The organism is Streptomyces sp. TLI_185 (assembly GCF_003814765.1).
Classification (GTDB): Bacteria; Actinomycetota; Actinomycetes; order Streptomycetales; family Streptomycetaceae; genus Streptomyces.
This window is the reverse complement of record NZ_RKRB01000001.1, coordinates 2,974,566-3,089,090: the sequence shown is the minus strand read 5'-3', so window position 1 is coordinate 3,089,090 and position 114,525 is coordinate 2,974,566. Positions and strand designations below refer to the sequence as shown.

The 114,525-nt window shown below is 70.2% G+C and carries 102 protein-coding genes, 3 pseudogenes and 1 riboswitch (2 of these 106 running past the window's edge); of the genes and pseudogenes, 60 read left to right on the top strand and 45 right to left on the bottom strand.

Annotated features, from left to right (window positions below; genetic code table 11):
- Positions 1-1,098, top strand: partial view of an aminotransferase class V-fold PLP-dependent enzyme gene (locus EDD92_RS14035; RefSeq protein ID WP_123964620.1) — the 3' portion only. The gene continues 264 nt to the left of window position 1, outside the view; 1,098 of the gene's 1,362 nt are visible here — the last part of the coding sequence; the start codon falls outside the window, past its left edge; its stop codon occupies positions 1,096-1,098.
- A gap of 125 nt (positions 1,099-1,223) precedes the next feature.
- Here EDD92_RS14035 and EDD92_RS14030 read toward each other — a convergent pair whose 3' ends face one another.
- Both EDD92_RS14030 and EDD92_RS14025 read right to left on the bottom strand, forming a co-directional pair.
- Positions 1,224-1,505: an Lrp/AsnC family transcriptional regulator gene (locus EDD92_RS14030; RefSeq protein WP_030932635.1), complete on the bottom strand. Its 282-nt coding sequence runs from the start codon at positions 1,503-1,505 to the stop codon at positions 1,224-1,226.
- Positions 1,502-2,236: a rhomboid family intramembrane serine protease gene (locus tag EDD92_RS14025; protein ID WP_123964619.1), complete on the bottom strand. Its 735-nt coding sequence runs from the start codon at positions 2,234-2,236 to the stop codon at positions 1,502-1,504. Before EDD92_RS14025 ends, EDD92_RS14030 begins: the two co-directional genes overlap by 4 nt.
- 165 nt (positions 2,237-2,401) lie before the next feature.
- Here EDD92_RS14025 and EDD92_RS14020 point away from each other — a divergent pair, with 165 nt between their 5' ends.
- The 5 genes from EDD92_RS14020 (at position 2,402) to EDD92_RS14000 (ending at position 7,781) form a co-directional block, all read left to right on the top strand.
- Positions 2,402-2,641 (top strand): hypothetical protein, encoded by a 240-nt coding sequence (locus EDD92_RS14020; protein WP_009309707.1) that lies wholly within the window; start codon positions 2,402-2,404, stop codon positions 2,639-2,641.
- Between the two features lie 33 nt (positions 2,642-2,674).
- Positions 2,675-4,018 (top strand): NYN domain-containing protein, encoded by a 1,344-nt coding sequence (locus EDD92_RS14015; RefSeq protein ID WP_123964618.1) that lies wholly within the window; start codon positions 2,675-2,677, stop codon positions 4,016-4,018.
- A gap of 248 nt (positions 4,019-4,266) precedes the next feature.
- Entirely contained in the window at positions 4,267-5,301 is a 1,035-nt protein-coding gene (locus EDD92_RS14010) for a C40 family peptidase (protein WP_123964617.1), read from the top strand.
- Between the two features lie 237 nt (positions 5,302-5,538).
- Positions 5,539-6,558, top strand: a complete 1,020-nt coding sequence (locus EDD92_RS14005) for an NlpC/P60 family protein (RefSeq protein ID WP_123964616.1) — start codon at positions 5,539-5,541, stop codon at positions 6,556-6,558.
- A gap of 32 nt (positions 6,559-6,590) precedes the next feature.
- Positions 6,591-7,781 carry a hypothetical protein gene (locus EDD92_RS14000; protein ID WP_185124010.1) on the top strand — a complete coding sequence of 397 codons (1,191 nt, stop codon included), beginning with the start codon at positions 6,591-6,593 and terminating at the stop codon, positions 7,779-7,781.
- Positions 7,782-7,950: 169 nt separating this feature from the next.
- On the opposite strand, the gene EDD92_RS13995 is transcribed toward EDD92_RS14000, so the two are convergent.
- Positions 7,951-9,186, bottom strand: coding sequence for a glycosyltransferase family 87 protein (locus EDD92_RS13995; protein ID WP_123964615.1), 1,236 nt, complete (start codon positions 9,184-9,186; stop codon positions 7,951-7,953).
- A 127-nt stretch (positions 9,187-9,313) separates the two neighbouring features.
- Between EDD92_RS13995 and EDD92_RS13990 the strand changes: the two genes are divergently transcribed.
- Positions 9,314-10,456, top strand: a complete 1,143-nt coding sequence (locus EDD92_RS13990) for a glycosyltransferase family 4 protein (protein ID WP_123964614.1) — start codon at positions 9,314-9,316, stop codon at positions 10,454-10,456.
- A 173-nt stretch (positions 10,457-10,629) separates the two neighbouring features.
- Positions 10,630-12,216, top strand: a complete 1,587-nt coding sequence (locus EDD92_RS13985; RefSeq protein ID WP_123964613.1) for a GMC oxidoreductase — start codon at positions 10,630-10,632, stop codon at positions 12,214-12,216.
- A gap of 22 nt (positions 12,217-12,238) precedes the next feature.
- Here EDD92_RS13985 and EDD92_RS13980 read toward each other — a convergent pair whose 3' ends face one another.
- Positions 12,239-14,035, bottom strand: a complete 1,797-nt coding sequence (locus EDD92_RS13980; RefSeq protein WP_123964612.1) for a long-chain fatty acid--CoA ligase — start codon at positions 14,033-14,035, stop codon at positions 12,239-12,241.
- Positions 14,036-14,372: 337 nt separating this feature from the next.
- On the opposite strand from EDD92_RS13980, the gene EDD92_RS13975 reads away from it, so the two are divergent.
- The 6 genes from EDD92_RS13975 (at position 14,373) to EDD92_RS13950 (ending at position 19,541) form a co-directional block, all read left to right on the top strand.
- Positions 14,373-15,128 carry a metallophosphoesterase gene (locus EDD92_RS13975; RefSeq protein WP_185124410.1) on the top strand — a complete coding sequence of 252 codons (756 nt, stop codon included), beginning with the start codon at positions 14,373-14,375 and terminating at the stop codon, positions 15,126-15,128.
- Positions 15,129-15,241: 113 nt separating this feature from the next.
- Positions 15,242-15,685 carry an SRPBCC family protein gene (locus tag EDD92_RS13970; protein ID WP_123964610.1) on the top strand — a complete coding sequence of 148 codons (444 nt, stop codon included), beginning with the start codon at positions 15,242-15,244 and terminating at the stop codon, positions 15,683-15,685.
- A 131-nt stretch (positions 15,686-15,816) separates the two neighbouring features.
- Complete coding sequence (locus EDD92_RS13965) at positions 15,817-16,992, top strand: ArsA family ATPase (RefSeq protein ID WP_123964609.1); 1,176 nt, start codon at positions 15,817-15,819, stop codon at positions 16,990-16,992.
- A 57-nt stretch (positions 16,993-17,049) separates the two neighbouring features.
- Positions 17,050-17,550: a DUF5304 domain-containing protein gene (locus EDD92_RS13960; RefSeq protein WP_123964608.1), complete on the top strand. Its 501-nt coding sequence runs from the start codon at positions 17,050-17,052 to the stop codon at positions 17,548-17,550.
- 132 nt (positions 17,551-17,682) lie between these two features.
- Complete coding sequence (locus EDD92_RS13955) at positions 17,683-18,636, top strand: ROK family glucokinase (RefSeq protein WP_123964607.1); 954 nt, start codon at positions 17,683-17,685, stop codon at positions 18,634-18,636.
- Positions 18,637-18,794: 158 nt separating this feature from the next.
- Complete coding sequence (locus tag EDD92_RS13950) at positions 18,795-19,541, top strand: endonuclease/exonuclease/phosphatase family protein (protein WP_123964606.1); 747 nt, start codon at positions 18,795-18,797, stop codon at positions 19,539-19,541.
- 148 nt (positions 19,542-19,689) lie between these two features.
- Here the strand turns inward: EDD92_RS13950 and EDD92_RS13945 are convergent, their stop codons facing one another.
- Together EDD92_RS13945 and EDD92_RS13940 are read right to left on the bottom strand one after the other, a co-directional pair.
- Complete coding sequence (locus EDD92_RS13945; protein ID WP_123964605.1) at positions 19,690-20,256, bottom strand: hypothetical protein; 567 nt, start codon at positions 20,254-20,256, stop codon at positions 19,690-19,692.
- A complete protein-coding gene (locus tag EDD92_RS13940) occupies positions 20,249-21,028 on the bottom strand; it encodes a carboxylesterase (RefSeq protein WP_123970385.1) in 780 nt (259 codons plus the stop codon). The genes EDD92_RS13945 and EDD92_RS13940 overlap by 8 nt, the downstream gene beginning before the upstream one ends.
- A 162-nt stretch (positions 21,029-21,190) precedes the next feature.
- Here EDD92_RS13940 and EDD92_RS13935 point away from each other — a divergent pair, with 162 nt between their 5' ends.
- The 4 genes from EDD92_RS13935 (at position 21,191) to EDD92_RS13920 (ending at position 25,018) form a co-directional block, all read left to right on the top strand.
- On the top strand, positions 21,191-21,931 hold the full coding sequence (locus EDD92_RS13935) for a 1-acyl-sn-glycerol-3-phosphate acyltransferase (protein ID WP_123964604.1): 741 nt from the start codon (positions 21,191-21,193) through the stop codon (positions 21,929-21,931).
- Between the two features lie 26 nt (positions 21,932-21,957).
- A complete protein-coding gene (gene macS, locus EDD92_RS13930; RefSeq protein ID WP_123964603.1) occupies positions 21,958-23,172 on the top strand; it encodes a MacS family sensor histidine kinase in 1,215 nt (404 codons plus the stop codon).
- Positions 23,169-23,846, top strand: coding sequence for a response regulator transcription factor (locus tag EDD92_RS13925; RefSeq protein ID WP_030932695.1), 678 nt, complete (start codon positions 23,169-23,171; stop codon positions 23,844-23,846). The genes macS and EDD92_RS13925 overlap by 4 nt, the downstream gene beginning before the upstream one ends.
- A 143-nt stretch (positions 23,847-23,989) precedes the next feature.
- Positions 23,990-25,018 (top strand): 6-phosphofructokinase, encoded by a 1,029-nt coding sequence (locus EDD92_RS13920; protein ID WP_030932697.1) that lies wholly within the window; start codon positions 23,990-23,992, stop codon positions 25,016-25,018.
- Between the two features lie 52 nt (positions 25,019-25,070).
- Here the strand turns inward: EDD92_RS13920 and EDD92_RS13915 are convergent, their stop codons facing one another.
- Together EDD92_RS13915 and EDD92_RS52410 are read right to left on the bottom strand one after the other, a co-directional pair.
- Positions 25,071-26,927 (bottom strand): anthranilate synthase family protein, encoded by a 1,857-nt coding sequence (locus EDD92_RS13915; RefSeq protein WP_123964602.1) that lies wholly within the window; start codon positions 26,925-26,927, stop codon positions 25,071-25,073.
- Between the two features lie 119 nt (positions 26,928-27,046).
- On the bottom strand, positions 27,047-27,103 hold the full coding sequence (locus tag EDD92_RS52410; protein WP_123970384.1) for a trp operon leader peptide: 57 nt from the start codon (positions 27,101-27,103) through the stop codon (positions 27,047-27,049).
- Between the two features lie 105 nt (positions 27,104-27,208).
- Between EDD92_RS52410 and EDD92_RS13905 the strand changes: the two genes are divergently transcribed.
- Together EDD92_RS13905 and EDD92_RS13900 are read left to right on the top strand one after the other, a co-directional pair.
- Positions 27,209-28,561 (top strand): class II 3-deoxy-7-phosphoheptulonate synthase, encoded by a 1,353-nt coding sequence (locus EDD92_RS13905; RefSeq protein WP_123964601.1) that lies wholly within the window; start codon positions 27,209-27,211, stop codon positions 28,559-28,561.
- A 153-nt stretch (positions 28,562-28,714) separates the two neighbouring features.
- The gene (locus tag EDD92_RS13900; protein ID WP_030932705.1) at positions 28,715-28,948 is read left to right on the top strand and encodes a bacterioferritin-associated ferredoxin; all 234 of its coding nucleotides are present in this window, start codon (positions 28,715-28,717) and stop codon (positions 28,946-28,948) included.
- 20 nt (positions 28,949-28,968) lie between these two features.
- Here EDD92_RS13900 and bfr read toward each other — a convergent pair whose 3' ends face one another.
- Positions 28,969-29,448 (bottom strand): bacterioferritin, encoded by a 480-nt coding sequence (bfr, locus tag EDD92_RS13895; protein WP_123964600.1) that lies wholly within the window; start codon positions 29,446-29,448, stop codon positions 28,969-28,971.
- A gap of 174 nt (positions 29,449-29,622) precedes the next feature.
- On the opposite strand from bfr, the gene EDD92_RS13890 reads away from it, so the two are divergent.
- Positions 29,623-30,270: a sulfite oxidase-like oxidoreductase gene (locus tag EDD92_RS13890; RefSeq protein WP_030932711.1), complete on the top strand. Its 648-nt coding sequence runs from the start codon at positions 29,623-29,625 to the stop codon at positions 30,268-30,270.
- A gap of 16 nt (positions 30,271-30,286) precedes the next feature.
- Here the strand turns inward: EDD92_RS13890 and EDD92_RS13885 are convergent, their stop codons facing one another.
- From EDD92_RS13885 to thiO, 6 genes are all read right to left on the bottom strand, one after another.
- The gene (locus EDD92_RS13885; RefSeq protein WP_123964599.1) at positions 30,287-30,790 is read right to left on the bottom strand and encodes a DUF4396 domain-containing protein; all 504 of its coding nucleotides are present in this window, start codon (positions 30,788-30,790) and stop codon (positions 30,287-30,289) included.
- Positions 30,791-30,866: 76 nt separating this feature from the next.
- On the bottom strand, positions 30,867-31,736 hold the full coding sequence (locus tag EDD92_RS13880) for a deoxyribonuclease IV (RefSeq protein WP_099928205.1): 870 nt from the start codon (positions 31,734-31,736) through the stop codon (positions 30,867-30,869).
- Between the two features lie 34 nt (positions 31,737-31,770).
- A complete protein-coding gene (pknB, locus tag EDD92_RS13875) occupies positions 31,771-33,732 on the bottom strand; it encodes a Stk1 family PASTA domain-containing Ser/Thr kinase (RefSeq protein ID WP_185124009.1) in 1,962 nt (653 codons plus the stop codon).
- Between the two features lie 118 nt (positions 33,733-33,850).
- Entirely contained in the window at positions 33,851-34,645 is a 795-nt protein-coding gene (locus tag EDD92_RS13870; RefSeq protein ID WP_123964598.1) for a thiazole synthase, read from the bottom strand.
- Between the two features lie 3 nt (positions 34,646-34,648).
- Complete coding sequence (gene thiS / locus EDD92_RS13865; RefSeq protein WP_030932727.1) at positions 34,649-34,849, bottom strand: sulfur carrier protein ThiS; 201 nt, start codon at positions 34,847-34,849, stop codon at positions 34,649-34,651.
- Positions 34,846-36,000, bottom strand: coding sequence for a glycine oxidase ThiO (gene thiO / locus EDD92_RS13860; protein ID WP_123964597.1), 1,155 nt, complete (start codon positions 35,998-36,000; stop codon positions 34,846-34,848). Before thiO ends, thiS begins: the two co-directional genes overlap by 4 nt.
- Positions 35,998-36,109, bottom strand: a riboswitch (TPP riboswitch). (Overlaps the previous gene by 3 nt.)
- Positions 36,110-36,162: 53 nt before the next feature.
- Between thiO and EDD92_RS13855 the strand changes: the two genes are divergently transcribed.
- Positions 36,163-36,513 (top strand): hypothetical protein, encoded by a 351-nt coding sequence (locus EDD92_RS13855; RefSeq protein ID WP_123964596.1) that lies wholly within the window; start codon positions 36,163-36,165, stop codon positions 36,511-36,513.
- A gap of 92 nt (positions 36,514-36,605) precedes the next feature.
- Here EDD92_RS13855 and EDD92_RS13850 read toward each other — a convergent pair whose 3' ends face one another.
- The 6 genes from EDD92_RS13850 to EDD92_RS13830 form a co-directional block, all read right to left on the bottom strand.
- Complete coding sequence (locus EDD92_RS13850; RefSeq protein ID WP_123964595.1) at positions 36,606-37,871, bottom strand: site-specific integrase; 1,266 nt, start codon at positions 37,869-37,871, stop codon at positions 36,606-36,608.
- A 585-nt stretch (positions 37,872-38,456) separates the two neighbouring features.
- Positions 38,457-38,696, bottom strand: coding sequence for an AlpA family transcriptional regulator (locus tag EDD92_RS13845; protein WP_123964594.1), 240 nt, complete (start codon positions 38,694-38,696; stop codon positions 38,457-38,459).
- A 251-nt stretch (positions 38,697-38,947) separates the two neighbouring features.
- The gene (locus tag EDD92_RS13840; protein ID WP_123964593.1) at positions 38,948-40,603 is read right to left on the bottom strand and encodes an ATP-binding protein; all 1,656 of its coding nucleotides are present in this window, start codon (positions 40,601-40,603) and stop codon (positions 38,948-38,950) included.
- A complete protein-coding gene (locus EDD92_RS13835; RefSeq protein WP_123964592.1) occupies positions 40,600-41,151 on the bottom strand; it encodes an HNH endonuclease in 552 nt (183 codons plus the stop codon). Before EDD92_RS13835 ends, EDD92_RS13840 begins: the two co-directional genes overlap by 4 nt.
- Positions 41,148-41,288 (bottom strand): hypothetical protein, encoded by a 141-nt coding sequence (locus EDD92_RS49820; protein ID WP_185124008.1) that lies wholly within the window; start codon positions 41,286-41,288, stop codon positions 41,148-41,150. Before EDD92_RS49820 ends, EDD92_RS13835 begins: the two co-directional genes overlap by 4 nt.
- Entirely contained in the window at positions 41,285-42,133 is an 849-nt protein-coding gene (locus EDD92_RS13830; protein WP_185124007.1) for an RNA polymerase sigma factor, read from the bottom strand. The genes EDD92_RS49820 and EDD92_RS13830 overlap by 4 nt, the downstream gene beginning before the upstream one ends.
- 355 nt (positions 42,134-42,488) lie before the next feature.
- On the opposite strand from EDD92_RS13830, the gene EDD92_RS13825 reads away from it, so the two are divergent.
- Complete coding sequence (locus EDD92_RS13825) at positions 42,489-43,625, top strand: helix-turn-helix transcriptional regulator (RefSeq protein ID WP_123964590.1); 1,137 nt, start codon at positions 42,489-42,491, stop codon at positions 43,623-43,625.
- On the opposite strand, the gene EDD92_RS13820 is transcribed toward EDD92_RS13825, so the two are convergent.
- From EDD92_RS13820 to EDD92_RS13810, 3 genes are all read right to left on the bottom strand, one after another.
- On the bottom strand, positions 43,609-44,412 hold the full coding sequence (locus EDD92_RS13820) for an NUDIX domain-containing protein (protein WP_123964589.1): 804 nt from the start codon (positions 44,410-44,412) through the stop codon (positions 43,609-43,611). The two genes, EDD92_RS13825 and EDD92_RS13820, sit on opposite strands and share 17 nt — an antisense overlap.
- A gap of 375 nt (positions 44,413-44,787) precedes the next feature.
- Positions 44,788-45,540: a hypothetical protein gene (locus EDD92_RS13815; protein ID WP_123964588.1), complete on the bottom strand. Its 753-nt coding sequence runs from the start codon at positions 45,538-45,540 to the stop codon at positions 44,788-44,790.
- A gap of 877 nt (positions 45,541-46,417) precedes the next feature.
- Positions 46,418-47,179 (bottom strand): hypothetical protein, encoded by a 762-nt coding sequence (locus tag EDD92_RS13810; RefSeq protein ID WP_123964587.1) that lies wholly within the window; start codon positions 47,177-47,179, stop codon positions 46,418-46,420.
- 626 nt (positions 47,180-47,805) lie between these two features.
- On the opposite strand from EDD92_RS13810, the gene EDD92_RS13805 reads away from it, so the two are divergent.
- From EDD92_RS13805 to EDD92_RS13785, 5 genes are all read left to right on the top strand, one after another.
- A complete protein-coding gene (locus EDD92_RS13805) occupies positions 47,806-49,047 on the top strand; it encodes an NAD(P)/FAD-dependent oxidoreductase (protein WP_123964586.1) in 1,242 nt (413 codons plus the stop codon).
- Positions 49,048-49,138: 91 nt separating this feature from the next.
- Positions 49,139-49,510 (top strand): Rv2175c family DNA-binding protein, encoded by a 372-nt coding sequence (locus EDD92_RS13800; RefSeq protein ID WP_030932752.1) that lies wholly within the window; start codon positions 49,139-49,141, stop codon positions 49,508-49,510.
- 160 nt (positions 49,511-49,670) lie between these two features.
- Positions 49,671-50,327, top strand: a complete 657-nt coding sequence (gene thiE / locus EDD92_RS13795) for a thiamine phosphate synthase (protein ID WP_123964585.1) — start codon at positions 49,671-49,673, stop codon at positions 50,325-50,327.
- A gap of 239 nt (positions 50,328-50,566) precedes the next feature.
- Entirely contained in the window at positions 50,567-51,490 is a 924-nt protein-coding gene (gene metF, locus EDD92_RS13790; RefSeq protein ID WP_123964584.1) for a methylenetetrahydrofolate reductase [NAD(P)H], read from the top strand.
- 56 nt (positions 51,491-51,546) lie between these two features.
- On the top strand, positions 51,547-52,515 hold the full coding sequence (locus EDD92_RS13785; protein WP_123964583.1) for a hypothetical protein: 969 nt from the start codon (positions 51,547-51,549) through the stop codon (positions 52,513-52,515).
- 61 nt (positions 52,516-52,576) lie between these two features.
- On the opposite strand, the gene EDD92_RS13780 is transcribed toward EDD92_RS13785, so the two are convergent.
- From EDD92_RS13780 to EDD92_RS13765, 4 genes are all read right to left on the bottom strand, one after another.
- Positions 52,577-54,082: an NAD(P)/FAD-dependent oxidoreductase gene (locus EDD92_RS13780; protein WP_185124006.1), complete on the bottom strand. Its 1,506-nt coding sequence runs from the start codon at positions 54,080-54,082 to the stop codon at positions 52,577-52,579.
- Positions 54,083-54,563: 481 nt separating this feature from the next.
- Positions 54,564-55,199 carry a TetR/AcrR family transcriptional regulator gene (locus EDD92_RS13775; RefSeq protein WP_123964582.1) on the bottom strand — a complete coding sequence of 212 codons (636 nt, stop codon included), beginning with the start codon at positions 55,197-55,199 and terminating at the stop codon, positions 54,564-54,566.
- A 47-nt stretch (positions 55,200-55,246) separates the two neighbouring features.
- Positions 55,247-57,331 (bottom strand): YhgE/Pip domain-containing protein, encoded by a 2,085-nt coding sequence (locus tag EDD92_RS13770; RefSeq protein WP_123964581.1) that lies wholly within the window; start codon positions 57,329-57,331, stop codon positions 55,247-55,249.
- The gene (locus EDD92_RS13765) at positions 57,303-58,055 is read right to left on the bottom strand and encodes an ATP-binding cassette domain-containing protein (RefSeq protein ID WP_123964580.1); all 753 of its coding nucleotides are present in this window, start codon (positions 58,053-58,055) and stop codon (positions 57,303-57,305) included. The genes EDD92_RS13770 and EDD92_RS13765 overlap by 29 nt, the downstream gene beginning before the upstream one ends.
- 161 nt (positions 58,056-58,216) lie before the next feature.
- Here EDD92_RS13765 and EDD92_RS13760 point away from each other — a divergent pair, with 161 nt between their 5' ends.
- The 3 genes from EDD92_RS13760 (at position 58,217) to EDD92_RS13750 (ending at position 60,399) form a co-directional block, all read left to right on the top strand.
- On the top strand, positions 58,217-58,783 hold the full coding sequence (locus EDD92_RS13760) for an SAV_6107 family HEPN domain-containing protein (protein ID WP_123964579.1): 567 nt from the start codon (positions 58,217-58,219) through the stop codon (positions 58,781-58,783).
- A gap of 172 nt (positions 58,784-58,955) precedes the next feature.
- Positions 58,956-59,726: a methyltransferase gene (locus EDD92_RS13755; protein ID WP_123964578.1), complete on the top strand. Its 771-nt coding sequence runs from the start codon at positions 58,956-58,958 to the stop codon at positions 59,724-59,726.
- Positions 59,727-60,003: 277 nt separating this feature from the next.
- The gene (locus EDD92_RS13750; protein ID WP_123964577.1) at positions 60,004-60,399 is read left to right on the top strand and encodes a DUF3040 domain-containing protein; all 396 of its coding nucleotides are present in this window, start codon (positions 60,004-60,006) and stop codon (positions 60,397-60,399) included.
- A 128-nt stretch (positions 60,400-60,527) separates the two neighbouring features.
- Here EDD92_RS13750 and EDD92_RS13745 read toward each other — a convergent pair whose 3' ends face one another.
- The 4 genes from EDD92_RS13745 to EDD92_RS13730 form a co-directional block, all read right to left on the bottom strand.
- Positions 60,528-63,032, bottom strand: coding sequence for a DUF3488 and transglutaminase-like domain-containing protein (locus EDD92_RS13745; protein ID WP_123964576.1), 2,505 nt, complete (start codon positions 63,030-63,032; stop codon positions 60,528-60,530).
- Positions 63,029-64,402, bottom strand: coding sequence for a DUF58 domain-containing protein (locus EDD92_RS13740; RefSeq protein ID WP_123964575.1), 1,374 nt, complete (start codon positions 64,400-64,402; stop codon positions 63,029-63,031). The genes EDD92_RS13745 and EDD92_RS13740 overlap by 4 nt, the downstream gene beginning before the upstream one ends.
- Complete coding sequence (locus EDD92_RS13735) at positions 64,402-65,442, bottom strand: MoxR family ATPase (RefSeq protein WP_123964574.1); 1,041 nt, start codon at positions 65,440-65,442, stop codon at positions 64,402-64,404. The genes EDD92_RS13740 and EDD92_RS13735 overlap by 1 nt, the downstream gene beginning before the upstream one ends.
- Before the next feature lie 238 nt (positions 65,443-65,680).
- Positions 65,681-66,289 carry a carbonic anhydrase gene (locus EDD92_RS13730; protein ID WP_123964573.1) on the bottom strand — a complete coding sequence of 203 codons (609 nt, stop codon included), beginning with the start codon at positions 66,287-66,289 and terminating at the stop codon, positions 65,681-65,683.
- 359 nt (positions 66,290-66,648) lie between these two features.
- Between EDD92_RS13730 and rsmH the strand changes: the two genes are divergently transcribed.
- The 16 genes from rsmH (at position 66,649) to EDD92_RS13650 (ending at position 84,357) form a co-directional block, all read left to right on the top strand.
- Positions 66,649-67,605: a 16S rRNA (cytosine(1402)-N(4))-methyltransferase RsmH gene (gene rsmH, locus EDD92_RS13725; protein ID WP_123964572.1), complete on the top strand. Its 957-nt coding sequence runs from the start codon at positions 66,649-66,651 to the stop codon at positions 67,603-67,605.
- 58 nt (positions 67,606-67,663) lie between these two features.
- Complete coding sequence (locus tag EDD92_RS13720; protein WP_123964571.1) at positions 67,664-68,176, top strand: septum formation initiator family protein; 513 nt, start codon at positions 67,664-67,666, stop codon at positions 68,174-68,176.
- Positions 68,177-68,181: 5 nt separating this feature from the next.
- The gene (locus EDD92_RS13715; protein WP_311736764.1) at positions 68,182-70,137 is read left to right on the top strand and encodes a penicillin-binding transpeptidase domain-containing protein; all 1,956 of its coding nucleotides are present in this window, start codon (positions 68,182-68,184) and stop codon (positions 70,135-70,137) included.
- Positions 70,138-70,298: 161 nt separating this feature from the next.
- The gene (locus tag EDD92_RS13710) at positions 70,299-71,819 is read left to right on the top strand and encodes a UDP-N-acetylmuramoyl-L-alanyl-D-glutamate--2,6-diaminopimelate ligase (protein WP_123970381.1); all 1,521 of its coding nucleotides are present in this window, start codon (positions 70,299-70,301) and stop codon (positions 71,817-71,819) included.
- Between the two features lie 4 nt (positions 71,820-71,823).
- Positions 71,824-73,230 (top strand): UDP-N-acetylmuramoyl-tripeptide--D-alanyl-D-alanine ligase, encoded by a 1,407-nt coding sequence (gene murF / locus EDD92_RS13705; protein WP_123964569.1) that lies wholly within the window; start codon positions 71,824-71,826, stop codon positions 73,228-73,230.
- The gene (gene mraY / locus EDD92_RS13700; protein WP_123970380.1) at positions 73,230-74,300 is read left to right on the top strand and encodes a phospho-N-acetylmuramoyl-pentapeptide-transferase; all 1,071 of its coding nucleotides are present in this window, start codon (positions 73,230-73,232) and stop codon (positions 74,298-74,300) included. Before murF ends, mraY begins: the two co-directional genes overlap by 1 nt.
- Entirely contained in the window at positions 74,282-75,700 is a 1,419-nt protein-coding gene (gene murD / locus EDD92_RS13695) for a UDP-N-acetylmuramoyl-L-alanine--D-glutamate ligase (RefSeq protein WP_123964568.1), read from the top strand. The genes mraY and murD overlap by 19 nt, the downstream gene beginning before the upstream one ends.
- A gap of 78 nt (positions 75,701-75,778) precedes the next feature.
- Positions 75,779-77,140, top strand: coding sequence for a putative lipid II flippase FtsW (gene ftsW, locus EDD92_RS13690; RefSeq protein ID WP_123964567.1), 1,362 nt, complete (start codon positions 75,779-75,781; stop codon positions 77,138-77,140).
- A 6-nt stretch (positions 77,141-77,146) separates the two neighbouring features.
- Complete coding sequence (gene murG / locus EDD92_RS13685; RefSeq protein ID WP_123964566.1) at positions 77,147-78,244, top strand: undecaprenyldiphospho-muramoylpentapeptide beta-N-acetylglucosaminyltransferase; 1,098 nt, start codon at positions 77,147-77,149, stop codon at positions 78,242-78,244.
- A 26-nt stretch (positions 78,245-78,270) separates the two neighbouring features.
- Complete coding sequence (locus tag EDD92_RS13680; protein ID WP_123964565.1) at positions 78,271-79,065, top strand: cell division protein FtsQ/DivIB; 795 nt, start codon at positions 78,271-78,273, stop codon at positions 79,063-79,065.
- 277 nt (positions 79,066-79,342) lie between these two features.
- The gene (gene ftsZ, locus EDD92_RS13675) at positions 79,343-80,539 is read left to right on the top strand and encodes a cell division protein FtsZ (protein ID WP_123964564.1); all 1,197 of its coding nucleotides are present in this window, start codon (positions 79,343-79,345) and stop codon (positions 80,537-80,539) included.
- A 26-nt stretch (positions 80,540-80,565) separates the two neighbouring features.
- Positions 80,566-81,273, top strand: a complete 708-nt coding sequence (pgeF, locus tag EDD92_RS13670) for a peptidoglycan editing factor PgeF (RefSeq protein ID WP_399182794.1) — start codon at positions 80,566-80,568, stop codon at positions 81,271-81,273.
- Between the two features lie 5 nt (positions 81,274-81,278).
- Positions 81,279-81,998: a YggS family pyridoxal phosphate-dependent enzyme gene (locus EDD92_RS13665; protein WP_123964562.1), complete on the top strand. Its 720-nt coding sequence runs from the start codon at positions 81,279-81,281 to the stop codon at positions 81,996-81,998.
- 128 nt (positions 81,999-82,126) lie between these two features.
- Positions 82,127-82,768 (top strand): cell division protein SepF, encoded by a 642-nt coding sequence (locus EDD92_RS13660; protein WP_099928165.1) that lies wholly within the window; start codon positions 82,127-82,129, stop codon positions 82,766-82,768.
- Positions 82,769-82,840: 72 nt separating this feature from the next.
- Entirely contained in the window at positions 82,841-83,125 is a 285-nt protein-coding gene (locus EDD92_RS13655; protein WP_016435858.1) for a YggT family protein, read from the top strand.
- A 56-nt stretch (positions 83,126-83,181) separates the two neighbouring features.
- Positions 83,182-84,357, top strand: a complete 1,176-nt coding sequence (locus tag EDD92_RS13650) for a DivIVA domain-containing protein (protein WP_030932825.1) — start codon at positions 83,182-83,184, stop codon at positions 84,355-84,357.
- A gap of 194 nt (positions 84,358-84,551) precedes the next feature.
- Here EDD92_RS13650 and ileS read toward each other — a convergent pair whose 3' ends face one another.
- Positions 84,552-87,689, bottom strand: a complete 3,138-nt coding sequence (gene ileS, locus EDD92_RS13645; RefSeq protein WP_123964561.1) for an isoleucine--tRNA ligase — start codon at positions 87,687-87,689, stop codon at positions 84,552-84,554.
- Positions 87,690-88,301: 612 nt separating this feature from the next.
- On the opposite strand from ileS, the gene EDD92_RS13635 reads away from it, so the two are divergent.
- From EDD92_RS13635 to EDD92_RS13610, 6 genes are all read left to right on the top strand, one after another.
- Positions 88,302-90,089 carry a TraR/DksA C4-type zinc finger protein gene (locus tag EDD92_RS13635; RefSeq protein WP_123964560.1) on the top strand — a complete coding sequence of 596 codons (1,788 nt, stop codon included), beginning with the start codon at positions 88,302-88,304 and terminating at the stop codon, positions 90,087-90,089.
- Positions 90,090-90,150: 61 nt separating this feature from the next.
- Positions 90,151-90,726 carry a signal peptidase II gene (lspA, locus tag EDD92_RS13630; RefSeq protein ID WP_123964559.1) on the top strand — a complete coding sequence of 192 codons (576 nt, stop codon included), beginning with the start codon at positions 90,151-90,153 and terminating at the stop codon, positions 90,724-90,726.
- A 58-nt stretch (positions 90,727-90,784) separates the two neighbouring features.
- On the top strand, positions 90,785-91,729 hold the full coding sequence (locus EDD92_RS13625; protein WP_123964558.1) for an RluA family pseudouridine synthase: 945 nt from the start codon (positions 90,785-90,787) through the stop codon (positions 91,727-91,729).
- The gene (locus tag EDD92_RS13620) at positions 91,726-92,196 is read left to right on the top strand and encodes a GNAT family N-acetyltransferase (RefSeq protein WP_123964557.1); all 471 of its coding nucleotides are present in this window, start codon (positions 91,726-91,728) and stop codon (positions 92,194-92,196) included. The genes EDD92_RS13625 and EDD92_RS13620 overlap by 4 nt, the downstream gene beginning before the upstream one ends.
- A gap of 84 nt (positions 92,197-92,280) precedes the next feature.
- Positions 92,281-93,867 (top strand): Na+/H+ antiporter, encoded by a 1,587-nt coding sequence (locus tag EDD92_RS13615; protein ID WP_123970379.1) that lies wholly within the window; start codon positions 92,281-92,283, stop codon positions 93,865-93,867.
- A gap of 50 nt (positions 93,868-93,917) precedes the next feature.
- Positions 93,918-94,658 (top strand): SDR family NAD(P)-dependent oxidoreductase, encoded by a 741-nt coding sequence (locus EDD92_RS13610; RefSeq protein ID WP_123964556.1) that lies wholly within the window; start codon positions 93,918-93,920, stop codon positions 94,656-94,658.
- 6 nt (positions 94,659-94,664) lie between these two features.
- Here EDD92_RS13610 and EDD92_RS13605 read toward each other — a convergent pair whose 3' ends face one another.
- Positions 94,665-95,777: a mechanosensitive ion channel family protein gene (locus EDD92_RS13605; protein WP_123964555.1), complete on the bottom strand. Its 1,113-nt coding sequence runs from the start codon at positions 95,775-95,777 to the stop codon at positions 94,665-94,667.
- A gap of 68 nt (positions 95,778-95,845) precedes the next feature.
- Here EDD92_RS13605 and EDD92_RS13600 point away from each other — a divergent pair.
- A pseudogene (locus EDD92_RS13600) lies at positions 95,846-96,454 on the top strand (dienelactone hydrolase family protein); the annotation flags it as partial.
- Between the two features lie 7 nt (positions 96,455-96,461).
- On the opposite strand, the gene EDD92_RS13595 reads toward EDD92_RS13600, so the two are convergent.
- The 3 genes and pseudogenes from EDD92_RS13595 to EDD92_RS13585 form a co-directional block, all read right to left on the bottom strand.
- Positions 96,462-98,132, bottom strand: coding sequence for an alkaline phosphatase (locus EDD92_RS13595; RefSeq protein WP_123964553.1), 1,671 nt, complete (start codon positions 98,130-98,132; stop codon positions 96,462-96,464).
- Between the two features lie 375 nt (positions 98,133-98,507).
- Positions 98,508-98,852, bottom strand: a complete 345-nt coding sequence (locus EDD92_RS13590) for a hypothetical protein (protein ID WP_123964552.1) — start codon at positions 98,850-98,852, stop codon at positions 98,508-98,510.
- A gap of 185 nt (positions 98,853-99,037) precedes the next feature.
- Positions 99,038-99,226 (bottom strand): annotated as a pseudogene (locus EDD92_RS13585) (DUF2252 domain-containing protein); the annotation flags it as partial.
- Between the two features lie 15 nt (positions 99,227-99,241).
- Here EDD92_RS13585 and EDD92_RS13580 point away from each other — a divergent pair.
- Positions 99,242-99,464, top strand: a pseudogene (locus tag EDD92_RS13580) (IS5/IS1182 family transposase); the annotation flags it as partial.
- A gap of 224 nt (positions 99,465-99,688) precedes the next feature.
- On the opposite strand, the gene EDD92_RS13575 reads toward EDD92_RS13580, so the two are convergent.
- The 3 genes from EDD92_RS13575 to EDD92_RS13565 form a co-directional block, all read right to left on the bottom strand.
- A complete protein-coding gene (locus EDD92_RS13575) occupies positions 99,689-100,513 on the bottom strand; it encodes a thioredoxin domain-containing protein (protein WP_123964551.1) in 825 nt (274 codons plus the stop codon).
- Positions 100,514-100,637: 124 nt separating this feature from the next.
- Positions 100,638-101,342, bottom strand: coding sequence for a hypothetical protein (locus tag EDD92_RS13570; protein ID WP_123964550.1), 705 nt, complete (start codon positions 101,340-101,342; stop codon positions 100,638-100,640).
- A 67-nt stretch (positions 101,343-101,409) separates the two neighbouring features.
- Positions 101,410-102,735 carry a DUF2252 domain-containing protein gene (locus EDD92_RS13565; RefSeq protein ID WP_123964549.1) on the bottom strand — a complete coding sequence of 442 codons (1,326 nt, stop codon included), beginning with the start codon at positions 102,733-102,735 and terminating at the stop codon, positions 101,410-101,412.
- A 204-nt stretch (positions 102,736-102,939) separates the two neighbouring features.
- On the opposite strand from EDD92_RS13565, the gene dnaE reads away from it, so the two are divergent.
- Positions 102,940-106,479: a DNA polymerase III subunit alpha gene (gene dnaE / locus EDD92_RS13560; protein ID WP_123964548.1), complete on the top strand. Its 3,540-nt coding sequence runs from the start codon at positions 102,940-102,942 to the stop codon at positions 106,477-106,479.
- Between the two features lie 117 nt (positions 106,480-106,596).
- On the opposite strand, the gene EDD92_RS49815 is transcribed toward dnaE, so the two are convergent.
- Positions 106,597-106,761, bottom strand: coding sequence for a hypothetical protein (locus EDD92_RS49815; RefSeq protein ID WP_185124005.1), 165 nt, complete (start codon positions 106,759-106,761; stop codon positions 106,597-106,599).
- Between the two features lie 239 nt (positions 106,762-107,000).
- Between EDD92_RS49815 and EDD92_RS13555 the strand changes: the two genes are divergently transcribed.
- The 4 genes from EDD92_RS13555 to EDD92_RS13540 all read left to right on the top strand — a co-directional run bounded on the left by EDD92_RS13555 (position 107,001) and on the right by EDD92_RS13540 (position 111,048).
- A complete protein-coding gene (locus tag EDD92_RS13555) occupies positions 107,001-108,215 on the top strand; it encodes an NYN domain-containing protein (RefSeq protein WP_123964547.1) in 1,215 nt (404 codons plus the stop codon).
- A gap of 191 nt (positions 108,216-108,406) precedes the next feature.
- Positions 108,407-109,381 carry an ABC transporter ATP-binding protein gene (locus tag EDD92_RS13550; RefSeq protein ID WP_123970378.1) on the top strand — a complete coding sequence of 325 codons (975 nt, stop codon included), beginning with the start codon at positions 108,407-108,409 and terminating at the stop codon, positions 109,379-109,381.
- Between the two features lie 115 nt (positions 109,382-109,496).
- Complete coding sequence (locus tag EDD92_RS13545; protein ID WP_123964546.1) at positions 109,497-110,318, top strand: ABC transporter permease; 822 nt, start codon at positions 109,497-109,499, stop codon at positions 110,316-110,318.
- Between the two features lie 34 nt (positions 110,319-110,352).
- On the top strand, positions 110,353-111,048 hold the full coding sequence (locus tag EDD92_RS13540; protein ID WP_123964545.1) for an AAA family ATPase: 696 nt from the start codon (positions 110,353-110,355) through the stop codon (positions 111,046-111,048).
- Between the two features lie 388 nt (positions 111,049-111,436).
- Here the strand turns inward: EDD92_RS13540 and ybaK are convergent, their stop codons facing one another.
- The 4 genes from ybaK to EDD92_RS13520 form a co-directional block, all read right to left on the bottom strand.
- A complete protein-coding gene (gene ybaK, locus EDD92_RS13535) occupies positions 111,437-111,940 on the bottom strand; it encodes a Cys-tRNA(Pro) deacylase (protein WP_030932874.1) in 504 nt (167 codons plus the stop codon).
- A 31-nt stretch (positions 111,941-111,971) separates the two neighbouring features.
- On the bottom strand, positions 111,972-112,712 hold the full coding sequence (locus tag EDD92_RS13530) for an LON peptidase substrate-binding domain-containing protein (protein ID WP_123964544.1): 741 nt from the start codon (positions 112,710-112,712) through the stop codon (positions 111,972-111,974).
- 11 nt (positions 112,713-112,723) lie between these two features.
- On the bottom strand, positions 112,724-113,761 hold the full coding sequence (locus tag EDD92_RS13525; RefSeq protein WP_123964543.1) for a hypothetical protein: 1,038 nt from the start codon (positions 113,759-113,761) through the stop codon (positions 112,724-112,726).
- A 142-nt stretch (positions 113,762-113,903) separates the two neighbouring features.
- Positions 113,904-114,525, bottom strand: partial view of an oxidoreductase gene (locus EDD92_RS13520; RefSeq protein WP_123964542.1) — the end only. It continues 965 nt past the right edge of the window; only the last 622 of its 1,587 coding nucleotides appear in the window; its start codon lies beyond the right edge, outside the window; the stop codon is at positions 113,904-113,906.

The following is a 114,525-nucleotide window of genomic DNA, read 5'->3' as shown; positions in this document are numbered from 1 at the left end:
TTCCTGGACTGCCGGGCCGACGACCAGCTGATCTTCACCCGCTCCACGACGGACTCCCTCAACCTGCTGGCGCAGGCGCTCCCGGCCGACAGCCAGGTCTTCGTCTTCGAGACCGAGCACCACGCCAGCCTGCTGCCCTGGAGGGATGCCCGGGTCACCTGCCTCGACGCCCCGCGCACCCCGCAGCAGGCCGTCGAGACCCTGGAGCGCGCCCTCGCCGACCGCGACCCATACGGCCCGGCCCTGGTCTGCGTCACCGGCGCCTCGAACGTCACCGGCGAGCTGTGGCCGGTGCGCGAGCTCGCCGCTGCCGCCCATGCGCACGGCGCCCGTATCGTCCTGGACGCCGCCCAGCTCGCCCCGCACCACCCGGTCTCCGTGCAGGACCTCGACGTCGACTGGGTCGCCTTCTCCGGCCACAAGCTGTACGCGCCCTTCGGCTCCGGCGTGCTGGCCGGCCGCGCCGACTGGCTGCAGGCCGCCGACCCCTATCTCGCGGGCGGCGGCGCCAGCCGCAAGGTCACCCGGCGCGAGGACGGCGGTGTGGACGTGGAGTGGCACGACAGCGCCGCCCGCCACGAGGCCGGCTCCCCGAACGTGATCGGCGCCTACTCCATCGCCTCCGCCTGCAAGGCGCTCACCGAGGCCGGCTTCGACACGCTGGTCGCCCGCGAGCAGCACCTGATCGACACCGTCAGGGCGGGCCTCGCCGAGGTGCCCGACGTGCGGATCCTCTCCCTCTTCGGCGACGACGCCCCCCGCGTGGGCGTGATCTCCTTCGTCGTCGAGGGCTGGAACAGCTCGCACTTCGCCGCCGCGCTCTCCGCCGAGTACGGCATCGGCGTCCGCGACGGCCTCTTCTGCGCCCACCCGCTGGTCCGCACTCTCCTGGGCAGCGACCCGCAGACCCAGGGCGAGTGCGGCGCTCCCGAGGCCGCCCCCGGCGAAAGGTCCCTCAACGCCATCCGCGTCAGCTTCGGCGCCGGCACCCCCGACGAACACGTCGAGCGCTTCGTCACCGCCGTGAAGGAACTGGTGGCGGACGGTGCGAAGTGGCAGTACCGCACGGAGGACGGCCGCTGCGTCCCTGCCGTGTGAGCAGCGGCTTTGGTCTTTAGGGGCGCGGGGCTGTATCAATTTGCGGCTCCGCCGCGTGGGCGCGACCAGCCACGACGGACCGGCACTCGCAAACGCTCCGCGCCCCGCAGGCGCCTAGGCGAAGATCACGAATCCAGCCCGATGGCAAATGCGGCCTCAAGGTCGTGCTGCGAGTACGTCCGGAAAGCAACATGTGTATCCGTCGCCTCGACACCGGGAATCTTGCTGATACTGCCCGGGATCACGTCAGCAAGATCCTCATGCTGACTCACCCGCACCATCGCGATCAGGTCGTACGTCCCGGTCACGGAAAAGACTTCACTCACGCTCTCCAGCGAAGCGATCCGTTCCGCGATCTCGGGGATCCGGTCCACGCTGGTCTTGATGAGGACGATCGCGGTGATCACGGCTGGTTCTCTCCCTCGGGGGCCGGAGCTGGGGCGGACCTCACTCTAGCTGTACGGCCGAATCGCACCCAGGCGTAGACGAAGCCCAGGCCGAAGCCCACCAGGTGGGCCAGATAGGCCACCCCCGGCCCCGTCGCCGCATGCCCGGCCGCCAGCCACTGCAGGGCCACCCAGAAGGGCAGCACGATCCAGGCGGGGAAGCGCAGGGGGAGGAAGAAGAGAAACGGCAGAAGACTGGTCACCCGGGCGCCGGGGAAGAGGTAGAGGAAAGCGCCCAGGACCGCGGAGATCGCCCCGGACGCGCCGACCAGGGACTGCTGTGACGTGGAATTGGCCGCCGCGTACCCCAGCAGGGCGAGGTAGCCGCAGCCGACGTAGAAGAGCGTGAACTGGACGCGGCCCATCCGTTCCTCGGTCATCGCCCCGAAGACGTAGAGGAAGAGCATGTTGCCGAGCAGGTGCACCCAGCTGCCGTGGACGAACAGGGCCGTGGCGGGGGTCAGGGCGGCCCTGGGGGAGCCCTGGAACAGCTCGGCCGGGACCACGCCCCAGCGGTGGAAATAGGCGCGCTGGGCGGCGAGCAGCGCGTCGCCGGAGCCGTGGACCGGATTGAGGCCCGCTGCCGGGCCGGTCACGAAGAGCAGACAGCACAGAGTGATCAGCGTGTACGTCATGGGCGCCGAGGGGCGCCGGATCGCTCTGCCGACGGTCGCGCTCCACTTGCCGATCATGAACACAGAGCATGACGTAACGGGACGCAGTCGCACAGACCGCCTCGCCGCCGTGGACGGGCGGGCGGCGAGTCCGCGCCAGGCCGTAGGGTTACGAGCCACACGCCCAGGGAAGCTGGGGCGTCACTGACAATAGAAGGCCTAGAAGGAAAGAGCACAGGCACGATGACGGTTCCCCTCCCGACCGCCACGACGCGGTGGCGCTGCACCCTCTGCGGCAACCTCACGCGTTTCGACGTGACCCGCTCGTCGAAGGTCGTCGAGTACGTCCACCTCGATCTGGCCGGTGAGCCCAAGGTCGAGGAGCGCGAGGTGGTCAGTGAGACCATCGAGTCGGTGCGCTGTCGCTGGTGCAACGCGGTGGATCAGGTGGAACTCGTGGACAGGCCGGGCGCCGACTCCTGAGGGAGCGGCCCCACAGGTAATGGGGTGTGACGGATGGTGGAGACCACAGGCGGGGGGCCGGGCGACGGCACCGCCGAGGTGCTTGACCGTCCGCTGCCCGACGGAGTGCGCCGCAAGGTCGTCCAGATCGTCTCGGACGGCTTCGGCGGGCTGACCGTCGGCGAACTGCCCGCACAGCTCAGGCAGTACGCCCGGTTCGCGCCGAACCGGCGGGCCAAGTTCGCCGGCAACGCGATGGCGGCCGCGCTGGAGACCGATCCGCTGTTCCGGCAGCGCATCGGGGAGAAGCTCAGAGAGGCCCAGCCGGAACTCACCGGCGCTCTCGACTCCGGCTCGCCGCCCCCGGCCGCGGATCCGCTCGACGTGGCGGCCGCGGCCTATGTCTTGCGGCCCACCGGCTGGGTGAAGCTCGTGACCGCGGCCGGCGAGGAGGCTCAGCGGGCCGACGCCGAGCGCGCCGACGAGGAGAGCCGCGCCGAGCTGGAGCGGCTGCGCGCGGAGCTCGACCGGGCTCGGGAGCAGACCCGGGTCGACACCGAGCGGCTCCGTGCCGAGCTGGACGCCGCCAAGAAGGAGGCCGACTCGCTGCACCGCAAGCTGCGAGCGGCCCTCAGTGACGTCAAGCGGGGCGAGGCCGCCCTGCGCAAGATCCAGGGCGAGATCGAGGCCGTACGCGCCGAGGGCCAGGCGCAGGTGTCCGCGGCCGAGAGCGAGTCCCGGCGGCTGAAGTCGCGGCTCGGGGAGGCGGAGGCCGCCCTGGAGGCCACGCGCAAAGCAGCGCGCGAGGGGCGCAGTGTCGAGGACATGCGCGTGCGCCTGCTTCTGGACACCGTTCTGGACGCGGCGCAAGGGCTGCGCCGGGAGCTGGCGTTGCCGCCCGTGTCCGTACGGCCGGCGGAGACCGTCGATGCGGTCGAACCGGGGCGAATGACCCCGAAAGACATTGCTGCGCGCGCTTTGTCTGAAAATGACCCCGCGATCCTGGACCAGCTGCTCGCGCTGCCGCAGGCGCACCTGGTCGTCGACGGTTACAACGTCACCAAAACGGGTTATCCCCAAATGCCTCTGGAGAAGCAGCGGTTGAGGCTCCTCGGCCAGCTTTCGCAACTCGCTGCACAGACCGGCGCCGAGGTCACCTGCGTCTTCGACGGGGCCGAGCTGGCCGCTCCGGTGCTGCTCGCGCCGCCGCGCGGAGTGCGGGTGCTGTTCTCCAAAGCGGGCGTCACCGCGGACGAGTTGATCCGCCAGCTGGTGCGCGCGGAGCCGCCCGGCAGGCCTGTCATCGTTGCCTCCACCGACCGCGAGGTGGCCGACGGAGTGGCGCGCGCGGGCGCGCGCCCGGTCGCCTCGGCGATGCTCCTGAAGCGGCTGTCCTGAGTCGTTCCTGAGTCGTTTCCCGGGCCGCTGTCCCGAAGGTCGAACTTCTAGGTTTAATGCCCGAATTGGCGCCAATCGTCACGCAACGTAGCGTCAACCTCGCGTCACTGCACGTGGGTTATGTGCAAAGAATGCATTGCGTCACTAAGATTTTTCACGCGAGGATTTGAAGTGATCACAGGAAGGTCACTAAGGTCTGGCCTCGAACCTCCGAGCGGGTGATCACTCACAAGAAGGAGCCCTCTTCCGTGGCGTCCCATCGTCGACCGAAGCAGCCGAGCCGGGCTCGTGTGACTGTGCTCACCACCGCAGCTGCTGCCGCTGTTGCTATCAGCGCCCAGGCCGCGAACGCCGCGCCGAGCGAGAAGCCCTCCAAGGACGAGGTCAAGGCCAAGGTCGACAAGCTGTACGAGGAGGCCGAGCAGGCCACCGAGAAGTTCAACGGCGCCAAGGAGAAGCAGGAGAAGCTCCAGAAGGAGATCTCCACCATCCAGGACAACGTCGCCCGGGGCCAGGAGGAGCTCAACGAGCTGCGTGACTCCATCGGCCTGGCGGCTGCCGCGCAGTACCGCACCGGCAGCATCGACTCCTCGCTCCAGCTCTTCCTGTCGTCGAACCCGAACGACTACCTGGACAAGGCGTCCACCGCCGACCAGCTCAGCGCCCAGCAGGTCGAGGCGCTGAAGAAGATCCAGGAGAAGCAGCGCGAACTCGCCCAGGAGCGGGCCGAGGCCTCCGACAAGCTCAAGGACCTCGCCTCCACCCGCACCGAACTGGGCAAGAAGAAGAAGGACGTCCAGGGCAAGCTCGCCGAGGCGCAGAAGCTGCTCAACTCGCTGACGGCCGCGGAGCGGGCGGCGCTCGCCGCCGCCGACGCCCGCGCCAGCCGCTCGGCCAGCGAGCGGGTGGACCTCGGCAATGCGACCGCCGCCTCTGGCCGCGCGCAGGCGGCCTTCAACGCCGCCCAGACCCAGCTCGGCAAGCCGTACGTGTACGGCGCCACCGGCACCGCGTCCTACGACTGCTCGGGCCTGACCTCCTGGGCCTACGCCCAGGCCGGCGTCTCGATACCGCGCACCTCGCAGGCCCAGGCCAACGCCGGCACGCGAATCTACTCCCAGAGCCAGCTCCAGGTCGGCGACCTCGTGCTCTTCTACGGCGACCTGCACCACGTCGCCCTCTACGCGGGCAACGGCCAGGTGATCCACGCCCCGCGCACCGGTACCACCGTGCGCTACGAGTCGATCAACAACATGCCGTTCCAGTTCGGCGTCCGGATCTGACACGCGCCCCTGAGGATCCGTTGCAAGATCAGGACACCGGTCCGCCCGAACGGGCGAATTACATGAACCCGCACTGACCCCACGCCCCGCCCATGACCTGCGTCAGAGGCGGGGCGTCACGTTGTGTTGCCACGGAGGTCTTTGGCCGCTGCCCCACCGCGGGGCTACTGTCTGCCGCGTTTCCCTGCTGCGGCGGGGAGGCAGTCCTTGTCGCCAGCGGAAGGAGCGCGGCTTCCCGTGGGGTCTCATCGTCGCCTTGCACCGACGTCCGGGTTCAACCGGGGCGCCGGCACCGCCTTGTGTGTGCTGTCCGCCGCGGCCTCCGCCCTCGGCGCCGTCCCGGCCGACGCCGCTCCGTACGACCACACCCGGGCCGAGGTGGACCGTCTCTACGCGGAGGCCGAGAAGGCGACCGAGGCCTACAACAAGGCCGACGAGCACGCCGACACACTGCGCAGACAGGTGAGCGACGCACAGGACCTGATCGCCCGGCAGCAGGACCGCATCAACACCATGCGGGAGTCGCTCGGTTCGCTGGCCGGCGCCCAGTACCGCTCCGGCGGCCTCGATCCGACCCTCGCCCTGCTCTTCTCCGACAACCCGGCCGACTACCTCGACAAGGCCTCCGTGCTCGACCGGATCACCGCCGAGCAGACCGGCGAACTCAGGGACCTGCAGTCCGCGATGCGTAACGTCGCCCAGGAGCGCGCCGAGGCGGTCGGCAAGCTCGCCGAGCTGGACAGGAGCCGCAAGGCCGTCGCCACCCACAAGAAGATCGTCGAGCGGAAACTCGCCGAGGCCCGCCGGCTGCTCAACTCCCTGCCGTACGGGGAGCGTGCCGCCTACGGCCGCGCCTCCCGGGACGGCCGCGGCGAGCTCTTCCCCGACTTCGGCAGCGCTCTCCCGGCCTCGGCCCGTGCGGCCGCGGCGATGGCCGCCGCCCGCTCAGCGCTCGGCATGCCGTATGTCTGGGGCGCCACCGGCCCCTACGGCTTCGACTGTTCGGGGCTGATGCAGTGGTCGTACGCGCAGGCCGGGGTCCAGCTGCCGCGCACCTCGCAGGAGCAGGCGTACGCGGGCCGGCAGATCCCGCTCTCCGAGGCGCGCCCCGGCGACCTGGTCGTCTACCGGTCCGACGCCAGCCATGTCGGGATGTACATGGGCAACGGCCAGGTGATCCACGCGCCCTACCCGGGCGCGCCCGTGCGCTACGACCCGGTGGACATGCTGCCGGTGTCCTCGGTCACGAGGGTCTGACCAACCGCCCCTGTCGGCCTTACGATCGGAAAGTGGCTGGTCGTGGGCGGGCGTCGAGGTTCTCAGTGGTGGCGCTCGTGCTGCTGCTCGTCTCACTGGTGGCATGCGGCGGGCGGGCCGCCGGCGGCAGCGCCGAGGCGGATCTGCAGCGGGTCCTCGACCGGCGGTCCACCGCCGTCCTCGACCGCGACCGGGCGGCCTTCCTGAAGACGGGCGCACCGAGCTGGTTCGAGAACCTGCGCGGGGTGCCGCTGGCGGCCTGGTCGTACCGTGTGACCGCCCTGCACCGCACCGGCGACGAGGCCACCGCCGACGCCGAACTGCGCTACCGCATCGAGGGATACGACCATGCACCCGTCACCGTCGGCCGCACCCTGACCCTTTCCCGGGAGGCCGGCGGGCGGTGGTACGTGGACGCGGACAGGCCCGCCAGGAAGTCCGCCCAGCAGCTGTGGGACCAGGGCGCGGTGACCGTCGTACGCGGCAGCCACAGCATGGTTCTCGGCACCGGGCAGTCCAGCGAGGCGCTGCACTCGTACGCGGACCTCGCGGACCGTGCGGTGCCTGCCGTGTCCGGGGCCTGGGGCAGCGACTGGGCGGGGCATGTGGTGGTGCTCGTGCCGGGGTCGGTGGAGGGCATGGCGGGGCTGCTCGGCTCGCCCGCCTCCCAGTACCGCGGGATCGCGGCGGTCACCACGGGCGAGGTGGGCGGCCCGCCGACCGCGCCCGCGGACCGCATCATCGTCAACCCGGACGCGTACGCCCTCCTCGGCCCGCTGGGCAAGCAGGTCGTGCTCACCCACGAGACCACCCATGTCGCGACCCGTGCCCACACCAACGCGGCCACCCCGCTGTGGCTGTCCGAGGGGTATGCGGACTGGATCGGCTACCTCGGCACCGGCCGCACAGCGGCCGAGGCCGCGCCCGAACTGTCGCGCGCGGTGAGCGAAGGCAGGGTGCCGGAAAACCTGCCCACCGACAAGGACTTCGGCTTCAGCGGCGACGCGACGAAGCTGGCGCAGGCCTACGAGGGCGGCTGGATGGCCTGCCGGCTGATCGCCCAGCAGTGGGGTCTGGAGCGGCTCGGGCAGTTCTACCGCGCAGTCGGCGACCACCGGCAGCGGGCGGGCTCGGTGGAGGGTGCGATGAGGACGGTGCTGGGGACGACGCCGGAGAAGTTCACCGGGCAGTGGCGGGACTACCTCCGGGCTCAACTCGGCTGATCCGGCCGGGCGATGGCCTCCTCGTTCTGCGGTTCTGCGGTTCTGCGGTTGTCGGGTGCGGGTCGGTGGGGACCGGCCGAGCATCCTCGAAGGCGCCGCCGACGGGGCTCGGCCTGCCCGGTGTGTGCCTGGCGCCGGCGCTCGCGATGAGGGTGCCGTGCGCTGGGCGTCAGGAGGAGGTCGAGGTCTCCCTGGTGCGGGTGGCCTGCGTGGGCAGGGGCGGTACGGGCTCGCGGGAGACCGTCGACTGCCACAGTTCCACGGCCCCGAGCACGGCGGCGACGACCAGCAGGCCGTTGCGGGCGACGAGGAGGGTGACGCCGAGGGTGTCGCTCGCGACGACGTGCTGGAACCAGAGGGGGAACTCCAGCACCGTCATGAAGGCGGCCGCGAGGACCAGCGCCACGGGCACCCTCATCCGGCTGCTCCGGAAACACAGGCAGACGGCCGCCAGACCGACCAGCCACACCATGTACTGCGGGCTGATCACCCGGCTGGTGACCGTGAACATCAGCACCCCCACGAAGGCCGCATCCGCGAGCGTGTTCGGCAGGAACCGTGTGGCCATCAGCCGCCACAGCAGCAGCCAGCCGAAGACGACGCCGGTCAGGAACAGGGCGGCCGAGCTGACCAGACCGACATACGGGCCGAGGAATTCGATCGAGCCGTAGTTCAGCAGCACCTGACCGTTCCAGCCGAACTGCCGGGCGATGTGGAAGACGAGGGAGCCCAGAGACTCCACCTCGGTGCCACGGTTGCGCTGGAAGGTCAGAAAGGCGAACGCGCCGGGCATGGTCACCGCGAACAGTGCCGCCAGCGCGGCCACGGTCCCCACTGCCCAGGCCCAGGTGCCACGCTTGCGGACGCCGACCAGCAGCAGCGCCGGCCACACCTTCAGCATCGCCCCGAAGCCCACGAGGACGCCCATCACGCGTGGATGCCGGGAGCCCGCGAGCAGCCCGGCCACGGCCACCGCGGTGACCATCACGTCGTAGCGCGCGTACACGGTCGGACCGAGCAGCGGTACGCCCAGCACCCACACCCAGGCGCCGCGCACGGTCTTGCCGGGGCGCAGGCCCGCGTACAGCAGCAGCGACAGGACGACCAGGTCCGCCAGGAAGGCGAGGACGAAGAAGGCCGTCGCGTAGTCGAGGAAGCCCAGCAGCGCGGGGGAGAGGATCGGGAGGGCGGCGGCGGGCGGGTACTGCCAGGTGACGTCGTCCAGCGGGAAGGTGCCGTGGCGCAGGGTCTCGTACCAGCCCTGGTAGATCACGGACACGTCGCTCGTGACGTCCGGGCCGGGGAAGACGAACACCTTGAGGACGAACAGCAGCAGCACCAGCCTGGTCAGGCCCCAGGTCACCAGCAGTCCCGCAAGGGGCCGCCTTCCGCCCGCAATGTCCACCGGAGCCCCGTTTCAGTCCGCTTCCCGTTCCGGTCTTGAGGGGAACATGATGTCCTGTGCAGCTGTGTGCTTGCCATAAACGTGGCCGTGCCGAGCTGCGTGCGCCCGTTGGATAAGGTCGGCGGCGATGCACAAGACCCTGATCGTGACGAACGACTTCCCGCCCCGACCGGGCGGTATCCAGGCGTTTCTGCACAACATGGCGCTACGGCTCGACCCCGAGCGGCTCGTCGTCTACGCGTCCACCTGGAAGCGCAGCAGGGAGGGGATCGCGGCCACGGCCGCCTTCGACGCCGAGCAGCCCTTCACCGTCGTACGCGACGCCACGACGATGCTGCTGCCCACGCCGGGCGCGACCCGGCGGGCCGTCGGGCTGCTGCGGGAGCACGGCTGTACGTCGGTGTGGTTCGGGGCGGCGGCGCCGCTCGGCCTGATGGCGCCGGCGCTGCGGAAGGCGGGCGCCGAGCGGCTGGTGGCCACGACCCACGGTCACGAGGCCGGGTGGGCGCAGCTGCCCGCCGCGCGGCAGCTGCTGCGCCGGATCGGGGAGTCGACGGACACGATCACCTACCTCGGGGAGTACACGCGCTCGCGGATCGCCGCCGCGCTGACGCCGCAGGCGGCCGGGCGGATGGTGCAGCTGCCGCCGGGCGTCGACGAGAAGACCTTCCACCCGGAGTCGGGCGGCGACGCGGTCCGGGCACGGCTCGGCCTCACCGACCGGCCCGTGGTCGTGTGCGTGTCCCGGCTGGTGCCGCGTAAGGGCCAGGACACCCTCATCCTTGCCATGCCCCGCATCCTGGCCGCCGAGCCGGAGACGGTGCTGCTGATCGTCGGCGGCGGGCCGTACGAGAAGGACCTGCGGCGACTGGCCCGCGAGACCGGCGTCGCCGACTCCGTGCGCTTCACGGGCGCCGTGCCCTGGTCCGAGCTGCCCGCCCACTACGGCGCCGGAGACGTCTTCGCCATGCCGTGCCGGACCCGCCGGGGCGGCCTCGACGTCGAGGGCCTCGGCATCGTCTACCTGGAGGCCTCGGCCACCGGCCTGCCGGTCGTCGCAGGTGACTCGGGCGGCGCGCCGGATGCGGTTCTCGACGGCGAGACGGGGTGGGTGGTCCGGGGAGGCTCGGCGGAGGAGACCGCCGAGAGGATCGTGACTCTCCTGAGCGATGCCGAGCTGCGCCGCAGGATGGGGGAGCGGGGCAGGGAGTGGGTCGAGGAGAGATGGCGGTGGGACCTGCTGGCGGAGCGGCTCAAGGCTTTGCTGTAGGGCAGCTCCGGGTGTAGGGGCGCGGGGAACTGCGCGACAAGCCACAAACGACCCGCAGTCGCCAACAACGAATATGTGGCACCCCACTAGGCGGAACGCAATAATCCGCCCATGCTGCGCACATGACAGCAAAACTGATGCAACGTCAGCTGACGAGACGTCAAATCCTGGGCATGATTGCCCTGCAGACGGCGGCCACGGCCGGCCTCACCCGCATCGGCCTACAGTCCGCCCACGCCGCCGAGCCCGACGCAGTCGACTCCGCCCCGGCGATAGTGATCGGCTCCGGCTACGGAGGCGCCGTCGCCGCCCTCCGCCTCGGCCAGGCAGGCATCCGCACCCTCGTCCTCGAGATGGGCCGTCTCTGGAACACCCCCGGCTCCGACGGCAAGGTCTTCTGCAACACCGCCAACCCGGACCAGCGCTCCATGTGGTTCCGCAACCGCACCGAGGCCCCCCTGGCCACCTTCCTGTGGCTGGACGTCGTCAACAAGGACATCACCCCGTATCCCGGCGCCCTGGACCGTGTGCACTACGACAACATGTCCGTGTACGTCGGGCGGGGCGTCGGTGGCGGTTCCCTGGTCAACGGCGGCATGGCGGTGACCCCGCTCCAGTCGTACTTCACCGAGCAGTTCCCGGCCGTGGACGCGAGCGAGATGTACAACACGTACTTCCCGCGCGCCCGTTCCATGCTCGGCGTCAACACCGTCGACCCCACGTGGTTCGAGTCCACCGAGTGGTACCAGTTCACCCGGACCTCCCGTAAGGCCGCGGCGAAGACCGGCCTGAAGACCACCTTCGTGCCGAACGTCTACGACTTCGGCTACATGCAGCGCGAGGCGGCCGGAACGGCGACCAGGTCGGCGCTCGGGCAGGAGGTCATCTACGGCAACAACTACGGCAAGCGCAGCCTCGACAAGACGTACCTGGCCTCGGCGCTCGGCACCGGGAACGTCACCATCAACACCCTGGAGAAGGTGAAGGCCATCGGCCGGGCGAGCGACGGGAGCTGGACCCTGACCGCGGACCGGATCGACAACACCGGCGCGGTCGTCGAGACCAAGCAGTACAGCTGCACGTACCTCTTCCTCGGCGGCGGCAGCCTCGGCACCACCGAACTCCTCGTCCGGGCACGGGACACGGGCGCCCTGCCCGCGCTGAACTCCAGCGTCGGCGCCGGCTGGGGCACCAACGGCAACACCATGCTCGGCCGCGCCAACCACATCTGGGACACCACCGGCGCCAACCAGTCGACCATGCCGGTCATGGGCATCGACGACTGGGCCAACACCGACAACCCGGTCTTCGCGGAGATCGCCCCGCTGCCCATCGGGTTCGAGACCTGGGTCAGCCTCTATCTGGCGATCACCAAGAACCCGGAGCGGGCGAGATTCACGTACGACTCCTCGACCGGAGCGGTCAAACTCGGCTGGAGTGCCGCACAGAGCGCCGTCTCGGTCGCCATGGCCAAGAAACTGTTCGACCGGATCAACTCGGCCAACGCCACGATCTACCGCTACGACCTGTTCGGATCGTCGAACAAGATCTTCGCCGACGACTTCTGCTACCACCCGCTGGGCGGCTGCGTCCTCGGCAAGGCGACCGACAACTACGGCCGGGTGAAGGGGTATTCGAAGCTGTACGTCACCGACGGCTCGCTCGTGCCGGGATCGATCGGCGTGAACCCGTTCGTGACCATCACCGCGCTCGCCGAACGGACGATGGCGCGGGTCCTCGTGGAGGACACCGCGCCATGAGCCGTCGTAGGACCGGGGCGTGCTACTTCGCGTAGATCGCCTCGATCTCGTCCGCGTAGTCCTTCGCCACCACATTGCGCTTGAGCTTCAGCGACGGCGTCAGGTGGCCGGACTCCTCAGTGAACTGGGAGGACAGAATGCGGAACTTCCGCACCGATTCCGCCTTCGACACCGCGGCGTTGCCGTCGTCGATTGCCGACTGGATCGCGGCCTGCAGGTCCGCGTCCTCGCGCAGCGACGCCGCGGTGGAACCCGCCGGCTTGCCGTGCTCGGCGGCCCAGCGGCCCAGGAACTCGTCGTCGATGGTGACCAGCGCGCCCACGAACGGCCGCCCGTCGCCCACCACCATGCACTCCGCGACCAGGGCGTGCGCCCGGATGCGGTCCTCGATCACGGCCGGGGCGACGTTCTTGCCGCCCGCGGTGACGATGATCTCCTTCTTGCGGCCGGTGATCCTGAGGTAGCCGTCCTCGTCGAGCGTGCCGATGTCACCGGTGTGGAACCAGCCGTCGGCCAGCGCCTCCGCGGTCGCCGCCTCGTTGTTCCAGTACCCCTTGAACAGGTGCTCGCCGTGCAGCAGCACCTCGCCGTCGTCCGCGATGCGGATCACCGAGCCGGGCAGCGGCTGGCCGACCGTGCCGATCTTCTGGCGGTCCCAGGGGTTGAAGGCGGTGGCGGCACAGGACTCGGTCAGGCCGTAGCCCTCCAGGACCGAGAAGCCGATGCCGCGGAAGAAGTGCCCGAGGCGCTCGCCCAGGGGGGCGCCGCCGGAGATGGCGTACTCGCCGCGGCCGCCGAGCACCGCGCGCAGCTTGCTGTAGACGAGCTTGTCGAACGTCTTGTACTTGATCTTCAGGCCGAGCGACGGGCCGGACGGGGTGTCCAGCGCGCGGCTGTACGCGATCGCGGTGTCCGCCGCCTTGTCGAAGATCTTGCCCTTGCCGTCCGCCTGCGCCTTGGCGCGCGCCGAGTTGTAGACCTTCTCGAAGACGCGCGGCACACCGAGGATCAGCGTCGGCCGGAACGAGGCCAGTTCGTCGGTGAGGTTCTTGATGTCCGGGACCAGGCCCAGCTTGATCGGCGCCATCATCGGCGCGATCTGCACCAGCCGGCCGAAGACGTGCGCGAGCGGCAGGAACAGCAGCACTGAGCAGTCGCCCGTGCGGAACAGCGGGCGCAGCCGTTCCACGATGTTGCCGCACTCGGCGAAGAAGCTGCGGTGGGTGAGCACACAGCCCTTGGGGCGGCCGGTGGTGCCGGAGGTGTAGACGATCGTCGCCGGGTCGTCGGCCCGCGCCAGCGAGCTGCGGTCCTCGACCATCGCGTCGGTGACGTCCTTGCCGGTGTTGCCGAGCTCCTCGAGCGCGCCGGCCTCGATCTGCCAGACGTGCTTGAGGGCGGGCAGCGACTCGCGCACCGACTCGACGGCGGCCGCGTGGTTGTCCAGCTCGACGATCATGGCGGTCGCGCCCGAGTCGGACAGGATCCACTGCACCTGCTCCGGCGAGCTGGTCTCGTACACCGGCACGGTGACCGCGCCGGCGCTCCAGATCGCGAAGTCCAGCAGCGTCCACTCGTAGCGGGTGCGGGACATCAGGCCGACCCGGTCGCCGGGCTGGACGCCGGAGGCGATGAGCCCCTTGGCGGCCGCGTGCACCTCGGCCAGGAAGGCCGTGGCCGTCACGTCCTGCCACTGGCCGCCCACCTTGCGGGCGATCACGGCCACATCGGGGTGCTGCGCGGCGTTTCTGCGGACGATGTCGGTGAGGTTGCCGTCCGCAGGGACCTCGTACAAAGCCGGAAGGCTGAACTCGCGCAAGACTGCTGCTCCTAATAAGGCGCCGGCGCCACGACGTTGTGTGATGCGACGGTGGGTCCAAGGCTCGGGCAGGTGCTCAGAGATTCAGTGGTTGAAATACTGAGCACGACTGGACTGCCCGGACGTTACCCGCCGGTATGGCTTCTTCGACAGGGGGTCCCGGCGAGATGTTCGCTGCGTCACACGGGTTGGTGTTCCTTTGCGTACGGTAGTCCACCCGCTAACTGACTGGCCAGTAACGGCAGGACCGGCCGCCACTGTTCACGTACACCCCACACGCTTACCCTTGATCGCCATGGCATCCACACCACCCGGCAACCGCAGGACACGTGTCCATGTGGTCAGCGACGTGCACGGCAACGCCCGTGACCTGGCCAGGGCCGGCGAGGGTGCCGATGCCCTGATCTGTCTGGGCGACCTGGTCCTCTTCCTCGACTACGCCGACCACTCGCGCGGGATCTTCCCCGACCTGTTCGGCGAGGAGAACGCCGACCGCATCGTCGAGCTGCGCACCGCCCGCCGCTTCCAGGAGGCACGGGAGTTCGGGGCCCGGCTGTGGGGCGGCATCGGCACGGACCGGGCCGCCGCGATCGAGCAGGCGGTGCGCAAGCAGTACGCCGAGATGTTCGCGGCGTTCCCGACACCGACGTACGCCACCTACGGCAATGTCGACATGCCGCCCCTGTGGCCGGAGTACGCCGGCCCGGGCACGACCGTGCTCGACGGCGAGCGCGTGGAGATCGGCGGCCGCACCTTCGGCTTCGTCGGCGGCGGCCTCAAGTCCCCCATGCGCACCCCCTACGAGATCAGCGACGAGGAGTACGCGGCGAAGATCGAGGCCGTCGGCGAGGTGGACGTGCTGTGCACCCACATCCCGCCGGAGGTGCCCGAGCTGGTCTACGACACGGTGGCGCGGCGCTTCGAGCGGGGCAGCCGGGCGCTGCTGGACGCGATCCGCCGCACCCGCCCCCGGTACGCGCTGTTCGGTCACGTCCACCAGCCGCTGGCGCGGCGGATGCGGATCGGGGCCACGGAGTGCGTGAACGTGGGGCACTTCGCGGGGACCGGGAAGCCCTGGGCGCTTGAATGGTGAATGAACGCAGGTGGGGGTGAAGGCGGCTGCCGACGTGCGCGGTAGCCTTCACGCTGCGCGCACGATGCGCACGACGACTTCCTTACCGGCCCGCATCTGGAGGAGCCACGGCGATGGCGGAACACACCAGCTCGAGCATCACGATCGAGGCGGCACCGGCCGACGTCATGGGGGTGATCGCAGACTTCGCGCGCTACCCGGACTGGACCGGTGAGGTGAAGGAGGCGGAGGTCCTCGAGACGGACGCCCAGGGCCGCGCGGAGCAGGTCCGCCTCGTCATGGACGCAGGCGCGATCAAGGACGACCAGGTGCTTGCGTACACCTGGACCGGTGAGGATTCGGTTTCCTGGACCCTGGTCAAGTCGCAGATGCTGCGGTCGCTCGACGGGTCGTACATCTTGAAGCCTGCGGGGGCGGGGGCGACCGAGGTCACGTATCAGCTGACCGTCGACGTCAAGATCCCGATGCTGGGGATGATCAAGCGGAAGGCCGAGAAGGTCATCATTGACCGGGCTTTGGCGGGGCTGAAGAAGCGGGTCGAGTCGGGGGAGAAGTAACGGGTCTCGCCATGGGGGTGCTTGTGGGAGTCCGGGCGCGGGTTCGTTGCGGCCGGTCGCGCCCACGCGGCGGAGCCGCACATTGATTCAGCCCCGCGCCCCTAAGGGCGTCTGAGTTACCGTTCAGCCTCATGCGCACCATCCTGATCACCGGGCCCGGCGGTAGCGGTCGTACGACAGTCGCGGCCGCCACTGCCTTGGCTGCCGCTCGCGAGGGAACCCGCACCCTCGTCCTGAGCGCTGACCGCACCGACACCCTCGGTGCTGTCCTCGGCGTGACGACCGGCCCGGCGCCCGCCCGCGTCGCCCCGAACCTCACCGCCTGGCGCCCCGATGCCGTCGCCGGGTTCCGGGACGACCTCACCGCCTTCCAGGAGCGCGCTGCCAACGTTCTCGATCTGCTCGGGGCCTCCCGGCTGGATGCCGAGGAGGTCACGCCCCTTCCGGGTGCCGAGGAGCTGAACCTGCTGCGTGCCCTGCGGGACGCGGCCCTCGCGGAGGCTCACGACCTGCTGGTCGTCGACCTGCCGCCGACCCCGCAGGCGCTCGCCCTGCTCGCCCTGCCCGAAGAGCTGCGCCGCTATCTGCGCCGGCTGCTGCCGCCCGAGCGGCAGGCGGCCCGGGCCCTGCGGCCCGTTCTCGGGCGGCTCGCCGGGATCCCCATGCCCTCGGAGTGGCTGTACGAGACGGCCGCCCGCTGGGACGCCGAGCTCGGCGCCGTCGAGGCGGTCCTCGCCGACCGGGCCACCGTCGTACGGCTGGTCGCCGAACCCGGACCGGCCGGCGCCGACGCCGTACACTCCGCCGGGCTCGCCCTGGCCCTGCACGGCCTGCGCTCCGACAGCGTGGTGGCCAACCGGGTGCTGCCGGAGGGCGCGAGCGGCTGGCTCGCCGGGCTCGTTGCCCAGCAGCGCAAGGCCCTGGAGGAGTGGCAGGAGCCGTACCACGTCCGGACGGTCGCCCACCTCGGCCGCGACCCACGAGGCATGGACGACCTCGCCGCACTCGCCGTCCCCGGCGCCCTGGACGTCAACGACACGACCTCCACCGTCGAGTGGCCCGTCACCGACCGGCTCGCCGACGACGGCGTGCTCGTCTGGCACATCCCGCTGCCCGGCGCCATACGCGACGACCTGGACCTCATCCGGCGGGGCGACGAACTCGTCGTCGCGGCAGGCCAGTTCCGCCGTATCGTCCCGCTGCCGTCCGTCCTGCGCCGCTGCACCGTCGAGGGGGCCGGGCTGCGCGAGGGCGAACTGCGCATCCGGTTCGTGCCCGACCCGGATCTGTGGCCTCAGAGGCCGTGAACCACGTACGCCCATTCGGGTAACGTCGTAGAGACGAACCGTAGTCAGGAGGTCGTCATGAGCGAAGAGCGCCCCCCGTCCGACGCCGGCAATCACGAGGTGATCGACGAGGTGCGGGCGACCGACGCCGACGCCTGGGCGAAGGCGTGTGCCGAGGACCTCGCGGCGGAGAAGGCCCGCCGCCGCGCCGAGTACGGCCAGCCGCCGATCTCGGCCGGCGAGGAACTGCGCAAGCTCGTCGACGCCGTCTCGGAGAAGCTGTCGTCGATCCAGTCGCCGCTGCTCGGCGCCGTCGCCGGACCTGCCGCCCAGCAGGTGGTGAAGCAGGTCGTCCAGCAGGCGAAGGCCGCGGTCGAGCCCGTCATCGAACGCAATCCGGACGTCTTCGACCACCTCGCCGCCGCGGGCAACGAACTGCTCGCCGCCTACCGCTCAGCGGTCCAGGCCCAGGAACAGCGCTGGACGAGCCGTACGACCGACCTGCACAAGGATCTGGACGAGGGCCGGGACGGCGACGAGGGCGGCACCGGTCCCGGGCAACGCATCGACCTGGACTGACACCTCCCCACACCCCTCCCTCAGGCCTCGCCGCCCCGCTCCCGCCTGCCCAGCGATTGGACGTCGAGGCCTTGGTGGCAGGGCCTCGGGTACGGTTGGCCGTAGCGGGGCTCGACCGAAACTGAGGGATTCATGGGACTCACCATCGGCGTCGACATCGGCGGCACCAAGATCGCGGCCGGCGTGGTCGATGAGGAAGGCAACATCCTCTCCACGCACAAGGTGCCGACCCCGGGCACGCCCGAGGCGATCGTGGACGCCATCGCCTCCGCCGTGGAGGGCGCACGCGCCGGGCACGAGATCGTCGGCGTGGGCATCGGTGCGGCCGGGTACGTCAACCGCCAGCGCTCGGAGGTCTACTTCGCGCCCAACATCGACTGGCGCAACGAGCCGCTGAAGGCCAAGGTCGAGGCCCGCGTGGGCCTGCCGGTCGTCGTGGAGAACGACGCCAACGCGGCCGCATGGGGCGAGTACAAGTTCGGCGCGGGCAAGGGCCACCGCAACGTCATCTGCATCACCCTCGGCACCGGCCTCGGCGGCGGCATCATCATCGGCAACAAGCTGCGCCGCGGGCACTACGGCGTGGCCGCCGAGTTCGGGCACATCCGCATGGTGCCGGACGGCCTGCTGTGCGGCTGCGGCAGCCAGGGCTGCTGGGAGCAGTACGCCTCCGGGCGCGCCCTCGTCAGATACGCCAAGCAGCGTGCCAACGCCACCCCCGAGAACGCCGAGATCCTGCTCGGCCTCGGTGACGGCAGCCCCGACGGCATCGAGGGCAAGCACATCTCCATGGCCGCCCGCCAGGGCGACCCGGTCGCCGTCGACTCCTACCGCGAGCTCGCCCGCTGGGCCGGCGCGGGCCTCGCCGACCTGGCCTCCCTCTTCGACCCCTCCGCCTTCATCGTCGGCGGCGGCCTCTCGGACGAGGGTGAACTGGTCCTCGACCCGATCCGCAAGTCCTACAAGCGCTGGCTGGTGGGCGGCAACTGGCGCCCGGTGGCCGAGGTCATCGCCGCCCAACTGGGCAACAAGGCGGGCCTGGTCGGAGCAGCAGACCTGGCCCGGGAGCCCGACCCCATCATGTAAGGCCCACTTCTCGCCATGCGGCCACTGGGGCCGCCCCTCAAGGGGCGCGGGGCGGTAGTCGATTTGCGGCTACCGCCGCGCGGGCGCGACCAGCCACACTCAGCCGGCAGCCGCCCACAAGCCCCGCGCCCCGAGCCATTGGGCGTACATTGATCCACATGGAGCTGCTGCCCAACTCCCACACGGAACCGGACGGTTCAGCCGTCATCCGAGTCCTCAGCTACAACATCCGCTCCATGCGCGATGACACGGATGCCCTCGCCAGGGTGATCAACGCCTGCACACCCGATCTCGTCCTGATCCAGGAAGCCCCCCGTTTCTTCCGCTGGCGCAAGAAACTCGCCCGCCTGGCAGCGGCCTCCGGCCAGGTGATCCTCACGGGCGGTGCGACAGCGTCCGGACCGGCGATCCTGTGCAGTCTGAGGGCCACGGTCGAGCGCACGGAAGACGTCCTCCTCCCGCTCACCCCCGGCCTGCACCGCCGCGGCTTCGCCACCGCGGTGGTCCGTTTCGGCGGCGCCCGCCTCGGCGTGGTCAGCTACCACCTCTCCCTGCAGGCGGACGAGCGGTACGAGCAGGGCGGCCTGCTCCTCGACCGGCTGGCCGGCCTCGGGGTGGAGCACGCGATCGCGGGCGGCGACCTCAACGACCGTCCCACCGGCCGCACCTTCCACCGCCTCGCCGACGGCCTGCAGGACTGCTGGGCCACCACCCCCTGGGGCAGTGAGTACACCTCGACGCCCGCAACGCCCCACCAGCGCATCGACGCGATCTTCGCCACCAAGGGCATCGAGGTGCTCGGCTGCGGTGTCCCGCGGGAGCATCCCGGGGTGGCCGAGACCGACCTCATGAGGGCGACTGATCACCTGCCCGTGCTGGCCGCACTCCGCGTGCCCGCGGCCTGAGCCACACCCGCCGGACGGAGTCCGGCGCCGTCGCCCGAAGCCTGTGAGGCACTGGGGCCGAGCAGGGCGGGGGTGGCGTTGAGAGGTACTGCTCTGAGGGCGGCCACGGACCACCTTCCGTCCTGGCCGCCCTCAGCATCCCGGCGAGCTAGACGACGGCTCCGCGCCCCGGATCGTCGTTGTCCTCGTCGTCCGTCTTCATCCGCATCACCAGCGTGGCGAAACCGCCCAGGAAGCCGCCGATGCCGAGGGTGGCCAGCCACCAGGTCATGTCCCAGCTGAGCAGCACCGCCAGCAGGAGCAGGATCGGACCGCCGATCACCCCCAGCCAGGCGAACTTCGCGGTCGTGTCGGCGGTGGGCAGCGGCGGCGGCTCCGGCGGTACGAAGTGGCCCTCGTCGTCCCCGTCGAAGTCGTCCTCGGACGGCTCGGCGGCCGTGTAGTCACGCGGGCCGACGCCGGGCGCGAAGGAGACGGAGCCGCCCAGGGGCTTCTTCGGCTTCTCCTGCTTCGGCGCCTCACCCTCGGAGTCGCCGTTGGTCTCCGGCTCGAGCAGCGCCAGGTCCTCGACCGACTTGAAGGGCTTGGTGCCCGGCGGGTCCTTCGGCTCGTCGCCGTAACCGGCGACGATCGCGGCCCACGCGGCGTCCTCGTCGAAGGGGACGCCCTGCTCCTCCGGCTCGCGATCCTCGCGGTCCGAGTCGTGCTCAGCCACCTGCGGCCGTCCCTTCCTTGCCGACACTGGGTGCGAGCCGGCCGATGAACGCGAGGCTCTCTTCGAAAATCCGGTCCGCATCGTGGTCCAACGTCGCCACGTGGTAGCTCTGTTCCAGCAGTATCTCCGTCACGTCCCTCGACGAGACCCGGCCGAGGATCCGCGCCGAGTCGGCCGGCGGCACGACGTGGTCCTGCGGGCTGCGCAGCAATAGCAGCGGCTGCGTGACCTGCGGCAGCTCGCCGTCGACCAGCCGGAAGAAGTTCCGCAGGGAGTGCGCCGCGTGCAGCGGAACCCGGTCGTAGCCCAGCTCGGCGCTGCCCTCCTTCGCGATGTCGCTGGCGATCCCCTTCGACGTGCGCACGAGATGGCGGGCCACGGGAAGCGCGTACGGCGAAAAGCCGTGCATGCGGTTCGCCGGGTTGACGACCACCACGCCGCCGACCGCCTCCCCGTGCTTCGCCGCCAGGCGCAGCGCCAGGGTGGCGCCCATGGACAGGCCGGCCACGAACACGTCGCTGCAGCGCTCGCGCAGGGACCGCAGCTCGCGGTCCACCTCGGCGTACCAGTCCTGCCAGCCGGTGAGCTGCATGTCCTCCCAGCGGGTGCCGTGCCCGGGCAGCAGCGGGAGCGAGACCGTGAGGCCGCGAGCGGCGAGATACTCGGCCCAGGGGCGCAGCGACTGGGGGGAACCGGTGAAGCCGTGGCAGAGCAGGACGCCGACCTCCCCGCCCTCGTGGCGGTACGGCTCGGCTCCAGGAAGGACCGGCACCTTCGGTCTCCTGTTCATGAGAGTTGAGAGTGACGTGAAGTCCAGGTGCTTCACCGTACGCGACCGCACTGACACCGACCAGGGTCGTCGGCTCCTTCGACAGTGCTCCGGGTTAAGGTCTGACCGACGGAAACGGGAGGCACACGGGTGTTGTACGGCACGATGAAGGTTGCCATCGGGGGGCCGCTGAAGGTCGCCTTCAGGCCCTGGGTGGAAGGCCTGGAGAACATTCCGGCGGAGGGCGCCGCCATCCTGGCGAGCAATCATCTCTCCTTCTCCGACTCGTTCTTCCTGCCCGCGGTCCTCGACCGCAAGGTCACTTTCATCGCCAAGGCCGAGTACTTCACCACGCCCGGCGTGAAGGGCCGTCTGACGGCCGCCTTCTTCAAGGGTGTCGGCCAGCTCCCGGTGGACCGCTCCGGCGCACGCGGCGCGGGCGAGGCCGCGATCAAGAGCGGTATGGAGGTCCTGGAGCGCGGTGAGCTCTTCGGCATCTACCCGGAGGGCACGCGCTCGCCCGACGGGCGCCTCTACCGCGGCAAGCCCGGCGGCCTCGCGCGCGTGGCGCTCGCCACCGGCGCGCCGGTCATCCCGGTCGCGATGATCGACACCGAGAAGATCCAGCCGCCGGGGAAGGTCATGCCCAAGCTGATGCGCCCCGGCATCCGCATCGGCAAGCCCCTCGACTTCAGCCGCTACCAGGGCATGGAGCACGACCGCTTCGTGCTGCGCGCGGTCACCGACGAGGTCATGTACGAGATCATGAAGCTCTCCGGCCAGGAGTACGTCGACATGTACGCGACCGCGGCCAAGCGGCAGATCGCGGAGGCGGCGAAGGCCGAGAAGGAACAGGCCAAGGAACAGGCCAAGGAACAGGCCAAGAAGGAGAAGCCCGGGGCCTAGGCTCTCGGTCGAGGGGGGTGGGGGACATGCCCAAGCGCGAGCGTGTCATGAGGATGTCGGTCGAGCAGCCGCTGTGGCGTGCGCTCACCGCGTACCGGGTGCTCACGATGCTGTACGCGGTCGGCCTGTTCGCCACCGCCTATGACGAGTACGACCACGCGGGCATCGCCGTCGTCTACTACGTCGTCCTGTTTCTGTGGACGCTCGCCACCCTGCCCCGCGTCCAGAGCGCGGCCGCCTGCACCAAGCGTTTCCTCGCGGTCGACCTCGCCATCGCCCTCACCGGCATTCTCCTCACCCCGCTCGCCGCCAACGACGCGCACATCCACAGCGGCGGCCCCACCCTGCCGTCGATATGGACCGCCGGCTCGGTCCTCGCGTACGCGATCAAGGGCGGCTGGCGCTGGGCCGCGTTCGCGTCGACGCCGGTCGCCGCCGCCAACCTGATCGAGCGCGGCGCCCCCGCCCGCGACACCGTCCACAACGTGATCCTGGTCTGGGTCGCCTCCATCGCCATCGGCTACGTCGTCGAGGTCGCCCGCGCCTCCGAGCGCACCCTCGCCCGCGCCCTGGAGATCGAGGCCGCAACCCGGGAGCGGGAGCGGCTCGCCCGCGACATCCACGACGGCGTGCTCCAGGTGCTGGCCATGGTGCAACGCCGGGGCGCGGTGCTCGGCGGCGAGGCGGCGGAGCTGGGCCGGATGGCCGGCGAGCAGGAGGTCGCGCTGCGCACCCTGGTCTCCGGCGGGCTGGTCCCCATCTCCCGGGTGTCGGAGGACGCCGCCGAGGGCGCGGTCGTACGGGCCGTGGAGGAGCCGTCGTACGACGAGGACGGTCCGGTGGACCTGCGGGCGCTGCTCGCCCCGTACGCCGCCGCGAAGGTCAGCTTCGCCGAACCGGGAGCGGCCGTTCTGCTGCCCAGGCCCGCCGCGAGGGAGATGGCCGCGGCCGTCGGCGCTGCCCTGGACAACGTGCGCAGGCACGCCGGCGAGGACGCGCGCGCGTGGATCCTCGTCGAGGACGAGCCCGGTGAGGTCGTGGTGACCGTACGGGACGACGGCCCCGGCATCCCCGATGGCCGGCTCGCGCAGGCCGAGGGGGAGGGGCGGCTCGGTGTCGCCCTGTCGATCCGCGGCCGGCTGCGCGACCTCGGCGGAAGCGCCGAACTGATCTCGGTGCCCGGCCAGGGCACGGAGGTCGAACTGAAAGTACCGAAGGACGCGAAGGCGGGGCATCGATGAGTGAGCAGCAGGGCGCGATCAAGGTCATGGTGGTCGACGACCACCCCATGTGGCGCGACGCCGTCGCCCGCGACCTGACCGAGTCCGGCTTCGACGTGGTCGCCACCGCGGGCGACGGCGACCAGGCCGTGCGCCGTGCCAAGGCCGCCGGCCCCGATGTGCTCGTGCTCGACCTGAACCTGCCCGCCAAGCCCGGCGTCCAGGTCTGCAAGGAGCTCGTCGGCCACAACCCTGCGCTGCGCGTCCTGGTGCTGTCGGCGAGCGGAGAGCACGCCGACGTCCTGGAGGCGGTGAAGTCGGGTGCGACCGGCTATCTGCTGAAGTCGGCGTCCACGGACGAACTGCTGGACGCGGTGCGCCGCACGGCCGTCGGCGACCCGGTGTTCACACCGGGCCTGGCCGGACTGGTCCTCGGCGAGTACCGCCGCCTCGCCTCCGAGCCCGCGCCCGCCCCGGACACCGACCAGCCGGGCGCCCCGCAGCTCACCGACCGCGAGACCGAGGTGCTGCGCCTGGTTGCCAAGGGCCTGAGCTACAAGCAGATCGCCGAACGCCTGGTCATCTCCCACCGCACGGTCCAGAACCACGTCCAGAACACCCTCGGCAAGCTCCAGCTGCACAACAGGGTGGAGCTCGTCCGGTACGCCATAGAGCGCGGACTCGACGACGAGTAGGAGCGAACGGCCGCGAGAGCTTGACGGTGCGTAAACCAACCGCCCGCTGATTCACCGGAATTGCCCTTCCTGCCCATCCCTCTGTGACCTGGATCACCATTAGCGTGGCTGTCACCAGGCAACTGCGGCGAAGGGACATTTCCATGCGGGTCGGAGTACTGACCGGAGGCGGCGACTGCCCCGGACTCAACGCCGTCATCCGGGGCATCGTCCGCAAGGGCGTGCAGGAGTACGGCTACGACTTCGTCGGCTACCGGGACGGCTGGCGCGGACCGCTCGAAGGCGACACCGTCCGCCTCGACATCCCCGCGGTGCGTGGCATCCTGCCCCGCGGCGGCACCATCCTCGGCTCCTCGCGCACCAATCCCCTGAAGCAGGAGAACGGCATCCGCCGGATCAAGGAGAACCTCGCCAAGCAGGAGGTCGAGGCGCTCATCGCGATCGGCGGCGAGGACACCCTGGGCGTAGCGGCGCGCCTCACCGACGAGTACGGCGTCCCCGTCGTCGGCGTACCGAAGACGATCGACAACGACCTGTCCGCGACCGACTACACCTTCGGCTTCGACACCGCGGTCGGCATCGCCACGGAGGCCATCGACCGTCTGCACACCACCGCCGAGTCCCACATGCGCGTCCTGGTCTGCGAGGTGATGGGCCGGCACGCCGGCTGGATCGCCCTCCACTCCGGCCTCGCGGGCGGCGCCAACGTCATCCTCATCCCCGAGCAGCGCTTCGACCTCGAACAGGTCTGCGCCTGGATCACCTCCCGCTTCAAGGCCTCGTATGCCCCCATCGTGGTCGTCGCCGAGGGTGCCATGCCCAAGGACGGCGACGTGGTCCTCAAGGACGAGTCGCTCGACTCCTTCGGGCACGTCCGCCTCTCCGGGGTCGGCGAATGGCTCGCCAAGGAGATCGAGAAGCGCACCGGCAAGGAAGCCCGCACGACCGTCCTCGGTCACATCCAGCGCGGCGGCACCCCGAGCGCCTTCGACCGCTGGCTCGCCACCCGCTTCGGCCTGCACGCCATCGACGCCGTCCACGACGGCGACTTCGGCAAGATGGTCGCCCTGCGCGGCACCGACATCGTCCGCGTCCCGATCGCGGAGGCGACGGCGAAGCTCAAGACGGTGGACCCGAAGCTGTACGAGGAAGTCGGGGTCTTCTTCGGCTGATCCTTCGGCCGACGAGGGAACGGAAGTCTGGGGGCTGCGAGCCCCCAGACGGCTACACGGTCGTGTTGCGCAGCTGACCCACCAACTCCCGTACGACAGCCGCACCGTTCAGGGTCAGAATCGACTCCGGGTGGAACTGCACGCCGGCGAACCCAGGGCCCCGTACGGCGTGCACTTCCCCGTTGTCCGACCGGCTCACCTCGACCCCGTGCGCGGCCAACTCCTCCGCCACCTCGTCGTCGCAGCGCGCCACGAAGCTGTTGTAGAAGCCGACGGTCTCCGTCCGCCCGAACAGCTCGATCGTCGTCTGCGCGCCCTGGTACGGCACTTCCTTCCGTACGATCTCCAGGCCCAGCTCGGCCGCGATCAGCTCATGCCCGAGGCAGACGCCCAGCACGCCGTGCCCGTGCCCACGGACGACCCGCGCTGTGAGGTCGCGCAGGAACCGCATCTTGGGGTCGTCCAGGTCGGACGGATCGCCGGGGCCGGGGCCCAGGACGAGCGGCCCCTCGTGCGCGAGCACCGCCTCCCGCAGCCCGGGTTCGTCGTAGCGCCGGACCGTCACCTCCAGGCCGCTCGACCGCAGGACGTGCGCGAGCATCGCGGTGAAGGTGTCCTCCCCGTCGACGACCAGGGCGTGTCCGGTGAGCTCCGCGGACCGCTCCTGCATCCGCAGCCAGAACGGCGCCAGCGAGGCCCGGCGTCCGTCGAGCGCGGCACGCACGCGTGGGTCGTCGGCGAGACGCACGCGCGCGTGCTCCTCCCGCGGCCGCGACGGGCGTACGCCCAGGGCCGCCAGCACACCCGCCGCCTTCGCATGCGTCTCGGCGACCTCGCTCGCCGGGTCCGAACCGCGGACGAGGGTGGCGCCGACGGGGACGCGCAGGTGTCCTTCGGAGGAGATGTCGGCGGTGCGGATCAGGATGGGGGAGTCGAGGGTCTGGGCACCGCCGGAATCCCGGCCGAGCAGCGCCAGCGCACCAGCGTAGTAGCCGCGCCCGCCGACCTCGTGCCGCTCGATGACCCGGCAGGCGTTCTGCACCGGCGAGCCGGTCACGGTGGCCGCGAACATGGTCTCCTTCAGCACCTCGCGCACGTCCAGCGAGGACTTCCCGCGCAACTCGTACTCGGTGTGCGCGAGATGGGCCATCTCCTTCAGCCGCGGGCCCACGACGACCCCGCCCATGTCGCCGACGGTGCACATCATCTTGAGTTCCTCGTCGACGACCATCGACAGCTCCTCGATCTCCTTGCCGTCGGCGAGGAAGTCGAGCAGGTGCTCCGGCGTCGGGCCCTCGGCGGGATATCGGTAGGTTCCGCTGATCGGGTTCATCACGACCGTGCCGCCGGACATCCGCACGTGCACCTCGGGACTGGCCCCGACCAGCGTCCGCTCCCCGGTGTGCACGACGAACGTCCAGTAAGCGCCCCGCTCGCCCTCCAGCAGCCGCCGGAAGAGCGCGAGCGCGTCCGTGCGGGAGAACCCGGGGAGCTCACCCTCGTACGTCCGCCGGATGACGAAGTTGGCGCCCTCGCCCTGCCCGATCTCCTCCCGCAGCACCCGCCCGACGATCTCGCCGTACTCCTCGTCGTCGACGTCGAAACCGCCGCCCGCAACGCGCACGTCGTGCGCCGGGAGCTGGGCGAGGGCATCGGTGAGCGGAATCTCGTACGACTCCTCGGGGGTGAGGAAGGTCAGTGGCGTCCCGTCGTCGCGGACGTCGAAGCCGCGTTCGCGGATCTGGCGGAAGGGGACCAGCGCGAGGCCCTCGTCGGGGAGGTCGGCCAGGCGGTCGTACGTGGTGACCGGACCGAGGAACAGCTCGACCGTCTGCTCGTCGTGGCCGGGGGTGCGGCGGCGGAGCAGGGCGAAGGGGCGGGGGTCGTGCAGGAGCCGTACGAGATCCATGGTTCCTCTTCCGTCGATGTCGAGCGATGTCGAGTCGATGCGATGTCGGTGAGGAACGACCCCGGAAACGCCGAAGGCCGCCCCTCGGGCGGCCTTCGCGAAGTCTTGCGTACGCGCAGTCAGTGGGCCGCCGGATGAGCGGTCCACCACCAGTTCTGGGTCGTAAGCGCGAACATGCGGTGCACCCTACCGCACCGCCGCGCCGTCCGGAGCGTGATCCCTCCGTCTCACCAGTCGAGCGGAGGGAAAACCAGTCGACACGACCCCGTAATGTTTACGGGGTGACCGTGAACGCTAAGACCAGCGCGAGCGCTGGCAACACCTGGCGAGATCTGCCCGCGGCGCAGCAGCCCGAGTACCCCGACACCGAGGCTCTGCGCGCAGTTGTTGCGGACCTCGAGTCGTATCCGCCGCTCGTCTTTGCGGGCGAGTGCGATCAGCTGCGCGCCCGGATGGCGGCCGTCGCCAAGGGAGAGGCGTTCCTCCTCCAGGGCGGCGACTGTGCCGAGGCTTTCGACGCGGTGTCCGCCGACCACATCCGCAACAAGCTCAAGACGCTGCTGCAGATGGGCGCCGTGCTGACGTACGCCGCCTCGGTGCCGGTCGTGAAGGTCGGCCGTATCGCCGGCCAGTACTCCAAGCCGCGCTCCAAGCCCACCGAGACCCGCGACGGCGTGACCCTGCCGACCTACCGCGGTGACTCGGTCAACGGCTTCGACTTCACCGAGGCCGCCCGGATCCCGGACCCGGAGCGGCTGAAGCGGATGTACCACGCGTCGGCCTCGACGCTGAACCTGGTGCGCGCCTTCACCACCGGCGGCTACGCCGACCTGCGCCAGGTGCACGCCTGGAACCAGGACTTCGTGAAGTCGTCCCCCTCCGGCCAGCGCTACGAGCAGCTCGCCCGGGAGATCGACAACGCGCTGAACTTCATGCGGGCCTGCGGCACCGACCCGGAGGAGTTCAAGACCGTCGAGTTCTACTCCTCGCACGAGGCGCTGCTGCTGGACTACGAGTCGGCGCTCACCCGCGTCGACTCGCGCACGGGCAACCTGTACGACGTCTCCGCGCACATGGTGTGGATCGGTGAGCGCACCCGCCAGCTGGACGGCGCGCACATCGAGTTCGCCTCGAAGATCCGCAACCCGATCGGCATCAAGCTCGGCCCGACCACGACGGCCGAGGACGCGCTGCAGTACATCGAGCGCCTCGACCCGGACCGCGAGCCGGGCCGGCTGACCTTCATCGTCCGCATGGGCGCGGACAAGGTCCGCGACAAGCTCCCCGAGCTGGTCGAGAAGGTCACGGCCTCCGGCGCGACCGTGGCGTGGGTGACCGACCCGATGCACGGCAACACCTTCGAGGCGGCCTCCGGTCACAAGACCCGCCGTTTCGACGATGTGCTGGACGAGGTCAAGGGCTTCTTCGAGGTCCACAAGGGCCTGGGCACCCACCCGGGCGGCATCCATGTCGAGCTCACCGGCGATGACGTCACCGAGTGCGTGGGCGGCGGCGACGAGATCTTCGTCGACGACCTGCACCAGCGCTACGAGACGGCCTGCGACCCGCGTCTGAACCGCAGCCAGTCGCTTGACCTGGCGTTCCTGGTCGCGGAGATGTACAGGGACCAGTGACGGGGGTGCCTGTTACAGGGACGTGAATGGGGCGCGGATCACATACGATCCGCGCCCCGCTCCACTTTTGCGGCTCCTGCGTGCCGGGTAAGGTTAGGTTAGCCTCACCGATCAACGGGGATGGCACTTCGATCCCGCCGGGAGGTGAACCGCGTGTTCGTCTGCAGTTGCTTCGGCATCACAGAACAGCAGGTCAAGAAGCACGCGGAGGACGGTGCCTGCACCCCCCGCCAGATAGCGTCGGCCTGCAAGGCGGGCACGGACTGCGGTTCGTGCGTACGCCGTATCCAGGCGCTGCTGGGAAGGGACGCGTGCCCGCGGCGGGACCTCGCCGACCGGGGCAAGCCGGTGCTGTCCGAGATCGCTGACCTCGAGGAAGCCGCCTAGCCCTTCGCCGGCTGTCGGGCTCAGCTCTCCGGCTGTTCGATCAGTTGTGCGATGTAGAGCGCCTCGCCGAGCTTCTCGACCAGTTCCAGCTGGGTGTCGAGGTAGTCGATGTGGTGCTCCTCGTCCTCGAGGATCGACTCGAAGATGTTCGCGGACGTGATGTCGCCCTTTGCGCGCATGACCTCGATGCCGCGCCTGAGCCGGTCGATCGCCTCGACCTCGATCTGCCGGTCCGCCTCGAACATCTCCTTGACCGTCTGTCCCACCCGCACGTGGAAGAGCCGCTGGTAGTTCGGCAGCCCCTCCAGGAAGAGGATCCGGTCGGTGAGCACCTCCGCGTGCTTCATCTCGTCGAAGGACTCGTGCCGGGTGTATTTGGCGAGCTTCGTCCAGCCGAAGTTCTCCTGCATCTTCGCGTGCAGAAAGTACTGGTTGATCGCGGTCAGCTCGCCGGTGAGCTGCTCATTGAGGAATTCGATGACCTCGGGGTCGCCCTGCATCGCAGAGGCTCCTTCCAAGCGGGGGGAACTGGCAGGTTGCGCCGCATGATTGCACCGGCGACGAAGATCGTCCAGTAAGTCTTCGCTTAGTAAGTAAGTGCATGCTCAGTACTAATTGCCCCGGTTTGGCGGGGGCGGTCAAGGGCACCGCCCGAGGTCTGTCAGGATGGAGTCATGGGTCAGCCGGTGGAGCGTGAATCGGGAGAACGCGATTCAGGAGGAGCAGCACAGTCCGAGCTTCCCCCGGGGCAGCGTCTGCAGCGCGGCTGGCCGGTCACGCATTACGGGCCCGTTCCCAAGTTCCGCCCGGAGCGCTGGGAGTTCAGGGTCTTCGGTGCCACGGCGGACGGCGAGAAGCGCTGCTGGACCCACGAGGAGTTCACGGCTCTGCCGTACACCACCGTCGTGGCCGACCTGCACTGCGTCACGAAGTTCAGCATGCTCGGCGCAGAATGGGGCGGCATTCCGGCTCGTACGATCCTTGAGTTCGCACCGCCCGCGCCCACGGTCACCCATGTGATGGTGTGGGCCGAATACGGATTCAGTTCGAACCTGCGCCTGGCGGATTTCGCCTCCGAGCGGACCATCTTCGCCACCCACAAGGACGGCGAACTGCTGACGGCGGAACACGGCTTTCCGCTGCGTCTCGTCGTGCCCCATCTGTATGCCTGGAAGGGCCCCAAGTGGGTGCGCGGTGTGGAGTACATGACCGCCGACCGCCGTGGCTTCTGGGAGGAGCGCGGCTACCACAACATCGGCGACCCCTGGAAGGAACAGCGCTACTCCTACCAGGAGGAGCCCGGGGAGGGCCCCGAGCTCTGATCCCGGTCTTCGCGGGTCAGTGGTGGTACCCGTGCACCACTGCATGGCCCTTGCCGCGGCCGATCATCCACTTGTTGACGGGTGTCGTCACGAAGAAGGCGAGCGCCAGCGAGATCGCGAGCGACCCCCAGAACAGCAGGTCGGAAAGTTCCGCGTCCATCGCGTCCGGCCACAGCACGATCACGCCGTTGTCGATCAGCTCCATCACGGCGATGGACAGGGTGTCCGCGGCCAGCGCCACCCGGAAGGCCGTACGGAAGTCGACGCCGGCGCGCAGCACCCCGCGCAGCGTGAGCGAGTAGCCGAAGAAGAACGCCAGGACGATGGCGAGGATCGTCGTCGGGACGTTGCCCCAGCCGAAGGCCGTGCCGATCACCATGCCCAGCACCTCGCCGATCGCGCAGCCGGTGAGGCAGTGGAGGGTGGCCTGCGCGGCCATGCTCCAGGTGGCGGCCGCCGGGTGATGATGTGCGTCCGGGCCCGTGTGTGCCTGTGTGTGCGCGTGTGCCTCGTGCTGCATGACTGCCCCCAATGTCAGGTGACGGTTCCTGTACCGAGCAGGAACCGTATACCCCCCAGGGGTATTCCGGAACGGGTCAGGAATCGCGTAGTTTCTTCAGCCGCTCCACATCGGCCGCATGCCCCTCCTTGCCGCCGGGCGTCTCGATGATCAGCGGTACGCCCTCGGTGGCGGGGTGGGTCATCAGCGCCCGGAACGGGTCCTCGCCGATGTGACCTGCGCCGATGTTCTCGTGCCGGTCCTTGTGCGCGCCGACCACGTCCTTGGAGTCGTTGGCGTGGATCAGCTTCAGCCGGCCCTCGCCGACCGTGTCCACCAGCAGGTCCAGGGTCTGGTGCATGCCGCTGGGACCGGTCAGGTCGTGGCCGGCCGCGAAGATGTGGCAGGTGTCCAGGCAGACGCCCAGCTTCGGATGGGCGTCCAGCGCCTCGAAGTACGGCCCGAAGTCCCAGGTCCGCGAGCAGAGCGAGGCACCCTGCCCGGCCGTCGACTCCAGCAGCAGGAACGGATCGTCGTCGTGGGTGAGCTCGTCCAGCAGCGGCAGCAGATGCTCCCGTACCTGCTTCAGCGCCACGGACCGGTCCCGGCCGCCCGTCGCGCTGCCCGTGTGCACGACCACGCCGAGCGCCCCGATCTCCCGCCCGCGCCGCAGCGAGTGCCGCAGCGACTCCACCGACTTCTCCACGGTCGCCTCGGTGTGCGAGCCGAAGTTGATCAGGTAGGGGGCGTGCACGTACGCCGGGATCGACTCGGCCGCGCACACCTCGCGGAACTCCTCGTCCTGCCGCGGATTGCCGGCGGGCGTGGCCCAGCCGCGCGGGTTGGCGACGAAGACCTGCACGGTCTCGGCCTTCAGGTCGTGGGCGTAGGACAGACCGACGGAGCGGAGACCACCGGCCACGGGGACATGGCCGCCGACGGGGTTGCGGGACTGCTGACTCTTCACCCGTTCAGGGTGTCATGCGCTGCGACCTGCTCCGTCACCGGATCTTGATGGTGATCGTCGACCCCTTGGGCGCCGTCTCCCCGCCCTTCACGGACTGGTTCTTGACGGTGTCGCCGAACAGGCCGAGCAGACCGCGGTCCTCGTCGACCTTGAAGCCGGCGCCCTCCAGGGCCTTGTGCGCGTCGTCCACGCTGTCGCCGGTGACGTCCGGGACCTCGACCATCTCCGGGCCCTTGGACAGGGTCAGCGTCACCGTGTCACCGTCGGCGGCCTGGCTGTCGCCGGCGGGTGTCTGCGCCGCGACCTGGCCCTTGTCGTACTCGGAGTTGATCCGCGCGGAAGCGACCTTCACCGTCAGGCCGGCGTCCTCCAGGTCGGCCTTCGCGTCCGCCAGGTCCTCACCCGTGACGTCCGGCACGTCCACCGGGCTGCCCTTGCTGACGACCAGGGTGATCGCCGAACCCGCGTGCCGCTTGGTGCCCGCCCCGGGGGTCGTGGAGATCACGGAGCCCTTCGGGACGTCGTCGCTGAACTCCCGGGTGATCATGCCCGGTTCGAGCCCGCTCTTCTTCAGCCGGGCCCTCGCCTCGGCCAGCGGCCGCGCCGACACGTCGGGCACCTGCACGGTCTCCGGGCCGTCGGAGATGGTCAGCGCCACGGACCTGTTGTCGCGGATGCGGGTGCCGGGCGCGGGGTCCGAGCTGATGACCGTGCCCCGCTGCACCGTGTCGCTGTACGCGTGCTTGACCGCGCCGAGGTCGAGGCCTGCCTTCTGCAGCTGCTGGGTGGCCTGCGTCTGGGTCTTCGCCAGCACCGGCGGGACCTTGGTGAACTGGCCGGAGTTGATGTACCACACGCCCGTGCCGACCCCGAGTACCAGCAGCACGGCGACGAGAACGGCGAGCGGACCGCGTCGGGAGCGCGCGCCACGGCGCCGCGGCGGCAGCGGCGGGGGTGTCTCCAGCCGGCTGGTGCGGAGGAACCGGCCGTCGTCCTCGTTCACCGGCAGCGGGCGCGATGGGGGTCCCCCCGCGCGAGCGAAGCCGAGCGTGGGGGAGGTCAGCGCGCGCGGGATCACGCTCGTACGGTCCTCGGAGATGCTCCGGTGGTCCGCGGCGAAGGCCTGCGGCGGCACCGCGTCCAACTGGTCCGCGCTGAGTGCGGCGCGCACCTCGCGGGCCTGCGCGAGCAGCGCCACCGCGTCCTGCGGGCGGAGGCCGGGGGTGCGCGCGGTCGCCGACGCGACGAGCTCGTCCAGCCGGTACGCCAGCCCCGGCACGGCGGCCGACGGCGGCGGGACGTCCTCGTGGATGTGCTTGTAGAGGACGGTGGCCGGGGAGTCCCCGCCGTGCGGACGGTCGCCGGTCAGCATCTCGTACAGGACGACACCGCACGCGTACACGTCGACCCGGGGGTCGGCCGTGCCGTGCTCTATCTGCTCGGGAGCGAGGTAGGAGACGGTGCCGAGGACGGTGCCGGTGGTGTTGGTGACCGTGTCCACGGACCGCACCAGCCCGAAGTCGGCGACCTTGACCCGGCCGTCGTCCCCTATCAGCACGTTCTCCGGCTTCATGTCCCGGTGCACGAACCCGGCGCGGTGCGCGGCGCCGAGCGCGGCGAGCACCGGCTCCAGGATGTCCAGGGCGGCGCGCGGCTGCAGCGCCCCGCGCTCGCGCAGCACGTCACGCAGGGTGCACCCGGCGACGTACTCCATGGCGAGGTAGACGTACGACCCGTCGGTGCCCTGGTCGAAGACCTGCACCACGTTCGGATGGGCCAGCCGCGCGACCGACTTCGCCTCGCGGATGAACCGGTCGACGAAGGTGCCGTCGGCCGCGAGCGTCGGGTGCATCACCTTGAGCGCGAGCACGCGGTCGAGGCGGGTGTCCAGGGCCCTGTAGACCGTGGCCATCCCGCCGACCGCGATCCGCGCGTCCACGCGATAGCGCCCGTCGAGCACCTGCCCGACCAGAGGGTCCTGAAGGGTCGTATCCACGCAGGTGAGTGTACGAGCCGCGACTGACAGGGCTGCCGGTTCGGGTGAGATCGGAGCGGGACTGCAGCCGAGCTGTGACGGACGTCGCACCGACGTCCGGATCTTGTCGAACGCGCGTTCAGAATGCGGGGCGTTCGGGATCCAGGTGCGCGCGCCCCTCGTGCGGCGAGGACGCCTCCGCGAAGTGGCGGCGCGGGATGCGGCCGGCCCGGTACGCCAGCCTGCCCGCCTCCACCGCGTGCTTCATGGCCTCGGCCATCAGCTGCGGCTCCTGTGCTCGCGTCACCGCCGAGGCGAGCATCACACCCGCGCATCCCAGCTCCATCGCGAGCGCCGCGTCCGAGGCCGTGCCGGCGCCCGCGTCCAGGATCACCGGCACGCGCGCGTGCTCGGTGATCAGCTGGAAGTTGTGCGGGTTGCGGATGCCGAGCCCCGAGCCGATGGGCGAGCCGAGGGGCATGATCGCCGCGCAGCCGACGTCCTCCAGCTTGCGGGCGAGGACCGGGTCGTCGTTGGTGTACGGCAGCACGGTGAAACCGTCGTCGACCAGGGTCTCGGCGGCGTCCAGCAGCTCGATCGGGTCGGGCAGCAGGGTGCGCTCGTCGGCGATCACTTCCAGTTTGATCAGTTCGGTGCCGAGCGCCTCGCGCGCGAGACGGGCGGTCAGCACGGCCTCCCCGGCGGTGAAGCAGCCCGCCGTGTTCGGCAGTACCTGGATGCCGAGCTTCTCCAGGACGGACAGGACCGAGCCGTGCACCGAGGGGTCCACGCGCCGCATCGCGACCGTCGTCAGCTCCGTGCCGGACGCCACCAGCGCCCGCTCCAGGACCTCGAGGCTGGGGGCACCGCCGGTGCCCATGATCAGGCGGGACGTGAAGGACGTACCGCCGAGGACAAAGGGGTCGTCGGCCATGGGTCAGCCTCCTTGGACGGCGGTGAGGACCTCGACGCGGTCCCCCTCGCAGAGGGAGGTCGACGGCCATTGCGCGCGCGGGACGACGGTTTCGTTCAGGGCGGCTGCCACTCCGGAGGGGGCCGGGGTCAGCGCGCGTACGACGGTGTCGAGAGCCGTGCCGGAAGCGAACTGGCGGGGCTCCCCGTTGACGGAGATGTTCATGCGGGCTGCTCCAGGAGCGCGAAACGCTTCGGGGTGAACGGGCGGGCCTCGTCCGGGAGTTCACCGGTGGCCAGGGCGTGCGCCATGGCGTCGCCGGTGACCGGGGTGAGCAGGACGCCGTTGCGGTAGTGGCCGGTGGCCAGCAGCAGACCGGGCAGTTCCGTCGGGCCGAGCAGCGGCGCGTTGTCCGGGGAGCCGGGGCGCAGACCCGCCCGTGTCTCCGTCAGCGGCAGCTCCGTGATCCCGGGGACGAGCTCGTGCGCGTCGCGCAGCAGCTCGTACACTCCGCCCGCCGTGACCGTCGTGTCCCAGCCCAGCTCCTCGCTGGTCGCGCCGATCACCAGCTCGCCGCTCTCGCGCGGCACCAGGTAGACATGGCTGCCGCGCACGACGGCGCGCACCGTGCGGCTCAGGAACGGCGCGTACCGCTTCGGCACGGTCAGCCGCAGCACCTGCCCCTTCACGGGGCGTACGGGCGGCAGCACGTCGTCCGGGACGCCCGGCAGCCGTCCGCTGAGGCTGCCGGCGGCCAGGACCAGCTGACCCGCGCCCAGCTCGGCGCCGTCGGTCGTGGTGACGCCGCAGGCCCGGTCCCGTACGACATGGAGCCGCTCGGCCCACGCCCGGTGGAACACGACTCCGGCCTGCTCGCACGCGGCCACCAGCGCGCGTGCCAGCCGCCGCGGGTCGATCTGGTGGTCGCCGTCGACCCTCAGCCCCCCGCGCACGCCCGGTGCGAGCATCGGCTCCAGGCGCCGGCAGTCGCGCCCCGAAAGCCACTCCGACTCCAGGCCCGACTCCCGCTGCAGGGCGTGCAGTTCGCGCAGATGGGCGCGGTCGTCGGAGTCCAGGGCGACGGCGAGCGTGCCGCACTGGCGGTAGCCGAGGTCGTGGCCGGTGAGGTCGGTGAGCTCGGCCGCGAAGTCCGGGTAGCGGCGGGCCGAGGCCAGGTTGAGGCCGAGCAGTGTCTGCTCGCCGTAGTGCAGCTCCGTGACCGCGGCCAGCATCCCGGCGGCCACCTGGGCGGCCCCGCCGCCCGGTTCGGGGTCCAAGACGGCCGTGGCGAAGCCGCGCTGCGCGGCCCGCCAGGCCGTGACCAGGCCGATGATTCCGCCCCCGATGACGAGGACGTCTGACGTACGTGACGACATGGGCGTCCAGCCCCTCCCTTCGCCGGCATGACCCGGATCAGGTTCGTACGGTCGGAGGCCGCCAGCCTCCCTCTCAGCCCGGTGCGTCCGGGCTCCCGCGAGTGCTTGTACGTTGGCCACCCTAGCCCGACACTCCGCGCCTCTGTAAGGGAGCCTTCCGTCATGCCCCGCTCGCTGGACGGCCTCGTCCTCGCCCCCGTCGCCGACCAGGCCCCAGGTCAGGTGGGTACGCGGACCCGGTTCACCTACCACGAGCAGGGCGGCGAGGTCTGGGCCGAGTACGCGGGCGGCGAGGTCGTGCGCGGCCATCTGGTGGGTACTCGGTCAGGTGACCGATTGGACTTCCGGTACGTCCAGCTGGGGCACGACGGGACGACATCCTCGGGGCACTGCGTCTCGACTGTCGTGGAGCTGCCGGACGGGCGGGTGCGACTGGAGGAGACGTGGGAGTGGGAGTCGCAGTCCGGCAGCGGCACCAGTGTTGTGGAGCAGGTCACTGAGCACGACGCCTGACTGACAAACAGTCAGTTGTCTATGGTGATCTGTTGACGGAGCTACGCCGAACGTGCTGCTACCAGCGGGTTTGCCGCCGGTAGCAGCGTCGCTCAGGCCGCCTGGGCCGTCTCTGGGCCGTCGTGAGCTTTCCGGGCCGCTTCGTACACGCCGTCCACGGCTGAGCGGGTGCGGCTTTCGCTGCTCGGCATGAGGTGTGTGTAGACCTTCAGTGTGAATCCCGGATCACTGTGTCCGAGGTACTGACTCAGAGCCTTGATGCTCTCGCCCGCGTCCAGCAGGACGGAGGCGTAGAAGTGCCTCAGCGCGTGCATGCCGTCCTCGCGCGACGCTTGGGCCCGCTTGCCCCGCTCAGGCTTCGGGATGACGCCTGCGGCCACGAGAGCGGGCTTCCAGACGCTGAGGTTGAAGGCGTTCCGGTGCAGCGCCGAACCGTCCTCGTTGGTGAAGATCAGCTTCTTCGTCACCAGAGGGCCGTCCAGAGTGCGCCACGGCAGGGTGACATCTACGGGTGGGAATCGCTTGATGTGGGCAGCAAGGGCGGCGCTGACCTCCTGGGGGAGAGGTGTGTCACGGATCTTTCCGCCCTTCGGCGGCGCGAAGACCAGATGCTTATTGATCGGCTTCACCTGGTAACCCACGTGCAGCCAACCCGTGAGGAAGTCCACCTCATCGACCGGAAGGCCGAAGATTTCGCCTTGCCGCAATCCGCAGCCTCCCCCGACGTCGACGGTTGCCTCGAAGCGTCCCGGGAGCGCTGCACGCACGGCGAACACACGGTCAACACCCCACGGCCGTACGCGGCCGGCAGCGGGCTTCGGGGCCCTGACCGATCCGGCGCGGCATGGGTTCCTGGCAATAAGCCGATCGTCCACGGCAGCCCTGAAGACGGACGAGACGTTGCCGAAGATCGCCCGTCGGTATGACGTGGCCAGCCCAGACGATTCAAGAGCGTGGGACCACACTCGGATGTGCTCGGGATGGAACGAGCCGAGCGGACGGGAGCCGATGTACGGGAAGGCGTGCAGGCGTAGCCGAGTCCCGACGGCCGTGCGGGTTGCCACGTCCGTCGTCTGGGCTGCGATCCAGCGTTCCGCGTACTGCTGGAACGTGGTCCGACTGGCCCGCGGGTCGATGTACTGGCCGCGCGTCATATCAGCTTCAATCTGCGCGAGCCACTTCTCAGCGATGCGCTTCTGTCCGTCGGGGAAGCTCTTGGACTTCTCCGAGCCGTCGGGGCCGATGTACCGGGCGCGGTAGCGCAGGCCGGTCCCGTGCCGGTCGGTCTTGACGCGGACGGTCTTGCCGTCGGTGTCGGTCTCGGTCTTGTACCAGCGGTCTTGGATGTGGCCAGCCATGGGGGCTGACTCCCTTCTCGGTAGCAGGGCGCGACGGGGCCTGGTTGGCTCCGTCCGGCCGGTTTCGGGGTGTGCTGGACCGGGCCCGCTACTTGCTAGGGGCCTGATCACTGGGGGTTTGGGGTGCTAGCGGGGCTGCTACCGGTAGCGGGTGGGGTGCTACCGGTAGCAGGGCTCCGGCGGGTCTCAGGGAGGCTGAGACAGGGCGTCTCGGGTGCCTCCAGGAGGGGGTTTTCGGGGGTGCTGGGGGCGTGCCTCCCTGCCTCCCTGAGAGGCCATTTGCGCTGATCAGGTGGAGGGAGGCGGGTCAGGGAGGCGGTTAGGGAGTTCTCCCTCCCTCCCTGGGCCGACGGGGTGTGCCTCCCTGTCGTTCGCGGTGTCCGCTGGGGCCTGGCGGGGAGGCGGAGACAGGGGCCGGGAACGGTCGTCAGAGGGGGTTTTCGGGAGGGTTGCGGCGGTGCCTCCCCGCCTCCCCGAACGGCTGTCTGTGCTGGTCAGTGGGGGGATGCGGGGTGGGGAGGCGGAGGGGGAGTTCTCCCCGCCTCCCCGGCCCGGCGGGCGGTGCCTCCCCGCCATCCGGACGGCTCAGGCCGCGTCGCTGAGGGCGGTTCGTTCGGCTTCCCACGCCTTCACGGCGGCGGGGTTGAAGCGGAGGTAGCGGCCAACGCGGAAGCCGGGCGGGCCGATGCGCTTGCGGCGCCACTGGTAGACGGTCTCGACGCTCGGGAGGCTGAACATGGTGACCAGGTCTTCGGGGGTGAGGTAGCGGTCCGGGAGGCCGCCGCGCAGGGTGGCGCGCGGGTCGGTTGGCTCTTCGGTGGCCATGGCGGTGGTGACTCCTCGTGTCCGTGGTGGGGTGCGTGGGAGTGGTGCCGGTCGCCGTCCTAGAGAGTTGGTGTATCGCAGCGTCCGCAGCGCCCTAGCGTCCGCACGGCCGCGTTGCCGCAGGCCAGTGGGGGTGAGGGAGGTGGACGCTCGTGCGGACGCTGTGGACGCTGGACGGCTGTAGCGTCCGCAGCTTTGGACGTGTCCGGGCCGCTGGTGTGCGGCCCGGCCCGGCGGGTGTTCCGGCTACGTCAGTGCTGGTCGGGCAGGGGTTCAAGGTGCCCCGGGGGGGCCACCTCCGGCCAGAGGGAGGCTTGTTCGGGTGCGGACGCTGACTCGTCCTCGTCGGGTGCGCGGGTCAGCGTGAGGAGTCGGTGGCGGTGCCGGTCGCGGCTACGCTGCGTGTCGTCCACCATGATTCCGATGGACCGCAGGAGCGGGGCGAGCCGCTTGACGCGTCCGCTGGCGCGGGTGGCGTCCTTGGGCCAGTTCGGCGGCCGGACCAACGGGGTCGGCAGGGCTTCGAGCAACTGCCCCGCGGTGCCCTGCCAGGTCCCTGCCTGCTCGACCAGGTGAGCGATCGCCATGGCGAACAGGTCGCCCTCCATCGCATCCGTGGCGACGTTCGCCGACGTGGCCAGGTAGTCGTCAAGGGTGTTCCAGCCCTGCGTCTGGTCGACGGCCGCGAGCACGCGGGCGAAGTCGGCCATGCGCGGCATGGACTCCAGCCGCACCCCCGGCAGCACCGCGAGCACGCAGGCCAGCACGTCGAACAGGGCCCCGAGCACGGCCGGGCGGACCGCGTTGAAGGTGGCGTCCAACTCCTCTTCCGAGCGCCGGTGTTCGGAGTCGATGAGCTGCAGGTCGAGCATGAGGACGCGTTCGGCCAGGTCCCCGGCGAGAGCTCCCGCGTCGATCGTGGTCAAGGCCAGCACCCGCTTGAAGGTGAGCACCACCACGTCGTCATCGGTGTACAGGGCGCGGTCGACGACGCCGTCACCGGTCACGGCCTTGCAGAGGGTGTCCGACAGCCACGGCGGGATGGTGGAGATGTTGTCCAGGCACAGCGCCCATGAGCTGAACGCCTGCCGCGACCACGCCTTTTCGTCCCGTGGCTGGCTGCGCTTGGCGGCCGGGGACGGGTCGATGAGGTTGATGAACATCTGCGCTGCCTTGGACTTGCCCGTGCCCTGCTCGCCCTTGCAGACCACGGCCGGGTGTGGGATGTCCGGGATCCACGCGGCCACGAGCCACGCGACGAGCTGGTGAAACGAGGGCTCGTCCATGTTCAGCAGCGCGTGCAGTTTGGCCAGTCCGTCACCGTCGAGGACGGGTTCGGGCATCGGGGCCATGGCGCCGGAGCGGCGGAAGAGTACCGGGGCCCGGTCGACGACGTTCCAGCCGGTCGCGGTGACCACGACCGCGCGGCCGTCGGCGCTGCCGAGGTCGACCACGATGGCGCCGGCCGGGTCGCGTCCCACTCGCAGGTGGACGGGTTCGGGGTCGGTGTCCTCTGCGATGCCTTCCAGGACGGTCATGGCGTCGGCGAGCGCGGACTGTGAGGCGACCTCGCCGGGGTAGGCGTCGGCGAACTGCCGGGCCAGCCGCTGACGTAGCCCGCCCTTGTTCCGCAGTGGCAGCGCGATGTTCGGCCCGGCGAGTGCGACCGCGTAGGGGCGGCCGTCGGGGGACATCACGAACCGGTACTGCTCGCGCGCCATGGCCACGATCCGGGCGGCGGCCGGAGGCTGCTTGCCGCCGTCGGCCCCAGTGTCGGGGGTCGATCGGCGGCCGGTCGATCGGGTCGGGCGGCGGGTGTTCACGGAGTCGGCCGACTCGTTCACGGCGGTGTTCACCGTGTCCACGGATCGGGGCGTGCCGTTCACGGAGCCGTTCACGGTGTTCATGCGGACACCGCCTCTCCGGTCGGGCCCGTGCACACGCGCGCCGATCGGGGCGCCCGGAGGCAGGCGGGCCGTACGATCGGCCGCCGGACCGGGCGGTGCGCGGTCGATTCCACGGGGTCAGCCATAGACCGTTCCTTCTTGTTCATTGGCCTGTTCACGACCGGGGGCGTCTGGCCTGTGACGCCAGGCGTGACGTGGCTCGTCACGCTGGTCAGGGCCGTGTGGTGAACAGCGGCGAGTCGGGCCAACAGGGGCCAGTCGACCGGACGGACGACTGGCGCAGTCGGGTCGGCCCACGCCAGCAGGAGCAGAGCGAGGGAGAGCGGAAGCCGATCGCCCTTGGCCTGGTTGCAGGGCCTGCAGGCGAGCATGAGCGAGGTGACCGACCACGACCGCCACAGCGAGCACGGAACGATGTGATCGAGGGTGGCCTCACTCAGGTCGGTGAACACCCGGCGGCAGTAGGTGCAGCGGGGCCCGTGGCGGCGCGCGAGCTGTTCCTTGCGCACGCGCCGCCGTGCGGAGTTGAGCGGGTGTCCGTGCCTCATTCCGACTCCTCCGAGGCCCGGAGCTGAGCGTCCATCAGTTCGGCCTGTACGTCGCTGACCTGGCCGTCAAGGATGCGCTGGTAAATCGCTTCGCTCTCCAGGTACATGCGGTCCTGGTAGTTCAGGCTGTCGCTCATGCCGCACGCCCCAGGGCGCCCACGGAGCTGGGGATGGTCCATGTGATCGGCGTGCCGGTCAGCCGGGCCCGCAGCTCGGTCACGGCCGCGCGGTGGATCTTCCCGACCTGGATCACGGACAGGCCCATGACGCGCGCGATCTGCTCGCGCGACAGGTCGTCGAAGATGGTGAGCACGATCACCTGCCGCTGCCGGTCCGGCATGGTGGCCAGCACGCGGTTCAGGTCGACCGTGAGCCGAACGGACTCTTCCGGCCGGGAGTGGTCGTCTCGCGCGGCCAGGTCGGCGGTGAGGTCGTCGTAGCCCTCCGGCGTCGTCTCGCGCCAGCTCCGGGAGCTCTGCCGGTACAGGCCCAGCGTCCACCGCGCCTGCTGTGCGACGAACCCGTACAGCTTGTCCTCCGGCTTGCTCGGGTCGATCTTGTGCAGCGTCTTGCCGAGTTCGATCCACGTGTCCTGCGCCAGGTCGCGGGCCAGCTCACGGTCATGGACGCGGTTCCAGAGGAACTTGACGGTCCAGTCGAAGTAGCGGGCGTACAGCCGCCCCCAGCGCTCCGAGTCGATCGGCGGGATGCTCCGGTCCGGCAGACCGAGTTCCGTGGCGGTCTTGCCGTAGACGGCCGTCAGGACGTCCGCGTACCGGGCCTGCGGGACGCTCTCACCGCGCTCCCACTTGCCGATGTGCACCAGAAGCGTGCGGTCGTGCGTCGGCATCTTGGCGTCCTGCGCCTTGGCCTCCACGCGCATCCGGTGGATCACCTCAGCCACGTCCCACCCGCGCTCCATACGCGCCGTGTACAGAGCCGTGCGCTGCTGAGTGGACTGTTCAGCGATGGTTCCAGGCATGATGGATGTACCCCTTCGAGGGTCGGGGAGCGGCTGACTGCTTGGCGGTAGGTGGCCGCTCCCTGCTGTGTCGGGCCATGGCGACGTATGTGCGTCATGGCCCGCTTTCGCGTTCCGATCTGGTGCGCACCAGTAGTTTCCATCTGGTGCGCACCAGATGCAAGAGGGTGCACGCGGAATCTGGGTGATTCGCGGTTGCTGCATGCTTCGAGGGAACGCCCGTGAAGGGGTGTGTCGGTAGCCAACAGGCCCTAATAGCCGGGGTGTTAAGAGTGGTGTTAACCCCTTCCGACCTGCGGGATTTCGTGCATCCTTGTGGGAGGTTCGAACGGGCTAGCGGATGGAGGCGGTATGCGTGAGTGAACGGTTGAGAGACGCTCGAAATGCTCGCGGCTGGTCTCAGGAGCGTCTGGTCCGGGAGATCGAGCGATACGCCCGGCAGCACGCGCTTGACGTTCCGACGACCGCGAGCCTCCGCGTCTACGTCTCCGAGTGGGAGAACGGCAGGCGCAAGATCTCAGCGCGGTTCGCGGCGATCCTCCGGCCGCTCCTTGGGCTCACGGATGGGGAGTTGCTCGGGGAAGCGCAGACGGCCGGGCCGCCACTGGTAGGCGGCTACGACGAACTCATCAGCCGAATCGATTCGGCTCGGAGCGTCGGCCTCAGCATGGTGAAGACCTTCACTGATCAGACCGAGCTGTTCCGCACGATGGACAGGCAGATGGGGGCCGCCGCTCTCGTCGACCAGATGACGGGCCACCTGGCCCGGCTTGAAGACGCGCTCACGTTCGCGGTCCTCCCCGACACCCGCCGGCCGGTTGCTCAAGCGCTGGCTGCCGCCGCAACGCTCGCGGCCTGGCAGGCCCTTGACGCGGGGGCCGTCGAACGGGCTTGGCGAAACTACGAGTTGGGCAAGAGGGCGGCACAGGAAGCCGGAGAGCCCATGTACCTCGCTCACGCCATGGCGGAACAGGCATACGTCCTCAGTGAGGCGGGGCGGCCGGAACTGGCCGTGGCGCTCGTGCGCGACGCTCACAGGGCGGCAGGCGGCCACATGTCGCCCCGTCTTCAGGCTTGGCTGTACGCGGCCGAAGCGGAGCTGTGCGCCAAAGCTGGGCCCGACCTGGCCGACGACTGCCGCCGGGCCCTGGACATGGCCGCATCCGTGCTGCCGCCCGGCGATGAAGCCCGGGACCCAGACATGTTGAGCATCTTCTTGAACGGCTCGCACCTGGCCCGATGGCGTGGCAACGCCCTTGCGATGCTTGGGGATGACGACGCGGTGGACAGCCTCTACCAGGCGCTGGACTCGCTCGATTCCACGTTTGTGCGCGCCGAATCCGGTCTGAGGTGTGACCTTGCCCAAGCGCACTTGGCGCGCGGCGAGTATGACCAGGCGCAAGAGCACGTGCGGACTGCACGCCTACTGGCGAGCCGCACCGGATCGGCGCGGCATCGCCGCAGGATCGATGAGCTCACGCAGAGGCTGTAGGCGTGTTCTTCCTGTTCGCGAGCACATGCAGCAGGGCAACGAGGGTGCCGGACCCCATGAGCTGACCGCGCGCCATCAGGTCGGGGATGTCGGCGAGCGGTACCCACTCGACGCGGCCCGCTTCCTCCGCGTCCGTCGGCTCGCCCACCTGCTCCGCACCGTGCGCTACGAAGATCTCGTGCGGTGAGTCCACCATGCCGACCATGGGTTGATACGTGACGACGTGGTCAGGGTTGGTAGGGCGCCAACCCGTCTCTTCCTCGACTTCCCGCGCCGCGCACGTACGGGCGTCCTCGCCCGCGTCCACGATGCCGCCCGGGAGCTCCCAGCCCCATTGGTCCGGTACGAAGCGGTAGCGCCAAAGCATGAGCACACGGTCTTGGTCGTCCAGCACAGCCGTGATTGCGACGTGCTGCAGCCGCACTACATGGTGCTCAAAGCGCTTCACGCCCGGGGGCTCCACGTCGACCAGGTCAAGCCGGACCCATCGGTTGTCATACACGGGCCGCTCGCCGTGGATCTGCCACGGTTCCAGCTCGCCCGAGGTGGCGCCCACGCGTCGCTGAGTGGGGGAGGGCGCTGGTACTCGGTACGAACTCCGCCCCTGCACCTCCAGCACGCCTTCCGCCACGAGCCGCGCAAGCACCTGTCGCAGGGCGGTGCGGCCGATGTCGAGTTCCTCCGTCAGCGTGCGCTCCGACGGCATCTTGTCGCCTGGCGAGAACTTCCCCCCTCCGACCCATTCACGGATCGTGCGCTCCACCCGAGCCGTCTTGGTTTCTGCCATTCCCGCAGCACGCTCCCCATTCGTTGGCTGGTGCACACCAGCGTAGCCAGTTGGCGTTCTCCCCAGTGGGGGACACTTTCAAGAGTCCTCAAGGCGTAGTGCGGAGCGGCCTACGGCCGCGCGACCTTTGGCAGCTCGCTGCGCTCGCGCACGACAGCCGCCGTGCGACGCTTCGAGTCGTCGCGTGCTTCTGGCCGGTCCGCCGGACAAGCGGCTGCAACATTCCGGTGTTGCAGCCGCTCACACACCATCGACAGGCGTTGAAGAGACCACCCTCGCCCCGCGCGGGGGTGGTCGCTTCTGCTTCCCCGACTCGGGGCTAGCGTTACCTGCCGGGATCTGGACCGCTGTGCTCATCAAGATCCGGGAGGGTGATCACCCCGAGTCCCCAAGGACCAGGATGCGGTCAATCTCGATGGGTGGGCCAACCTGAAGCTCCCGCTCCGCCCTGAAGACCCGCATCAGGTCATCGCGGATCGTGTCCGTACGCGCGGTGATGCTGTCGCCGACGTCGAGGCCAGATTGCGGCGCAAGGAGTTGGCGCCGGAGTTCGAGGGTTACCTGTTGCATCGCGAGGGTCACCGGTTGGCGCCCGTCTGCGTCCCCCGACGGGTCGCCGGTGTGCCCGTTCTGGCGCACGGAGCGGAACGACCTGTTGCTTACCAAGGAAATGGCCTCAGCTACAGAGTGCATGACGGGTTCTGCGGATTCGTCGAACTCGGCAACGTTGACCTCGCGCTCCGCGGCAAGGTCCTGGAGGGTCCGGGCGATGAGGCGGTGCCAGTCCTGGAGAGCCACGGTCGCATCCGCGATAGCTGCAAGCACCTTCTCGCTCTCTTCTTGACTGGCCGCCTTCTTGCGTGCGTCCTCTTCAGCCCGTAGGCGTCGCCTCTCCGCTTCGATTGCCTGCTCGCGTGCGTTCGCTTCATCCCGGAGGCGTCGGGCCTCTAGGTCGGCCGCTCGCGCCTGCGCTTGTATCTCAAACTCCCGGCGCAGGTTCTCGATGTGCAGCTCATGTTCGCGACGGCGCTTGTCGATCCGGACTGGCCCGTACACGCCTGCAACGCCGCCGATGAGTGCCCCGCCGATTCCGCTGATGACGCTGTAGAACGCTGTTGGATCCGCCATCGTCCCAATGTGGCCGACGCTGCACCCGCTTGGTGCAACGTCTGTGAAACTTCACCGAACGCTCTCCGGTTGCGGCAGTCGAAGAGGCCACCCGCAACCAGCCGAAGTGGTCTCTTCAGCCCTCCCGACTCGGGGCTAGCGTCCGCAGTGTCCGCAACCTGCCTCACCTAAGAGCGGCTCTGATCTGCGGAAAGACGCTCTTAGTAGCGGAGCGTGGCCGGACGCTGCGGACGCTGGTGGACGCTAAACATTTTGTTTAGCGTCCGCAGCAACACCGCAGGTCAGAAGGGGTGAGGCAAGCCCGGCGGACGCTGCGGACGCTATCTTCCCTCAACTCTCTAGTAAGAGAGAAGGAAGGCTCTTCAGTCGGGGGCAGGGTCGCGGTACGGACGCCCGTCTGCCCCCTGCTGAAGAGCCGTGGTGGGCCGTGAGAGCAGAACGGGCCCGGCGGCGCTTACCCAAGCTTGCCGCCCGCCCCTTGGAAGGCCCCGAGGACGCGTACAAGCAAGAGGAGCACCCGTTCCCGGGGGCGTGCTCCTCTTGCTTGTACAGGGCGGTCGTGGCGCCCGTGGATGCCTTCCAAGCGGAGGTGACGAGTGCCCACCCCTGAGCTGCCGCTCGCAGGAGCGTGGGGGGAACGTGCGGGTGTTAGGGCCAGGTGTCAGGAGGTGTCAGCGCGCGCTGTTAGGGAGCGTGACACCCGCGCCTGCCTAGGGGTTTGGGTGTCAGGCGGCCGTGACGGTGTCAGGCGTTACGCGGGTGTCAGGGCAGGGTGTGCCGCCTGGCTCCCTCGCTGCGCTCGCGCGCGACGGCCGCTGTTCCCCTCTAGCACCATGAAACACGCGGGGGGTGCCTGCGTGTTTCAGTCCTGTCAGTGTCAAGGCCTATACGTCTCGGCCGCAGCGACCATGGTGGCGTTGACGACGATGGGTGGGCCAACCTGAAGCTCCCGCTCCGCCCTGAAGACCCGCATCAGGTCATCGCGGATCGTGTCCGTACGCGCGGTGATGCTGTCGCCGACGTCGAGGCCAGATTGCGGCGCAAGGAGTTGGCGCCGGAGTTCGAGGGTTACCTGTTGCATCGCGAGGGTCACCGGTTGGCGCCCGTCTGCGTCCCCCGACGGGTCGCCGGTGTGCCCGTTCTGGCGCACGGAGCGGAACGACCTGTTGCTTACCAAGGAAATGGCCTCAGCTACAGAGTGCATGACGGGTTCTGCGGATTCGTCGAACTCGGCAACGTTGACCTCGCGCTCCGCGGCAAGGTCCTGGAGGGTCCGGGCGATGAGGCGGTGCCAGTCCTGGAGAGCCACGGTCGCATCCGCGATAGCTGCAAGCACCTTCTCGCTCTCTTCTTGACTGGCCGCCTTCTTGCGTGCGTCCTCTTCAGCCCGTAGGCGTCGCCTCTCCGCTTCGATTGCCTGCTCGCGTGCGTTCGCTTCATCCCGGAGGCGTCGGGCCTCTAGGTCGGCCGCTCGCGCCTGCGCTTGTATCTCAAACTCCCGGCGCAGGTTCTCGATGTGCAGCTCATGTTCGCGACGGCGCTTGTCGATCCGGACTGGCCCGTACACGCCTGCAACGCCGCCGATGAGTGCCCCGCCGATTCCGCTGATGACGCTGTAGAACGCTGTTGGATCCGCCATCGTCCCAATGTGGCCGACGCTGCACCCGCTTGGTGCGATGTCTGTGAAACTTCACCGAACGCTCTCTGTCGCGGCAGTCTGAAGAGGCCACCTACACCCGCGGTGAGGTGGCCTCTTCAGACTCGGGGCTATCATCCGCAGCGTCCGCAACCTGGGCACGGGGTGCTCCTCTTGCTTGTGCCCACGGCCGGTCGCCCCGACGGGGTCGCCGCGCGAGCGCAGCGAGCTGCCAAGGGACGCGCGGCCGTAGGCCGCTCCTTCCTGCTCTTCCCCACGGCGGCGATGACCCGGCACGGTCCGGCCCGATAGCGATCCGGCCGGCGCCCCACCCACAGGCGCCGTACAGCCCGATTCCGGAGGTCTGCCCAGATGGCTCGCTAACCGCTAACGTGCTGGTCACCAGCGGTTTTGGCTGCTAGCGGGGTCGCTAACGTTAGCGACCCCTGCCGCTAGCGCTAGAGGCTCTTCGGAGCCGGGAGCCGGGAGCCGGGCCGTCTGTGGGCCGTCCGAGGGTGGCCAACGACGACAGGCAACGACAGACAACGAGTGCTTCATGCCTGGTTACGGGGGCATCGCGTACCCCGTTTGCAGGTAAGCGATACCTGTCACGAGTCTATGGTGATCAGGTGAGCGAGCAGACGCGGGAAGTGAGCACGTCACCGGGGCGGCGCGTGGTCGTCGTCGGCGCGGGCATGGCCGGTGTCCAGACCGCGGTCGCCCTGCGCGAACAGGGCTTCACCGGCACCGTGACGGTGATCGGCGCCGAGCCCCACCAGCCGTACGACCGGCCGCCGCTGTCCAAGGCCGTCCTGCTCGGCAAGTCCGAGGGCTCCGCCTTCGACGTCGACTTCGAGGCGCTCGGCATCGAACTGCACCTGGGGTGCGAGGTGCTCGGCGTGCGCCCCGGTGAGCACGAGCTGGACACCGAGAACGGGCCCGTGCCGTACGACGTCCTGGTCCTTGCGACCGGCGCCGAACCGATCACGCTGCCGGGCACCGAGGGCGTGCCCGGCGTGCACCTGCTACGCACCCTGGACGACGCCGAGCGGCTGCGGCCCGTGCTGGCCAGGCAGCACGACATCGTGGTGGTCGGCGCGGGCTGGATCGGCGCGGAGTTCGCCACGGCCGCGCGCGAGGCGGGCTGCGCGGTGACCGTCGTCGAGGCCGCGGACCGCCCGCTCGCCGGCGCGCTGCCCGCCGAGGTGGCCGCACCGATGGCCGCCTGGTACGCCGACGCGGGCGCCGAGCTGCGTACGCACGCGCGCGTGGCACACATCGAGCCCGGCGCGGTCGTCCTCGACGACGGCTCCCGGCTGCCCGCCGGCGCGGTCGTGGTCGGCATCGGCGCACGCCCCGCCACGGCCTGGCTGGCGGGTGCCGGCGTCGAGCTCGGCGCGCACCGCGAAGTCGTCGCCGACGCCCACCTGCGCACCTCGGCACCAGACATCTACGCCGTCGGCGACTGCGCCTCTTTCCCTTCCGGACGGTACCGCGAGCGCCTGCTGGTCCACCACTGGGACAACGCCCTCCAGGGCCCGCGCACGGTCGCCGCGAACATCATCGGCGAGACCACCGGCGAGCCCCCCGCGGTCTACGACCCGGTCCCGTACTTCTGGTCCGAGCAGTTCGGCCGCTTCGTCCAGTACGCGGGCCACCACACCGCCGCCGACACGACCCTGTGGCGCGGCGACCCCCACGGCCCCGCCTGGTCCGTCTGCTGGCTGCGCGAGAGCCGCCTGGTCGCCCTGCTGGCGGTCGGCAGGCCGAGGGACCTCGCACAGGGCAGACGGCTGATCGAGGCGGGCACCCCGATGGACCCGGAGCTGCTGGCGGACCCGGCGCGGCCCATGAAGACGGCGACGGCCTAGTACGCAGGACGGCGGCCACGAGGGGTGGCGAAACCCCAGGTCGGACGATTCTGGCTTCCGACTGTCAGTGCGGGATGGCAGGCTTGATTCCGTGACCGAGATTGACGCAAAGATCGAAGCTCTCGTCCCCGCCTGGCTCACCCTCCCCGACATCGCAGAGATGCTCGATGTCGAGGTGACGCGTGTGCGGCAGCTGGTCAAGGAGGGCCAGCTCATCGCCGTACGCCGAGGTGAGAACCGCGCGCTGCACGTCCCCGCCGCATTCATCGACGAGGCCGAGCAGAAGGTCGTCAAGGGCCTGACCGGGACCCTGACGCTCCTGAGGGATGACGGCTTCACCGACGAAGAGATGATCGAGTGGCTCTTCACCCCCGACGACAGCCTGCCCGGCACCCCCGCGCAGGCCCTGAGCGAGAATCGCGGTACGGAGGTGAAGCGCCGGGCCCAGGCGCTCGCCGTCTGATCCGAACAGGCTGAACCGAACACCGTCCGGCTTACGGGCCGAGGTCCGCGCAGGCAGGGCCGCGGCCGTGGTTCACTGCGGCCCGCAGAAACCGACGGCCACGGCCGGCCAGCGGCCCGTATGCCGCCGACCAGGAACGACACCCACGGGGGACCCTCGTATGCCCGACACCGCCACCACCGCACGCGCCGAGCTCGCCGACGCCCGCGTCTACCTCTGCACGGACGCCCGCAGGCGCCAGGACGACCTGCCGGCGTTCCTGGACGCCGTCCTGGCGGGCGGGGTCGACATCGTGCAGTTGCGCGACAAGGGCATGGAGGCGGCCGAGGAGCTGGAGCACCTCAAGGTCTTCGCCGACGCCTGCGCCCGTCACGGCAGGCTCCTCGCCGTCAACGACCGCGCGGACGTGGCGCACGCCGCCGGCGCCGATGTGCTCCACCTCGGCCAGGGCGACCTCCCGGTCCCCGCGGCCCGCGCGATCCTCGGTGAGGACGTCCTCGTGGGCCGCTCCACCCATGCCGAGTCCGAGGCCGCCGCGGCCGCCGTCCAGGAGGGCGTCGACTACTTCTGCACCGGCCCCTGCTGGCCGACCCCCACCAAGCCCGGCCGTCACGCCCCCGGCCTCGACCTGGTCCGGTACACCGCCTCCCTGGGCACCGAGCGCCCCTGGTTCGCCATCGGTGGCATCGATCTCGGGAACCTGGACGAGGTGCTCGAGGCCGGTGCCCGCCGCGTCGTGGTCGTCCGCGCGATCACGGAGGCCGACGATCCGGGCGCGGCGGCGCAGGAGTTCGCGAAGCGGCTCCGGAGCGCGTAGCGCAGGCCCGACCGGGGTCTGCCGTCCGACGTATTGTCCGATGGGCGTCAGGCGGATTGTCCGATGGAAATCCCGCAGCTTGTCCGACGGAATGCGTGGCAGCTTGTCGGACGGAATGCCCGGCTGCTTGTCCGAAGAATGTCCGCCGGGTTGTCCGATAGGTGGACAACAAATAGACAAATCGGGCAAATATCCCGCATCTGGTTGGGGAGCCGCCGCCCCCTGACTAACCTGCGGGTATGGCCCTCGGAACCGCATCCACCAGGACTGACCACGCGCGCACGGTGCGTGACATGCTCGCGACCGGCAAGACGACGTTCTCGTTCGAGTTCTGGGCTCCGAAGACGGAGAAGGGCGAACGCAACCTCTGGAACGCGCTCCGCAGGGTCGAGGCCGTGGCCCCCAGCTTCGTCTCCGTGACGTACGGGGCGGGCGGCTCCACGCGCGCGGGCACGGTGAAGGCGACCGAGCAGATCGCCGCCGACACCACGCTCACCCCGGTCGCCCACCTCACCGCGGTCAACCACTCCATCGCCGAGCTGCGCAACATCATCGGCCAGTACGCCGACGCCGGGATCCGCAACATGCTCGCCGTGCGCGGCGACCCGCCCGGCGACCCCATGGGCGACTGGGTGCCGCATCCGACGGGACTGACCTACGCCGCCGAACTCGTCCAGCTCATCAAGGAGTCGGGCGACTTCTGTGTCGGCGTCGCGGCCTTCCCGGAGATGCACCCGCGCTCCGAGGACTGGGACACGGACGTCGCCCGCTTCGTCGACAAGTGCCGGGCCGGCGCCGACTATGCCATCACACAGATGTTCTTCCAGCCGGAGTCCTATCTGCGGCTGCGTGACCGAGTCGTCGCGGCCGGCTGCGACACCCCCGTCATCCCCGAGGTCATGCCGGTGACCAGCGTGAAGATGCTGGAGCGGCTGCCGCAGCTCAGCAACGCCGTCATCCCCTCCGCCCTGAAAGAGCGGATCCTCACAGCAAAAGACGATCCGACCGCTGTACGCTCCATTGGCATCGAATTCGCCACGGAGTTCTGCGCGCGGCTGCTGGCCGAGGGAGTGCCCGGACTGCACTTCATCACGCTCAACAACTCCACGGCGACGCTGGAAATCTACGAAAACCTGGGCCTGCACCACCCCCCGCAGGCCTAGACCGGCCGCACGGGTATACGACACACTGCGTAGCGGCGACTCGGAGAGGGGCGTACATGGGCTGGACGGTCCTCTACATCGCGTTCGGAATTGTCGCGCTGTGGCTGCTGGGTGAGGTGCTGCTGCAGTACAAGGCGCGCCTGCGCTGGCGGCTGCTCGCCTTCGCCGGCTTCCTCGGCGTCGTGCTGGGGGTACTGATCCCCTCGGTGATCGTCATCGGTCTCGGCGCTGCAGCGTTCGCGGTCGGCCAGACCTACGTCACGCTGTCGTTCCGCCGCGGCTTCGCGTCCGGCTGGGCGGTCAGCCGGACGGGCATCGGGGGCGTCAGCAAGCGCCGCCGCGGCGAACCGGACCACCAGGACCCGACCCTGGAGGTCTCCGACCTCGAGCCGGGCGACGGGGGCCACGACGACCAGGGCGTCTACAACCGCGAGAGCGTGTCCTACGGCAACGAGGACGACTACGACCGCGACGACGTCTTCACGCCCGCCCGCTCCTCCCAGCCCGCCCCCGCCGAGTCCACCGCGGTCTACGAGCCGCAGCCCCTGCCCGACGACACCGGCTCTTACGGCATATACAGCGACCCCGCGTACGCCGCCGCCGATGCGTCCTACGCGAACACGGGGCAGTCCCAGGACCAGTACGCGACGGCCGCCCAGGGCGCCGACCAGTCCTACGGGTACGACTACTCCGGCTACAACCAGCAGCAGTACGGCTACGACACCACCGGCCAGCAGCAGTACGCCGCCTACTCCGACCCGTACATCGGCACCCAGACCTACGGCGGCGGCTACGACGCCTACGGCCAGTACGGCCAGCAGGGCTACGGCCAGGACCAGTACGCCACCGGCACCTACGACGGCCAGACGCCGTCCGGCGGGGTGTGGGTCCCGCAGCAGCGCACCGACGAGGCCTACGGCGGCGAGCTCCCGCAGGAGCAGCCCTACCCCTACCAGGACAACGGCCAGGGACAGGGGCAGGGCCAGGCTCAGGGGAACGGATACGACGAGCAGTACCGCTTCTGAAACGCGCAGTACCGTTTCTGAGGGCCAGGACTGCTTCTGAGGGCCCGTCAGGCCGGGGCGCTCACTGAGAACCCCGGAACTCCGGCCCCTCCACGATCAGACCGGCCACCAGTGCCCCCGACATACCGGCGTGCGGCAGCCCCCCGCCGGGGTGCGACCAGCCGCCGACCCGGTACAGCCCGGGGAACCTGGTGGTGTTGGCCGGGTGCAGGAAGCGTCCTTCCCCGGCGGCCAGCGAGGGAGCGGACACGCCCCCGAAGGCGGCGCCCGTCTCGTCCTCGCCGAGACCCGGCGACCGGACCTCGCGCCACAGCAGCCGCTCGCGCAGTCCGGGTATCGCGGCCTCGGCCGCGGCGACGAGCAGGTCCGCAAAACGTTCGCCCCGCTCCGACCGGTGCCAGTCGCCCTCCGCCGGGACCGCTGCGGACAGGACCACGGACTCGTGTTCCTCGTCCGGTCGCAGCGCCGGGTCGTCCGGCCGCAGCACGGTCACCGTGGGCCGCACGGGCTCATCCGCACCGGAGTGCAGAGACTCCAACTCGGCCGTGCGGTCGGGTGCGTGCACGACCGTGTGATGAAGCGCACCGGTCTCCCGCGGGCCGCGCAGCGCCAGCAGCACGGTGAACCGCCCGGGGCGGGCTGCCGTGTCGGGGCGTACATCACCCTCGTCGTCGAGCCGGCGCTCCGTCAGCCCCTGCAGACGTACGGGATGCACACCGGCGACCACATGGTCCGCCTCCGCAACCGTCCCGTCATCCAGCTCCACCCCGGCCGCCCGGCCGTCCTTCTCCAGCACCCCCGTCACCTCGGCGCCGAAGTGGAACTCGACCCTGCGGGCCACACACCGCTCGTACACCGCGCGCGCCAACTCCCGTACGCCGCCGCGGACATACCAGCTGCCGAAGGCGTGCTCCATGTACGGCAGCACGGCCGCGCTCGCCGGGGTGACGCGCGGGTCGAGGCCGTACGCGAGGGCGTAACTCTCCAGGAGCGCCGTGAGCCGGGGATCGCGCAGCTCCCAGGCGCCGACCTCGGCGAGGGTGGCGGCGCGCCGGGTGCGCAGCAGCCGCTTGTGCGGGACTGCCGGGTACGGCTCGCGGCCGGCCAGTACCGCCCAGTTGGGCCACAAGGGCTCCTCCAGCAGCGGCCGGCGAGTGCGGTCCCAGGCCTCGCGGGCCCGCACCAGGAAGTCGCCCCAGCGGCCGCCCGCGCCCGCCCCGAGCGCCTCGTCCAGAGCGGCGACCACTCCTGCGCGCGAGGCGTTCGGCAGCGCGACGGCGGTGCCGTCCGCGAAGACGTGCCGCGAGGACGGGTCGACCTGGACCAGCTCGACGCACTCCTCCAGCGGTTGCCTGCCGGTCTTGATGAACAGATCGCGCCAGACCGCGGGCAGGGTCAGCAGCCCGGGACCGGTGTCGAAGCCGAAGCCGTCCCGCTCGAAGCGGCGCACCGCTCCGCCGTACGTCTCCGCACGCTCGTACACCGCCACCCGGTGGCCCGCGACGGCCAGCCGGGCGGCGGCCGCCATCGCGCCCATCCCGGCGCCGATCACCGCAATCCGTCCCATGCCTGCGACTTTATCGACCGCCACTGACAGTCACGGCACGGGTGGTCCGCCGGACAAAACCCCTGACCCCGGCCCGAGGGGAGTACGGATGCGGACGCGAACGTCACCAGTCGGCAACGGAGCGTTCTGCGCATGAGTGCGCAGGTCTGAGTATCCGTACCTAGGGGGTGAGATGAGTACGCGCGCGGATGGGGCCCGACCTGCGCGAACGAGAGAGTGGAGACACGGAAAGGGGCACGGCTCCGGCACCGGCGACACGGGGCGCCGGAACGGAGCCGCCCCGGATCCGCTCCTTCCGTCGGCCGAGGCCGGCGGGAGCGAGGCACGGGGGGAACCCGGGGGAACGGCCGAAACGGGGGCCCAACGGGGGAAAACCGGGGGAAGCACGACGGGGGAGTACAACGGGGGAGCACGAGAAGGCGCCGGTTCGAGGTGGCCCGCGGGGGACGCGGCCACACCGGACCGGCGCTTTCGTATGCGATCAGCTCCCGCTGCGACCGCTGACGCGTCCCTGGAGCAGCCGGGACAGCGCCGCATGGACGTCGTCCAGGGAGCGCTCCGGCTGGAAGGACTGCCAGTCCAGTGCGGCCACCAGGACCATCCCGACCAGCGCGGACGCGGTCAGCGGCACATCGATCTCGGCGCTGAACTCGCCGGCGGCCACGCCCGCGCGCAGGACGTCCTCGACGACCGCGACCGCCTGCTGCCTGACCACCATCAGGGTGGACTGCCAGGCCCGGTTGGTGCGCCACAGCTCGGCCACGTACAGCTGCGTGAAGGCCGGATAGCGTTCGATGAAGACGAGACCGGCCCGGATCATCGCGTCCAGGGCGTCCACCTTGGTACCGCCGTCCCTGGCAGTGCGCTCGGCCGCCTCCCGGAGGGAGATGGTGAGGAGGCCGACCCCGTGCCGCAGCAGCTCCTCGAAGAGGACCGACTTGCTCGCGAAGTTGTAGTAGACCGTGCCCTTCGCGACCCCGGCCCGCTCGGCGATCTCGTCCACCGTGGTGGCGGAGAAACCCTGCTCGGCGATGAGCGTGACGGCGGCCTCGTAGAGCTTCTGCCGGGTGGCCTCGCGGCGGGCGCTGCCGCCCGACGTGGCGCTGCTGCTTTCCATGGGCCTGATTGTCACAGGAGCCGTGCCCCGAGATGTCACCTCCGCGCTCACAGGCTCAGCTCCGGGTGCAGCCGGTCCAGGGTCCACACCTGCCGGCGCCGGGCCGACACGGCGGTCAGCGCGAGCGCCCCCGCGGTGAACGCGACGAGCACCACGCACGCGTGCCACACAGGCCCGAGGCCGCCGCCCGTGATGAGCCTCCTGAGGGCCCCCACGATGTAGCTCATCGGCAGGAACGGGTGGATCGCGTTGAAGAACCCGGGGCTGGTCTGCACCGGATACGTACCGCCCGCGGAGGTCAGCTGGAGCATCAGCAGGGCGAGGACGAGGATCCGGCCCGCCGCTCCGAAGCGCGCGTTCAGCCACTGCACGATCGCCCCGAAGCACGCCGTCACCAGGAACAGGAAGCCGACCGTTCCCGCCGTCCGGGTCATCTGCAGGCCGATCGCCCAGTGCAGGACCGCCATCAGGGACACCGTCTGCAGGACGCCGATCGCCACCACCGGCAGCCAGCCGGCCAGCGCGATCCGCCACGCGGGGGCGCCCGTGGAGAGTGCGCGCCGGTTCATCGGGGGGATCAGCATGTACGCCACCATCGCGCCCACCCACAGGGACAGCGGAATGAAGTACGGGGCGAACCCGGTGCCGTAGTTGGGCGCCTTGTGGAGGTCCTTTGAGACGAGCTTGACGGGGTCGGACATCACCTCGGTGCGCTGGTTGCGGTCCTGCTTGTCGTAGTCGGGGATCTTCCCGGCGCCGTCGTGCAGCCCGCCCGCGAGCTTCCCGGAGCCGTCGACGAGCCGGAACATGCCGCCGTTGAGGGTCTCGGCGCCGGTCTTCAGCTTTCCGACGCCCTCGTCCAGGTCTCCGGCGCCGCTCTTGGCCGTACCGAGCCCCTGGTGCAGTTTCTGCGCGCCGTCAGCTACCTTCCCGGCGCCCTCGTTCAGCTTGTTGATCTTGGATACGGCGTCGTCGAGGTCCTCGGACAGGTGTGGTGCCCGGTCGGCGAGCGCCTGGGCCTGCGTCTGGAGAGTGGCCAGGTTGCCGTCGAGCTTCTTCAGGTCGCCGTGCTGGTCGCCGATCAGCGTGTTGAGGTCGTCGGCGATCGTCGCCACGTCGGCGGCCGCGTCCTTCGCCTTCTTCAGGTCGGAGCAGGCCGGATCCGGCAGTACGGCGTCCTGGCAGCGCGCCCGGTAGACGTCGTTCAGCGCGTCGGAGGCCGCGTGGGCGCCCTTGGCGGCGGCCGGGGCCGTCTTCACCAGGGTGTCGAGGTTGTCGCGGATCGCCTTGGAGGAGTCGGCGACGAGCCGGGCGGTGTCCCCGATGGTCTTCTCGTTGCCCTTGAGGAACGGGCCCACCTTCTTGTCGATCCCGTTGACCTTGTCGGCGAGCGTCTGCGTGCCCGCCGCGACCTGCTTCGAGCCGTCCGCCAGGTCGCCCGCGCCCGTGTCGAGCTTCGTCAGGCCGGTGGACAGCCTGCCGCTGCCGTCCTTGGCGTCGTTCAGGCCGTCGGCGAGATCCTTGGAGCCCTTCTCCGCCTTCCCGATGCCGCCGTTGAGCTGGTCGGCGCCGTTCGCGGCCTTCACCGTCGCCCCGTGGATGTCGGAGAACGAGATGAAGATCTTGTCCAGGAAGGACCGCGACGCCTTCGCGGACGCGGCCTGGCGCACCTCGCTGAACACCGTCCGGGAGATCTGCCCGACGATGTAGTTGTTCGCGTCGTTCGTACGCACCTGGAGCGCGCCCGTCTCCGGGGAGGCGCCCGCGCTGGACGCGATCCGCTTGCTGAAGTCCGAGGGCATGGTCAGCGACAGGTAGTACCTGCCGTCCTCCACACCCGCGCGTGCGTCCTCGGCACTCACCTCGTGCCAGTCGAAGGTGTCGCTGTCGCGCAGCCCCTCGGTGATGGCCTCGCCCGCCGCGATCTTCTTCCCGTCGGCCCTCGCCCCCTTGTCGTCGTTGACGAGCGCCACGGGGATGCGGTCCAGACGGCCGTACGGGTCCCAGAACGACCACAGGTACAGGGCGCCGTACAGCAGCGGCAGCACCAGCAGCGCCACCAGGGCGGCGCGCGGCAGCCTGCCCCGGCGGAACCGCCTGAGCTCAAGAGCGGCCAGTTTCGGCGAGCGCATCGGCCTTCTCCTTCTCCGTGGTGGCCTTCTCCGTGGTGGCTACGACGACGGTGTCCTGCGGTGCCTCGCTGCACACCGCCACGACGGTCGTCCCGGCCGCGGCGATCGACCTCAACAGCGCCCAGACCTCGGCCCGTTCGGCATCCGAGAGCTTCAGGTCGGTGTCGTCGACGGCGAGCAGCCGGGGCTGTCCGAGCAGGGCGAGCGCGATGGACAGCCGCAGCGCCTCCAGCCGCTCCAGATCGCGTACGGCCGTCCGGGAACCCTTGGGCAGGGCCTCCCGGTCCAGCCCGGCGGCGGCCAGCGCGGTATCGATGCGCAGCCTGGCCTCGGCCGTGCGCTCCTTGCGCGGCCGCAGCAGCGCGCGCAGTGAGTCGCCGAACCGCCGCTGCAGCAGCGCCCGTTCGAGCAGATGCTCGCCCACGGTCAGGGCCGGCTCGAGGTCGGTGACCCCGGCGACATGCGCGAGCCCGCTGACCCGGCGCACGGCCGCCATCTGCTTGGGCAGCTTCCACTCGCCCACCTCGACCGCTCCCGCGGTGGGCTTCATCCGTCCCGAGAGCGCGAGCAGCAGGCAGGTACGGCCGGACCCGGACGGTCCCTCGATCGCGATCAGCGAGCCGGGCTCCGCGTCGAACGTGACGTCGCGGAAGGCCCAGCCGCGAGGGCCCCTGACTCCGAGGCCGCGGGCCGTGACACCGATTCCGGGCACGGTTCCCCCCATCCCCTGAAATTGAACTGACTGGTCAGTGCAAAAACTACTCCGAACCTTCGATCGAAGCAAAAGCGCAGGTCAGAACGGATTGTCAGTGGCATACCGCACGATGGGCACATACGGCGTCCCCTATCAGGGCATGCCGTCACACAGACGACAGGAGGTTCGTCATGGCCAGCTATCACGCAGCAGCCGCCCGTCGGCGCCGCGCCACCGGCCCTGCCCCCTCACTGACCGGCCCGGCGAGCGACGTCCACCCGGTGCTTCGCCGGACCACGGCCCCGCCCGCCGCCCTCGACCTGCTCGCCCAGGCCCGCGCCGGACTGGACGAGGCAGCCGTCCTCGAAACGCCCAACGAGCGCTATGCCACCGCCCACCTCGCCGCCCTGCGCACTGCCGCCGCAGTGCTCGCCGCGCGAGGCCGCCCCGAGCCCACCTCCCGACGCCGCGCCCGCATCAGGAGCGCCTGGGAAGTGCTCCCCGAAATCGCGCCCGAACTGACCGAGTGGAGCGTGCTGTTCGCCTCCGGGGCCCGCCGCCGTGCCCTGGCCGAGGCGGGCATACAGGGCGCGGCCAGCCGCCGGGACGCCGACGACCTGATACGTGACGTGGCGATGTTCCTGCGCCTCGTCGAGCGGATGCTCGTCCTCCAGCCGGTCCTGCCACAGCCACGCCAGGACGCCGACCATCCGCAGGCCGACGCGGAGAGCGACCGGAGCTTCCCGGACACGGGGTGAGCGAGTCCGCCGTACGAGACGATCGGCGGGCAGGCCTGCGCGGTGACCGGGTGGGGCGGTGGAGGCAATAGGGTGGAAGGCGCCTGAAGCCTTCCCTCCGTACCCCGGCCGGGGAGGCACCCCGTTCGCTCCGCCGTGCAATGGGCGGTGCCGCGCCGAGGAGTCAACTGCCGTGTCGGACCCGAGCCGCCCCCGCGCCTCCCTCCGTACCGCCGTGGTCTGGGAGGTCCTCCAGGACGCCCTCGAACGCCGGGTGAAGGCGACCGGGCGGGAGTCGCTGGACGTTCTCGACACCGGGGGCGGCAGCGGCAAGTTCGCGGTGCCCGTCGCCGGCCTCGGCCACAAGGTCACCGTCGTCGACCCCAGCCCCAACGCGCTGTTCGCGCTGGAGCGCCGCACCGCCGAGGCCGGCGTCGCCGACCGTGTCCAGGGCGTCCAGGGCGACGCCCACGGCCTTTTCGACGTGGTCGAGCGCGGCGGCTACGACGTGGTGCTGTGCCACGGCGTCCTGGAGTACGTCGACGACCCGGCCGAGGGCGTGCGCAATGCCGTGGCCGCCCTGCGCTCCGAGGGCGTGCTGAGCCTGCTCGCCGCGGGTCTCGGCGGCGCCGTGCTCGCGCGCGCCCTCGCCGGCCACTTCAAGGAGGCGAGGCAAGCCCTCGCCGACCCGAACGGCCGTTGGGGCGCGGGCGACCCGGTGCCGCGCCGCTTCACCGCCGAACAGCTCACCGGGCTGGTCGAGGGCGCGGGCCTCAGGGTCGGCGCCGTGCACGGCGTACGGGTCTTCGCCGACCTCGTCCCGGGGGTCCTGGTGGACACCGAGCCCGGCGCCCTGGAGGCGCTGCTCAAGCTGGAGGAGGCGGCGGCCGAACTCCCCGCCTTCCACTCCGTGGCCACCCAGCTCCATGTGCTCGGCGAGACGCAGGGGGCCACCGGGGCCTGAGCGGGCTCCTGCGGTGCGCCGCTGATCAGGGACTTGGCCGCACATGGAGTACGCCACAGGCCCCCCGATCGGGCGTTCAGCGCCGTATGATCGAGGGAGACCGCCCGGCATGACGGGTCGGCCGCTGGGGAATGCAAGCTTCAGCGAGCCGGGACGTCCATGGCGGATTCCGGTTGGCCAATTGGCGCAGAGGGGCGGGTTTCACGGGGGCGATTCCCTGCCTATCCTGAAGGGACCCCCCGGGTCGCCCCGGCGACTGCACGATGAGGAGGACTCCGTGCCGCTCTCGGAGCACGAGCAGCGCATGCTCGAGCAGATGGAGCGAGCGCTGTACGCCGAAGATCCCAAGTTCGCGTCGGCGCTTGAGGGAAGCGGGCTGCGTACGTACACCCGGCGGCGGGTCTACCAGGCGGTCGCGGGCTTCCTCGTGGGTATCGCGCTCCTCATGGCTGGAATGGTCGCCAAGCAGGTCTGGCTCAGCGTGGTGGGCTTCCTGGTCATGCTGGGGTGTGCCGTGCTCGCCGTGACCGGCTGGCGCAAGGCCCCCAAGCCGGGCGAACAGCCCGCGGCCGGTGCTGCCCCGCACGCGAGCCGTCAGGGACGGCAGAAGCGCTCCATGATGGACCGCATCGAGCAGCGCTGGCAGCGCCGCCGCGACGAGCAGGGCCACTAGCTCCTCTTCCACCGTCCGCCCCGGACGGTCCTCGCAGACATACGTGAGGGGGTGACCACCCGGCGGGTGGTCACCCCCTCACGTATGCCCGGATGACCGGCGCGGGGCGGACGGCCGCACCGCCGCCCTCAGCCGCTCTGCTGCCCGGACGGGCGCCGCGCCAGCGCCGACCAGCGGTCGGCACAGCGGGCCTTGAAGGCGGTCCAGCGGTCCGTGAGGTCCCACACCGCGCGCACGGCCGACCGGGGCGCCACGACCGCCCGTACCCGGGTGGTCCAGCTGACCGTGGACCGCAGCGCCGCCCGCAGCCTGCGCACATGGTCGGCCAGTCCCGGCACGTCCCGCGGCTGAGGTGCGAACAGCACCTGCTCCACCGCACCCGCCACCCGGTGCACCGACTCGGCGGTCGCCGCGTCCAGCTGTCCCAGCCGCACGATGCGTGCGGCCGCCTTGCGCGGGGTCAGCGCATCGTCCGGCACGATGCCGTAGTCCCAGGCCGTGTCGGTGAGTTCGCGCCAGACGGCCAGGACATGGCCCGCGGCCACCTCCGCGGCGTACCGCGCATCCGCCTCCACCGGCAGGGCCGTCACGTCGACGTCGTCCGTGCTCTCCGCGTCAGCGCCCCGTGCCTTGCGGCCCTCCCGGGTCAGCGTCAGGCCGGAGACGGTGTGCTGGGCCGAGGCCAGCCGCACCGAGCGCCGCCGCAGCCGCCACAGCATCGGCAGCAGCGGCACGGCGACCGCAAGGAGCCCCAGCAGGGACCATCCGGCGATCTTGTACCAGGGGAGACCGTCGTCGCCCGGCTTGGCCGTCTCCGACGGGAGCGCGGCGGCGCAGGCCTCCAGCTTCTTCTGCTGTGCCGAGCAGCTCGTGCTAGCCGAGGGCGCCGCCGACGCGGACGCACCCGCCGACTGCGAGGACCGCGGCACCGGCGGGAGATTGTTGTCCGGCGTGTCCGACTGCGTGTACGAGGGGGTCACGCCCCGGTTCGGGGTCGGCTCGAAGCGGGTCCAGCCCACGCCCTCGAAGTACAGCTCGGGCCAGGCGTGTGCGTCCTTCAGCCCCACCGACACCGAGCCGTCCGCCTGTGGCGTGCCCGGAGCGAAGCCCACCGCGACCCGGGCGGGTATGCCCAGGCTGCGGGCCATCGCCGCCATCGCGAAGGAGAAGTGGACGCAGAAGCCCTCCTTGTCCTTCAGGAACTTGGCGATCGCCTGCGAGCCGCTGCCGACCTGCACCTGGGTGCTGTACTGGAAGCCGCCGGTCAGGGCGAAGTAGTCCTGGAGCTTGACCGCCTGCTCGTAATGGCTGGTCGCGCCGTCGGTGACCTTGCGGGCGGTCCTGGCCACCACCGCGGGCAGCGAGTCCGGCAGTTTGGTGTAGTCGCGCTTCAGGGACGCGGGCGGCTCCGGAGCGTCGGCGAGCTGCTCCGCCGTCGGCTGCACATCGAGGCTCTTGACCAGGTAGGTCTTCCCGCGGGTGGTCTCGCCGTGGTCGCCGACCAGCGTCATGCCCACCGGTTCGTAACGCCATTTCCCGCCGACGTCCACGCCGCTGGGCGGGTACGGCATCGGCAGCCAGTCCTGGGCGTACCAGTCCGCGGCAGCGATCCGTGTCTCTATCTCCGCCCGCTTGATGTCCCCACCGAGGCCGGCCGGGGTCGGGAAGCTGTCCGGTACTCCGGTGACGTGCCGCTTGGACGGTTTCCAGGTGCTGCCGTCGAAGTCGTCCAGGGACACGATCCGCAGGTACAGGTTCGAGATGTCGTTGCTGTTCGTCTTGAGGGACATGACCTGGCGGTCCTGGTCCACGTTCAGACTGTCGCGCAGGGACACCAGCGGGTTCACCGCGGAGATCGTGCCGCCGCTGCCGTTGCCGCCGCCCACGCCCGTCCCGGCCGCGTCCAGCAGGCCGCCGTTCATCGCGGGCAGGGCGATCGGTACCACCAGGGCGACACCCAGTGCGACCACGCCGATACGGCGCCCGGTGCGCACCGGTGCCATCGCGCCGGGTTCCCCGCCCGGGTTGCGCGCCGCCCCGCCGAAGACCCGGCCCCACTGCGAGAGCCGCTCACGCCCCTCGGACAGGAGCAGCATCAGATAGCCGCCCGCCGCGACCAGGAACCACAGCCAGTCGGTGCCGCCGTCGGACAGCCCCGCGGCCACGGAGTACAGCGCCAGCAGCGGCAGTCCGGCCGGGGCCGCGCTGCGGAAGGTCACCGCGAGGGTGTCCACCGCGAGGCCGATCACCAGGACCCCGCCGAGGATCATCAGCCGGATGCCGTCGGACTCCAGGGGCGCCGGGATCGCATACCGCGCGATGTCGTCGCTGCCCTGCTGCAGCAGGTCCGCGAAGTGACGGAACGCGTCGGGGCCCGGGACGATGCCTATGAGGGCCTGCTGCCGGGCGAAGACCAGGGTCAGCATCATCAGCGTGACCAGCGCCTGCGCCGCCACCGTCAGCGGCCGGGCCAGCGGCACCCGCCGGGTCGCCGCGCCGACGCCCGTCTGCACGGCGAGCATGACCGCCACCTGAAGGATCCAGGTGGCCGGCGAGACCAGCGGCAGCAGGGCGCAGGACGCCATCAGCGTGGCCGCCCAGGCGCACAGCGCCAGTCGTGCCCGCCCGCTCATGAGCCCGCCCCCCCGCCGTTCGTCCCGCTCGTCGCGGCGAGACCCGTGCGCTCACGGTCCGCCAGGCGCCACAACTCGGCGAGCGACGCGGCCCGCGGCACCTTCAGGGCCGTCCAGCCCGCCTCCCGCAGCATCCGCAGCCGTTCCTCGCTCGTGTCCAACGGACCGGGCACATCGCTCGGTTCCCGCACCCAGGCGTTGCTGTCCAGCAGGAAGGCGACCGCGCCTCCGCTGCGCTGCCGCATCTTGGCGGCCACCGCCGCCTGCTCCTCGTCGAGGTCGCCGAGGAAGGCCACCAGCAGTCCTTCGTTCCCGCCGCGCAGCACGTCGTACGCCCGCGACAGGCCCGCGCCGTCGGAGTGGTCGACCACCGCGAGGGTGTCCATCATCAGCCCGGCCGCGTCCGCCGTCTCCTGGCTGGCGCCGGCGAACCCGTCGGCGCCCTCGCCGGGCACCGAGTTGCCGGTGTCGGTCAACAGCCGGACGGAGAAGCCCCGTTCGAGCATGTGCACCAGGACGGACGCCGCGCCCGAGACCGCCCACTCGAACGCCGAGTCGGGGCCCGCGCCCTGGAATGCGAGGCCCCGGGTGTCGAGCAGCACCGTGCAGCGGGCGCGCTGGGGCTGCTCCTCGCGGCGCACCATCAACTCGCCGTAGCGGGCGGTGAGGCGCCAGTGCACGCGGCGCAGGTCGTCGCCGTAGCGGTAGCCGCGCGGGATCACGTCGTCCTCGCCGGCCAGCGCGAGCGAGCGTTGCCGCCCGTCGCCGTACCCCTTCGACTCCCCGCTCAGGCGCACCGGCGGCAGCGCCTCCACGCGCGGGATCACCGTCAGGGTGTCGTACGTCGAGAAGGACCGGGTCAGCTCGCACATCCCGAACGGGTCGGTCAGGCGCAGCTGCAGCGGGCCCAGCGGATAGCGGCCGCGCAGGTCGGAGCGGACCCGGTAGGACACCTCGCGGCGGCCGCCCGGCTCCACCCGGTCCAGGACGAAGCGGGGGCGCGGGCCGAGCACGTACGGCACCCGGTCCTGGAGCATCAGCAGACCCGTGGGCAGCCGCGAGACGTTGTCCATCCGCAGATGGACGCGGGCCTCGCTGCCGGCGGGCACGCGCGCGGGGGTGAGCCGGCGGCTGCCGGCCACCCGGTAGCGCGTGCGGTAGAGGAACAGTGCGCAGATCAGGGGCAGCGCGGCGAGCAGCAGGCCGACCCGCAGCAGATCGCTCTGTCCCAGGACGTAGGCGCAGATGGCGGCCGCAATGCCGGCGGCCAGGAAGGAGCGTCCGCGGGTGGTCAGGCCCGCCAGGGCGGTACGGACGCCGCCCTTCTCGCCGTGGCCGGTGTCCGGGTGGCCCGTTCCCCCGGCGGTCATCACAGCCTCCGCGGCGGCTGCTGGGGGTACGCGGGCGTACCGCGGCCGAGGCCGCCGAAGCCGGGCTGCTGCTGGGGCGCCGCGGGCACCGGGGTGCGCTGCAGGATCTCCTGCACGACCTGCTCCGCCGTGCGGCGGTTGAGCTGGGCCTGGGCGGTGGGCAGCAGCCGGTGGGCCAGGACGGCCACGGCGAGCGCCTGCACGTCGTCCGGCAGCGCGTACTCCCGGCCGCTCAGGGCTGCGGACGCCTTCGCCGCGCGCAGCAGGTGCAGCGTCGCGCGCGGGGAGGCGCCGAGTCTGAGGTCGGGGTGGGTGCGGGTGGCGGAGACCAGGTCCACCGCGTACCGCCGTACCGTTTCGGCGACGTGGACGCCGCGGACGGCCTCGACCAGCTTCACGACGTCGTGCGCGTGTGCCACCGGCTGGAGGTCGTCCAGCGGGTTCACCCCGCCGTGGATGTCGAGCATCTGCAGCTCGGCGTCCGCGCTGGGGTAGCCGATGGAGACCCGGGCCATGAAGCGGTCGCGCTGGGCCTCGGGCAGCGGGTAGGTGCCCTCCATCTCGACCGGGTTCTGCGTGGCCACCACCATGAAGGGGCTCGGCAGCTCGTAGGTCTGCCCGTCGATGGTGACCTGGCGCTCCTCCATCGACTCCAGGAGTGCGGACTGCGTCTTCGGCGAGGCGCGGTTGATCTCGTCGCCGATCACGATCTGCGCGAAGATCGCGCCTGGCTTGAACTCGAAGTCCCGGCGCTGCTGGTCCCAGATGGACACACCCGTGATGTCCGAGGGCAGCAGGTCGGGGGTGAACTGAATGCGTCGCACCGAACAGTCGATGGACTTGGCCAGCGCCTTGGCCAGCATGGTCTTGCCCACTCCGGGGACATCCTCGATCAGAAGATGTCCCTCGGCGAGCAGTACGGTCAGCGAAAGCCGTACGACCTCGGGCTTGCCCTCGATCACTCCTTCCACCGAACTGCGGACCCGCTCCACAGTGGCAGTCAGATCTGTAAGGCTCGCTCGATCGTCATAGGTCGTCACCCGGCCCTCCTCGGCCCGTTCTTTCTCCGGGCCGTCGCTCTGCGATGCGGACCGGCCCACCCCGAAACACGGACACCACGCGTGAATAGTTCCGCGTGACGCCACACCCCGCATTCTTGCTGCCGTTACCGATTCGTGTCACTCGACTGTGGACAACTGGCTGCGGTATGTCAGGTTTTATGACGCTTGGGCTCCAGCATGCGCGGGATTTACGAAAAACGAGAAGGGCCGAGCGCCGTCACGCGGGGTCGATCTCGCGCAGCAGACCCGTCTTCACGTCGAAGACGAAGCCGCGCACGTCGTCGGCGTGCAGCAGGAACGGCGAGGTGCGCACCCGCTGCATGGACTGCCGTACGTCCTGGTCGACGTCCCGGAAGGACTCCACCGCCCAGGCGGGACGCTGGCCGACCTCGTCCTCCAGCTCCGTGCGGAAGTCCTCGGTGATGGCCTCCAGGCCGCAGCCCGTGTGGTGGATGAGGACGATGCTGCGGGTGCCGAGCTTGCGCTGGCTGATGGTGAGCGAGCGGATCACGTCGTCGGTGACGACGCCGCCCGCGTTACGGATGGTGTGGCAGTCGCCGAGCTCCAGGCCGAGTGCGGCGTGCAGGTCGAGGCGGGCGTCCATGCAGGCCACGACCGCCACGTGCAGGACGGGGCGGGCGTCCATCCCGGGGTCGGTGAATGCCTCGGCGTACCGTCCGTTCGCCTCGACCAGGCGGTCGGTGACGGTGCCGCCGCGTATGGCGCCTTCGGACTCGGTGGGAACAGATGCAGAAGTCGTCATACCTATGACGGTACTGGTCACAGGCGATCCGGTCGCGGTGTGAGAGCGGGAGAAGAGCGTCATCACAGTCCTCTTGTGAGGTACCCCACATGGGTGGCGGAGGTGAAGCCGTACGGGTGATTTTCCCGGATTTGCCGCTACACACTCACGCCGGGGCGCGACGCGCAGGCCAGTTGATTGACCGCGAGACACCGTGGACTAAAGTGACGCGAAGCGGGAGGCGAGGCCCTCCCTGCTGGACTGAAATCCCCGGAGACCCCGGCTCACGCACGGACGGTCTCCCCACGTGCGCGGCGCGTACGTACGGCTCGGCCTCCTCCCGCTCCCGGTCGGCTGACGCTCCTGGCGCCGGCCGACCTCCCCTTCTCGAGCGGGCGGGGACCCGGCGGTGCGTAGGCCCGCGCCGGATCTGAGAGGGCCCCTTGAGCCAGAGTCGACACGTCCCGGTGATGCTCCAGCGGTGCCTGGACCTGTTGGCCCCCGCCCTGCAGCGGCCGGGAGCGGTGGTCGTCGACTGCACCCTCGGCCTCGGCGGCCACAGCGAGGCCCTGCTGACGCAGTTCCCCGAGGCCCGGCTGGTCGCCCTGGACCGCGACAAGGAGGCGCTGCGCCTGTCCGGCGAGCGGCTCGCGCCCTTCGGCGAGCGGGCCACCCTGGTGCACGCCGTCTACGACGAGCTCCCGGACGTACTGGAGCGGCTCGGCATCGCGCGCGTGCAGGGCGTTCTGTTCGACCTCGGCGTCTCCTCCATGCAGCTCGACGAGGCCGACCGCGGCTTCGCCTACGCCCAGGACGCCCCCCTCGACATGCGCATGGACCAGACGACCGGCATGAGCGCCGCCGAGGTCCTCAACACCTACCCGGCGGGCGAACTCGTGCGGATCCTGCGCGCTTACGGCGAGGAGAAGCAGGCCAAGCGGATCGTGGCCGCCATCGTGCGCGAGCGCGAGAAGGAGCCGTTCAGCAACAGCGCGCGGCTCGTCGAGCTGATCCGGGACGCGCTGCCGCAGGCCGCCAAGCGCACCGGCGGCAACCCGGCCAAGCGCACCTTCCAGGCCCTGCGCATCGAGGTCAACGGCGAGCTCTCCGTCCTGGAGCGGGCCATCCCGGCCGCCGTGCAGGCGCTGGACGTGGGCGGACGCATCGCCGTCCTGTCGTACCACTCGCTCGAGGACCGCCTGGTCAAGCAGGTGTTCGCGGCCGGAGCGGCCACCACCGCGCCCCCCGGGCTGCCGGTCGTGCCCGAGCAGTACCAGCCCCGGCTCAAGCTGCTCACCCGCGGTGCCGAACTTCCCACCGAGGAAGAGGTCGCCGAGAACCGGCGGGCGGCACCGGCGCGACTGCGCGGGGCCCAGCGCATCAGGGAGTCCATCGAATGAGGGGCGTGAACGAGTTGGCGAGCGAGTGGGTTGGGGAACCGGACTCACTGGAGGCCGCGTGAGCAGGAAACCCGAACTGAGAGGGCGGGCCGCCCGTCTCGCACGCCTCATCCCCGGCGCGGGAAGCCGCGCACAGGCGGCCCGTACCCCGTTCGTCCTTCTCGTCGTGCTCCTTCTGGGCGGCGGCCTGATCGCTCTGCTGGTGCTGAACTCCGCGCTCAGTGAAGGCTCGTTCAAGCTCGATGACCTCCAGAAGGACACCAAGAGCCTCACCGACGAGGAACAGGGGCTCCAGCGGGACATCGACTCCTACTCCGCCCCGGAGGCCCTCCAGGAGCGCGCTCGCGAGCTCGGCATGATGCCCGGCGGAGACCCCGCGTTCCTGAATCCCGACGGGACCGTCAAGGGCGTCCCCTCGGTCGCCGGCGAGCAGGCCGTCAGCCGGGCCGTCGAGCAGTCCGCGGTGCAGATGCCGCTCGTCCTGCTCCCGCCGGAGCCCGCCGCGGCCCCCAGCACGCCCCCCACCCCGGAAGCCGATCCCGCCCAGACGACCACGACCCCCGGCAGGTGACGGAAGTGTCCGACAGGGAACCGCCGCGCCGCCGCGTGCCCGGCCCCGCGCGCCCCGACCGCCCCGCCGCCGGCGCCCGGCGCCCGGGCCCCGGCGCCCGCCCCGCCCGCCGCCCGGCACCGGGCCGCCCCGCGGCCCCGGGCGCCCTGCGGCTGGGCAGCCCCCGCCCCCGGCTGCGCATGGTCAGCCTGGCGCTCACCCTGGTGCTGATCGCCTTCGTCGTACGGCTGCTGCAGGTGCAGGCCGTCGACGCGAGCGCATACGCCGCCAAGGCCGACCAGAACCGCTACGTGGGCCATGTCCTGACCGCCGAGCGCGGCGGCATCCTCGACCGCAACGGCGTGGCCCTCGCGACCAGCGTGGACGCCTACGACCTCACGGCCGACCCCACGATGTTCACCCGCGAACAGCTGAAGGTCGGCAACGGCCCCGAGCAGGCGGCCGCGCTCCTCGCGCCGATCCTCGGCATGGAGCAGGACGAGCTCGTCCACAAGCTCCGCCCCAAGAACAAGAAGCTGCGCTACGTCCTGCTCGCCCGCCGCCAGACCCCGCAGGTCTGGAAGCAGATCAAGGACCTGAAGACCGCGCTCGTCGCGAAGGGGGAGAAGGACAAGTCCACCGTCAACGTCCTCGCCGGCATCTTCGCCGACCCCAGCAGCAAGCGGATCTATCCCAACGGGGACCTCGCCGCCGGGATACTGGGCTGGGTCAACGACCAGGGCAAGGGCGGCGGAGGAGTCGAGCAGGAGCTCAACAAGGAGCTGGCCGGCAAGGACGGCAAGATCCGCTACGCCCAGTCCGGCGGCCGTCTGGTGCCCACCGCGGGCTCCACGGAGACGCCCGCCGTGCCCGGCAGCGACGTCGAGCTCACCCTCGACCGCGACATCCAGTGGGCCGCGCAGAACGCGATCAGCCAGCAGGTGAGGAAATCCGGGGCGGACCGCGGGTACGTGATAGTGCAGGACACCCGCACCGGCGAGATCCTGGCCATGGCCAACGCGCCCGGCTTCGACCCGGGCGACCTCTCCAAGGCGAACCCGAACGCCCTGCACAACTGGGCCGTCGAGGACGCCTACGAGCCCGGCTCCACCGCCAAGATCATGTCGATGGCGGCCGTACTGCAGGAGAACGTCGCCACGCCGCTGACGCACGTCGTCGTGCCGAACCGGCTGCACCGCGGCGACCGGCTCTTCAAGGACGACGTCGACCACGACACCTGGAACCTCACGCTCAACGGCGTGCTCGCCAAGTCCAGCAACATCGGCACCATCCTGGCCACCGGCCAGCTGGGCAGGACGCAGGCGCAGGCCAACAAGGTCCTCTACTCCTACCTGCGCAAGTTCGGCATCGGCAGCTACACCGGACTGGGCCTGCCCGGCGAGACCAGGGGCATCCTCGCGCCGCCGGAGAAGTGGTCGACGTCGCAGCAGTACACGATTCCTTTCGGCCAGGGCGTGTCCGTCACCGCGCTGCAGGCGGCGTCCGTCTACTCGACCATCGCCAACGGCGGCGTACGCATCGAACCCACGCTCGTGCGCGGCACGAAGGGGCCGGACGGGCGCTTCACCCCGACCGCGAAGCCCAAGAAGACAAGGGTTGTCAGCGCGAAGACGGCGAAGACCCTCGCCCAGATGCTGGAGTCGGTCGTCGACGACCGGGAGGGAACCGGCAACAAGGCGCGCATCCCCGGCTACCGGGTCGCGGGCAAGACGGGTACGGCCAACCGCGTGGATCCGGCCACCGGCCAGTACCGCGGCTACACCTCCTCGTTCGCCGGATTCGCACCTGCGGACAACCCCCGCATCACCGTGTACTGCGCCATCCAGAACGCCACGAGCGGGAGTTACTTCGGCGGCCAGATCTGCGGACCCATCTACAAGGAGGTGATGGAGTTCGCACTGAAGACCCTCCAGGTCCCGCCCACGGGTGCGCAGGCCGCGAACCTGCCCGTCACCTTCTGATCAGCGCAACCAGCCAGGAACGCTCCGTGACCATGATCACTCCCGACTCGGGCAACCCGGGCGCCCCCAGCCCCTCACTTCGCTCGCAAGCGGGTGCGCCCGGTACGCTCACCGCCGTGCCACACGCTGATCAGTCCCAAACCACCCAGAAGGGCGCATCCGTGACATACCCGGGGCCGCCCAGGCCGGTGCAGCTCTCCGCCACACCCCTCGCGGAACTCGCCGATCAGCTGGGTGCCACCACGCCGGAGAGCGCCGCCGAGGTCACGGGCATCACCCATGACTCGCGCGCCGTCCGCCCCGGCGACCTGTACGCCGCCCTCCCGGGCGCCCGCCTGCACGGCGCCGACTTCGTCACCCAGGCCGCCGGCCTCGGCGCGGTCGCCGTGCTGACCGACCCGACCGGCGCCGAGCGCGCCGCCGCGACCGGCCTGCCGGTCCTGGTCGTCGACGACCCGCGCGGACGGATGGGCGAACTGGCGGCCACGATCTACGGCCACCCGGGCCGCGATCTGCTCCAGATCGGCATCACCGGCACCTCAGGCAAGACCACCACCGCCTACCTCGTCGAGGGCGGCCTGAAGACCAAGAGCAACACCGGTCTCATCGGCACGGTCGAGATGCGCATCGGCGACGAGCGCATCAAGTCCGAGCGCACCACCCCCGAAGCCACCGACCTGCAGGCCCTGTTCGCGGTCATGCGCGAGCGCGGGGTCGAGGCGGTCGCGATGGAGGTCTCCAGCCATGCGCTGGTCCTCGGCCGGGTCGACGGCTGCGTCTTCGACATCGGCGTCTTCACCAACCTCAGCCCGGAACACATGGAGTTCCACTCCGACATGGAGGACTACTTCCGGGCCAAGGCACAGCTGTTCACGCCGGAACGCAGCAAACTGGGCGTCGTCAACTTCGACGACGAGTACGGCCGCAGGCTGGTCGACGAGGCCACCGTCCCGGTGGTGACCTTCTCGGCCGAGGGCCACCCCGACGCCGACTGGCGCGCCGAGGATGTCCAAGTCGGCCCGATGGACTCGACGTTCACCGTGACCGGCCCCGAAGGCGAGCGGATCGAGGCGAAGGCGCCGCTGCCGGGCGGCTTCAACGTGTCCAACACCCTCGCCGCCGTCGTCGCCCTCGCCGCCGCGGGCCTCGACCCGCAGACCGCCGCCGACGGCATCGCCGCCGTGCCCGGCGTGCCGGGCCGACTCGAGCGCGTGGACGCCGGGCAGCCGTATCTCGCGGTCGTCGACTACGCCCACAAGACCGACGCCGTCGAATCGGTCCTGCGCGCGCTGCGCAAGGTCACCGAGGGGAACCTGCACGTCGTGCTCGGCTGCGGCGGCGACCGCGACAGGACCAAGCGGGTGCCGATGGGCGCAGCCGTGGCCCGGCTCGCCGACACCGCCGTACTGACCTCCGACAACCCCCGCTCCGAGGACCCCCTCGCGATCCTTGCAACCATGCTCGAGGGCGCGGCGTCCGTACCAGCACACGAGCGCGGCGAGGTCCAGGTCTTCGAGGACCGGGCAGCCGCGATCGCCGCAGCCGTCGCCCGCGCGCAGCCCGGGGACACCGTGCTCGTCGCGGGCAAGGGCCACGAGCAGGGCCAGGACATCGCCGGGGTGGTCCGTCCGTTCGACGACCGCCAGGTGCTTCGAGAAGCCATCCAGAAGACCCAGGGATGAACTTGTGATCGCCCTCTCTCTCGCCGAGATCGCAGAAGTCGTCGGCGGGCAGACGCACGACATACCGGATCCGTCCGTCCAGGTCACGGCTCCGGTCGTCCGGGACTCCCGCGAGGTGCAGCCCGGCAGCCTCTTCGCCGCCTTCGTCGGCGAACGGGTCGACGGCCACGACTTCGCAGCTCAGGTTGTCGAAGCGGGCGCGGTCGCCGTACTGGCGTCGCGCCCCGTCGGCGTGCCCGCGATCGTCGTCGAGGACGTCCAGAGCGCCCTCGGCGCCCTCGCCCGCCATGTCGTACGACGCCTCGGCGCGACCCTCGTGGCCCTCACCGGCTCCGCGGGCAAGACCAGCACCAAGGACCTGATCGCCCAGGTCCTGCAGCGCAAGGCACCGACGGTGTTCACGCCCGGCTCGCTCAACAACGAGATCGGGCTGCCCCTCACCGCCCTGTCCGCCACCGAGGAGACCAGGTTCCTCGTCCTGGAGATGGGCGCCCGCGGCATCGGCCACATCCGCTACCTCACCGACCTGACGCCCCCGAAGATCGGCCTGGTCCTCAACGTCGGCACCGCCCACATCGGCGAGTTCGGCGGCCGAGAGCAGATCGCGCAGGCCAAGGGCGAACTGGTGGAGTCCCTTCCGGAAGACGGCGCCGCGATCCTCAACGCGGACGACCCCCTCGTACGGGCCATGGCATCCCGTACGAAGGCGAAGGTGCTCTTCTTCGGAGAGGCCGACGAAGCGGACGTACGCGCCGAGAACGTACGACTCACGGACACCGGGCAGCCTGCGTTCAGGCTCCACACACCCTCCGGTGCAAGCGATGTGACCATGCGCCTGTACGGTGAGCACCACGTGTCGAACGCGCTCGCCGCGGCCGCCGTCGCCCATGAGCTGGGCATGTCCGCGGAAGAGATCGCCACCGCGCTCTCCGAGGCGGGCTCCCTCTCCCGCTGGCGCATGGAGGTCACCGAGCGACCGGACGGCGTGACCATCGTCAACGACGCCTACAACGCGAACCCCGAGTCCATGCGAGCCGCCCTGCGCGCGCTCGCGGCCATGGGCCGGGGGCGGCGGACCTGGGCGGTGCTCGGCAAGATGGCCGAGCTCGGGGACGAGGCGCTCGCCGAGCACGACGCGGTCGGACGGCTCGCCGTCCGGCTCAATGTCGGCAAGCTCGTCGCGGTCGGGGGCAGGGAAGCGTCCTGGCTGCAACTGGGCGCATATAACGAGGGTTCGTGGGGTGAGGAGTCGGTGCACGTGTCCGACGCACAGGCGGCGGTCGACCTGTTGCGCAGCGAGTTGCGCCCGGGAGACGTCGTTCTCGTGAAGGCGTCCCGTTCGGTCGGCCTCGAGAGTGTCGCCCAGGCGCTCCTTGAGACCGGTGCCGAGGGTGAGGTTGCCGCCCGATGATGAAGCAGATCCTGTTCTCGGGAGTCATTGGCCTCTTCCTGACGCTGGTCGGCACCCCGCTGCTGATCAAGCTGCTGGCCCGCAAGGGCTATGGCCAGTACATCCGGGACGACGGCCCGCGCGAGCACGCCAGCAAGCGCGGTACGCCGACCATGGGCGGCATCGCCTTCATCCTGGCGACGGTGGCCGCGTACTTCCTCTCCAAGGTGATCACCGGCTACGCCCCGAGCTACTCGGGTCTGCTGGTGCTCGGCCTGATGGTCGGCATGGGTCTGGTCGGCTTCCTCGACGACTACATCAAGATCGTCAAGCGGCGCTCGCTGGGCCTCAGGGCCAAGGCGAAGATGGCCGGCCAGCTGATCGTCGGCATCAGCTTCGCGGTGCTCGCCCTGCAGTTCCAGGACGCCCGCGGCAACGCCCCGGCCTCCACGAAGCTGTCGTTCATCACGGACTTCGGCTGGTCGATCGGCCCGGTGCTGTTCGTCGTCTGGGCGCTGTTCATGATCCTCGCGATGTCGAACGGCGTGAACCTCACCGACGGTCTGGACGGTCTCGCCACCGGCGCCTCGGTGCTGGTCTTCGGCGCCTACACCTTCATCGGCGTCTGGCAGTTCCAGGAGTCCTGCGCCAACGCACAGACGCTGACCAACCCGGGCGCCTGCTACGAGGTGCGCGACCCGCTCGACCTCGCGGTCATCGCCTCGGCGCTGATGGGCGCCTGCCTGGGCTTCCTGTGGTGGAACACCTCGCCGGCCAAGATCTTCATGGGCGACACCGGTTCGCTCGCGCTCGGCGGCGTCCTCACGGGCCTGGCCATCCTCTCCCGCACGGAGCTGCTGGTGGCCATCATGGGCGGCCTGTTCGTCCTCATCACCATGTCGGTGGTCATCCAGGTCGGCTCCTTCCGCCTCACCGGCAGGCGCGTCTTCCGGATGGCGCCACTCCAGCACCACTTCGAACTCAAGGGCTGGTCCGAGGTCCTTGTGGTGGTCCGCTTCTGGATCATTCAGGGCATCTGCGTGATCGTAGGACTGGGCCTCTTCTACGCGGGATGGGCAGCGGACAAGTGACCGACTGGCAGGGCAAGCACGTCACCGTCGCCGGGCTCGGCGTCTCCGGTATCCCGGCGGCCAAGGTGCTGCACGCGCGCGGGGCGGTCGTCACGGTCGTCAACGACGGCGACGACGCACGCGCGCGTGAGCAGGCCGCCGAGCTGGAGGCGCTGGGGATCACCGTGCGCCTGGGCGACGGAGCGACCCTGCCCGAGGGCACCGAGCTGATCGTCACCACGCCCGGCTGGAAGCCGGACAAGCCGCTGTTCACGGCCGCACGCGAGGCCGGTCTCGAGATCTGGGGCGACGTCGAACTCGCCTGGCGCCTGCGGGGCCCCGACGCGGCCCCCTGGCTCGCCGTCACCGGCACCAACGGCAAGACCACCACCGTCCAGATGCTGGCGTCGATCCTGAAGGCCGCCGGGCTGCGCACCGCGGCCGTCGGCAACATCGGCATCTCGCTCCTCGACGTGGTGCTCGGCGAGGAGCAGTACGACGTCCTCGCCGTGGAGTTGTCCAGCTACCAGCTGCACTGGGCGCCCTCCCTGCGCGCCCACTCCGCCGCCGTCCTGAACCTGGCCCCCGACCACCTCGACTGGCACGGCTCCATGGAGGCGTACGCCGCCGACAAGGGCCGTATCTACGAGGGCAATCGCGTCGCCTGCGTCTACAACGCCGCCGACAAGGCCACCGAGGACCTGGTGCGCGAGGCCGACGTCGAGGAGGGCTGCCGGGCCGTCGGCTTCACCCTGGGCACGCCCGGCCCGTCCCAACTCGGCGTCGTGGACGGCATCCTGGTCGACCGCGCCTTCGTGGAGAACCGGCAGAAGAACGCCCAGGAGCTCGCCGAGGTCTCCGACGTCAACCCGCCGGCCCCGCACAACATCGCCAACGCCCTTGCGGCGGCGGCCCTCGCGCGCGCCTTCGGGGTGCCCGCGGCGGCCGTGCGCGACGGCCTCAGGAACTTCACCCCGGACGCGCACCGCATCGCGCATGTGGCCGACGTGGCCGGGGTCGCGTACATCGACGACTCCAAGGCCACCAACACGCATGCGGCTCAGGCCTCGTTGGCGGCGTACGAGTCCATCGTGTGGATCGCGGGCGGGCTCGCCAAGGGCGCGACCTTCGACGAACTGGTCGCGGGGTCGGCAAAGCGACTTCGCGGAGTCGTCCTCATCGGCAAGGACCGCGCCCTCATCCGTGAAGCCCTCGCGCGACACGCGCCCGAAGTACCCGTCGTCGACCTCGACCGGACCGACACTGGGGCGATGCTCGCGGCTGTCCGGGAGGCCCAGCGGCTCGCGGCCGCAGGCGACACGGTGCTGCTGGCCCCGGCCTGCGCCTCGATGGACATGTTCGCCAACTACAACAAGCGCGGTGACGCGTTCGCAGAAGCGGTCCGCGAACTCGGCGCCTGACCCGGCCGCCTGCAGCCGCCGGGCGACCTTGGGAGGGACGCGTGGGATCGTCCAGGATGCCGTACAGCGGAGGCCCCGATGCCCGGTAGCCGGACCGGACGTCCGCCCGTGCAGGGGGCCGTCCAGCGGCCCGCCGCATCCGGGCCGGCCCGCGACAACGCCGTCCGTCGCTTCTACCTCAACGCCAAGCGCGCCTGGGACCGGCCGCTGACCGCCTACTACCTGATCATGGGCGGGAGTCTGCTGATCACCGTGCTCGGTCTGGTGATGGTCTACTCGGCCTCCCAGATCACGGCGCTGCAGATGTCCCTGCCGGGCTCGTACTTCTTCCGCAAGCAGCTCCTCGCCGCCGTCATCGGCGGTGTGCTGCTGCTGATCGCGTCGCTGATGCCGGTGAAGCTGCACCGGGCGCTCGCCTACCCGATTCTCGCGGGTGCGGTCTTCCTGATGGCGCTGGTACAGGTGCCGGGGATAGGGATGTCGGTCAACGGCAACCAGAACTGGATCTCGCTCGGCGGCTCCTTCCAGATCCAGCCCAGCGAGTTCGGCAAGCTGGCGCTGGTGCTGTGGGGCGCGGACCTGCTGGCCCGCAAGCAGGACAAGAAGCTCCTCAACCAGTGGAAGCACATGCTGGTGCCGCTCGTTCCGGTCGCCTTCATGCTGCTCGGGCTGATCATGCTCGGTGGCGACATGGGTACCGCGATCATCCTGACGGCGATCCTTTTCGGCCTGCTGTGGCTGGCCGGGGCGCCCACCCGGCTGTTCGTCGGTGTGCTGTCGGTTGCGGCCGCGATCGGTGTGATCCTCATCAAGACCAGCCCGAACCGCATGGCCCGGCTCGCCTGCATCGGCGCCACCGAGCCGAAGTCCGGGGTCGCCGACTGCTGGCAGGCCGTGCACGGCATCTACGCGCTCGCATCAGGCGGAATCTTCGGATCCGGGCTCGGTGCGAGTGTGGAAAAATGGGGGCAACTCCCGGAAGCGCACACGGACTTCATCTTCGCCGTCACCGGTGAGGAACTGGGCCTGGCGGGGACGCTGTCGGTGCTCGCCCTCTTCGCGGCTCTAGGCTATGCGGGTATCCGCGTGGCCGGACGTACGGAGGACCCCTTCGTCAGGTATGCCGCGGGAGGCGTGACCACCTGGATCACGGCCCAGGCCGTGATCAACATCGGTGCGGTGCTCGGCCTGCTGCCGATCGCCGGAGTCCCCCTCCCGCTGTTCTCCTACGGAGGATCCGCCCTGCTGCCGACCATGTTCGCCATCGGGCTGATGATCGCGTTCGCGCGTGACGAGCCCGCTGCGCGGGCGGCGCTTTCCATGCGGCAACCCCGCTTTGGTAGAAAGCGGGCGGGAGGCGCCGTGCGGGACAGGGGGCCTCGGAGATGGAACACGATGCGACGGCGTGCCTCGGCGGCGCGCTCGTCCGGAGAGCGGTGAATTTCGGTGCATGTCGTACTCGCCGGTGGGGGGACCGCCGGCCACATCGAGCCCGCGCTCGCCCTCGCGGACGCCCTGCGCAGGCAGGACCCGACCGTGGGGATCACGGCCCTGGGCACGGAGCGGGGCCTTGAGACCACGCTCGTTCCGCAACGGGGCTACGAGCTCGCGCTGATCCCGGCGGTACCGCTGCCGCGCAAACCGACCCCCGAGCTGATCACCGTCCCGGGCCGGCTGCGCGGCACCATCAAGGCGACCGAGCAGATCCTGGAGCGCACCAAGGCGGACGCCGTCGTCGGCTTCGGCGGCTATGTCGCGCTGCCCGGCTACCTCGCCGCCAAGCGCCTCGGTGTGCCGATCGTCATCCACGAGGCCAACGCCCGCCCCGGCCTCGCCAACAAGATCGGCTCGCGCTACGCCGCCAGGGTCGCCGTCTCCACCCCGGACAGCAAACTGCGCGACGCCCGCTACATCGGCATCCCGCTGCGCCGCACCATCGCCACCCTCGACCGGGCCGCCGCCCGCCCCGAGGCCCGCGCGGCGTTCGGCCTCGACCCCAACCTGCCCACGCTGCTGGTCTCCGGCGGCTCGCAGGGCGCCCGCCGCCTCAACGAGGTCGTCCAGCAGGTCGCGCCCTGGCTGCAGCAGGCAGGCATCCAGATCCTGCACGCGGTCGGCCCGAAGAACGAACTGCCGCACGTACAGCAGATGCCGGGAATGCCCCCCTATATCCCGGTAAGTTACCTGGACCGGATGGACCTCGCGTACGCCGCGGCCGACATGATGCTCTGCCGCGCGGGCGCGATGACCGTCGCCGAACTCTCCGCCGTCGGGCTCCCGGCCGCCTACGTCCCGCTGCCCATCGGCAACGGCGAACAGCGGCTGAACGCCCAGCCGGTGGTCAAGGCCGGAGGCGGCCTGCTGGTCGACGACGCGGAACTGACGCCCGACTGGGTACGGGGCAACGTCCTGCCCGTGCTCGCCGACCCGCACCGGCTGTACGAGATGTCCCGCGCTGCCGCCGAGTTCGGCCGCCGGGACGCCGACGACCTGCTCGTCGGCATGGTGTACGAGGCGATCGCCGCCAGCCGTGCACGCCACTAGGACCGTGTGAACGAAGGGCAGGAAGCGTGGCCGGACCGACCACCGCCGAGCGCGGTGAACGCCAGCAGGAGTCGTCCGGCCCGCCTCCGGCACGGCGGTTGAGACTGCGCCGCCTTCGTGTGATCATCATCCTTTCCGTCCTGCTGGTCCTTCTCGGGGCGGGCACGGTCTGGCTGTTGTACGGCTCGCAATGGGTGCGCGTGGAGCGCGTATCGATCTCCGGAACCCGGGTGTTGACGCCCGCGCAGGTGCGTGAGGCCGCCCAGGTTCCGGTCGGGGCGCCGATGATTTCCGTCGACACCGATGCGATTGAGACGCGACTGCGCCGGAAACTGCCCCGAATTGACACGGTTGACGTGGTCCGTTCCTGGCCCCACGGAATCGGGCTGAAAGTGAGCGAGCGCGCTCCGGTTCTCATTGTGCAAAAGGGTGGAAAGTTCGTCGAAGTGGACCGCAAGGGTGTCCGTTTCGCCACGGTTTCCGAGCCCCCGAAAGGCATTCCCGCACTGGAATTGAGCACCTCCTCCTCGCAGTCGTCCGCCGCGAGCCTGCGGCGCTTCGGCGAGGACCGGTTGGTGGCGGAGGCGGCGCTCGTCGCCCGTGCCCTTCCGGCCGCCGTCGCGCGCGCCACCGAGACCGTCAAGGTCCGTTCGTACGACGACATCTCACTGGAGTTGGGTGACGGCCGGACCGTCCTGTGGGGCAGCAGCGAGAAGGGTGCCGCGAAGGCCCGTACGCTCACTGCACTCATGAAAGCGGCGCCGGATGCGCGGCACTTCGACGTCTCGGTTCCCACCGCCCCTGCGTCATCGGGGAGTTGACGCACATCCGCGCAGGCCAGCACCCTGGTTGGGCAGCGCTATGGCTGATCACATAGGGTGAAAAGAAAAACGGGAGGTTCGGCGTGTTCGTTGAACGTGCGCCACTTGTCGACTTAGTGTCCTGTTCGGAAGACTCCAGCGAACAGTCACATTGGTAACCCTAAACTTCAACGTTAGGGTTCGGGTCGGCGTAACGGACCGTCCCATTCGGCATCAGTCGCCGGATCGCATCCTCTGCGAAGCGGCGACACGTAACTCGAGGCGAGAGGCCTTCGACGTGGCAGCACCGCAGAACTACCTCGCAGTCATCAAAGTCATCGGTGTCGGCGGCGGTGGTGTCAATGCCATCAACCGGATGATCGAGGTCGGTCTCAAGGGCGTCGAGTTCATCGCCATCAACACCGACGCGCAGGCGCTGTTGATGAGCGACGCCGACGTCAAGCTCGACGTCGGCCGCGAACTCACCCGCGGACTCGGCGCCGGAGCCAACCCGGCCGTCGGCCGCAAGGCCGCCGAGGATCACCGCGAGGAGATCGAAGAGGTCCTCAAGGGGGCCGACATGGTCTTCGTGACGGCCGGTGAAGGCGGCGGCACCGGCACCGGCGGCGCGCCCGTCGTGGCCAACATCGCCCGCTCCCTGGGCGCCCTCACCATCGGTGTGGTCACGCGACCGTTCACCTTCGAGGGACGCCGCCGCGCCAACCAGGCCGAGGACGGCATCGCCGAACTCCGCGAAGAGGTCGACACCCTCATCGTCATCCCGAACGACCGGCTGCTGTCCATCTCGGACCGCCAGGTCTCGGTGCTCGACGCCTTCAAGTCGGCCGACCAGGTTCTGCTCTCCGGTGTGCAGGGCATCACCGACCTGATCACCACGCCCGGTCTGATCAACCTCGACTTCGCCGACGTCAAGTCCGTCATGTCCGAGGCCGGTTCGGCCCTCATGGGCATCGGCTCGGCCCGCGGCGACGACCGCGCGGTGGCCGCGGCCGAGATGGCGATCTCCTCGCCGCTCCTCGAGGCCTCCATCGACGGCGCCCGCGGGGTGCTGCTCTCCATCTCCGGCGGCTCCGACCTCGGCCTGTTCGAGATCAACGAGGCGGCCCAGCTGGTCAGTGAGGCCGCCCACCCCGAGGCCAACATCATCTTCGGCGCGGTCATCGACGACGCCCTCGGCGACGAGGTCCGGGTCACCGTGATCGCGGCCGGCTTCGACGGGGGCCAGCCGCCCGCCCGCCGGGAGACCGTCATGGGCTCGTCCTCGTCCTCGGCCCGCCGTGACGAGCCCACTCCGGTACGGCAGCCCGAGAGCCGTCCGTCCTTCGGCTCGCTCGGCAGCGTCACGCCGAAGGAGGACCCGGAGCCCGCGCCGGAGCCGGCGAGCGACATCACGGCCGCCCCGCCGGTCCCGCCGTCGCGCTCCTACGCGGACAGCGCGGCCGAGGAGCTGGACGTGCCGGACTTCCTGAAGTGATAGGACGGCGCTCCGGAACGAGCACTGTGAACGGCGCGCACTTCGCCTTCACCGACCGGTGGGGCGGGGTGAGCGCCGTTCCGTACGAGGAGCTCAACCTCGGCGGAGCCGTCGGTGACGACCCCGAGGCCGTACGGACCAACCGCGAGCTGGCGGCCAAGTCCCTTGGCCTGGAACCGGCTCGGGTGGTCTGGATGAACCAGGTGCACGGGGCGGAGGTGGCGGTGGTCGACGGCCCGTGGGGTGATCGTCCGGCGCCTGAGGTCGACGCCGTCGTCACGGTGCAGCGGGGTCTCGCCCTCGCCGTCCTCACCGCCGACTGCACGCCCGTTCTGCTCGCCGACCCGGTCGCCGGGATCGTCGCCGCGGTCCATGCGGGGCGGCCCGGCATGGTCGCCGGGGTGGTCCCGGCCGCCGTACGGGCCATGACGGAACTCGGCGCCGAGCCGGGCCGGATCGTCGCCCGCACCGGACCCGCCGTCTGCGGCCGCTGCTACGAAGTGCCGGACGCGATGCGCGCCGAGGTGGCCGCAGTCGAACCGGCGGCGTACTCCGAGACGAGTTGGGGCACGCCGGCGGTGGACGTCACCGCCGGAGTGCACGCGCAGCTCGAGCGGCTCGGGGTGCACGACCGGGAGCAGTCGCCGGTGTGCACGATCGAGTCGGGCGACCACTTCTCGTACCGTCGCGATCGGACCACGGGGCGACTCGCGGGATATGTCTGGCTGGACTGAGGGGCATGAGGGACCGTAAGGACGAACTCGCCGAAAACCTGGCGAAGGTGGAGCATCGCATCGCCGCCGCCTGTGCGGCCGCCGGGCGTAAGCGCGAGGAAGTGACCCTGATCGTGGTCACCAAGACGTACCCGGCGAGCGATGTGCGGATTCTGTCGGAGCTCGGTGTGCGACACGTGGCCGAGAACCGTGACCAGGACGCCGCACCGAAGGCCGCGGCCTGCTCGGATCTGCCCTTGACTTGGCATTTTGTGGGTCAGTTGCAGACCAACAAGGTGCGTTCCGTGGTCGGTTATGCCGGATTGGTGCAGTCCGTCGACCGCGCCCGGCTCGTCACCGCGCTCTCGAAGGAAGCGGTGCGCCAGGAGCGCGAACTCGGCTGTCTGGTCCAGGTCGCGCTCGACGCGGACGAGAGCGGACGCGGGGAGCGCGGGGGTGTCGGGCCCGGCGGAATCGAAGAGTTGGGTGAGCTGATCGCCGGCGCGCCGGGGCTGCGGCTGGACGGTCTGATGACCGTCGCGCCGCTCACCGGCCCCTACGCCGGGCGCGAACTCGCTGCGTTCGAGCGGTTGATGGATTTGTCGACGGACCTGCGCCGGACCCATCCGGCTGCGAACATGGTCTCGGCAGGAATGAGTGCGGACCTCGAACAGGCCGTGGCCGCCGGAGCGACACATGTACGCGTCGGTACCGCGGTACTCGGAGTCCGCCCCAGGCTCGGGTAACGTCGCCAAGAAGTCGGACCACAGCAGAAAATATGGTCAGTGCCACCGAAGGCGGGCGCAACGACCTCGTGGATCGCGGGCACTTGGCAGTCGTCAGCCGATCCACCACAGAGCGGAGGACTCAGAGCATGGCCGGCGCGATGCGCAAGATGGCGGTCTACCTCGGCCTCGTGGAGGACGATGGGTACGACGGCCGGGGATTCGACCCCGATGACGACTTCGAGCCCGAACTGGACCCCGAACCCGAACGGGACCACCGGAGGCACGAGCCGTCCCACCAGTCCCACGTAGCACATCAGTCCCAAAGGGATGAAGAGGTGCGAATCGTACAACCGCCCGCGTCACGCGAGCCGGTGGCACGTTCCGCTTCGCTCCCCGCGGAATCCGGCCGTCCGGCGCGTATCGCGCCCGTGGCGTCCATCACACAAGAACGCGCAAACCTGGAGAAGAACGCACCGGTGATCATGCCCAAGGTCGTGTCGGAACGAGAGCCTTACCGGATCACCACGCTCCACCCTCGGACCTACAACGAGGCCCGTACCATCGGGGAACACTTCCGTGAGGGCACCCCGGTGATCATGAATCTGACTGAGATGGATGACACAGACGCGAAGCGACTTGTCGACTTTGCGGCCGGTTTGGTGTTTGGTCTTCACGGCAGCATCGAGCGGGTGACGCAGAAGGTGTTCCTGTTGTCGCCTGCTAACGTCGATGTCACGGCGGAGGACAAGGCCCGCATCGCAGAGGGCGGGTTCTTCAACCAGAGCTGAGACGCACGACCGGAAAAAGCAGTAGAAGTAGTACCCAGCAGCACGGAAACAGGGGAGAGGGAAGCACCAGCAATGAGCGTGGTCCTGGATGTCATCTACATCGCGCTGATGTGCTTCCTCATCGTGCTCATCTTCCGGTTGGTCATGGACTACGTCTTCCAGTTCGCCCGCTCATGGCAACCCGGCAAGGCGATGGTGGTCGTTCTGGAGGCCACCTACACTGTCACCGACCCACCGCTCAAGCTTCTGCGGCGGTTCATCCCGCCGCTGCGCCTCGGGGGCGTGGCGCTCGACCTGTCCTTCTTCGTACTGATGATCATCGTCTACATCCTGATCTCGATCGTGAGCCGGCTGTGATGAGCGATGTGACCTACCGTCTTGCCGAATGCCGACGACTACGTTGAGGTGAAGAGATGCCGTTGACCCCCGAGGACGTGCGGAACAAGCAGTTCACGACCGTCCGCCTCCGAGAAGGCTATGACGAGGACGAGGTCGATGCCTTCCTCGATGAGGTCGAAGCCGAACTGACCCGCCTGCTCCGCGAGAACGAGGACCTGCGGGCCAAACTGGCCGCGGCCACGCGCGCTGCTGCTCAGAACCAGCAGAACATGCGCAAGCCCCCGGAGGGTCCCGGCGGTCCCGGTCCGCAGGATCAGCAGCAGGGCATGCCTCCGCAGGGGATGCGCGGTCCGGGTGCTCCCGTACCCGCCGGCATATCGGGCCCGCCGCAGCAGCAGATGGGTGGCCCCATGGGTGGTCCGCCCCAGCTGCCGAGCGGTGCCCCGCAGCTGCCCGCTGGTCCCGGCGGCGGTCAGGGTGGTCCCCAGGGTCCCGGTCCGATGGGCCAGGGTCCGATGGGGCAGGGCCCCATGGGTCAGGGACAGATGGGGCAGGGCCCCATGGGCGGCCAGCCCCCCATGCAGCAGCAGATGGGTGGCCCGATGGGCGGCCCCATGGGCGGTCCGATGGGCGGCCCCGGTCAGGGCCCTGGTGGCGACAGCGCCGCCCGTGTCCTCTCGCTGGCCCAGCAGACCGCCGACCAGGCGATCGCCGAGGCCCGCTCCGAAGCCAACAAGATCGTCGGCGAGGCCCGCAGCCGCGCCGAGGGCCTCGAGCGTGACGCCCGTGCCAAGGCCGACGCGCTCGAGCGGGACGCGCAGGAGAAGCACCGCGTCGCGATGGGCTCTCTGGAGTCCGCCCGCGCCACGCTGGAGCGCAAGGTCGAGGACCTGCGCGGCTTCGAGCGCGAGTACCGTACGCGCCTGAAGTCGTACCTCGAGTCCCAGCTGCGTCAGCTGGAGACCCAGTCCGACGACTCTCTGGCCCCGCCGCGTACCCCGGCGACCGCGTCGCTTCCGCCGTCCCCGGCGCCCTCCATGGCACCGGCCGGCGCGAGCGCCCCGTCGTACGGCGGCAACCCGACCATGGGTGGCGCCCCGGCTCCCGCTGCTCCGTCCTACGGCGGCCAGCAGCAGATGTCCCCGGCGATGACCCAGCCGATGGCACCGGTGCGGCCGCAGGGCCCGTCGCCGATGGGGCAGGCTCCCTCGCCGATGCGTGGGTTCCTCATCGACGAGGACGACAACTGACGGCCGCCACGGCCACTAGTACGCCGTAGGCGTCGGCAGCGTTCAAAAGGGCGGGGCCCCGGATCTCGATCCGGGGCCCCGCCCTTTTATGCGCGTTGACCAATGTTCGAGCCCCGCCGCCGGACATGCTGGAGGGCCCGGCTTCCCCGAGTGGGAAGCCGGGCCCTCGTCGGTGCTCGCGCCGGAGCGCGCCCTTACGCCTTGCGCAGGCGGAACGTGAGGGACAGGCCCTCGTCGGTGAACGGCTCACCGTAGGCGTCGTCCGCCTCGCCCTGGCCGAAGTCGGCGGCCAGGACCTCGTCGGCGATCAAGGCCGCGTGCTCGGTGAGGGCCGCGATGACCGCCGGGTCCGTGGACGTCCAGCGCAGGGCGATACGGTCGGCCACGTCGAAGCCGCTGTTCTTGCGGGCCTCCTGGATCAGACGGATCGCGTCGCGGGCCAGGCCCGCCTGACGCAGCTCCTCCGTGATCTCCAGGTCGAGGGCGACCGTGGCACCCGAGTCGGAGGCCACCGACCAGCCCTCGCGCGGGGTCTCCGTGATGATCACCTCGTCCGGCGCGAGGGTGATCGTCTCACCGTCGACCTGGACCGACGCCGTACCCTCGCGCAGGGCCAGGGACAGCGCGGCCGCGTCCGCGCTCGCGACGGCCTTGGCCACCTCCTGGACGCGCTTGCCGAAGCGCTTGCCCAGGGCGCGGAAATTGGCCTTCGCGGTCGTGTCGACCAGGCTGCCGCCGACCTCGCTCAGCGAGGCCAGGGATGTGACGTTCAACTCCTCCGTGATCTGCGTGTGCAGCTCCCGGTCGAGGGCGTCGAAGCCGGACGCGGCGATGAGCGCGCGGGAGAGCGGCTGGCGGGTCTTCACGCCCGACTCCGCGCGCGTGGCCCGGCCCAGCTCGACGAGCCGGCGCACCAGCACCATCTGCTTCGACAGCTCGGGGTCGATCGCGGACAGGTCGGCCTCCGGCCAGGAGGCCAGGTGCACCGACTCCGGGGCGCCCGGGGTGACCGGCACGATCAGGTCCTGCCAGACCCGCTCGGTGATGAACGGAGTCAGCGGGGCCATCAGCCTGGTGACCGTCTCGACGACCTCGTGCAGGGTGCGCAGCGCCGCCTTGTCGCCCTGCCAGAAGCGGCGGCGCGAGCGGCGGACGTACCAGTTGGAGAGGTCGTCGACGAACGCCGACAGGAGCTTGCCGGCGCGCTGGGTGTCGTACGCCTCCAGGGACTGCGTCACCTGGTCGGTGAGCGCGTGGAGTTCGGACAGCAGCCAGCGGTCCAGGACGGGGCGGTCGGCCGGCGCCGGATCCGCCTCGCTGGGCGCCCAGTCGGAGGTGCGGGCGTACAGGGCCTGGAAGGCGACCGTGTTCCAGTAGGTGAGGAGCGTCTTGCGGACGACCTCCTGGATGGTGCCGTGGCCCACGCGGCGTGCCGCCCACGGGGAGCCGCCGGCCGCCATGAACCAGCGCACCGCGTCGGCGCCGTGCTGGTCCATCAGCGGGATCGGCTGCAGGATGTTGCCCAGGTGCTTGGACATCTTGCGGCCGTCCTCGGCGAGGATGTGGCCGAGGCAGACCACGTTCTCGTACGAGGACTTGTCGAAGACCAGCGTGCCGACGGCCATCAGCGTGTAGAACCAGCCGCGGGTCTGGTCGATGGCCTCGGAGATGAACTGCGCCGGGTAGCGGCTCTCGAACAGTTCCTTGTTCTTGTACGGGTAGCCCCACTGCGCGAAGGGCATCGAACCCGAGTCGTACCAGGCGTCGATGACCTCCGGCACGCGCGTGGCCGTCTTCTGGCACTTGGGACAGGCGAACGTGACGTCGTCGATGTACGGGCGGTGCGGGTCCAGTCCGGACTGGTCGGTGCCCGTCAGCTCGGTGAGCTCCGCGCGGGAGCCGACCACGGTGAGGTGGTCGTCCTCGCAGCGCCAGATCGGCAGCGGGGTGCCCCAGTAGCGGTTGCGGGACAGCGCCCAGTCGATGTTGTTGTTCAGCCAGTCGCCGTACCGGCCGTGCTTGACCGTGTCCGGGAACCAGTTGGTGTTCTCGTTCTCCTGCAGCAGGCGGTCCTTGACGGCCGTGGTGCGGATGTACCAGGAAGGCTGCGCGTAGTAGAGGAGCGCGGTGTGGCAGCGCCAGCAGTGCGGGTAGCTGTGCTCGTACGGGATGTGCCTGAAGAGGAGGCCGCGCTGCTGGAGGTCCTCCGTGAGCTTTTCGTCCGCCTTCTTGAAGAAGACGCCGCCGACCAGGGGGACGTCCTCCTCGAAGGTGCCGTCGGGGCGCACCGGGTTCACCACGGGCAGGCCGTAGGCGCGGCAGACCTTGAGGTCGTCCTCACCGAAGGCGGGGGACTGGTGGACCAGGCCCGTACCGTCCTCCGTCGTGACGTACTCGGCGTTGACGACGAAATGCGCCGGTGCCGGGAACTCCACGAGCTCGAACGGTCGTTGATAGGTCCAGCGCTCCATTTCGGCGCCGGTGAAGGTCTGACCCGTGGTCTCCCAGCCCTCGCCGAGCGCCTTGCTGACGAGCGGTTCGGCGACGACGAGCTTCTCCTCGCCGTTGCTCGCGACGACGTAGGTGACCTCGGGGTGGGCGGCGACGGCCGTGTTGGAGACCAGCGTCCAGGGAGTCGTCGTCCACACCAGGAGCGCGGCTTCGCCGGCGAGCGGACCGGAGGTGAGGGGGAAACGGACGTACACGGACGGGTCGACGACCGTCTCGTAGCCCTGCGCCAGCTCGTGGTCCGACAGGCCGGTGCCGCAGCGGGGGCACCAGGGGGCGACGCGGTGGTCCTGGACCAGCAGGCCCTTGTTGAAGATCTCCTTGAGCGACCACCAGACCGACTCGATGTACTCGGGGTCCATCGTGACGTAGGCCTCTTCGAGGTCGACCCAGTAGCCCATGCGGGTCGTCAGCTCGGAGAAGGCGTCGGTGTGGCGGAGCACGGAATCACGGCACTTGGCGTTGAACTCCGCGATGCCGTACGCCTCGATGTCCTTCTTGCCGCTGAAGCCGAGCTCCTTCTCCACCGCCAGCTCCACCGGGAGGCCGTGGCAGTCCCAGCCGGCCTTGCGGGCCACGTGGTAGCCCCGCATGGTGCGGAAGCGGGGGAAGACGTCCTTGAAGACGCGCGCCTCGATGTGGTGGGCGCCCGGCATGCCGTTGGCGGTGGGCGGGCCCTCGTAGAACACCCACTCGGGGCGGCCCTCGGACTGCTCCAGGGTCTTGGCGAAGATCTTCTGCTCGCGCCAGAAGTCGAGCACGGCGTGCTCGAGCGCGGGCAGGTCGACCTGGGCGGGCACCTGGCGGTACGTCGGCGATGTCATCAGCGAGTTTCCTCCGGCGGACTTGCTGCCTTCCGTCCGGAGGGACGAGAGTCACGGCCTTCTGTCTGCCGTCCACGCCGACCTCGGCGCGCTCCCGCGGTACCACCCTCCTTGGCTCCCCGGTGCGGGTTGCGCACCTGTGAGCCCCCTCATTGGGGTCGCGATGCCGGTTCTACCGGCCACAGCCCTTCGGCTGCGGCTTTCTTCCGGCGGCTCCGGGGTGATCTTCACGTCGCGCTGGCCCCCGGGCTTCCACCGTCCCCGGGTCGCTCTGGGCTGCGTACGTCGCTACTCGTCCCCATCCACGCTTTTCGCTCCGCCCAGTGTACGGCGCCGCGCGGACAGCGGCCGACCGCTTTTCGCGGCCCGGGGGCGGGGGCGCCGTAGAGACGGAGATGACCCGAATGGAGCGGTACGCGTGTTCGGATTCTGGGACGGGCGGTCCGGCGGATTACCCCGCGGGGAGCTGGGCACAACGCATGCAGGCTTGCGGAGCGGCGCGCGTGAGCCGGGCGAATCGGGCAGTGTGCCCCGTTGCCATGGGACTGAAGTCGATTTATCGTCCCAGCACGATTCGCGTGCAAGATCACAATATGTGAAGGGGCCGCGGCCATGGTGGCGAAGAAGACCGCCGTACAGCAGTCGGCGTCCGACGGGTCCACACAGGCGTCCGGCGGTGCGGCCAAGGATGTGAGCGGGAAGAAGAGCGCGCGGGGAGGGGCCACGGCGCGTGCGGGGAAGACGGTCAGGACGGCTACGGGGACTGCGGCCGGCACGGCGGAGAAGGCCGCGAAGCCGGTGAAGACGGTGCGGGGGGTTGCGGCCGGGGGAGGGACACGGGCTGCCGGCAAGAAGCCGGCCGCCGGGAAGAAGGCCGCCAAGGCGGCGACCGCCTCCGAAACGTCTCGTTCGAGGAAGACGGTCGAGGAGGAAGGGCCCGAGAGACCTGCGGGCACCACGACGGCGGCAGCCGGAAAGAAGGCGGCGGGGGGCAAGGGGGCGGCGGCAGCGGCTGCCAAGGGGGTCGCCGAGAGGCGTGCAGCGGAGAAGGGCACGGCGAAGAAGAGCACGGCGAAGAAGGCGGCGACGGAGAAGCCCGCGGCGAAGAGGACCGTTGCGAAAAAGGCCGCAGCGAAGAAAGCGGCGGCTAAGAAGACCGCCGCTCCTAAGGGTGTTGGCGAGGGGGACGGTCCTGAGGTGGCGGGGGCCGGGGAGGCGGGCGCGAGGAAGGCCGTTGGTGGCAGGGCGGCGGTCGAGAGGGCCGACGTTTCCGAGGGTGTTGGCGAGGGGGGCGCTCCTGAGGTGGCGGGGGCCGGGGAGGCCGGCGCGAGGAAGGCGGTCGGTGGCAGGGCGGCGGTCGAGAGGGCCGACGTTTCCGAGGGCGTTGCCGAGGGGGCGGGTGCCGGGGAGGCGGTTGGTGGCAAGGCGGCTGCTACGAAGGCCGGTGGTCCCAGCGGTGTCGAGGAGCGTGGTCCTGAGGAGGCAGGGGCCCGGAAGGCAGTTGCGGAGACGGCGGGCCGGGGCAGAGCCGTGGCCGTCGGCCGTGAAGGTACGGAACGGGGTACTGGGCAGGCGGGGGCGAAGGAGTCGGCTGTGAAGAGAGCGGCAGGCAAGAGAGACGCAGCCGGGCGAACCGCCGGCCCTGACGCGACCGCCGAACCGGGCAAGGGCGGGCAGGAAGGCGTGGGCAAGAAGGCCGCCGCGAAGAAGAGCGCCGGCAGGAAGGTCGCGGCCGGGACGAGTGCCGCGGCCAAGAGCACGGTCACGAAACGTGAGAGCGCGGTCGAGGCGACCGCGCCTGCGAAGGGTGACGGCGCCCAGCGGGCGGGTAGGGAGACCGCTGTCGCGAAGCGTGGGGGCAGGAAGAGCACGGCCAAGAAGGCGGGCGCGGCCAAGGCCGCGGAGCAGACGGGAGCCACGACGGTGGTTGCGAAGAAGACTCCTGGCACGGCCGCGGCGGCCAAGACCGCCGTACCCAAGGCACGGATCGCCGCGGCGGAGCCGGGCGAGCTTGCGGTGCGCCCCGGTGAGGAGCCCTGGACCCCGGAGGAGGTCGAGGAGGCCCGCGCCGAGCTGCTGTCCGAGATGGAGCGGCTGCGTGACGAGATCAGCTCGTCCGAGAGCGCCGTCGCCGGTCTGATGCGGGACTCGGGGGACGGCGCGGGCGACGACCAGGCGGACACCGGCACCAAGAACATCACGCGCGAGCACGAGCTGGCCCTCGCGGCCAACGCGCGCGAGATGCTCACGCAGACCGAGCGCGCCCTGGTACGGCTGGACGCCGGCACCTACGGCCTGTGCGAGAACTGCGGCAATCCCATCGGCAAGGCCCGGATGCAGGCGTTCCCGCGGGCCACCCTGTGCGTGGAGTGCAAGCAGAAGCAGGAACGCCGGTACTGAGGCGGTACGCGCGCGTGTCGTACCCTCGTCCTCAGTCAGGTACCTAGGTTGAAGGACTCACGTGGCAGAGGCGGAGCGCATCATCGGTACGCCGGACACCCCAGAGGCGGCGGGGACCGAGCCGGAGCAGGGCGAGACCGCACGCCCCAGGGGAAAGCGCCGTATCGCCGTGCTGTTCGCGGTCGCCGCTTTCGCGTACGCCCTCGACCTGGTCAGCAAGATGATCGTGGTCGCCAAGCTGGAGCACCACGCGCCGATCCGGATCATCGGGGACTGGCTGCAGTTCGAGGCGATCCGCAACGCGGGCGCGGCCTTCGGCTTCGGCGAGGCCTTCACCGTGATCTTCACGCTGATCGCGGCGGCCGTGATCGTGGTGATCGCCCGGCTCGCCCGCAAGCTCTACAGCCTGCCCTGGGCGGTCGCGCTCGGCCTGCTGCTCGGCGGTGCGCTCGGCAACCTCACCGACCGGATCTTCCGCTCGCCCGGCGTCTTCGAGGGCGCCGTAGTCGACTTCATCTCACCCAAGGGCTTCGCCGTCTTCAACCTGGCTGACTCGGCGATCGTGTGCGGCGGCATCCTGATCGTGCTGCTGTCGTTCAAGGGGCTCGACCCGGACGGCACCGTCCACAAGGACTGAGTCCGAGTTTTCCACAGGCTCGTTCGGGGCGGTTGGTGCTGTCCGGCATACTCGACGGGTGAGCACGATTCCCGAGATCCGTACCCTGCCCGTGCCCGACGGCCTGGAGGGCGAGCGCGTCGACGCCGCCATCTCCCGGATGTTCGGCTTCTCCCGGACGAAGGCGGCCGAGCTCGCCGCCGCGGGGAAGGTCACGGTCGACGGGTCGGTGGTCGGCAAGTCCGAGCGGGTGAGCGGGGGCGCCTGGCTCGAGGTCGAGATGCCGCAGGCACCCTCGCCCGTGCAGATCGTCGCGGAGCCGGTCGAGGGCATGGAGATCGTCTACGACGACGACGACGTGGTCGTGATCGTCAAGCCGGTCGGCGTTGCCGCCCACCCCAGCCCCGGCTGGACGGGGACGACCGTCATCGGCGGCCTCGCCGCGGCCGGCTACCGCATCTCCACCTCCGGCGCCGCCGAGCGCCAGGGCATCGTGCACCGCCTCGACGTCGGCACCTCGGGCCTGATGGCGGTCGCCAAGTCGGAGCGCGCGTACACCTCGCTCAAGCGCCAGTTCAAGGAGCGCACGGTCGACAAGCGCTACCACACGCTCGTCCAGGGCCACCCCGACCCGACCAGCGGCACCATCGACGCACCCATCGGCCGCCACCCCAACCACGACTACAAGTGGGCGGTCACGGCCGACGGAAAGGCCTCGGTCACGCACTACGACCTCATCGAGGCGTTCCGCGCGGCCTCGCTGCTCGACGTCAAGCTCGAGACCGGGCGCACCCACCAGATCCGCGTCCACATGGCCGCCCACCGCCACCCCTGCGTCGGCGACCTGACATACGGCGCCGACCCGACGCTCGCCAAGCGGCTGCACCTGACCCGCCAGTGGCTGCACGCCGTGCGGCTCGGCTTCGAGCACCCCGGGGACGGCCAGTGGGTGGAGTTCGAGAGCGACTACCCGGCCGACCTGCAGAAGGCACTCGACCAGGTCCGCGAGGAGACGTACGGATGAGCACGCACGCGTACGTGGTGCGCGTCGCCGAGGACCTCGCCGACCGGGAGGCGTGCTTCGCGGTGCGCAAGGAGGTCTTCGTGGGCGAGCAGGGTGTCCCGGAGGATCTCGAGTACGACGCGTACGACGCCGTTGCCGTGCATGTGCTGGCCGTGCGGGAGGACGGGATGCCGCTCGGCACCGGGCGGCTGCTGTACGGCGAGGCGGCCGCGGCCAAGGTCGACGGCGACCTGACGGTGGGGTCGCTCGGGCGGCTCGCTGTCGCAAAGGAGGCCCGCGGGCTCGGCGTCGGCATCGCTCTCGTGCGGGCCATCGAGGACGCGGCACGCGCGCGTGGGCTCGCGGCGGTGGACCTCCACGCGCAGACGCATGCCCTGGGGTTCTACGAGCGGCTCGGATACGAGGCGTACGGGCCGGAGTACCCGGAGGCGGGCATCCCGCACCGGGCCATGCGGCGCGCTCTGTAGCAGCGCCCGAAAACGATCGCGCGGACGGCTCGTGGCAGGCTTGAAAGCCGCTGCCCGTACGTCGACCTTCCCGGAGTGCTGACCGTGGATCAGTTGGCCCTGCTGTTCGTGCTGTTGCTCGGGGCCCTGGTGAGCGTCCCGGTCGGGGACCGGTTCGGGCTGCCGGCGCCGGTGCTGATGACCCTCTTCGGGATCGTGCTCGCCGTGGCCGACTTCGTGCCGAACGTCGACGTCCCGCCGGATCTGATCCTGCCCCTGCTGCTCCCGCCGCTGCTGTACGCGGCGGCACGGCGCACGTCCTGGCGGCAGTTCGCGGCCAACCGGCGGCCGATCTTCCTGCTGGCGGTGGCGCTGGTCTTCGTCACCACCGTGTGCGTGGCCGTCGTGGCGCACACGATCGTGCCGGGGCTGCCCGTCGCCGCCGCCGTGGCGCTCGGCGCGCTCGTCGCACCGCCCGACCCGGTCGCCGCGACCGCGGTCGCCGGACAGCTCGGGCTGCCGCGCCGGCTCGTGTCCATCCTGGAGGGCGAGGGCCTGTTCAACGACGTCACCGCGATCGTGCTGTACCACGTGGCGATCGCCGCCGCCGTCAGCGGCAGCTTCACACCGGGGCGGGCCGCGCTCGACCTGGTGCTCTCGGCCGTGGTGGCCGTGGCGGTGGGGCTCGCACTCGGCTGGGGAGCCAACAGGCTCATGGATCTGCTGGGCGACCCGACCCTGCAGATCGGGATGACGCTGCTCGTGCCGTACGCCTCGTACGTCCTCGCGGAGGAGCTGCACGGCTCCGGTGTGCTCGCCGTGCTCACGACCGCCCTGTTCCTCGCCGAGTACGCCACTGATGCCGACGACGTGCTGACACGGCTGACGGGGCACGCGTTCTGGGACATCGTCGACACGCTCGTCACGGGCGTCGCCTTCGGGCTGATCGGCCTCGAACTGCACAACGCGATCCGGACGGCGTCCGGTCGGTGGGCCGAGATGCTCGGCTGGGCGGGCGTGATCGTGGCCGTCGTGGTCGTCGTACGTCTGGTGTACCTGCTGCCGGCGACCTGGCTCACCAAGCGGCTGCACGCGAAACGGGACTACGACGAGGACATCCCGATGAGCGTGCGGGAGACCGTCGTCATGTGGTGGTCGGGCATGCGGGGAGTGGCCTCGGTGGCGTTGGCACTGGCGATTCCGCTGAGGACCGACGACGGTTCGGCCTTCCCCGACCGGGACGAGATCGTGTTCATCGCCTTCGGGGTGATCATGGGGACGCTGGTGCTGCAGGGGCTGACCCTGCCGTGGCTGGTGAAGCGGCTGGGGGTGGAGGCCGACACGGAGCGGGAGAAGGAGTTCGAGAAGTCCCTTGCCGTCCGGGCGGCCAAGGCGGCCAAACGGCGGCTGAAGGAGATCGAACAGGTCGAGGAGCTTCCGGAGGAGCTGTCCGAGCAGATGCTGCGGCGGGCCTTCGACATCGGGGTGCGGATCAGCCCGGACATGGGGGACGAGGAGCGGCGGGAGGCGCACGAACACCGCGTGCGCCGGCTGAAGCGGGTGCGGCGGATCCAGGGCGAGATGCTCAGCGCGGCGCGGCACGAGGTGCTGGCGGCGCGCAGCGAGCCCGGGGCGGATCCGGAGATCGTGGACCGGGTGCTGCGCCATCTCGACGTGCGGAGTCTGCGGTGACCCCCACGGGTCGTTCGCGGTCGGCGGCTTGCGGTGCGTAGGGTCGGATCATGGCTCGCAATGTTGTGATCAGCGGTGGTGGAACGGGAATTGGACTTGCCGCGGCGCAGGTCTTCGCGGCGGACGGGGATCGGGTCCTGCTGCTCGGGCGACGGGCGGAGGTGCTGGCGAAGGCCGGGGTGCCGGGTGCTTCGACCTACGCGGCGGATCTGAGCGATCCGGCTGCGGTGCGTGGGGTCGCCGACTTGGTGGAGCGGGAGTTCGGCACCGTGGATGTACTGATCCACGGTGCCGGGGGCACCGGGCAGCTGGAGCCCGCAGCCGAGAGCGACGACCCGCTCGACCGTGTCGCACACAACTGGACCGTCAACTTCCGCATCAACACCCTCACCGCGGCCCTGCTCACGGAGGCCCTGAAGGACCGGCTGGCCACGCCGGGCGGACGGGTGCTGTTCGTCAGCTCCATCGCCGCCTACCGGGGGTCCGGCAGCGGGGCGTACGCGGGCGCCAAGGCCGCGCTGCACCCGTACGCCCATGACCTTGCCCGGGAGCTGGGGCCGCGCGGGATCACCGCGAACGTGGTCGCGCCCGGGTACATCGAGGACACCGAGTTCTTCGGGCCGCGGATCGACCCGGCGCGGCGCGCACGGCTCGTCGACGACACCCTGGACAAGCGCGCCGGCACCCCCGGCGACGTGGCGTCGACCCTGCACTGGCTCGCCTCCCCGGGGGCCGGGCATGTCACCTCGCAGGTGGTCCAGGTCAACGGGGGTGCGGAGCGCGGCCACTGAGGCCGTTCAGCCGCGGCCGGTCCTCGGCTGCTCGGGTGTGCGGCGTGCCGCGCCGTCCGGGGAGCCGTCGGGGGAGCGCCGGCTCGCCGGCAGGGCCGCGTCCGAGGTGTTGACGCGGGGCAGGGCGTACGGGTGCCGTTCGCACAGCCAGCGGACCATCTGCTCGCGGACGGTGACCCGTACCGTCCATATGTCGTCCGCGTCCTTGGCCGTCACCAGGGCCCGCACCTGCATGGTGGTCGGGGTGGTGTCCGTGACGGCCAGGCCGTAGTCGCGGCCGTCCCAGGCCGAGCACTCGCGCAGGATGTCGCGGAGCTTCTCGCGCATCAGTTCCACCGGCGCCGAGTGGTCGAGATGCCAGTAGACGATGCCCGTCATCTGGGTGCCGCCGCGGGACCAGTTCTCGAAGGGCTTCGAGGTGAAGTACGAGACCGGCATGGTGATCCGGCGCTCGTCCCAGGTCCGCACGGTCAGGAACGTCAGCGTGATCTCCTCGACCGTGCCCCACTCGCCGTCCACGACGACCGTGTCGCCGAGCCGCACCATGTCGCCGAAGGCGATCTGCAGGCCCGCGAACAGGTTGCTGAGCGTCGACTGGGCGGCGACACCGGCGACGATGCCGAGGATGCCGGCCGAGGCCAGCAGCGAGGCGCCCGCGGCACGCATCGCCGGGAACGTCAGCAGCATCGCGGCCGCGGCCACCACGCCGACGATCGCCGCGACCACCCGCATGATCAGCGACACCTGGGTGCGCACGCGCCGCACGCGGGCCGGATCGCGGTGCAGGCGGGCGTAACGGGAGTAGGACGTCTCCACGACGGCCGCCGCGATCCGGATCACCAGCCAGGCCGTCGACCCGATCAGCACCAGGGTCAGCGTCCGGCCGACGCCGACCTGGTGCTCCGGCAGCAGCTGTGCCTCGTCGTAGGAGCCTCTGAGCATGGCCGAGCACAGGACCAGCTGGTAGGGGATGCGGCCGCGGCGCAGCAGACCCCACAGCGGGGTCTCGCCGTGCCGCTCGTCGGCCTTGCGCAGCAGCAGGTCGGTGGCCCAGCCGATGAGCAGCGTGAGCACGACCGAGCCGCCGATCACGATCAGCGGGCGGAGTACGTTCTCCATGCCTGCGAACCTAACCGGCCCCGGGGGGTCATGAACATGTGAGTTCGGGCTCGTAGGGGGTACGGCCGCGCGGCAGGGTTGTCAGTCCCGGCTGGCACGATGGCCTCATGAACATCATGCTCTTTCACTCGACCTACGGTCTGCGGCCCGCGGTGCGCGAGGCTGCGGACCGGCTGCGCGGCGCCGGGCACGAGGTGTGGACCCCGGACCTCTTCGACGGGCTTACGTTCGAGACGGTCGAGGAGGGCATGGCCTTCAAGGACGAGATCGGCAAGGACGAGCTGCTCAAGAGAGCCGTCCTGGCCGCCGCGCCCTACTCGGAGCGGGGCCTTGTGTACGCCGGGTTCTCGCTCGGCGCGTCCATCGCGCAGACCCTTGCGCTCGGCGACGAGAAGGCGCGCGGGCTGCTGCTCCTGCACGGCACGTCGGACATCGCGCCCAATGTGTCCGTGGACGACCTGCCGGTCCAGCTGCATGTCGCCGAGCCGGACCCGTTCGAGACAGACGACTGGCTGAGCGCCTGGTATCTGCAGATGGGCCGAGCGGGCGCGGACGTCGAGGTCTACAGATACGCGGGGGCGGGTCACCTCTACACCGACCCCGGGCTGCCGGACTACGACGAGGAGGCCGCCGAGGCCACCTGGCGGGTGGCGCTCGGCTTCCTCGAGACCCTCTAGGAGCCCCCTATACGGGGTCGTAGGTCCGCTCGACCTTCTGGGTGCCGGTGCGCGTGCGGTACGAACGGGCCCAGGAGGACGTCGCGGCGGCCTTCGTGCGGTCGGACAGGACGTAGTAGTCCATCTGGGCGCGCTCGGCGGTGATGTCCAGGACGCCGTAGCCGTGGCGGTCGGTGTCGACCCAGTGGACGTGCCGGTTGGCGGCGCGGATGATCGGCGAGGCGATCGCGGAGACGGTGCCTTCGGGGACCTTCACGATGTCGTCGAGGTTGTCGGAGGTCACCGAGGTGATGACGAACTCCGTGGCGGCCGACGCCGACAGCGGGTACGTCCCGGCGTCCACGGGCACGTCGTTGGCCCACGCCATGTGGATGTCGCCGGTCAGGAAGACGGTGTTGCCGATCGCGTTCGAGCGCAGATGGGCCAGCAGCTCGCGCCGGTCGTCGGTGTAGCCGTCCCACTGGTCGGTGTTGGCGGCGATCCCCTCCTGCGGCAGCCCGAGCAGCTTGGCGAGCGGCTTGAGCAGGTCGGCGGAGAGCGAGCCGAAGGAGAACGGCGAGATCATCACCGAGTTGCCGACCAGCCGCCAGGTGGTGTCGGAGGCCTTCAACCCGGCCTTCAGCCAGTCGAGTTGGGCCCGCCCGGTGATCGTACGGTCCGGGTCGTCGACCGATCCGCTGGCCGTGGACGCCTGCTGGGAGCGGAAGGAGCGCAGGTCGAGCAGGGAGAGGTCGGCGAGCTTGCCGAAGCGCAGCCGGCGGTAGGTGGTGCCCGCGATCGCCGGGCGGACCGGCATCCACTCGAAGTAGGCCTGCTTGGCGGCCGCCTTGCGGTCGGTCCAGGTGCCCTCGGCGCCCTCGGTGTGGTTGACCGCGCCACCGGACCACGCGTTGTCGGCGAACTCGTGGTCGTCCCAGATCGCGACGACCGGCGCCTTGTGGTGCAGGGCCTGCAGATCCGGGTCGGTCTTGTACTTGCCGTGCCGGGTGCGGTAGTCGGCGAGCGTGATGATCTCGTTCGTCGGCGCGTGCGGGCGGACGACCGTGCCGCGGGCCGCGTACTCGCCGGACTTGTACTCGTAGATGTAGTCGCCGAGATGGAGCCACGCGTCCAGGTCGCCCCGGGCCGCGAGATGGCGGTACGAGGCGAAGTAGCCGCCCTCCCAGTTGGCGCAGGAGACCACGCCGAAGCGCAGGCCCGGCACGGCGGCGTCGGCGGCGGGCGCCGTGCGGGTGCGGGCGACCGGGGAGTCGGTGGGGCCGGCGGAGAACCGGAACCAGTAGTCGGTGGCCGGCTCCAGGCCCCGGATGTCCGCCTTGACGGTGTGGTCGGAGGCGGCACTGGCCGTGGTCGAGCCCTTGGCGACGATGTTCGTCAGCGCCTTGTCCTTGGCGACGACCCAGCTGACCTCGGTGTCCGGGCCGAGCCCCGAGCCGGGTATGGCCTCGGCGGTGGGCGTCACGCGGGTCCACAGCAGGATGCCGTCGGGCAGCGGGTCACCGGAGGCGACACCGTGCAGGAAGGCGGGAGTGTCCGCGGCCGCGCGGGCCGGGAGCGCGGCGGCGAGCGGCCCGGCCAGGACAGCGGTCGCCGCCGCGGCCTTGACGACCGTACGGCGGCGTGGGGAGAGGGAGTTGATGCCCTCGGACGATGTGGAGGCTCTGTATCGACTGGTCACGGCGCATCAGGTTACTGATCGGTACGTCATGCGCGCCAGTGAATTCCCAAATATGCCATTTGTTTGGTTTGGGTTCCCGAGAATTCCAGGTCGACTAAACCCCGGGGGTCACTGCCGGGCGAGGGCCCGTCGTCGGGAGGGCGGGCGTGGCGGGACCGGGATCCGGTCTGCCCTGCCGGCTTCCGCCTTTCCGCGTCCCACCCCGCCGTCGGTCCTCCCTTTGAAGCGGAACGTGAAATGCGGCACGGTTCGCATTCGCCGTTCGGCGCCGTCCCCATCACGACAAAGCGCCCCCTCGGACCTATTGAAGGAATTCCGAGGGGGCGTTTCAGGCAACCGCGGAACCGGGCGGATGTCAGCCGATTCGGACGCCGGTCAGCAGTGCTTCACCGTGCCCGACTTGAGAGCCAGGTGCCCGTTGTAGATCCATCCCTCGTTCACGCGGACCCACTGGTTGCCGTAGCTGTTGACGGTGAAGCACCAGGCGTTCAGGTCGTGGCCCGGCGCCATGCTTCTCAGCGCCGTGCACTCCGACGCGGGCTCGTTGTACGCCGTCGCGCCGCCCACGACCACGACAACCCCGTTGGATATGTTGCTCGCCGACACGTGGTCGCAGGCCGCGGCGGCCGCCGTGCCCGCGGTCGCCACGTTCACCGCGATGCCGCTCATGGCCAGCGCGGTCGCCCCCAGTGCTCCCGCCAGCTTCTTTTGGAATCCCATGTGCATCCCCGCTTTTTTACCAAGGTGATCTTGTGAACCTTGATTCAACCGGCTGCCGATGGAGCCCACCACAGGGTTTCCGGAAGACATCTGGCCGAAATGTTTCTCGGCGGGAGTGCGACTTCCGACCGACGATTCCCGCCGGAAAGCGACTTCGTCGTTCCGGGGCGGACGGCCCAGGATGGTCAGAGCCCCGGAATGCGGCCGTTGCGGAAGAGGTCGACGAAGATCTGGTGGTCGGCGCGGGCGCCGTAGGAGTGGGCGAACTCCACCAGCCCCGCGGCGAAGCCGTCCTCGTCGCGGGCGATGGCGGCGTCGATGGCGTCCCCGGTGGAGAGCGGAACCAGCGAGTGGCCGCTCTCGTCATCCGCAGACCGTGTCCAGAGCCAGGCGTCTGGGGCCGCTCGCACGAGGCCGTGCTGCACCGGCTGGACGACGTCGGCCCGGTCGATGTGACCCGTGTCGTCCTCGACGCCGCCCACGTCAGGGCTAAAAGGGGGCGAACACACAGGTCCGAGCCCCGTGGACCGGGGCAAGCCGGGTTCCAAGATGCACGTCCTGTCGGACGCGAACGGACTGTGTCTTATGGCGGGTCGGTCACCACGACGGACCAGGCCGAGGGGGGTTACGCGCACTTTGTCGCGAACGGTGACAAGCTCGCCGTCTGTGCTCACAACACGGATGGAATGCGTGCAGTGGCGCGAATCGGCTCGCACCCCTGGATGGCGGATACATCGGGTGACGACGGGGCCTGACCTTTGAGTCGTAAGTCGAATGGGAAGTGTCTCGGACCTGAAGCCGGCCCGTGACACTTCCCACTTCCGTGGGCTGCGGAACTAAGAGCTGAGAGCCTTCTTTATTGCGGTATTGAAGTCGGTGACCGACATGGGGGCGTTCTTGCCGTCGCTGCCGGTGACAGTCTTGCCGTCCATAAGCAGCGTCGGGGTCCCCTGGAAACCGTACTTCTTTCCATCCGTGTCGAACTTGCTGCTCATCACGAGGGCCCACTTGTCGTAGGTCCCCTTCTTCACGGCATTCTGGAACGCTGTGTTGTTCTTGAGGGCGCTCACCGTGTTCGCCACCTTGATCAGGTAGTCGTCGCTCTTGAACTTGTCGTCCTGCTCGTCCGGGTGGTATTTCGTCGAGTAGAGAGCGGTCTTGTATTCGAGGAAGGCCTCGGGGCTGACGTTCAGGGCCGCGCCCAGTGCACTCAGCGCGTTCTTGGAGCCCTCGCCCGGGATGTTGTTGTCGATGAACGTGGCGCCGACGAACTGAATTTTGAACTTGCCGGCATCGAGATCCTTCTTGACCGTCGAGCCGACCGTCTGCTCGAACTGGGCGCAAACCGGGCAGCGCGGGTCCTCGTACATCACGAGGGTCTTCTTGGCGGTGCTCTTTCCGATGACGACGGTCGTACCGTCCGTCCCCGTGCTGTTGGCCGGCTTGACCAGATTCTCCTTTTTCACCGCATCCCAGCCGCTGGGCTTGTTGGCCTGGACGACGGCGTAACCTATGCCGCCGGCCGCCGCCAGTACGGCCACGACCGAACCGGCCACGATGGCCTGCCGCTTGGCCTTGGCCCTCTTGGCCTGGCGCTCGCGCTCCTGCCGCAGCCGCTCTCGGGCCGCCGTCTTCGAGGCCTGGCTGTTCCGCTTGCTCATGTCGGTGTTCTCCATGTGGGACGCGCACGCGTATACGTCGTACGCGGGATACGTGTGGGGGACTGGTCGTGCTCAGGTGCTGTGCGCAGTGACGGTGCGGGCTGTGCCGCGCACCAGGGGTCGCTCAGGCGAAGACGACCGAGCACGGCGGTCCACGCCGTCCCAGGGAGTGCACGAGGATCCGCTCGCGGGCGCCGGCCGCGCGGCTGCCGGTGTGCCGTACGCGCCGCACCGGTTCGGCGGGCCGGACGGTCACCGCGGCGACCGCCAGCAGCAGCGGACGGAAGGTGGTCGCGGTCACCGCGCGGACCAGCTGGGCCAGCGCCCGCTCGCCGCGGCGCAGCCAGGCGGCGGCCAGCAGGCCGACGCCGACGTGAGCGGCCAGCAGCAGCCAGGCGGTGGCCGGGTCGGCGTGGGCGAGCAGGGCGCCGAGCCGGTCGGTGCCGGTGCCGGTCACGCGGGCCAGCGGGGCGGTTGCCCCGGTGCCGATGCCGGTGCCGTTGCCGCACAGCACGTCGAAGCCGACCGAGCGCAGGGGGCCGGCGACGGGGCCGCCCGCGCGGCCGTAGCACACGTGCTGGCCGGTGGTGAAGACCGTGTCGGCGGCCAGCTCCAGCGGGATCAGCAGGGCGGCGATCCGCGCGAACCCGCGCTCGCGCCCGGCCAGGGCGTAGGCGACCGTGAACACGGTGGCGGCGACCGCGGCCACCGTGTTGAGCGGCAGCGGGACCCGCGACAGCAGCACGTGCGACGCGGTGCTGAGCGTCACGACCAAAGCCGTGAACAGCGCCGCGCGAAGCGCTCTGATGCGGGTCCCGGATATGTCCATAGCGTGGAGAGTCTGTCACGTGGTCCTGTAAGGGACCCCTAAATGCTCCCTGTGAGATTAAGGACTGTCAGAGCCCCGGGATCCGGCCGTTGCGGAACAGGTCCACGAAGATCTGGTGGTCGGCACGCGCCCGTGCGCCGTAGCCGTGCGCGAAGTCGGTCAGCACGCCCGCGAAACCGTCCTCGTCGGCGGCGATCGCCGCGTCGATGGCGCGCTCGGTGGAGAACGGCACCAGGGACTCGCCGGACTGGTCGTCCGCCGCCGCGTGCATGGTGGCCGTGGCCCGGCCCAGGTCGGCCACGACGGCCGCGATCTCCTCGGGGTCGTCGATGTCGCCCCAGTCCAGGTCGACGGCGTACGGCGACACCTCGGCGACCAGCTGGCCCGCGCCGTCCAGTTCGGTCCAGCCCAGCCACGGGTCGGCGTGCGCCTGCAGGGCGCGCTGCGAGATCACCGTGCGGTGGCCCTCGTGCTGGAAGTAGTCGCGGATCGCAGGGTCGGTGATGTGCCGGGAGACGGCCGGGGTCTGGGCCTGCTTGATGTAGATCACCACATCGTTCTCCAGGGCGTCGCTGTGGCCCTCGAGAAGGATGTTGTACGACGGCAGCCCGGCCGATCCGATGCCGATGCCCCGGCGTCCGACCACGTCCTTCACCCGGTACGAGTCGGGGCGGGCCAGGGAGGAGTCCGGCAGCGTCTCCAGATAGCCGTCGAAGGCCGCGAGGACCTTGTAGCGGGTCGCCGCGTCCAGCTCGATCGAGCCGCCGCCGGGCGCGAAGCGGCGCTCGAAGTCGCGGATCTCCGTCATGGAGTCCAGCAGCCCGAAGCGGGTGAGGGAGCGCGCGTCACGCAGGGCGTCCAGGAGCGGCCCCTGCGCGGTGTCGAGCGTGAACGGAGGCACCTCGTCGCTCTTCGCACCGGTCGCCAGGGCATGGATGCGCTCGCGGTACGCGCCCGCGTACACCTCGACCAGCTCGGTGATCTGGTCGTCGGCGAGCGCCTTCGCGTAGCCGATGAGGGCGATGGAGGCGGAGAAGCGCTTCAGGTCCCAGGTGAAGGGGCCGACGTACGCCTCGTCGAAGTCGTTGACGTTGAAGATCAGGCGGCCGTTCGCGTCCATGTACGTGCCGAAGTTCTCCGCGTGCAGATCGCCGTGGATCCACACGCGCGAAGTGCGCTCGTCGAGGTACGGGCCGCCCCGCTTTTCGGCGTCCAGGTCGTGGTAGAAGAGGCACGCCGTACCCCGGTAGAACGCGAAGGCCGAGGCCGCCATCTTCCGGAACTTCACGCGGAACGCTGCCGGGTCGGCGGCCAGGAGCCGGCCGAAGGCGGTGTCGAAGACGGCGAGGATCTCCTCGCCGCGCTGCTCGTCGTTGAGCTGGGGAACCGACATCGCGGGGTGCCTCCTGGTGCATGGATGTGTACGACGGCGTTTCTGTTTTTCCAACGGTCGAGGGTGCGCGGAAGTGCCCGCGATCCTCGCAGTGAAGGTACGCGGGGCAGCCCCCGGATTGTCAGTCCCGAGGCATAGACTTCGACGCTGACCCCAGGACTGTCCGCCTACCCATCACCCAGCGTTTCCCTTGGAGGCCCGACCGTGTCAAAGCCGCCGTTCACGCACCTGCACGTCCACACCCAGTACTCGCTGCTGGACGGTGCCGCGCGGCTGAAGGACATGTTCAACGCGTGCAACGAGATGGGCATGACCCATATCGCCATGTCCGACCACGGCAACCTCCACGGGGCGTACGACTTCTTCCATTCCGCGAAGAAGGCCGGGGTCACCCCGATCATCGGGATCGAGGCATATGTCGCCCCGGAGTCCCGGCGTAACAAGCGCAAGATCCAGTGGGGCCAGCCGCACCAGAAGCGCGACGACGTGTCCGGTTCCGGTGGTTACACCCACAAGACGATCTGGGCGGCGAACGAGACCGGTCTGCACAACCTCTTCCGCCTCTCCTCGGACGCGTACGCCGAGGGCTGGCTGCAGAAGTGGCCCCGTATGGACAAGGAGACCATCTCCCAGTGGTCCGAGGGCCTGATCGCCTCCACCGGCTGCCCGTCCGGCGAGCTCCAGACCCGGCTGCGCCTCGGCCAGTACGACGAGGCGCTGAAGTCGGCCGCCGAGTACCAGGACATCTTCGGCAAGGACCGCTACTTCCTGGAGCTGATGGACCACGGCATCGACATCGAGCGCCGGGTCCGCGACGGCCTCCTCGACATCGGCAAGAAGCTCGGCATCCCGCCGCTGGTCACCAATGACTCGCACTACACGTACGCGCACGAGGCGACCGCCCACGACGCCCTGCTGTGCATCCAGACCGGCAAGAACCTCTCCGACCCGGACCGCTTCAAGTTCGACGGCACCGGCTACTACCTGAAGTCCACGGACGAGATGTACGCCATCGACTCCTCGGACGCCTGGCAGGAGGGCTGCCGCAACACCCTCCTGGTGGCCGAACAGGTCGACACCGCCGGCATGTTCGAGGCGAAGAACCTCATGCCGAAGTTCGACATCCCCGAGGGCTACACCGAGGTCACCTGGTTCAAGGAGGAGGTCCGCCGCGGCATGGAGCGCCGCTTCCCCGGCGGCATCCCCGAGGACCGCCAGAAGCAGGTCGAGTACGAGATGGACGTCATCATCCAGATGGGGTTCCCCGGCTACTTCCTCGTCGTCGCCGACTTCATCATGTGGGCCAAGAACAACGGCATCGCGGTCGGCCCCGGCCGAGGCTCCGCAGCCGGCTCGATCGTGGCGTACGCCATGGGCATCACCGACCTCGACCCGATCCCGCACGGCCTGATCTTCGAGCGGTTCCTCAACCCCGAGCGCGTCTCCATGCCCGACGTCGACATCGACTTCGACGAGCGTCGGCGCGTCGAGGTGATCAGGTACGTGACCGAGAAGTACGGCGCCGACAAGGTCGCCATGATCGGCACGTACGGCAAGATCAAGGCCAAGAACGCGATCAAGGACTCCGCGCGCGTGCTGGGCTACCCGTACGCGATGGGCGACCGCATCACCAAGGCGATGCCCGCCGACGTCCTCGGCAAGGGCATCGACCTCAACGGCATCACCGATCCCTCGCACCCCCGCTACTCGGAGGCGGGCGAGGTCCGCGGGATGTACGAGAACGAGCCCGACGTCAAGAAGGTCATCGACACGGCCAAGGGCGTCGAGGGCCTGGTCCGGCAGATGGGCGTGCACGCCGCCGGCGTGATCATGTCCAGCGAGACCATCACCGAGCACGTGCCCGTCTGGGTGCGGCACACCGACGGCGTGACCATCACACAGTGGGACTACCCGAGCTGCGAGTCGCTCGGCCTGCTGAAGATGGACTTCCTCGGCCTGCGCAACCTGACGATCATGGACGACGCCGTCAAGATGGTGAAGTCCAACAAGGGCATCGACCTGGAGCTGCTGAGCCTCCCGCTGGACGACCCCAAGACCTTCGAACTGCTCCAGCGCGGCGAGACCCTCGGCGTCTTCCAGTTCGACGGCGGCCCCATGCGTTCGCTGCTGCGTCTGATGAAGCCCGACAACTTCGAAGACATCTCCGCCGTCTCCGCGCTCTACCGTCCCGGCCCGATGGGCATGGACTCGCACACCAACTACGCGCTGCGCAAGAACAAGCTCCAGGAGATCACCCCGATCCACAAGGAGCTCGAAGAGCCCCTCAGGGAGGTCCTGGACGTCACCTACGGCCTGATCGTCTACCAGGAGCAGGTGCAGAAGGCCGCCCAGATCATCGCCGGCTACTCGCTCGGCGAGGCCGACATCCTGCGCCGAGTGATGGGCAAGAAGAAGCCCGACGAGCTGGCGAAGAACTTCACCATCTTCCAGGCAGGCGCCCAGAAGAACGGCTACAGCGACGAGGCGATCCAGGCCCTGTGGGACGTGCTGGTCCCCTTCGCCGGCTACGCCTTCAACAAGGCGCACTCCGCCGCGTACGGACTGGTCTCGTACTGGACCGCCTATCTCAAGGCCAACTACCCGGCCGAGTACATGGCCGCCCTGCTGACCTCCGTGAAGGACGACAAGGACAAGTCGGCGGTCTACCTCAACGAGTGCCGGCGCATGGGCATCAAGGTGCTCCCGCCGAACGTCAACGAGTCGGTGCACAACTTCGCCGCCCAGGGCGACGACGTGATCCTCTTCGGTCTCGAGGCCGTCCGCAACGTCGGCACCAACGTGGTCGAGTCGATCATCAAGAGCCGTCAGGCCAAGGGCAAGTACGCCTCCTTCCCCGACTACCTCGACAAGGTCGAGGCGGTCGCGTGCAACAAGCGCACCACGGAGTCGCTGATCAAGGCGGGCGCGTTCGACACCCTGGGGCACACCCGCAAGGGCCTCACCGCGCACTTCGAGCCGATGATCGACAACGTGGTCGCGGTCAAGCGCAAGGAGGCCGAGGGCCAGTTCGACCTCTTCGGCGGCATGGGCGAGGAGGAGACCAACGAGCCCGGCTTCGGACTGGACGTGGAGTTCACCACCGAGGAGTGGGACAAGACCTATCTGCTCGCCCAGGAGCGGGAGATGCTCGGTCTGTACGTCTCCGACCACCCGCTCTTCGGCCTGGAGCACGTGCTGTCCGACAAGGCCGACGCGGGCATCTCCCAGCTCACCGGCGGTGAGCACGCGGACGGCGCGGTCGTCACCATCGGTGGCATCATCTCGGGCCTGCAGCGCAAGATGACCAAGCAGGGCAACGCCTGGGCGATCGCCACCGTCGAGGACCTCGCGGGCTCCATCGAGTGCATGTTCTTCCCGGCGACCTACCAGCTGGTGTCGACCCAACTCGTCGAGGACGCCGTCGTGTTCGTCAGGGGCCGCCTCGACAAGCGCGAGGACGTGCCGCGGCTGGTGGCGATGGAACTCCAGGTCCCGGACCTGTCCAACGCGGGCACCAACGCGCCCGTGATCCTCACCATCCCGGCGACGAGGGTCACCCCGCCGATGGTCAGCCGCCTCGGCGAGATCCTCAGCCACCACAAGGGCGACAGCGAGGTCCGCATCAAGCTCCAGGGCCCGACCAGGACGACGGTCCTGCGCCTGGACCGGCACCGCGTCAAGCCGGACCCGGCGCTCTTCGGCGACCTGAAGGTGCTGCTCGGACCGTCCTGCCTGGCCGGCTGAGCGACGTACGCGCGCGGCGAACGAACCGAGGAGAGGGGCGCATCCGGTGAGCCGGATGCGCCCCTGTGTGTGCCTGGGTCTCAACAACCCGTTGTGCAGATGTCAGTTGTGAGCGCGTCAGTTGTGACCGAAGCGTTTCTGCTTGCCCTTGCGGGCCATGTCGCCAGGGGTCACCTGGCTCAGGTGCTGCTCGGCGTGCGACTCCATCGAGGACTGCTGGGTCGCCTGCTGACCGCGCTCGGACTGCGGCTGCTTTCGCTCACGGTTCTTGTTCTTGGCCATGGTTCTGCCTCCTGTGGGGAATAGGGGCCAGGGCCGCGACCAGATTCACATAGGCTGACAACGAGCGCATTTCGGATAATTACCGTCTGTGACAGGGCATCTCGGAGCGCGAGGACGCGGGACGCGACCCGAAACGCCACGCCGAAGATCGAGTTCGGGCCGTTAACCCCCGCGCAGTCGGGCAGACTCGAAGGAAGCCCGAAGCAAACCTCCCGGAAACCGGAAAGAGGGTGGACCACGTGGACCGCTGCATCGTCCTGGTGGACGCCGGTTATCTGCTGGGGGCCGCCGCCAGTCTCCTCGCCGGTGAGCCGTCACGCTCCCGCATCACCGTCGATCATGCCGCCCTCATCCAGGCCCTGCGCGAACGCGCCGAGTCCGACACGGAACGGCCGCTGCTGCGCATCTACTGGTTCGACGGCGCCCCCGACCGCGTCCCGCAGCCCGAGCACCGCAGGCTGCGCGTGATGCCCCGGGTCACCGTCCGGCTCGGCGCCCTGACCCGCAGCGACGGACGCTGGGCGCAGAAGGGCGTCGACGCCGCCATGCACGCCGAGCTCACCGAGCTCGCCCGCAACCGCGCCTGCTCCGACATCGTCCTCGTCACCGGCGACGGCGATCTGCTGCCGGGCATGATGGCCGCCAAGGAGCACGGCGTCGCCGTACACCTGTGGGCCGTGCAGGCCGCCGACGGGGACTACAACCAGTCCGAGGACCTGGTCGCCGAGGCCGACGAGCGGCGCGTCCTTGACCGTACGTGGATCACCAAGGCCGTACGGGCCAAGGAGCTCGGCGGGATCTGTGCGCCGCCGCCCGTGCCGCGCCCCGAGATCGCCGCGATCCTCTCCGCGCCGCTGCCGGAGTCCGCGCTCGCCTCGGCGGCCGAGCGGGCCGGCGAGGACGGCGAGCATGCGTCCGCGGCGGCCCGCTCCGAGAACGGCACGCAGGAGCGGGTGCCCGCGCCCAAGGGCGTGCCCACCCCGAAGGACCTGGCCGCGCTGCGCGCCCCCGGGGTACAGGCCGCCCAGCCCCCCGCGAACGCGACCCTGCGCTGGTCCTCCGACAAGGGCTGGGTCGACCGGCCCGTCGCGGAGGCCCCCGAGGCCGCGTCCATGCCGACGCTGGCGCAGCTGACCACGGCGGAGCAGCGGTGGGCCGACCGTGAGGAGGACATCACCACGGTCGGCGGCGACCCGTACGAGGTCGGGCAGGTGTTCGCACGGCGGTGGATGGAGCGCCTGGGCGACCAGAGCCATCTTCAGAAGCTGTCCGGGATGTACCCGCGCGTCCCGCACCGCATCGACGGCGAGCTGCTGCGCTACGCCGCCCGTTTCGGGTTGCTCGCCCACAAGGACGACCAGATCGACGAGCACGACCGGTATGCGATCCGGGCCGGGTTCTGGCGGGAGATCGACGTGCGGACGGCGGCGGAGCATGCGCCTGCCGGCGAATGAGCCGAGTGCGGTGAGCCGGGCACCGGCGGGCAGCGCCCTCGTGGTCGAGCGCCATTGCGCCGGGTTCATCTTTTTACCGGTGGTTGTGCGGTTATGGGCCGACCCGGGAGCGGGCGAGGGCCCTCGACCCCGTACCCTCGTCCTTTGTGAGTACGCGCGCGGCACAGGCACTTCGGCACGGTGGGGACGTCGTGTGCGCGGTGCGCGGACTGACCAAGACCTATCCGGCGGTGCGAGGACGGCGGGGTGCGCCGGGGACGCCTGCGGTGCGGGCCACCGACGACGTGCACCTCGACATCCGGCGCGGTGAGATCTTCGGTCTCCTCGGGCCGAACGGCGCAGGCAAGTCCACCCTCGTACGGCAGCTGACCGGGCTGATGCGGCCCGACGCGGGGCGGGTCGAGATCCTCGGGCACGACATCGTGCGGCACCCCGAGCGGGCCGCGCGGATCCTCGCCTACCTGGGGCAGGAGTCGAGCGCCCTCGACGAGCTGACCGTGTCCCTCGCCGCCGAGACGACCGGCCGGCTCCGCGGTCTTGAGGCCCGTGAAGCGCGGGCCGAGCGGGACGCCGTACTGGAGGAACTGGGGCTCACGCCCGTTGCCGGGCGGCCGCTGAAGAAGCTGTCCGGCGGGCAGCGGCGGCTGGCGTGTCTCGCCGCCGCGCTGGTCGGGGAGCGGCCCCTGCTGGTGCTCGACGAGCCGACCACCGGGATGGACCCCGTGGCCCGGCGGGCCGTGTGGGCGGCCGTGGACCGGCGGCGGGCCGAGCGCGGGACGACGGTGCTGCTCGTCACGCACAACGTCATCGAGGCCGAGACGGTCCTCGACCGGGTCGCCGTCCTCGACCAGGGGCGGGTGATCGCCTGCGACACCCCCACCGGACTCAAGGAGCAGGTCGCCGGGGAGGTCCGGGTCGAGCTGGTGTGGCGCGAGAGTGCGCCGCTGCACGTCCCGGAGGTCGCCGCGCTGCGTGAGCGGGCCGCCGAGTCGGGGCGCCGCTGGACGCTCAGGCTCGCCCCCGAGGAGGCCCGCGCGGTCGTCGCCACCGTCACCGGCGGCAGCGCCTTCGCCGCGCTCGACGACTTCACCCTGGCCACGCCCAGCCTGGAGGACGTGTACCTGGCCCTGGGCGGCGCCGCGCAGCAGGGGCTGGTGAAAGCGTGAGGAGCACCGTCGTGAGTGCGCGGGCCGCCGCAGCCGTATGGTCCCTGTGGGAGAGGGCGATCGCCTCAGTGGGCCCGGGCTCTGTGGGCCCGAGTGAGAAGGGGAGCAGCGCGTCGTGAGTGTCGTACCCGCCGATGTCCTGCCGGGCGGTGCCCTGGCCGTGGAGGAGGCCGGCCACGGCGCGGCCGAGCTCGGGCCGCGGGCGCGGATGTGGCCGGCCCTCGTCGCCGTGTACCGGGCGCAGCTGTCGCGCGCGCGGGTGGCCCGGATCCCGCTGCTGTTCGTGGCGACCTTCCAGTCGATCGGGATCATGGTCCTGATGCGGGGGGTCGTGGACGGCGGCGGCGAGGCCGAGTCGGTGGTGGCCGGGGCGTCGGTGCTCGTGGTGGCGTTCGTCGCGCTGAATCTGCTCGCGCAGTACTTCGGGCAGCTGCGGGCGAGCGGCGGGCTCGACCATTACGCGACGCTGCCGGTGCCGCCGGCGGCCGTGGTGCTGGGGGCGGCCGGGGCGTATGCCTCCTTCACCGTGCCGGGGACCGTGGTCACGGCGGTGTTCGGATGCGTGCTGTTCGGGCTGCCGCTGGCGCATCTGTGGGTGCTCGCCGCGGTGATTCCGCTGGCGGGGGCGGCCTTGGCCGGGCTGGGCGCGGCGCTGGGACTGCTGGCGCCGCGGCCTGAACTGGCCACTCTGCTCGGCCAGTTGGGCATGTCCGCGGCGCTGCTGCTCGGGGTGCTGCCGACCGACCGGATGCCCGAGGTCGTGCGGTTCGGGCGGGATCTGCTGCCCTCGACGTACGGCGTCGAGGCCTTTGCGCGGACCTTCGGGGCGCATCCCGACTGGGCCTTCGTGGCCGGGGACCTCGCCGTGTGCGCCGGGGTGGCCGTGGTCTCGCTGGCCGTCGCCACCTGGGCGTACCGTCGGGCGGCCGTCCGGTGACGCGCCGCACAGACGGGCCTGGCACGATGGCAGGGTGACCGCACCATTGACTCCGCCTCCGCCGCCGCACGAACAGTCCTCGCAGAACGCGTGGCAGCCTCCGGCTGCCGGGTACGTGGCCCCTGTGGCGCATGACGCCGCGTGGGACGGCACGTACGGACAGGACGGGCCCGGAATGAAGACCGAAGTGCGGGAGGCCGCCGTGGTCACGGTGGCGGTGGCGGTCGCGGGCGCGTTGCTCGGGGTGCTGTGGTGGTGGCTTGCGCCGCATGTGCCGCTCGTCGGTGACGTGGTCGACAAGAGCTGGGTCGTCTATCTCTCCGACAGCGAGGGGGAGCAGGCGATCGGGGTGGACGGAACGTTCACGCTGCTCGCGGTGGCCTTTGGTGCGGTGAGTGCGCTGGGCGTCTTTTTCTGGCGGCGGCGTGGGGGTGTGCCGTTGGCGGTGGCGCTGGGGGTCGGGGGGCTGCTCGCGTCGTTGCTGGCCTGGAAGCTCGGGGTGTGGCTCGGGCCGTCGCAGGATGTGATCGCCCATGCGAAGCAAGTGGGCAAGGGGGTTACGTTCTCTGCGCCGCTGAAGCTCGGGGCCAAGGGGGCGTTGTTGGCGTGGTCTTTGGCCGCGCTCGTGGTGCATCTTGGGCTGACGGCGTTGTTCGGGCCTCGGGATCCGGAGCCGTATCAGGAACACGGCGGTGTTCCCAAGGATCCTTATGGGGCGCCGATGGCGTAGGTGCGGCGCCGTTGGGGTTGCGCCGGGCCCGCGGCGGAGCCGCTGATGGATGCAGTCGCCCCCGCCGCCCCTACCCGTCCCATCCCCAGGGGCTGCCGCCCCTTCGACCCTGCCAGGGGCTCCGCCCCTGAACCCCGGCGGGGACTGTGTCCCCTGCGCCCCTCTTCGGGGCTCCGCCCCGGACCCCGGTCGGGCCTGAGCGGCCTCGTCCTCAAACGCCGGACGGGCTGAAAGAGCAAGCCCCGACCGGCGCTTGAGGACGTGAGGCTGTCTTACGCGGGGCGATGGCCGTGGTTGGAGCGGCCCTTCTTAAGGCGCCACTTGCGCTTCCTGGTTTTCTTCGACATGTCCCTTGTACTTAACCGAGACAGGGGCAGTCGTCGAGGGGTCATGCACGGCCGATGGGGGCCACGGTCGCCTCGGTCAGCTTGGTCAGGTCCTCGGGGGAGAGTTCGACCTCCAGGCCGCGGCGGCCCGCCGAGATGCAGATCGTGGGGTGGGCGGAGGCCGAGGCGTCCAGGACCGTGGGGAGTTTCTTGCGCTGGCCCAGGGGGGAGATGCCGCCGCGGACGTAGCCCGTGGTGCGTTCGGCGAGGGCGGGGTCTGCCATGGCGGCTCGTTTGCCGCCCACCGCCGAGGCCAGGGCCTTGAGGTCCAGCTGGCCCGCCACGGGGACCACGGCCACCGTCAGGGCGCCGTCCACATCCGCGACCAGGGTCTTGAAGACGCGGTCCGGGGACACGCCCATCGCCTCCGCCGCCTCCTCGCCGTAGGAGGGGTGGGACGGGTCGTGGTCGTAGGCGTGGATCGTGTACGGCACTCCCGCGGACGTCAGAGCGACCGTTGCGGGGGTGCCGCCCTGCTGCTGGTTCTTCTTCGGCTTCTTCGCCATCCCGGCCTTCGCAGTGACTAAAGCGGTGACGTCAGTTGAGGCTTGTGCGGCCGCGCGTCAGCTCCGACGCCGGCAGTGACGGCAGGCTACGGATGATCGCGGTCTCGGAGCGAAGGAGTTTCAGCTCGTCGCGCAGCCGGGACGCCGTGTCCGGGGCCTGGAGCAGGCGCTGCTTGGTGGGGGTGTCCAGCATCATCGCCGCCGCCACCAGGTAGGAGACCACGGACGGTTCGTCCGGGAGGTCGGCGCCGGTCGACAGGGACCGTTCTCGGGCGCCTGCCAGGCGTTTCTGGTACTGGCGGAATGCTCGCAGGACGCCTTCGGCCAGCGCGCCCGCCTCGTCGCCCCGGTCCTCCGGGAGCTCTTCCAGGTCCGCCGTCAGGAAGGGGCCCGACGCGTCCACGGACACCAGGCGCGCTCGGGTCGTGCCCGTTGCCAGGACCTCGAAGGTGCCGTCCTCGCGTTCACGGATCGTCGCCGCGTCCGCGACGCAGCCCGTCGAGTGGAACGACTTCGCCGGGTCGGGGCCGAAGCCGGCCGCGGGCCCGAGTTCGGGCAGGGCCGTGGGGTCCGGCATGCCGGGCGCGCTCTGTGCCACCTCGTGGCCGTCGCGGATCGCCACGACGGCGAACCGGCGCGGTTCGTCCTCGGGAGTCTTGAGCAGGTCGCGCATCATGGCGCGATAGCGCTCCTCGAAGACGTTCAGGGGCAGTACCAGCCCCGGGAACAGCACCGAGTTCAGAGGGAAGAGCGGGAGACGGACGGTGGTCACGACGCAAGAGCCTAGTGGTCGGCGGAGCGGGCGCGTCCGGCGCGCTCACTCCGTGGATGCCGGGGCGAGGGCATGAGGCCTGCCGTACGGGCGAGGATCTCGCCGCGCACCTTCAGGAAGAGGGCCAGCGGGTCGTCCGACAACCGGCCCCAGGGGAAGGACGTGGCGTACGGACCGATCTGGTGCAGTTCGCTGAGCGCCTCCTGCCAGCGGTCCAGCCGCACGAGGACGTACATCAGCTTGTTGCGGATCTCGGCCGGCCACGGGTCGGCCGCCGGGAAGCGGGCGGAGAACGCGATCGCCCGGTCGGCCGCCGCGTCCAGCCGTGTGCGCGGCACCTCGGCGCCGACGCCGTCCGTCAGACAGGCGAAGGCCGCCCGCGAGGGCAGCGCCTGGATGAGGGAGCCGGACGGGGCGTCCTGTGCCGCCAGGTCGGCGAAGTCGAAGCACTCGCGGTGGGAGCCCTGCCAGGACGCGGACAGATAGCGCAGGGCCGCCACATGGCAGCCGTAGTGGTGCGGGGCGCGGCGCAGTGCCGCCTCCCACAGCTCGCCGAAGTACTTGGGGCCCGCGCCGGTGCCGCGCGCATGGTCCAGCGCGAGCCGCCACGGCACGGGGTCGCGGTCGTCGCCGCGGGCGGCGGCCGTGATCAGGGGGCTCACCTCGCGCAGCAGCTCCGCACGGGCCGGGGAGCGCCAGGCGTCGTCCACCGCGAGCTGGGCCCTGATCAGCAGCGCGTCCGGGTCGTGCGGGGTGGCGGCGGACCACGCCTGCAGCCATTCCGGGCGCGCGTGCGCGAAGGCCGCGAGGCGTCTCGCATACCGGTCGCGGCTCTCCCAGTCGCTGCGCGTGCGCGTGTCGGCAAGCAGCGCGGAGACGGGGCCGTGCTCGCCGCCCGCCGCCGCGACCAGCGCGGATCCGAGGCGGTCGTCGGGCACGTCGAGCAGCACCTCGTCGTCGGCGGGGAGTCCGGCGGCGGGGCGCGCAGCGGGCCGGGAGGTCCGGGCCGCGCGGCTGAACGGATGCAGCAGAGCCATGGTGTCGACCATTGAAAGGCCGCAGGTCAACCCTGCGCCAGGGCCCACGGGCAAGTCGTGGAAAGTTGTACGCGGATCGGTCAAGTACAGGTAAAGGGTGACTGTTCGACAACTGTTGGGTTGTTGTGTGCGAAACCCAGGTGTTCCCAGGACTTCAGTTCCGTCTCAGCAGCCGCGTCGCCCCCGCCGCCACCGTCGTCGCCAGGATCCAGCCGAGCAGGATCATCGCCGCCGCCAGCCACTGCCAGCCGCCGCTCAGCTGCCAGACGCCGACCTGGCCCAGGTCGATGACCGGGAGCAGCAGGTCCAGCGCGAACAGGGCCGGGTTCCACGGCGGGTGCTGGCCGGGCTGCACCGGCGGATGGCTCGCATGCGCGAAGGCCAGCGAGCCCGCCGCCCACAGCACCGCCATCCATACGGCGGCCCGGCCCGGCCGGTACCCGTAGGCCACCGTCCAGTCCTGCGCGTACCCCCACAGCTTGGCGGCGATCGGCAGGCTCTCGCGGCGTCGGCGCTGCTTGGCGAGGAGCACCTCGCGCGCGTCCTCGTCCTCGCCGCCGGACCGCAGCACGGAGGCGAGTCGCTCGTACGGCTCCGGGTTGTACTCGGCGGTCGCGGCGGTCACCCACTCCAGCCGCTCGATCAGCGGGAAGGGGCCCTGCGGGACCAGGTTCTCGTACTGGAAACCGCCCATGTGCAGATTGCCCGGCCCGGGCCAGGCGCTCGCCCGGTCGACCAGGTTGACCACCCGCGCGCCCGACAGGACGACCTTGCCG

Bases quoted from the DNA above. Each gene is read 5' to 3' on its own strand.
- EDD92_RS13820 (WP_123964589.1), bottom strand. From the start codon at position 44,412: ATGGCAGAAACCAAGACGGCTCGGGTGGAGCGCACGATCCGTGAATGG.
- EDD92_RS13890 (WP_030932711.1), top strand. From the start codon at position 29,623: ATGGGTCAGCCGGTGGAGCGTGAATCGGGAGAACGCGATTCAGGAGGA.
- EDD92_RS13965 (WP_123964609.1), top strand. From the start codon at position 15,817: ATGCGCACCATCCTGATCACCGGGCCCGGCGGTAGCGGTCGTACGACA.
- EDD92_RS13985 (WP_123964613.1), top strand. From the start codon at position 10,630: ATGATTGCCCTGCAGACGGCGGCCACGGCCGGCCTCACCCGCATCGGC.
- EDD92_RS13815 (WP_123964588.1), bottom strand. From the start codon at position 45,540: ATGGCGGATCCAACAGCGTTCTACAGCGTCATCAGCGGAATCGGCGGG.
- EDD92_RS13810 (WP_123964587.1), bottom strand. From the start codon at position 47,179: ATGGCGGATCCAACAGCGTTCTACAGCGTCATCAGCGGAATCGGCGGG.
- macS (WP_123964603.1), top strand. From the start codon at position 21,958: ATGCCCAAGCGCGAGCGTGTCATGAGGATGTCGGTCGAGCAGCCGCTG.
- EDD92_RS13590 (WP_123964552.1), bottom strand. From the start codon at position 98,852: ATGGGATTCCAAAAGAAGCTGGCGGGAGCACTGGGGGCGACCGCGCTG.
- EDD92_RS13970 (WP_123964610.1), top strand. From the start codon at position 15,242: ATGGCGGAACACACCAGCTCGAGCATCACGATCGAGGCGGCACCGGCC.
- EDD92_RS13840 (WP_123964593.1), bottom strand. From the start codon at position 40,603: ATGAACACCGTGAACGGCTCCGTGAACGGCACGCCCCGATCCGTGGAC.
- EDD92_RS13765 (WP_123964580.1), bottom strand. From the start codon at position 58,055: ATGGGGGGAACCGTGCCCGGAATCGGTGTCACGGCCCGCGGCCTCGGA.
- EDD92_RS13950 (WP_123964606.1), top strand. From the start codon at position 18,795: ATGGAGCTGCTGCCCAACTCCCACACGGAACCGGACGGTTCAGCCGTC.
- EDD92_RS49815 (WP_185124005.1), bottom strand. From the start codon at position 106,761: ATGGCCAAGAACAAGAACCGTGAGCGAAAGCAGCCGCAGTCCGAGCGC.
- EDD92_RS13915 (WP_123964602.1), bottom strand. From the start codon at position 26,927: ATGGATCTCGTACGGCTCCTGCACGACCCCCGCCCCTTCGCCCTGCTC.
- EDD92_RS13870 (WP_123964598.1), bottom strand. From the start codon at position 34,645: ATGGCCGACGACCCCTTTGTCCTCGGCGGTACGTCCTTCACGTCCCGC.
- EDD92_RS13775 (WP_123964582.1), bottom strand. From the start codon at position 55,199: ATGGAAAGCAGCAGCGCCACGTCGGGCGGCAGCGCCCGCCGCGAGGCC.
- EDD92_RS13960 (WP_123964608.1), top strand. From the start codon at position 17,050: ATGAGCGAAGAGCGCCCCCCGTCCGACGCCGGCAATCACGAGGTGATC.
- EDD92_RS13850 (WP_123964595.1), bottom strand. From the start codon at position 37,871: ATGGCTGGCCACATCCAAGACCGCTGGTACAAGACCGAGACCGACACC.
- murD (WP_123964568.1), top strand. From the start codon at position 74,282: ATGGGCAGCGGACAAGTGACCGACTGGCAGGGCAAGCACGTCACCGTC.
- EDD92_RS13935 (WP_123964604.1), top strand. From the start codon at position 21,191: ATGAAGGTTGCCATCGGGGGGCCGCTGAAGGTCGCCTTCAGGCCCTGG.
- bfr (WP_123964600.1), bottom strand. From the start codon at position 29,448: ATGCAGGGCGACCCCGAGGTCATCGAATTCCTCAATGAGCAGCTCACC.
- EDD92_RS13835 (WP_123964592.1), bottom strand. From the start codon at position 41,151: ATGAGGCACGGACACCCGCTCAACTCCGCACGGCGGCGCGTGCGCAAG.
- ftsW (WP_123964567.1), top strand. From the start codon at position 75,779: ATGCCCGGTAGCCGGACCGGACGTCCGCCCGTGCAGGGGGCCGTCCAG.
- EDD92_RS13565 (WP_123964549.1), bottom strand. From the start codon at position 102,735: ATGTCGGTTCCCCAGCTCAACGACGAGCAGCGCGGCGAGGAGATCCTC.
- thiS (WP_030932727.1), bottom strand. From the start codon at position 34,849: ATGAACATCTCCGTCAACGGGGAGCCCCGCCAGTTCGCTTCCGGCACG.
- EDD92_RS13785 (WP_123964583.1), top strand. From the start codon at position 51,547: ATGGGCTGGACGGTCCTCTACATCGCGTTCGGAATTGTCGCGCTGTGG.
- EDD92_RS14020 (WP_009309707.1), top strand. From the start codon at position 2,402: ATGACGGTTCCCCTCCCGACCGCCACGACGCGGTGGCGCTGCACCCTC.
- EDD92_RS13920 (WP_030932697.1), top strand. From the start codon at position 23,990: ATGCGGGTCGGAGTACTGACCGGAGGCGGCGACTGCCCCGGACTCAAC.
- EDD92_RS13770 (WP_123964581.1), bottom strand. From the start codon at position 57,331: ATGCGCTCGCCGAAACTGGCCGCTCTTGAGCTCAGGCGGTTCCGCCGG.
- EDD92_RS13570 (WP_123964550.1), bottom strand. From the start codon at position 101,342: ATGGACATATCCGGGACCCGCATCAGAGCGCTTCGCGCGGCGCTGTTC.
- EDD92_RS13730 (WP_123964573.1), bottom strand. From the start codon at position 66,289: ATGACGCTCTTCTCCCGCTCTCACACCGCGACCGGATCGCCTGTGACC.
- EDD92_RS13855 (WP_123964596.1), top strand. From the start codon at position 36,163: ATGCCCCGCTCGCTGGACGGCCTCGTCCTCGCCCCCGTCGCCGACCAG.
- EDD92_RS13620 (WP_123964557.1), top strand. From the start codon at position 91,726: ATGAGCACGCACGCGTACGTGGTGCGCGTCGCCGAGGACCTCGCCGAC.
- EDD92_RS13655 (WP_016435858.1), top strand. From the start codon at position 82,841: ATGAGCGTGGTCCTGGATGTCATCTACATCGCGCTGATGTGCTTCCTC.
- EDD92_RS13610 (WP_123964556.1), top strand. From the start codon at position 93,918: ATGGCTCGCAATGTTGTGATCAGCGGTGGTGGAACGGGAATTGGACTT.
- EDD92_RS13745 (WP_123964576.1), bottom strand. From the start codon at position 63,032: ATGAGCGGGCGGGCACGACTGGCGCTGTGCGCCTGGGCGGCCACGCTG.
- EDD92_RS13955 (WP_123964607.1), top strand. From the start codon at position 17,683: ATGGGACTCACCATCGGCGTCGACATCGGCGGCACCAAGATCGCGGCC.
- EDD92_RS13660 (WP_099928165.1), top strand. From the start codon at position 82,127: ATGGCCGGCGCGATGCGCAAGATGGCGGTCTACCTCGGCCTCGTGGAG.
- EDD92_RS13740 (WP_123964575.1), bottom strand. From the start codon at position 64,402: ATGACCGCCGGGGGAACGGGCCACCCGGACACCGGCCACGGCGAGAAG.
- thiE (WP_123964585.1), top strand. From the start codon at position 49,671: ATGCCCGACACCGCCACCACCGCACGCGCCGAGCTCGCCGACGCCCGC.
- mraY (WP_123970380.1), top strand. From the start codon at position 73,230: ATGAAGCAGATCCTGTTCTCGGGAGTCATTGGCCTCTTCCTGACGCTG.
- ileS (WP_123964561.1), bottom strand. From the start codon at position 87,689: ATGACATCGCCGACGTACCGCCAGGTGCCCGCCCAGGTCGACCTGCCC.
- EDD92_RS13605 (WP_123964555.1), bottom strand. From the start codon at position 95,777: ATGGAGAACGTACTCCGCCCGCTGATCGTGATCGGCGGCTCGGTCGTG.
- EDD92_RS13650 (WP_030932825.1), top strand. From the start codon at position 83,182: ATGCCGTTGACCCCCGAGGACGTGCGGAACAAGCAGTTCACGACCGTC.
- EDD92_RS13575 (WP_123964551.1), bottom strand. From the start codon at position 100,513: ATGAGCAAGCGGAACAGCCAGGCCTCGAAGACGGCGGCCCGAGAGCGG.
- EDD92_RS14015 (WP_123964618.1), top strand. From the start codon at position 2,675: ATGGTGGAGACCACAGGCGGGGGGCCGGGCGACGGCACCGCCGAGGTG.
- EDD92_RS13990 (WP_123964614.1), top strand. From the start codon at position 9,314: ATGCACAAGACCCTGATCGTGACGAACGACTTCCCGCCCCGACCGGGC.
- metF (WP_123964584.1), top strand. From the start codon at position 50,567: ATGGCCCTCGGAACCGCATCCACCAGGACTGACCACGCGCGCACGGTG.
- EDD92_RS13760 (WP_123964579.1), top strand. From the start codon at position 58,217: ATGGCCAGCTATCACGCAGCAGCCGCCCGTCGGCGCCGCGCCACCGGC.
- EDD92_RS13845 (WP_123964594.1), bottom strand. From the start codon at position 38,696: ATGGCCACCGAAGAGCCAACCGACCCGCGCGCCACCCTGCGCGGCGGC.
- EDD92_RS13780 (WP_185124006.1), bottom strand. From the start codon at position 54,082: ATGGGACGGATTGCGGTGATCGGCGCCGGGATGGGCGCGATGGCGGCC.
- EDD92_RS13830 (WP_185124007.1), bottom strand. From the start codon at position 42,133: ATGCCTGGAACCATCGCTGAACAGTCCACTCAGCAGCGCACGGCTCTG.
- EDD92_RS13665 (WP_123964562.1), top strand. From the start codon at position 81,279: ATGAGGGACCGTAAGGACGAACTCGCCGAAAACCTGGCGAAGGTGGAG.
- EDD92_RS13885 (WP_123964599.1), bottom strand. From the start codon at position 30,790: ATGCAGCACGAGGCACACGCGCACACACAGGCACACACGGGCCCGGAC.
- EDD92_RS13925 (WP_030932695.1), top strand. From the start codon at position 23,169: ATGAGTGAGCAGCAGGGCGCGATCAAGGTCATGGTGGTCGACGACCAC.
- EDD92_RS13635 (WP_123964560.1), top strand. From the start codon at position 88,302: ATGGTGGCGAAGAAGACCGCCGTACAGCAGTCGGCGTCCGACGGGTCC.
- thiO (WP_123964597.1), bottom strand. From the start codon at position 36,000: ATGTCGTCACGTACGTCAGACGTCCTCGTCATCGGGGGCGGAATCATC.
- ybaK (WP_030932874.1), bottom strand. From the start codon at position 111,940: ATGGCGAAGAAGCCGAAGAAGAACCAGCAGCAGGGCGGCACCCCCGCA.
- EDD92_RS14025 (WP_123964619.1), bottom strand. From the start codon at position 2,236: ATGATCGGCAAGTGGAGCGCGACCGTCGGCAGAGCGATCCGGCGCCCC.
- EDD92_RS49820 (WP_185124008.1), bottom strand. From the start codon at position 41,288: ATGAGCGACAGCCTGAACTACCAGGACCGCATGTACCTGGAGAGCGAA.
- EDD92_RS13525 (WP_123964543.1), bottom strand. From the start codon at position 113,761: ATGGTCGACACCATGGCTCTGCTGCATCCGTTCAGCCGCGCGGCCCGG.